Here is a 94,487-nt window from a genome sequence, read left to right as displayed (position 1 = left end):
TGCTTGGATAATAATAATGCCCCACCCCAAGCCGCATCAATATGTAACCAAGCACCAAATTGATCCGTAATTTGACGAATTTTCCCAATAGGATCTATTGCCCCTGCATCTGTTGTTCCTGCGGTTGCCACCACACAGGCAACAATTTTTCCTTCATTTTGTAATTGTTGCAAAGTTTGTTCTAAAGCAACAACATCAATTTGCGCTTGTTGATTAACAGGTACTGTTACCACTGACTGGAAGCCCATTCCCATCATTGCCATATTTTTTTGTACGGAAAAATGGGCATTTTCAGAACAAACCACTTTCACTTTTTGCAAAGCATCTGCTGGAATACCATTTTGCTGTACTGACCAAGCCTTGCCTTCTGCAGTCTGCCAATGTTTGGCAATACAAGCATCACGTGCCAATAATAGCCCCATGAGATTTGATTGCGTACCACCAGAAGTAAATACGCCTGCATCACCAGCATCATAACCCGTTTTTTGGCGTAACCAACGAATTAACTCCACTTCCATTAACGAGGCAACGGGACTTTGATCCCAAGAATCCATAGATTGATTAGTGGCATTAATAAACACTTCTGCCACTTGGCTCGCAACCATAGTTGGGCAATGCAAATGAGCAAGGGAATGAGGATGATGCACTTTTAAGCTCTTATTTAAAAATAACTCGGTTAATTGTTGCAAAGCCTGTTCTAGCCCTTGTCCTTGCGAAGAAGGGGTAAATTTCACTTGTTGACGAAGCTGGCTAACACTACCACCAGTATACATTTTATCATTTTGTAACCATTGACTAACCGCATTGACCGCCTGTTGCATCGCCCGCTGGTAATCAGCAATGGCTTGCGGATCATTACAAAGTAAAGCCTGTTTATGTTTGGAAAACTCGATCATTTGCTCTTTTCCTTACGAAATAATTATTGAAAGGGTAAATATAAATGGCAAAGTACTTAATATCACCTTGCCATACTTAGATTAAGATAATTAACTGCGAGTGGCTTTTAACGCACTTTCCACCGCTTGGGCAAAACGTTTAATGACTTCTTCACATTCTGATTGGCTAATAATCAATGGGCAAAGTAAACGTACCACATTACCACCACGTCCACCACGTTCTAATAGCAATTTATGCTGAAAACAGGCTTTTTGGATTTCAGCGGCTAAATTACCGTCCGCAGGATATGAACCAATACGATCCGCTGCTTGACGTTCATCAACAATTTCAATACCTAGCATTAATCCTTTACCCCGTACATTACCAATACAAGGATATTGTTTTGCTAATTGTTGTAATTCAGCTTTTAAATAAGCCCCACGTTGCTCAGCGTTTTCGGCTAATTTCTGTTCTTTCATAATTTTTAATGAGGCATAACCTGTTGCCATGGCTAATTGATTACCACGGAATGTCCCTGTATGCCCAGCAGGTAACCAAGCATCAAACTCTTTACGAATTGCCAATACCGCTAAAGGTAAACTTCCACCAACCGCTTTTGACATGACCACCACATCAGGCTCAATTCCTGCGTGTTCAAAAGCAAACATTTTACCAGAACGGCAGAAGCCCGCTTGCACTTCATCTAAAATTAACACAATGCCATGTTTTTTCGTCACTTCACGAATTTTTTGTAACCATTTTACTGGTGCAGTAACCACACCACCTTCGCCTTGAATAGCTTCAAGAATTACCGCAGCAGGTTTAACCACACCACTTTCAACATCTTCAATAAAGTTTTCAAAATAATAGGTTAACGCTTCAACGCCCGCTTCTCCCCCCAAACCTAATGGGCAACGGTATTCATGAGGATAAGGCATAAATTGCACGCCAGGCATCATATTTTGTACTGCATTTTTGGCATTAAGATTACCTGTCATCGCCAGTGAACCTTGTGTCATACCATGATAGCCACCTGAAAAGGCAATCACATTACCACGCCCAGTATAAGTTTTCGCAAGTTTTATTGCAGCTTCTGTACCGTCTGCACCAGAAGGACCACAAAATTGTAAACAATATTGATCTTGCGGAAAAAAGGATAATAATTCTTCAGTAAAAGCATCTTTTAACGGCGTAGTTAAATCAAGTGTATGTAAAGGTAAACCGCTAGCTAATACATCTTGAATAGCTTGAATAATCGCTGGATGATTATGCCCTAACGCTAAAGTCCCCGCCCCCGCTAAACAATCAAGATATTCATTACCTTCAACATCAGTTACCCAGCAACCTTGTGCTTTTGCAATAGCTAAAGGCAATTTACGAGGATAACTGCGTACATTGGATTCCATTTTGTTTTGGCGAGATAAATAATAGTCGTTTGTTGCCTGATTAATTGGCATGACAGGAGTTGTTGTCATTATTCATAACCTTCTAAATTTGAGGTGAAAAAAATAAGTCGCTGCCTTGCGGAAAGCCTAAGCTTTCTTATTCGATAAAACAATAAGATGCCATGGGGCATTGACTCGCTACTTATTAAAAAAAGCGTTTCAGCTTTTTTATGTATCATTTTTTAAGCTAAGGTTGCTTAATAAAAATGAGCGGGCAATAGTACCCTTTTTTTAACAATAAGGGAAATGCTTTTAGGGGCGATGAGTTAATTTTTTATACTTGAAAGCTATTATCATCGTTTCATGTATAGACGTTTCAATTTAACATCATAAATTTTAATTTTTGATTGACAAAAAATCCGTTTAACGTTATTTGTATAGACCACAGAAGAGGTGCGTTACTCAGGCAGTTATTTTTTAGATTTCGGGATCAATAAATTAAATCAACAATTTAATTTAGTAAAAAATAATCAGGGGAGTGTTCGCCGAGATAACTATTTTGTCCGAACAAATAGTTATCGGCCTTTAGGGTTGAATCTCTGAGGCTGTCATTTGCCATAAATAAAAGTGTAAATGGAGCGCTTCTACAATGATACTTGCATATTATTGTCTTTCTGCGTTTGCTTACCTCTCTGAATATTCTCTTAACTTATTTTACTTGTTTAAAGGAATCATCTATGTCCAATTATTCTGTTGCTAAATTTGGTGGTACTAGTGTTGCCGATTATGAAGCAATGCAAGCCTCAGCGAAAATTGTTATTGCCGATCCAAATACACGAGTAGTCGTACTTTCTGCTTCTGCTGGAATCACTAATTTATTAGTTGAACTTGCTAAAGGTTGTGATACCGAACAGCGTGAACAATGTTTTGCTAAAATTCGCCAAATTCAATATGCCATTCTTGATAAATTGAAAAATCCAAGTGTCATTCGAGAAGAAATTGACCGATTGCTTGCCAGTATTCAATCCTTATCTGAAGCGGCAAGCTTAGCAACATCTTCCGCTTTAACCGATGAACTAATTAGCCATGGCGAAATGATGTCTTCACTGATTTTTGTGGAGGTATTACGCGATTTAGGTCATACCGCTAGCTGGCTTGATGTACGTTCAGTAGTAGCAACGGATAGTCATTTTGGTAAAGCCGCACCAAACGATGAAAAAACCCAACAGAATTGTGATCAAGTCTTAAAACCTTTAGTGGAAAATGGTGAATTAGTCATTACCCAAGGATTTATTGGACGTGATGATATGGGCAAAACAACTACCTTAGGGCGTGGTGGCTCGGATTATACTGCTGCATTATTAGCAGAAGTCTTAAAAGCCAAAGATGTATTAATTTGGACAGATGTAGCAGGTATTTATACCACCGATCCACGTATTACCTCGGCGGCTAAACGTATTGAAACCATTAGCTTTGCCGAAGCTGCAGAAATGGCAACCTTTGGCGCAAAAGTTTTACACCCAGCAACCTTATTACCTGCGGTACGCAGCAATATTCCTGTCTATGTTGGCTCAAGTAAAGCACCTGAACAAGGCGGTACTTGGGTAACAAGAGATCCACATTTACGCCCAACTTTCCGTGCTATTGCATTACGCCGAGAGCAAACCTTATTAACCTTATCTAGCCTAAGTATGCTACACGCTCAAGGTTTTCTGGCAAAAGTCTTTAGCATTTTAGCTAAACATAAAATTTCCGTAGATACCATTACCACCTCCGAAGTAAGCATTGCCTTGACCTTAGACAAAACAGGTTCAGCCTCTTCAGGTGCAGAATTATTATCTAACGCTTTAATTACCGAGTTAAGTGAGCTTTGCAATGTTAAAGTAGATACTGGCTTGGCGTTAGTTGCCTTAATTGGTAATGATTTACATATTGCCGCAGGGGTAGCCAAACAAATCTTCACAGCCTTGGAAGATTACAATGTGAGAATGATCAGCTATGGTGCAAGTACGAATAACATTTGTATGCTAGTGAATGGTAGCCAAGCGGACGATATTGTAAGCAAATTACATCAAGCATTATTTGCTTAAATAATAGAACAGAAATAAGGGCAATTAGGTTTCTGCTTGATAGCCCTTATCTTCTAAACTAGGATTTTTTGCCCCTTGTTTAGCCAATAGATCACAGCGTTCATTCTCGCTATGGCCTGCATGCCCCTTAACCCAATGCCAATTTACCTGATGTTGTTGCACAAGCTGATCCAATAAGATCCATAAATCCTGATTTTTAACCGCACTTCCATTACTGGTTCGCCAATTTTTCTTTTTCCAATTAAAAATCCATTGTGTTATCCCATTTTTCACATATTGACTATCACAATATAAATCCACAGCACAAGGTTGCTTTAAACATTTTAAACCCTCAATAACAGCCAACAATTCCATACGGTTATTGGTGGTAACAAAATAGCCCTGAGAAAGTTCTTTTTCATGTTGTTGATAACGTAGCAATACCCCTATTCCACCAGCACCGGGATTACCTAAACAAGAACCATCAGTAAAAATTTCAATCTTTTTTTGCATAAATATTTGTTACAATAACCATCAATAATTCCGATCATAACGCAAAATTTATTATGAACCTAGAAATTAATACGCAACGACAAATTGTACTGGATACTGAAACCACAGGTATGAACCAATTAGGTGCTCATTATGAAGGGCATTGCATTATTGAAATTGGAGCAGTAGAAATTATCAATCGCCGTTATACTGGCAGAACCTTTCATGTATATATCAAACCCGATCGTCCCGTTGATCCTGAGGCAGTAAAAGTCCATGGTATTACTGATGAAATGCTAGCGGATAAACCGCCTTTTGCAGAAATTGCCGATGAATTTTTAGAATTTATTCAAGGTGCGGAATTATTAATTCACAATGCTCCCTTTGATGTGGGCTTTATGGATTATGAATTTAGCAAACTAGGCAAAAATATCAAAACAGAGCAAATCTGCAAAGTAACGGATACGCTACAAATGGCTCGCCAAATGTTCCCGGGTAAACGCAATAACTTAGATGCACTTTGCGATCGCCTTGCCATTGATAATAGTAAACGTACCCTACATGGAGCATTACTCGATGCGGAAATCTTAGCTGATGTTTATCTCACTATGACAGGGGGGCAAACCAGTTTATTTGATGAAAATATCATTGATGAATCTCAACCCTTAGAAAATATTGAGGATAAACAACAAACCCAAATCAATAATGCAACACAACAGCATCAACTAAAATGCCTTGCCCCAACAGAAGAAGAACTTTTAGCCCACCAAAAATATTTAACATTGATTAATAAGAAAAGTGGCGATAAATGCTTATGGACTTTATGCCAACAAGATGAACAAAAACGGCATTGATGTTTATTTCCTAATCAGTTAACGCAAATTTATAGAAAACAAATAAAAAAGAGGTTGACGCTCAAGCTAATCCCAATTATTATGCACCACACAAAGCGGAGTGGTAGTTCAGCTGGTTAGAATACCTGCCTGTCACGCAGGGGGTCGCGGGTTCGAGTCCCGTCCATTCCGCCAATTATTCCAATAATCTTTCTTCATATCAATTTAATATCAAACTCTCCGCTAAGAAAACCTCAATATTTGGAAATAGTTTCTATTGTTGCCAAAAAATTTCGTGAGCAAATTCAATATTTTCATAGTGGTTTCAAATTAAAATAGGACGACTATATTTAGCTAATTTGCTCACATTAAAGTGTAATACTTAGTGAATAAACACAAAATACACCGCAATGGCTACCACAAAACGATAAATAGCAAATGGCACAAAAGAGATTTTTTTGATGATATTTAGGAAGGTTTTAATCGCTATTAATGCCACAATAAAAGCAGTTACAAAGCCAACTGCAAACATAGGTAAATCCGCAAGACTAAGGAAATCAAGACTTTTATATAAATCTAGCACTGTCGCGCCCATCATCATAGGTACTGCCAAAATAAAAGAATATTCAGCGGCAGCTTGGCGTCCTACTCCCATTAATAATCCTCCTGAAATGGTTGCCCCTGAACGAGAAAAGCCAGGCCATAAGGCTAAACATTGAAACAAACCGATAGCAAAGGCTTGTTTATAGCTCATTTGATCTAAGGTGCTAGCACTCACTTGAGGGCGATATTTTTCCGCCAGTAATAACAAAATCCCCCCTGCGACCAAGGCATACATTACCATTTCAGGGCTAAATAAACTTTTTATTTTGCTATGAAAAATCAGCCCCAAAACGACCGCTGGAATCATGCCTAAAATAATATGTATTAAGGTTAAGTGCGGTTGGTTTTTATCTTGTTTTTGCCCAAAATGAATGCCAATTAAGCCAAACATTTTACGCCAAAACACTACCACCACCGCCAAAATAGAACCTAACTGAATAATGACCTCAAATGTAGCCGCCTTATCGCCCTCAAAACCTAACAAATGACCCACAATAATCATATGCCCTGTGGAAGATACAGGTAAAAACTCGGTCAACCCTTCCACAATTCCTAAAATCAATGCAATTAATAATTCAGACATAATTTCCTCAAAAAATAATTAAAAAAACCACCGCACTTTTTATGCGTTATCAATACCAAAAGTAAGCACTTGTTTAATATCCGTTGCATTTAATGCAATCATTAATAATCGATCTACCCCTAACGCCACACCTGCACAATTCGGCATACCTGCTTGCAAGGCGGCAATAAAACGATAATCTATTTTTTGTGGGGATAAGCCCAATTTTTGCCGTTGGCGATTATCTTGTTCAAAACGGCTCAACTGTTCTTTACTATCCGTTAATTCGTGAAACCCATTGGCTAATTCTAGCCCTTTGTAATAAAACTCAAAGCGTTCGGCAACACGATGATCTTCGGAACTGACCTGTGCCAATGCCGCTTGGCTGGCAGGGAAATGATACACCGCCATGGGGCGTTCTAAACCAATATTAGGCTCAACTACCGCACTAAATAAAAATTGCAATAACGTATCTCTTGATTCATCAACAGAGGTTTGTAAACCATATTCTTGAGCTTTAGCCAATAATTCTGATTTTTCCGCCGAGAGGGGATCAAGCCCTACATATTGTTGAAAAACAAATTGATAGCTAAAACTTTCCGCTGGCTCGCAATCTAAAATTTGTTGGAGTAGATCATCCACTTCATTAATCAAACGATACATATCAAAATAAGGGCGATACCATTCCAACATAGTAAATTCTGGATTATGCTTACTTCCCGCCTCTTCATTACGAAATACCCGACAAAGCTGAAAAATAGGGCCACTTCCTGCGGCTAACAAGCGTTTCATATGATATTCTGGGCTTGTCATTAACCATAATGGCTTAGTCTGTTCACCAAAAGGGGCAATAAAATTTGTGCTAAACGTAGATAAATGCACATCGGTTACCCCAAATTCGCTAAGTACAGGGGTTTCAACTTCAAGCAAACCTCGGTCAGTAAAAAAACGCCGAATTTCCGCAATAATCTTTGCCCTCGCCAATAAATTCTCTATAGGGGCGGAGGGCTTCCATTGAATTTCATTCATAATATTTATTCCAAGTAAAAAATGTGGCTATTTTAGCGGAAAAATCAATATAACCAAAATGTAAGTGCTATGGGTAAGCTATTAATATAGTCGTTTCAATTTAAAATGAGACAAGGCGGCACGCCGAAGACAGTACAAGTAGTAAGGCGAGGCGTACCAACGCTGTATCATTTTAAAGTGAAATGACTATAAAATAAATTGAAAATAGACCGCACTTTACAATAGCCTTATTAAAAGACGATAAAAAAACTCCCTCATCAAACACATTCTATGGCAAAATAGCCCAAATTTCTTATTTGCTCACAAGGAAAAACAATGGATATTAGACATTTACGTTATTTTGTCGCCATTGTAGATAATGATTTCAATTTAAGTCGTACTTCACAACATCTGTATATTTCTCAACCAGCATTGAGTATGATGATTACTGAATTTGAACAACGGGAAAATGTGGCATTATTCAAACGTGCTCAAGGGCGGATTGTAGGATTAACTTATGTGGGGGAAAATTATTATCGTGATGCCAAAGAGATTTTGCTCAAATATAATCAAATGCACAAAAATTTGCATCAAAGCACCACGCAACTCACTGGTAATATTGTCATTGGTATTCCCCCTTTGGTGCTGTCAGTGATTTTTTCTGAAACTATGCCAAAATTGATTTTAAATAACCCAGCAATCAATTTCACGATCAAAGAGCAAGGAGCATTTATCTTAAAAAATGAACTGTTACTGGAAAATATTCATTTTGCTTCATTACTTTACCCCGAACGTATCTCCAAAAATATCATTGATTCCTTTGTCATTCATCATTCAGAGCTAGCCGTTTTTTGTTCACCTGAGCATAAACTTGCTAACCAAGAATATATTCATTGGCAGGATTTACATACCCAAAAAATGGCGATCTTTGATAATACCTTTATGATTTATCATCAACTCACTGAAGCCTTTGAAACTCATAACATTTATCCACAAATTATTTTACAATCAAGTTCTTGGGATTTTTTGCTTAATTCCGCCAAAATTAATAAAGATTTATTAACCATTTTGCCTTACCCCATTGCTAAACAATATGCCTCGCCTGATTTTGTTTGCCGTAAAATCAAAAATCCCATTCCTTGGATCGTTACCCTTTGTCGCTTAAAGAAAAATAATTATTCCAGTGTGGAAAATTATATTTTTGATTCTTTGCTAAAAGCCTTTAGTCATAAGCCACATTCATAGTCAGAAACCCATTTTTTGATTATAATATCGCCCTGTTTCTTTTTTCATTCTTATTGTGTGATGATAAAACCACCTTATTTCTTTTTAATTGATTTTGAACAGCAAGCTCCTTTGATTGTGCCTTGTGAGCAAGCACATCAACAAGGCATTTATTTTGATATACAGGGTTATCATAATCTGGATTGGCAAGTGCAAATTCCTACCCCAGTCCGTTTTAGCAAAACACCACTGGACTATTACACTTATCAACAAGGCTTTCAGCAAGTTCAGCAACAGTTGCAATTTGGCAATACCTATTTATTAAACCTTACCTACCCTACCGCCATTGAAACAAACCTGAATTTACGCCAACTTTTTCAAGCGAGCCAAGCCCCTTACAAACTCTTATGGGATAACCGTTTTGTGTGTTTCTCGCCAGAATGTTTTGTCAAAATGGAAAATGATCGGATCTATACTTATCCCATGAAAGGCACAATAGATGCCGAGCTACCACAAGCCAAAGAACAATTATTACATAATGAAAAAGAAATTCGTGAACATAATACTATCGTGGATTTAATGCGGAATGATTTAGCGATTATCGCACAAAATATTCAAGTAGATCGTTATCGTTATTTAGAAAAGATTGAACGGCAACAGGGAGCAATTTGGCAAACCAGTTCGCAAATTAGCGGCGAATTGCCAGCAAATTGGCAACAAGATCCCTTAAGTTTATTGCAAAAATTATTGCCTGCTGGCTCAATCAGCGGTGCGCCAAAACAAAAAACCGTCCAAATTATTCAACAAGCAGAACAACAAAAAAGAGGGTATTACACTGGCGTATTTGGCTATTTTGACGGACAACGCTTAATCAGTGCCGTCGCCATTCGCTATATTGCCCAACAAGGTCAACAACGCTACTTCCATAGCGGCGGTGGCATTACCGCACAAAGCGAAGTCAATAGCGAATATGATGAACTTTGTGAAAAAGTGTATCTTCCCTTAAAAACAGACTATCGGTAGCCATAAACTATGCCATTTCCATTATTTGAAACCATTGCTTTTGAACAAGGACAAGCTCAGCATTTAGATTATCATCAAGCTCGTTATCAACGTAGTTTACGTCATTATTATGGTATTAATGCCGAAAAAAGTGCGGTGGATTTTCGCCAAGTTTTGCAACTGCCGTCCCATTGCACTGAACCATTAATACGCTGTCGGGTGGATTATAATGATCGGCATATACAGATCCAATATACCGCCTATCAACGCCGTTGTTTTCGCCATTTTTTACCCCTTGTTGTCAATCAACCGTTAAATTATTCACTCAAATGGGCTGATCGTAGCTTATTACAACAATATTATGCTCAACGTGGCGACTATGATGAAGTGATGCTTGTACAACAAAACTTAATCACCGATTGCACCATTGGCAATTTAGTCTTTAAACGGCAAGGGCAATGGTTTACCCCAAAATCCCCCTTATTAGCAGGAACACAACGGCAATATTTGCTCGATCAGCAACGTATTGAATTACGAGATATTTATTTGCACGAATTAGATTTATTTGAAGAAGTGCGGTTAATTAATGCGATGAATCCCCTTGATTAAGGTTATTTTATGTTATTACTGATTGATAATCACGATTCTTTTACTTACAACTTAGTAGATTTACTGCGCCCGCTAGGCTATCCTTTAATGGTTGTGCCTGTGGAACAGGTTAATCCACAACAGTTACAACAAGCCGAACATATTTTAATTTCCCCGGGACCTGATATACCGCAAGCCTATCCGCAAGTTTTTGCCATGTTACGCCAATATTACCAACAGAAAAAAATCTTAGGGGTTTGCTTAGGGCATCAAATTTTATATGAATTTTTTGGCGGACAACTCTATAACCTTGGGCAAGTTAGGCATGGGCAAACAGGTAATCTTTACTGTATCCAACAAAGCCCATTATTTAACAATATTCCTTCGCAATTCCAAGTAGGGCTTTATCATTCTTGGGCAGCCGATCCCGCTACGCTACCCTCCGAATTAGAGATTATTGCTCAAGATCAACAAGGCATAATTATGGCAATCCAACATCGTGATTTACCCATTTACGGCGTACAATTTCACCCCGAATCTTTTATTAGCCAATATGGCTCACAACTGATAGCTAATTGGTTGGCGGATTAAAGAGAGTTATTAACTCGTGATATTAAAATGGAATAATACTATGTTTAAACAACAATTAGAATTCAATAAATTTATCACGCTATTTAATGAACTAGAAAAAAGCGACTCATTTAAACAACATAATGAGTTTGCTCAACATCTCTTAACTTATGATCATATTGAAGCATATAAATTACATCTCTACTTTATAGAAAACTGTCAAAATGCAGATTTTCATGATCTGCTATGCCGAACCTTTACTAAACGTCATCATAATGCCACTTCATATTTATTAAATTACCTATCATCAAACAATAACATCAACAAAAATTTGCTTGCCGATATAATACAGATTTTGGGTATAATGCGAGAACATAGAATATTGCCATATCTTACTCAATGGATTAAACATAATGATGAACTTATTAGATGCAAAGCCATTATTGTGCTAGGCTGGTTAGGCTATAAAAATGAACTAAAATATCTAAGTGACATTATGTCATCTAACGAAATTGATTACTTAAGAGGGTATTGTGCGAGTGCAATGCGTCAAATTTTCTTTAATCATTCAAATTTAAAACAAGATATTATTAACATTCTAGTAGAGAAATTGGAGTATGAAAATACAGAAATTGTTAAAGCGCTAATTATATTAGCATTACAGGATATATGTAATAGAAAATTTGGATTAAAAGAAAATTATCAAGGTGAAATATCAGGGAATATTGATAAAGCTAAACAGAAGTTTCTTGAATTTATAGAAAATAACTAATGATAAGGAAAACAAATGAAATTTGAGATTATTCCATTTAGTCATGTTGGAGAACTTTTCTTTGGAATGGAAAGAGAGATCATTAATACTAAAATTTTACAAGATATTAATTTCACTACCGAAGAAAATTCAGATATTGATACAGGTGAAAAATCAACAAATGATTTTTTTGCTAATGGTATTGCATTAGGTTATGAAAATCAGGATTTTAAATTAAAATATATTTTACTAATGGACGGTGTAAAGGCAATTTTTGAAAATCAAAACCTATTAGAGATGAATTATATTGATTGCAAAAATTACTTATCTCAATTTGATCCTAACATTGAAGAAGAGGAATATGTCGGTTTCACCAGTTATAAACTTGGTATAGCCATCTATGCACCTGATGCCACAGATGATCCTCTATCATATATTGAATGTGTTACCGTTGGAGCTAAGGGTTATTTTGAATCTGAGCGTTAAAATGACACAAGGAAAATGAAATATGAAAATTAGAACTTTTAGTGAAATAACATCAAGCAAACTAAATAAAGAAAGCCATCTAACTGAAGTTATTAAATTTTTCGCTGGCAAATATTTCTCTAGTGATTTTATATTTATTCCAGAAATAGAGATGAATGATTATAATGAATTATTAGAAAGTCATTCATTAAGGTTAGAATTTACTATTTTTGCTACAAATATATGTGGAGATTTATGGTTAGTTAATAAGAATAATAAAATTATCTATTTTTACGATCATAATTCAGAAAATGTTATCCTAGAAAACTTTATTAATACAGAAATAAATATCTATGATTGGATTACTTATGCCGACTTATCCTCACAAAATGAATATGCTGAAGAAAATAATTTACTATCAGATGAAGAAAATGCTTATTTTATAAGAGAAATACCTAAGATATTAAAAGTTTTGTTAGGTTTAGAATAATATCTTATAAATAAGACTATACTAGTTTTGAATAAAAGTGCGGTAAATTTTAGAATTATTTTAATTTTATTTTGTCACTGGCGCACTAGGTTATTTACTCTCTAGAGAATAAAATAATGAGTACGCTAATTAAGTAAATATTAAAACTAACTCTAATTTTATAGACATTCTCTTTAGATTAAGAAGCTGTCCTAGATAACTGACAAATTTTCCATTTAAGAATACTCCAATGAGAAAAAGCAAAACCTGATAGTATTGTTTACACCGATACTTATCGCAGTTATGATGTACTTGATGTGAGTGAGTTTAGTCATTTCCCATCAATCACAGCACACATTTTGCTGAAAATCATAATCATATTAATGGCATTGAGAATTTTTGTAACCAAGCAAAACGCTATCTACGTAAGTTTAATGGCATTCCTAAAGCCCATTTTGAGCTGTATTTAAAAGAATGTGAATGGCGTTTTAATCGCAGTAACATAAAGTCTCAAATTTCCATTTTAAAACAATTAGTTAAAAGTAATTTATTCTAGTTATCTAGTACAGTCCCTAAAACATTATGAAAAAAATTATTCCGCCTTGGCAATGTCCAACAAATGTACGCGCTTTTACCACGACCAGAGTGGGTGGGGTTAGCTTATCTCCTTTTAATAGTTTTAATCTTGCGACTCATGTTGGCGATAAACAAAATTCTGTGGAAACGAACCGCACTTTGTTAGTACAACAAGGGCAATTACCTCATATGCCTGTATTTTTACAACAAGTACATAGCACCAAGGTTATTACTTTACCTGATGATCTTTCAGCCAATATACCGATTGCTGATGCGGTTTATACTTGTCAACCTAATCAAGTTTGTTTAGTAATGACCGCCGATTGTTTGCCAGTATTGCTTGTTAATCAACAAGGTAATGAAGTGGCAGCGGTTCATGCAGGTTGGCGAGGGTTATGTGAGGGGATTTTAGAGGCAACCTTAGCGAAATTTCGCTCTAATCCAAACCAAATTCTCGCTTGGCTTGGACCAGCTATTAGCCAATCAGCCTTTCAAGTGGGCGAAGAAGTTAGGCAACAATTTGTAGAGCGAGATCCACAAGCAACACTTGCTTTTGTACAAGATAAAAGTGCGGTGGGAAATCAAAATAAATTTTTGGCGGATTTATACTTATTAGCGAAACAGCGTTTAAATGCCTTTGGTGTGAGCAATATAACAGGTGGCGAATATTGCACTTATCGTCAAGCCGAAGATTTTTTTTCTTATCGGCGTGAACAACAAACGGGAAGAATGGCAAGTTTAATTTGGTTTGAGGCAGCTTAGTGAGCTGGACTTTTTGCAAAAAATTGATTATTGTACTTAACTTATTTAGTTAATTGAATTTAAGGAAAGAAAAATGGGATTATTTGATTTTGTTGGCGATATTGGTCGCAAATTATTTTCTAAACAAGAAGAAGCATCACAAGCGGTTACACAACATATTAACGAAGATAACCCGGGCATTGAAAATGTTTCGGTTACCGTAGATAACGGCGTGGCAAAAATTGAAGGCAATGCAGAATCTGCCAGTGCCTTAGAAAAAGCGATCCTAATGGCGGGGAATATTGCAGGCATTACCGAAGTAAAAGCAGAGGGCGTTACTATTAAAAATGGTGAAACCTTAGCCAGTGATGACCAATTTTATGTGATACAAAAAGGCGATACCCTATGGAAAATTGCCCAGACTTACTATGGTAATGGGGCAAAATATACCGCGATTGTGGAAGCCAATAAAGAAGTAATTAAAGATGCGGACAAGATTTTCCCGGGACAAAAAATCCGTATTCCTAAAAATCTGTAATGATTTCAAGCTGATTTTATTCGCCATCTCAACGGCAGGTTTTTCTTTTATGTTTAAAAAATAGGCGAATACCGTTTTTTATTTGGCATTTTTTTCGTCTGTTCCTAGACTGTTAGCTTGAGTATGGCTATAATTTGCGGTCTAATATTTTATTTCGTGTTCGGTGCGGTTCGCCGAGTGCAATGATTGATTATTTTGAGGTGCATAAATGCAATTTTCAGTAGAAACAACACAAGGACTTGAGCGTCGTATCGAGATTACTGTTCCCGCAGAAACAGTGGAGCAAGCGGTACGCGAAGAATTAAAAAAAGTCGCTAAAAATGCTCGAGTTGATGGTTTCCGTAAAGGTAAAGTTCCACCAAGCATTATTGAAAAACGTTTTGGGGCGTCAGTGCGTCAAGATGTATTAGGCGATATTATGCAAAGAAATTTCTTTGATGCCATTATCAAGGAAAAAATTAATTTAGCAGGTCGTCCAACCTTTACTCCAGAACAAATTGAAGCGGGTAAAGATTTTAAATTCTCTGCGACCTTTGAAGTTTATCCTGAGATTGCATTGCAAGGCTTAGAAAATATCAAAGTTGAAAAAGAAGTGGTTGAGATCAAAGACAGCGATATTGACAATATGATTGATGTATTGCGTAAACAACAAGCCACTTGGAAAGAAACACAAGAAGCTGCCAAAGCAGAAGATCGTGTAACTATTGATTTTGCTGGTACAGTAGATGGCGAAGCCTTTGAAGGCGGTAAAGCCACTGATTTTGTATTGTTAATGGGACAAGGTCGTATGATCCCAGGCTTTGAAGAAGGCATTGTTGGACATAAAGCGGGCGAACAATTTGATATTAATGTAACCTTCCCTGCGGAATATCATGCTGAAAACTTAAAAGGTAAAGCGGCGACATTTGCCATTACCTTGAAAAAAGTAGAAGTCATGGAGTTGCCAGAAGTTACTGATGAATTTGTGGCTAAATTTGGTCCAAATACTAAAACCGTTGCAGATTTACGCAATGAAATCAGCAAAAATATGCAACGTGAATTAAATAATACTTTGACTTCTCGTGTTAAAAATCAAGTGATTGACGGTTTATTAGCTGAAAATCAAATTGATGTGCCTGTGGCTGCTGTTGAACAAGAAATTGAAGTATTGCGTGGTCAAGCGACACAGCGTTTTGGTGGTAATAGTAAACAAGTGGCTGGATTGCCAAAAGAATTATTTGAAGAACAAGCGAAACGTCGTGTTCAAGTGGGTTTATTGCTCTCTAATGTTATCAGTAGCAATGAATTAAAAGTGGACGAAGAGCGTGTAGCGAAAATGATTCAAGATATTGCATCAGCTTATGAACAACCACAAGAAGTTGTAGAATATTACAATTCAAATAAAGAATTAATGAATAATATTCGTAATGTGGTGTTAGAAGAGCAAGCTATTGATGCGGTATTAAGCAAGGCGCAAGTAACGGAAAAAACAGCATCTTTTGATGAAGTAATGAATCCGAAAGCCTAATTTACTTTATTCTTGATTGTGTAAGTGCGGTCATTTTTAGATAAAAAATGACCGCACTTTTTTATAGGTGTTTCAATTTGAAATAAGGTAGAGTAGCGCTTTATTTCAAAGTAGAACGACTATATATTAGTTAAACCAAGCCTTTTTATTAAAATTCAGGTAGAATAGGCGAATTATTTACATTGATAATGAGGTAGTTATGAGTGTTATTCCTATGGTCGTAGAACAAACTGCTCGTGGTGAGCGTGCTTACGACATTTATTCTCGTTTACTCAAAGAACGTGTGATTTTTTTAAGCGGCGAAGTTGAAGATCGTATGGCGAATTTAATTGTCGCACAATTATTGTTTTTAGAATCAGAAAACCCAGATAAAGATATTAATATTTATATTAATTCCCCCGGTGGCTCAGTAACCGCGGGTATGGCGATCTATGATACTATGCAATTCGTTAAACCAGATATTCGCACCCTTTGTATTGGGCAGGCTTGTTCTATGGGGGCATTTTTATTGGCAGGTGGTACAGCAGGTAAAAGAGGAGCGTTGCCAAATGCTCGTGTGATGATTCATCAACCCTTAGGTGGTTTTAGAGGACAAGCCTCAGATATTCAAATTCACGCTCAAGAAATTTTAAAAATTAAAGAAAAACTCAATGAGCGCCTAGCATTTCATACGGGACAGCCCTTAGAAAAAATTGAGCGTGATACGGATCGTGATAATTTTATGTCAGCAGAGCAAGCCAAGTTATATGGCTTAGTTGATGAAGTCATTACAAAACGATAAGAGTTGGAACAAAATATGACAAAAGATGAAGAATTATATTGTTCATTTTGTGGTAAAGAACAAAAAGAGGTGGATAAATTAATTGCGGGTACCTCAGGGTATATTTGTAATGAATGTATCGAATTATGCCACCATATGTTAGAAAATAGTGAAGAACAAAGCACTGAGCAAACAGAAAGTGAAGTGGCTGAAAATGAACCTTTGCCAACGCCGCACGAAATTCGGGCTCATTTAGATGATTATGTTATAGGGCAAGATTATGCGAAAAAAGTGCTTTCTGTGGCGGTGTATAATCATTACAAACGCTTGCGTAGTGAATATAAAACAGATGATGTGGAATTAGGCAAAAGTAATATCTTGCTAATTGGGCCGACAGGAAGTGGAAAAACGCTCTTAGCAGAAAGCTTGGCAAGAATGTTAAATGTACCTTTTGCAATGGCTGATGCCACAACCCTAACCGAAGCAGGTTATGTTGGTGAGGACGTGGAAAATATTATCCAAAAATTACTGCAAAACTGTGATTATGATCCAGAAAAAGCAGAGCAAGGCATTATTTATATTGATGAAATTGATAAAATTTCACGCAAATCAGATAATCCATCAATTACGCGTGATGTGTCTGGCGAAGGGGTACAACAAGCCTTATTAAAATTAATTGAAGGCACGATTGCTTCAATTCCACCGCAAGGCGGACGTAAACACCCTCAACAAGAATTTTTGAAAGTGGATACCTCAAAAATCTTGTTTATTTGTGGCGGGGCATTTGCAGGGCTAGATAAGATTGTGGAAAAACGTGTCCATGTTGGCAGTGGCATTGGTTTTGGCGCAGAAATTAAAGGCGAACAGGATCAACAAAGTCTTAGTGAATTATTTAAACAAGTAGAGCCTGAAGACTTAATGAAATTTGGTTTGATCCCTGAGTTTATTGGACGTTTGCCTGTGGTTGCACCATTAAGCGAACTTGATGAAAACGCCTTGGTACAAATTCTTACTCAGCCGAAAAATGCCCTGACAAAGCAATATCAAGCCTTGTTTAAACTGGAAAATGTTGAGTTAGAATTTACTCCAGAAGCCCTTACAGCTATGGCGAAAAAAGCCTTAGAGCGTAAAACAGGCGCAAGGGGCTTGCGTTCAATTGTGGAATCGGTATTGTTAGATACTATGTATGATTTGCCGTCTTTGACTAACTTACAAAAAGTCATTATTGATGAGGCGGTTATCAAGGATAATCAATTACCGAAATTGGTTTATCAACAATAATTGAATAAATTACTTTAAAAGTGCGGTGGGAAAATAAATTATTTTTCACCGCACTTTTGTTTCATAGAATTATGCTTTTCCTTCTATTATCATTAGTCATTTTAGGCTATACTAATCAGCATTTATTTTAAAAAAATAGAACAGATTATTATGAGTGCAAAATTCAATGTAAAAACCTTTCAAGGTATGATCCTTGCTTTACAAGATTACTGGGCAAACCAAGGTTGTACTGTAGTGCAACCCTTTGATATGGAAGTCGGGGCAGGCACCTCCCACCCAATGACCTGCTTGCGAGCGATTGGACCAGAACCAATGGCATTTGCTTATGTGCAGCCTTCACGCCGCCCTACTGATGGACGTTATGGCGAAAATCCAAACCGTTTACAGCATTATTATCAATTCCAAGTGGTGATTAAGCCCTCGCCTGATAATATTCAAGAATTATATTTAGATAGCTTAAAAATGTTAGGCTTTGATCCAACCCAAAATGATATTCGTTTTGTGGAAGATAACTGGGAAAACCCGACATTAGGCGCGTGGGGCTTAGGTTGGGAAGTTTGGTTAAATGGTATGGAAGTAACCCAATTTACCTATTTCCAACAAGTGGGTGGCTTAGAATGTAAACCAGTTACGGGCGAAATCACTTACGGTTTAGAACGATTAGCCATGTATATCCAAGGGGTAGATAGCGTTTATGATCTGGTTTGGTCTGATGGTCCACTAGGTAAAACCACCTATGGCGATGTATTTCATCAAAATGAAGTGGAACAATCCACCTACAATTTTGAATATGCGGATGTGGATTTTCTTTTCCAATGCTTTGATCATTATGAAAAAGAGGCACAATATCTTCTTTCCCTAGAAAAACCATTGCCTTTGCCAGCTTATGAACGCATATTAAAAGCAGCCCATAGTTTTAATTTACTTGATGCTCGCAAAGCCATTTCCGTTACCGAACGTCAACGTTATATTTTGCGTATCCGTACCCTAACCAAAGGGGTGGCGGAAGCCTATTACGCAAGCCGAGAGGCGCTAGGGTTTCCGGGGTGTAATAAATAAATTATGCAACCGATTTTATATTTTGCTCACTGGTGTCCTGATACCGAACCATTTATCGCAGAACTAAAACGTCTCAAGGTTGATTATGAAGCTGTGGATATTACGCAGAATGGTGGTAACTTGAAAGCCTTTTTAAGGTTACGGGATCGCCTTTCTGCTTTTGATGAAGCTAAACAAAATGGCTATATTGGTATTCCAGCACTGTTGTTAGATAAGGATACTGTCGTGTTAGATGCGACAAAGTTAGATGATATTTTTGCCCAATAAGGCATAAGCCAAAGTGCGGTGAGTTTTGCAGGAGTTTTATCTGAGATGAAAGTAGAAAAACAAATTGCAATTAATGATCAACAATTAGTTGGTGAAATTAGCCAATTAATTCACGACAGTAAACAACGTGTTACTGTGAGCGTGAATGCGGAACTTACCTTACTTTATTGGCATATTGGACAACGAATTAGCCAGCATATTTTGCAAGGTGAACGTGCAGAATATGGTAAAGAAGTAATAAAAACATTGTCCCAACATTTAACCGCCCAGTTTGGCAAAGGTTGGGGACGTTCACATCTTAATTATTGCGTAAAATTTGCGGAAACATTTAGTGATCTACAAATTATCCACGCACTGCGTGGAAAATTAAGTTGGACACATTTTAAAGCCTTAATTTATATTGATGACCCAATAAAACGTGATTTTTATGCTACTATGGCGGCTTAAGAGCATTGGCGTCAACATTTTAATTCAAAAAGTGATATTCATTAAATTAGAGAAAACACAATGACAACAAGAAATTTCCTTGCCGAAATTGGCACAGAAGAATTGCCACCAAAGGCACTCAAAAAACTTGCTCTTGCCTTTGCAGAGAATGTTGAACAGAGTTTAATCCAAGCAGGTTTAACCTTTGACAAAGTAGAATGGTTTGCCAGCCCACGCCGTTTAGCGATTAAAGTGTTAGCACTTGCTGAACAACAACCGAGCAAAGAAATAGAAAAGCGTGGTCCAGCTATTTCGGCGGCATTTGATAGCGAAGGAAAGCCGACAAAAGCAGCGGAAGGCTGGGCAAGAGGTTGTGGCATTAGTGTAGAGCAAGCACAGCGTATTAGCACTAACAAAGGAGAATGGCTAGTGCATCGTGCCACGATAACAGGACAGCCTACGAAAGCGTTATTGGTAGATATTGTTGCTGATGCTTTAGCGAAATTACCTATTCCCAAAACCATGCGTTGGGGTGATAAAAATGAACATTTCGTTCGCCCAGTGCATACGGTTACCCTATTATTTGGCGATGAATTAATTCAAGGGGAAATTTTAGGAGTAAAAAGTGACCGCTCTTTACGGGGGCATCGTTTTTTAGGTGAACCAACATTACAAATTGATAATGCTGATCAATATCCTGCCTTATTACAAGAAAAAGGCTCTGTTATCGCTGATTTTAATCAACGACAAGCCTTAATTTTAGAACAAGCTCAGCAAAAAGCGGCAGAGTTAGGCGGACAAGCGGACATTGAACAGAGCTTACTTGATGAAGTAACGGCATTGGTTGAATACCCAAATGTACTTACCGCTACCTTTGAAGAACGCTTTTTAGCCGTTCCTGCGGAAGCCTTAGTGTATACGATGAAAGGCGATCAAAAATATTTCCCTATTTATGATAAACAGGGCAAATTATTACCGCACTTTATTTTTGTTTCCAATATTAACCCAGCTGATCCAACGGCGATTATTGAGGGCAATGAAAAAGTGGTTCGCCCACGTTTAACGGACGCCGAATTTTTCTTTAAGACCGATTTAAAACAACGCTTAGAAGATTTATTACCTCGTTTGGAAAGTGTATTATTCCAGCAACAATTAGGCACATTAAGAGATAAAACCGCTCGTATTGAACAATTAAGTGGCATTATCGCTCAGCAAATTGGGGCTAATGAACAAAAAGCAAAACGAGCAGGGCTTTTATCCAAATGTGATTTAATGACTAATATGGTATTTGAATTTACCGATACCCAAGGGGTTATGGGAATGCATTATGCCCGCCACGATGGCGAAGATGAAGAAGTAGCAGTAGCGTTGAATGAACAATATATGCCACGTTTTGCAGGCGATGATTTACCACATTCTTTAGTGGCTTGTTCAGTGGCGTTAGCGGATAAATTGGATACGTTAGTAGGAATTTTCGGCATAGGGCAGCACCCAAAAGGTGATAAAGATCCTTTTGCCTTACGGCGTGCAGCTTTGGGGGTATTACGCATTATTGTGGAGAAAAAATTACCCCTTGATATTGAAAATTTAGCAGAAAAAACCACCGCACTTTATGGCGATAAATTAACTAACCCAAATGTTGTGCAAGACGTGGTGGACTTTGTGTTAGGGCGTTTCCGAGCTTGGTATCAAGATGAAGGATTTGCTGTTGACGTGATTCAAGCGGTATTGGCTCGCCGTCCAACCAAACCTGCTGATTTTGATGCCAGAGTGCGTGCTGTTTCTCATTTCCGTCAATTAGAAAATGCCCAAGCTCTTGCCGCCGCTAACAAGCGAGTAAGCAATATTTTAGCTAAAGCAGAAGGGGAAATTGGCGATATTAATTTAGCACTTTGTGTTGAACCAGCCGAAAAAACCTTGGCTGAAAGCGTTTTGGCATTAAAGCAAACTATTCAACCATCAATCGCCCAAGGCGACTATATTGCGGTACTAGATAAATTAGCGGCGTTACGTCAACCTGTGGATAATTTCTTTGAAAATGTGATGGTCAATGCTGAAGATCAACAGCTACGCCATAACCGTCTCGCTATTTTGCATAGCTTACAAAATTTGTTTTTACAAGTGGCGGATATTTCGTTGTTGCAATAATATATGGAAATTATAGTCGTTTTAATTTGAAATAAGACAAGTTGTGTCAACGTTTCAAAGTATAACGGCTAGATAATGACTATATAAATAAAAAGGTGTAATGTGAGTTTTAAGCAAATAATCAAGATCGCCCTATTGGGCGATCTCTCAATATAGCCATATCAGAATTAGAAAGTAAAGGCTAATTTCGCTGTAACACTGGTATCTTTCAATTTGGCTTGAGATACCCCAATACGATGATTAACCAATAATCCAACATTCCAAGCCTTGCCGACATCGACATTAATATCGCCACCGATTACTACCGCATTACCTAACTTCCCTGTTTTAAAGGTTTGTTGACTAATATACATATAATGGTCTTTTTCGGCGTTATGTTCATAACCTGTACTCAGATTAATATGTACATTAGGTAATTGATAGCTTAATCTCGCCCCCACATATTGGCTAAACACCTTATGGGTATCAGATTCCACATTGAGTTCAGGATCATTAATATCTGCTTTTAATTGCTGATATTTTAATCCTAAAGTCGGAATTAAGGCGAAATTATCGCTCAATGGCAATGTATAATCCAGATAACTAAATAATTGATATTGTTTACCTTTAATACTTGAACCGCCACTTACATCGCTACGATGCCAATAGTAGCCCACACCTGCACTCATTGAGAAATTATCAATTTGATGCTGTATTCCTGCCAGTAAACCCGTAGATTTATAATTGGTTTTACTGTATTCCTCTGCTTTTGGTTCTACTTCGGTTCTTGCATGACTTATCATCGCATTTAAACTGGTTTGGTTATTAATGTTTTGATTAATACCAAGTGCGGTCAAATTTTGACGAGATTTATAACCATAACCATATTGGTTAAAGCCTAAGTTAGAGGTATAGTTCGCCCCTTGATGTTGTTGCAATACATAAAGCCCATTATGTCGATCAAATTGCTGATTAAATAATCTGGCAATTTCTCGTGCTTGATCGGTCATTGCCGTATTTGCCACAAGATAATTTGGAATATGAGCTTTTAATTTCGCTCGGGTACTAACACTATCCTGCACGAAAGCAGTTGTCGTTGCTTGTTCAGCTTGAACAGTGGCATCTTCACGCTCATTTTCTACTGGGGTTGCAGTAACAATAACTGGCTCAAGATCATCGCCGTTTTCTGTTTGTAAAACCGCTTGTAAACGATAATCATAATATTGACTACCTTGATCATTAACCAAATTCTGTTCAGCCACTGCACTGCCTTTATCCACTGCCACCAAAGTATATTGATAAGGGCTATCAACAACACTCACATTATCCGCTTTAAAGATACCTAATGTGGCATCACCGCCAATTTGGATTAGGGAAATCCCTTCATCAGCATCATATTTACCATTATTATTGGTATCTGTTGCTCCTGCACCATCACTTAACAAACGTAAATTAACAGGGATATAGCCTGAGGTATTTGCAGTTGTGATATTACCTGTAATCAATAAGCGATCATGTTGCCAAGTGCTAACGTCATTATTGTCGTTATTGACTCGCAAGGTAATTTGTCCGCCCATATCCTCAACATTGGAAAAGGATAATTGTTGTGCGGTAAAAGTTGTGCCTGTTCGGGCGGCATTCGTATTGCGTACATAATTCATACCCGGGGCAATTAAGCTATTAGCCTGCCAAGTTGTTGTTCCCAATACCTGTCCTGAGCCAGCTAAATTGGTTTGTGCATTTAAATTCAAATGACCAGTTAAAATACCGTCTAACACCAAAGTACCTTGCTGGATATTGGTATTACCACGATGATTAGCATAACCAACTAACTGCAATGTTCCTTCGCCTCGTTTAATCAAATCGCCAGCTCCCTCAATAATAGCGCTCAACTGGGCTAATTGATTTTGTTGATTATCCACGATTAATTTTGCATCTTGTTCAAGATTTAAATGATTAATTTGAACTTGGCTATTGCCTTTCATCGCTAATTCGGCATTCATTCTGACATTTGCTGATGTTGCTTGATGTTGGCTATTGTCCGCATAAGTAATACGTCCTGTTTTTACATCAATCACATTGAGTAAAGAATTACCTTGTAAGGATAAATTAGCACGCTCATTATCCGGCTGATAAACCAAGTTTATCGCTCCATACTCATCGCCTAATTGCCCGTCAATACTTCTCTCGCCAGACAATCTATAATGAATATTGGCAGTCGTTGAGCTATGATTAACGAGATTACCTTGTAAATTAGCCTGATATAAACCCGTATTTTCGCTATTATTGGCTGTAAGCTGAAGATCTTGACCGTTCAAATCCAATGTACCTTGTTTTAAGGTAATTGAAGATAATGGCATTTGATCAGTTGAACCTAAACGTAAAGTACCTTGTTGATGTACTACCGCTTGTTTAAAGGCTTGTTTAGCACCATTATCATCCGCCTCTTGATTTAAAGTAACAGTCCCCTCATAAACGTCAATACTTGCCTGATTAATACCTTTTCCAAGTTTAATTATTTCACCATCGCCAATTTTATAGAAAGTTTCCTCAAAATTGGAATTTAAACTGAAATTTAATGGGGTATTGCGTATATCTCGATGAATATAATTATCGTGCCAAACCAAATCTTGTATATTCAAGGCAACATATTGAATTTTTTGATTACTTTCTTCATATAACAAACCAATATCGCCATTTGGTAGTTCAGTTAAACTGTTGTAAGCATAACTTCCTGTGGTAATAGAGGTGTTATATTTCCATTCAATAGAGCCATCGTCCTGCACTTCCCCTAACCAGACTTTACCATTAACTCGACTACGAGTATCTGAATGCGGATTAGCAAACAACACAATTTCTTTACCATTAATCCGTTTAGAATATTTAATCACCGATAATTGGGAATAAGGATCAAGTAAAATATCATCAACTATTTTTTGGTTAGTCCAGCTATATCCGCCATTTTTACTGGTAGAAATCACTACCTTACCGCCCATATTACGAGAAAACATTTTTAGCTCGCCATTATCTAACTCAATAACTTGTGATTCTGTGAGTTGCTTACTCGCATTATTTAATGCCTGTGAACCACCATTTTGATATTCCCAACGATCAATCGGCGATTCGCCTCTTACCCAAGTTTTACCACCGTCAGCACTAATAATCACTGCGGCGGATTGTGAATTTAATTTTCCTGTATTGTTGGTGTAATAAACTGGCATAACTAAGTTGCCGTTTTTAAGTTGAATACCGTTACCCGGCCCAACGCCTAAAAACTGCATCCAATCAGCTTTAACTTGTGGGGTAATATCCACAGGGCTTGACCAAGTTGCTCCGTCATCATCACTATAAGTCAACCATAAATAACTGGTGCGCTTGGCTTGTAGCGGGGCGCTATCATTCTCACTTTGATCCGTATTTAAGAAAATATTACCAACACGTTGATCATTTAAATATAAATCGCCCAAATCTTTATAAGCGAGGCTTTGTGTCCCTTTTACGACAACTCGGTATTCTGTTGGTTGATAATTTTCATCAAATACCACTCCTTGTTCATTAACTTTATATAAATTATTGTCTTTATCAGATAACACACGATATAAATTTCCCTCAGGATCTTTAGTATAACCGCTTCCCTGAGCGTTATTACCAAACCCAAATAATCCTCTCATTTCTGGGAACATATCCACTAACATAAAAATACGCCCAGTATTTTTATCTTGTACCATTAAGGGATCAATTAAAAATGCGGCATTTTGCTCGCCATAAGGCTGACTGGCTAAATCAATAATTACCTGTTCTTCCTGCCAAGTTTGTCCGCCATCAAAACTACGGCGAATAGCAGTATCAATATTTCCCCAATCAAAATGATGCTGGTTACGTTTATCAATCGCGGCAATCACCACGCCATTTTGGGTAGTTAATAGGGCTGGAATACGATAATTCTTGGCTGTACTACCCCCCCCCTCACCACCTTGAAATATAGGGTATGCTGCGGTTTTATAAGCCCCTGTATCATCATATTTATCTAAGCTATATAAGTGTAATTCCTCAAGCTGTTGATGCTTTTGTTGAATTTCCTGTTCTGATAATACTTTTTCATCTAAATCAAAATGAAAAACCTCGCCAGCAAATCGCATATTATTTGGAATTGAACGCTTAGTTTGTCCTAAATAGACATCTGTTAGCCCTTTTATATCCGCAAAAAATTTTGAGCTATTATTAGTTCGTAATTTTTTGCCATCAACATAAATATTAATCTGCTGATTGTCATTATCAAAAGTATAGGTAACATTCTGAAAATCATTACTGGAGTCAACAATAGCTGTTAATTGTTCATTTGCTATAAGGTTTGTATTGTCCCTGATTTCAATCCCAAAAACCTGTTTTCCTGCACTATTACGCATAGAATAAAAGTTTAAATAACGTTTATCTGAGGTAGAATCTGATGCTCCTAACATTGCACCAAATCCACTTCCTGCATTAATACGAAAGGTAATTGAACCACTAGATAAATTTAATAAATCTTTCTCCTTAAAGGTTTTAGTAACATCAATAGGTTGTAACAAATCTTTTGTACTGGTATAACTAAACGCAAGATCTTGTGTGGCAGAATAAGCTGACAGGCAAACTGCACTAATGGTAATGGCTAACAAACTCTTTTTCATACAAACACTCCTTTTCTTTATCATATTGGTTTACATTTTTATACAAACTAATAAAAATATAGTTTTTCTCCAAGATGAAGTAAAATTATGGAGTGTTATTTTTAGAACTACATCACAAAATTTAAGCAAAATGTTACCCTAGCCAAGCATTTTTACCCATTTTCCCTATTAAAATTAGTGATTTTTCACAAAATATTTTGTTTTTAAGGACGTATCTTTTTTAATAAGTAATAAAATAATTACGATTTAAAGTAAATAACAATAGATTTATTGCTATAATCCCCCATAAAATTTAACGGCGGAATAGACCGCACTTTTTCTTTTTTTAACGAATAAATATGCGTTTAGATAAATTTTTAGCAGAACATACTGGGCTAACTCGCTCACAAGCAGGCAAAGCACTAAAGCAAGGTTTAGTGCAAGTAAATGGTGAAACCATGAAAACAGGGGCGATAAAAATCCAATCTACCGATAAAATCTCCTTTGACGGAGAATGGCTCACTTGGATTGAAACAGGGCAATATTTTATGCTTCACAAACCGCAAGGCTATGTTTGTAGTCACGATGACGGCGATTATCCTTCAATCTATCAACTCTTTGATTATCCCCTAGCCAATAAATTGCATAGTGCAGGGCGTTTAGACGTGGATACCACAGGATTAGTGCTATTAACCGATGACGGACAATGGTCGCATCGTATTACCTCGCCTAAATACCATTGTGAAAAAACTTACTTAGTCACCCTTGCCGATCCAGTGGAAAGCCATTATCAAACAGCTTGTCAGCAAGGTATTTTATTGCGTGGCGAAAAAACACCTACCAAACCTGCAACTTTACAAATTATTGATGATTACAATGTGAATCTTACCCTTAGTGAGGGGCGTTACCACCAAGTAAAACGTATGTTTGCCGCCTTAGGTAACAAAGTGGTGGCGTTACATCGTTGGCGTATTGGCGATATTATCCTTGATGCTCACCTTGCCGAAGGGGAATATCGTCCATTAACTGTTGATGAACAAAAATTATTTTAAGGATTGCTACCATGGCATTACAAGCTTGCCCAGAATGTCGCAAAAAGATAAGCTCAAGTGTCGCCCATTGTCCGCACTGTGGCTTTTCCTTTGATTCGGCTAACCTTGCTAAATATCAACAACTTATGGAACAACGGCGTTTACAAAATGCGGAAATAAACAAGAAAAGTACCAAATTACATTTAATTTGGTTAGTTATCTTCGCCGTTATTCTTCTCTTTATGGGCTGGTGGCATAATTAGTTTAGCTTTGTTGCTCCATATTCATTTGAAAACCAAGCTGGCGATATTGTTTATAGCGTTCTCTTGCCAAGATTTTTTGTTGTTCCTGTTCTGGCACAAAATCAATCACTTGATTAAACATTTGGGCAAATTCTGGGATTTGTTGTTGCAAAGAAATTAATACATCACGCCGCTGTACATTACGTTTTTCTTTCCAACAAATTTCAATAGGGGTGGTGTAATGGCTAATTTCTCCCGATAAATTATGCGGCACAAATTCATCAGGATCACGTTGCCATAAGGCTTCATCTAATTTAAAAGCCTGTTGTTCTGTTTCACAAGCAATTAAAATCCGCTTTCCTAAACGCCAAGTTTTCGCCGCTAAATCACAGGCTAACGCCTCAATCGCAGATAAATTTGCAATGGCAGATTGATCATTTTGCATAAGATAAAAAGTAGCTTGTTTTGACATAACATTAAGCACAAAGATAACAATGATAAATGACAAAATTCTAACGAAAGACGAATAAGAGATAAAGAAAAATTATTGAGTAAAAAGAAAAATGCGGTGAAAAACCACCGCACTTTTATCGCTAATAAAAAAGATAATTATAGGCTTTCAGTAAATGTACGAGTAATAACGTCACGTTGTTGCTCTGGTGTTAAAGAGTTGAAACGCACTGCATAGCCAGAAACACGAATGGTTAATTGTGGGTATTTTTCTGGGTTATTTACGGCGTCTTCTAGGGTTTCGCGGCGTAATACATTCACATTTAAATGTTGACCACCTTCCACTTTCACTGTTGGGGCAACATCAACAGGTAATTCACGATATTCAATGTTGCCTAATTCACTTACCGCAACCACTTGATCTTCCGCATAATCACCTTTAGCACATAAGCAACGTGCTTCGCCCTTTTCGCTATCTAATAACCAAAATGAATTTAATAAATTGTCATTAGCCGCTTGGGTAATTTGAATACCTTTAATCATTGTTTCCTCCAAATAATAAAATTTTGCTTGTTAATTAACCTTATCAAGCTAAGTTTATCAAAAGATTTTATCTTTTCAAATTATTTTACAAGGTTTTGCTGTATAACAAATAAACTTTTTCTGCCAATTTGATTAAACTTGATTTATATCAATAAAAATAGCCATGAGCTTTTTATCTTTTATCATAAAAAGTACAATTATGTACAATTTATTAACAATCAAACCGATGAAAAAGAGAATGTGAAATGCTAGGAATTTTGGTTGAGGTTATTTATAATAGCCCTTTTATTTTATGGCTTGGGGAATTAAATATGAAAACGTGGAAAGATGCCATTAGTGAGGAAAAAAATCAACCTTACTTCCAACGAATATTGCAACAAGTACAGCAAGCAAGAAATAGTGGGAAAACCATATACCCTCCCCAAGCCGATGTCTTTAATGCCTTTAAACTTACCGAATTTTCCCAAGTTAAAGTGGTTATTTTAGGGCAAGATCCTTATCATGGCCCAAATCAAGCCCATGGCTTAGCCTTTTCAGTGAAACCCGGTATTCAATCGCCACCTTCTTTAGTGAATATTTATAAAGAATTGGCGAATGATATTACGGGATTTATTGTGCCTGAACATGGGTATTTGGTTGAGTGGGCAAAGCAGGGCGTGCTATTACTCAATACGGTCTTAACCGTTGAACGTGGGCAAGCGCATTCTCATGCGAATTTTGGTTGGGAAACCTTTACCGATAAGGTCATTGCTTGCTTAAATTCACAACGTGAACATTTGGTTTTTCTACTTTGGGGTAGCCACGCACAGAAAAAAGGACAATTTATTGATCGTCAAAAACATTGCGTATTAACCGCTCCACACCCCTCGCCCCTTTCCGCTCATCGTGGTTTTTTTGGGTGTAGGCATTTTTCTAAAGCGAATGAATACTTACAGCAACAACATATCACGCCAATAAATTGGCAGTTACCTTTGCAAATTGTATAAAAAACCAAAAGGCTTAGTAACAGAATATAAAATAGGATACACAAATTATGTTAGCCATTATTTCCCCTGCTAAAACACTAGATTATCAAAGTGCGGTGCCAAATTTACATTTTTCGCAACCGCGATTTATTCCACAAAGTGAACAGCTTATCCAAATTTGTCGTCAACTTTCCCCTGCCGATATTGCCTCGCTAATGCACATTAGTGATAAATTAGCAGGTCTTAATGCGGCACGTTTTGCGGAATGGCAGCCAGAGCATCATGCACAAAATGCCCGTCCTGCCATTTATGCCTTTAAAGGCGATGTTTATACGGGGCTTGATGTGGAAAGTTTATCCCTTGATGACGTTAATTTTGCTCAACAACATTTGCGTATGTTATCTGGCTTATATGGTTTACTCCGTCCATTAGATTTGATGCAACCCTATCGGCTTGAAATGGGTACAAAACTGGTCAATAAACAAGGTAAGGATCTCTATGCCTTTTGGGGCGAGCAAATCACGCAAGCTATTCAGGCGGATTTAGATCAACAACAAGAGAAAATTCTGGTTAATCTTGCCTCTGATGAATACTATAAAGCGGTAAAACCGGCGTTATTAACCGCCAAAATCATTAAACCTGTCTTTTTAGATAATAAAAATGGAAAATATAAAGTGATCAGTTTTTATGCCAAAAAAGCGCGTGGATTAATGTGTCGTTATATTATTCAAAATCGTTTAACCGAAGTAGAACAGTTAAAAGATTTTGATCTCGGTGGATATTGGTTTGATGCCACTCAATCAAGCCAAACTGAATGGGTGTTTAAACGTGATATAAGTGAGTAAATCATGAAAAAAAGATTACTATTACTGATATTATTGCTCACTGGTTGTGCTAAATTAATGCCGCCCACACAATTAGCCGTTCCGCAAACCATTGAGTATAACAATAAAACCTATCATCTTATTAGCCAAAATGATCTGGGGTCAATGGCACGTTATTTCTATGTAGGACAAGGAAAAAGCACCAATAACTGGGATACCGCAGTGGAATTATTGCTTGATCGTAATCAACAACGTAGCTTTGCCGAACGTATTGCACTCAGAAAAAAAGCCTATGCCAATCAATCCATTGCCGATTTTGGTACTTATGAACAACAAGGTTTTTTATATAACTATGTAATTTATTCCCCTACTCAACAAAATCCGAATTGGCAAATTGATATTGCCAAAGGGAAAAATGTAGAACATTGTGGTTTTATCCAATACCAATATTCATTAAAACTGGAAAAAACCCAGAAATTACACAATATGACCGAGCAGAAATTACGTTCATATTTTAAAAAATATGCCGTAGATAAAGAATTGCGTCATCTACAAGCCCTACCTTGGCAATGGAAATGTCAGGCATGACACAGCATTATTCCCATTATGTGAAACGTGCCTCAATACTGGCAGTCACCACTGCGATGATATTAATTATCGCTAAAGGCATTGCTTGGTGGCTAACGGATTCCGTCAGTATGCTTGCCTCCATTACGGATTCCCTCTTGGATCTTGTGGCATCATTAATGAATTTGATTATTCTGCGCTTTGCATTAATGCCAGCCGATCATAATCACTCTTTTGGGCATGGCAAAGCCGAATCCCTTGCCTCATTAGCCCAAAGTGCATTTATTTCAGGTTCTGCCATTTTTATTCTATTACAAGGCATACAACGCCTAAGCTCGCCACAACCTTTAGCCAATAGTGAAATTGGTATAGCAGTAACCTTATTTTCAATTATTGCCACCTTATTACTTATCACTTACCAAGCAAAAGTGATTAAAATAACCGATAGCCCTGCCATAAAAGCCGACCGTTTACATTACCAAACGGATTTGTTTATGAATATTGCGATCCTATGCTCATTTGCATTAAGTTTCACTGGGTTTATTTACATTGACGGCGTTGTTGCCATTGTTATTGCCTTATATATTTTATTAAGTGCGGTCAAAATTTTAATTGAATCCACCCAATTATTATTAGATGTGGCATTGCCTGAACAAGAAATTGAACAAATTAAACGTATCGCCTTAGCGGACACAAGAGTTATCGGCTTACACGACATTCGCACAAGACGAGCAGGCTCGGTACGCTTTATCCAATTACACCTTGAATTAGCCGATGAACTTTCTTTGCTTGAAGCACATGATATTACCGATCATATAGAGCATCAGCTTACCCAATCCTTTGGACAAGCGGATATTATCATTCACCAAGAACCTACTAGTGTGGTGCAAGCAGAACAACAGCATAAAATTTGACACAACAAAATGAATAAATTTTGTTAGAATAAGCCTATCAGAAAAATTTGCTTATTCTTATTGATAACAGTTTCATTTAAATTTAATAAGGAATGATATTATGATTAAAACTATTGCAGTATTAACCAGTGGTGGTGATGCACCGGGTATGAACGCCGCTATTCGTGGTGTTGTACGCGCCGCACTTTCCGAAGGACTAGAGGTTTTTGGTATCTATGACGGCTACCAAGGTTTATACAACAACAAAATTAAACAACTTAGCCGTTTTAGCGTTTCTGACGTCATCAACCGAGGTGGCACATTCCTTGGCTCAGCACGTTTTCCTGAGTTTAAAGATCCTAAAGTGCGGGCAAAATGTGCAGAAAATTTAAAAAATCATGGTATTGATGCATTGGTAGTTATTGGTGGAGACGGTTCTTATATGGGAGCAAAATTACTCACAGAAGAACATGGCTTTCCATGTATTGGTATCCCCGGCACTATTGATAATGATGTGGCAGGCACAGATTATACCATTGGCTACCAAACCGCATTAGAAACAGCGGTTACCGCTATTGATCGTTTACGTGATACTTGTAGTTCACACCAACGTATTTCTATTGTAGAAATTATGGGAAGACATTGTGGCGACCTAACCTTAGCCGCCGCCATTGCTGGGGGCTGTGAATATATCGTTGTCCCTGAAGCCCCTTTTGATCGTGAAAAACTTATCCAACAAATTGAACTCAGCATTGCCAAAGGAAAACGCCATGCAATTATTGCAATGACCGAACTTATGACAGATGTTAATGAATTAGCCAAAGAAATTGAAGCTCGCGTACACCACGAAACCCGAGCCACCGTATTAGGACATATCCAACGTGGCGGTTCGCCTTGTGCTTTTGACCGTATCCTCGCCTCTCGTATGGGCGTTTATGCCGTTGATCTTCTCCTAGCGGGTAAAGCGGGTTATTGCGTTGGTATCCAAAACGATCAACTGGTTCATCACGACATTATTGATGCCATTAACAATATGAAACGCCCATTCAAATACGAACTCTTAAAAACCTCTGAGCGTTTGTTCTAATTCACTCAATACAAAAAATAATACTAAAACTGACCGCTCTTTTGAGCGGTTTTGTTATGTAAATATACGCACTAAATAAATAACATAGAATTATGATTCAATCATTTCAAACGCTTAAATACAAATCAAAGTGCGGTGCTTTTTTAGAAAATTTTTTATGTTACCTGCTACAATAAATTTACTGTGCATTCCCTCCGCCTATGCTAAACTTGCCAAACCAACTCACTCTTATTTACAAGGAAAATCTTATGAGCTACTTAGATGGTTTGCCGATTGTGTCGGTCTTCTTTATTATTTTAGTTATTGCGGTTCTTGCCTCTACTCTAAAAATGGTGCCACAGGGTTATCATTGGACGATTGAGCGTTTTGGGCGTTATACTAAAACGCTTACACCTGGGTTAAATTTTGTAGTGCCGTTTGTGGATCGTGTTGGTCGCAAAATTAATATGATGGAACAGGTATTAGATATTCCCTCTCAAGAAGTGATTTCAAAAGACAATGCCAATGTGTCTATTGATGCCGTTTGTTTTGTGCAAGTGATTGATGCTCGCAATGCCGCTTATGAAGTCAATCATTTAGAACAAGCCATTATTAATCTGACCATGACCAATATCCGTACTGTACTTGGCTCTATGGAACTTGATGAAATGTTGTCCCAGCGTGATGCGATCAATAGTCGTCTATTGTCTATTGTTGATGAGGCAACTAATCCTTGGGGTGTAAAAGTCACACGTATTGAAATTCGTGATGTGCGTCCACCACAAGAACTGATTGCGGCGATGAATGCCCAAATGAAAGCCGAACGTAATAAACGGGCGGATATTTTAGAGGCAGAGGGGGTTCGTCAAGCGGAAATTTTGCGTGCTGAGGGAGAAAAGCAATCTCGCATTTTAAAAGCGGAAGGGGAACGACAAGAGGCATTTTTGCAAGCGGAAGCGCGTGAACGGGCGGCTGAAGCAGAGGCAAAAGCCACTCAAATGGTATCAGAGGCTATTGCTAGCGGAGATACCAAAGCCATTAATTATTTTATTGCCCAAAAATATACTGAGGCTTTAAAAGAAATTGGTGGAGCGGAAAACAGTAAAGTGGTGCTTATGCCACTAGAGGCAGGTAATTTAATTGGTTCTGTGGCTGGCATTGCGGAATTACTTAAAGGCGATAAAAAATAAAGGAATTAGCTTATTGTCCCTGTTTAAAAGAGTACGGCGTTTATCTCGCCGTGCTCTCTGTATTGTATTCAGTTTAATTGAAACGACTATCCCGCACAGTTTAATCATTAAGCATATTTAATCAGTTTTAAGCTGATAAAAATTTTGTGAAAACTGACCGCACTTTACTGATGATTTTTATTGTTACTGTTAAATGCCAATAAACACCCCAAAATCAATACCATACCGCCAAGACTTTGATTTAAACTCACTTGTTCATTCAAGCTAAAATAAGCCATTATGGCGGTGGAGAAAGGGATTAATAATTGGATTAGGTTAAAACGGATAATGCCTTGTGTTTTGACAATATAAAAAGCCATTAGCATACCTGTCAACATACCGTAAATACCCGCCAAGAGTAAGCCTACAATCAATCCCACAGAAAAATGTTGCAAAAGCATGAAATTGCCCGTTAAGGCGGAGAAAATCAAATAAAAACTTCCTGTTAATAATGCCACAAAAGCACTGACTATAATCACATTATGCTGATGAGCAATATTTTTCACTACCAAGTTTTGTATCGCTTGGATACTAATCGCAAGCAATAGATAAAGGTAACCGAGGATTTGTCCATTATGATGATAAGTTGCAGAAGATAAAATAAACAGGCAAGCACCACTCAGGATCAATACACTTCCCCACCAAAAACGGGGCTGCTTTAACAACGCGCTTTCATCGTGAAAAAAACAACTCGCTGTTATAATAGCAAGCGGGATCGCTAGCAAGGCGAAAATACTGGCAGAAAGTGCTGAGGTATATTCTAACCCTTTGATAAAAAAGAACATATTCGCACTCATCAATAAGGCAATAATGATCACGAAAAACATTGCTCGCCTATCCCTTATAAAGGCTTTAGTTGCATAAGGATAAGCAAATAAGGCAAAACACATTAATATCATTCCCCCAGCACTAAAGCGCAAGGCATTATTATTAAGGGTGTCAAAATGCAAACTAAAAAAACGCATAATAGGAAAACCAATGCCCATTAAAAGCACATAACTTATTAAGATAAAAGCATTATTCCGCCAAAATTTCATTATGTTTTCCTCATTCTGTGAGAATTTACTCTATCTTAATCCTTATTTGATTACACTTTCAGCGTTTATTTTCACTTTGTGATCTAAATCACATTTTTATCTTTTTCTTATATTTTTTTAAAAGAGAAAAATATGAATAAAACCAAATACTAACTTGAATTTATTAACAATTAAGTTACAAAAACACAATATATTGTGATTGAGTTAATTGAAAAATCTATATATAGTATCTTGCCAACAAAATGCAAACAAAGAGGGTAAACGAAATTATGTGGGTCATTAAACGTGATGGCGGTCGTGCAAATTTTGAGGTACAACGTATTATTAATGCAATTCAAAAAGCCTCAAGTGCGGTAGAAATTTACGATGATTTTTTTTGTCATCAAATGGGGCAACAAATTTGTCAGGATATTTTTACCCACCATGCCGAAGAAATTGATATTCACCAAATTCAGCAAATTGTTGAAAATCATTTAATGTCAAGCCAATACCCACAAATTGCACGAGCCTATATTGAATATCGGCATGATCGAGATTTAGCTCGCGAAAAACGTAGCCAATTAACTCAAGAAATTGAGGGGCTGATTGAGCAAAGCAATGTGCAATTACTCAATGAAAATGCCAACAAAGATGCGAAAGTTATCCCAACCCAACGAGATTTATTAGCTGGTATTGTGGCGAAACATTATGCCAAACGGCATATTTTGCCAAGAGATGTGGTTGAGGCACACGAAAAAGGAGAAATTCATTATCACGATCTTGATTATGCCCCTTTCTTTCCTATGTTTAATTGTATGTTAGTGGATTTAAAAGGTATGCTTAATCAAGGCTTTAAAATGGGCAATGCTGAAATTGAGCCACCAAAATCCATTGGTACGGCGACAGCAGTTACCGCCCAAATTATCGCTCAAGTGGCAAGCCATATTTATGGTGGCACGACCATTAATCGTATTGATGAAGTTTTAGCTCCTTTTGTGCAACAAAGTTATGAAAAACATTTACGCATTGCCGAACAATGGCAAATTGCCGATAAACAGGGCTATGCACAAGCTCAAATTGAGAAAGAATGTTTTGATGCTTTTCAATCCTTAGAATATGAAGTCAATACCTTGCACACCTCCAACGGACAAACCCCTTTTGTTACCTTTGGTTTTGGCTTAGGAACAAGCTGGCAAGCTAAATTAATTCAAAAATCTATTTTGCAAAATCGTATTCGTGGCTTGGGCAAAAATCACAAAACCCCCGTTTTTCCGAAATTAGTCTTTACCCTTAAAAAAGGTATCAACCAACAACCTAGCGATCCAAATTATGATATTAAACAGCTCGCTCTAGAATGTGCCTCAAAACGTATGTACCCTGATATTCTAAACTATGAACAAGTGGTCAAAGTAACAGGATCATTTAAAGCCCCTATGGGTTGTCGTAGTTTTCTCAATGCCTATCATCAGCAAGGGGAAGAAATTCATGATGGACGGAATAATCTAGGGGTGGTTAGTCTTAATTTACCGCGTATTGCCCTAGAGGCAAGAACGCAAGCAAGCACAAGCCAACAACGAGAAGAAATCTTTTATCAATTATTAGCCCAACGCTTGCAAATTGCCAAAAAAGCCTTAATGACAAGAATTGCGCGTTTAGAGCAAACCAAAGCACGAGTTGCCCCTATTTTATATATGGAGGGAGCTTGTGGTGTAAGGCTAAAAGCGGACGATAATATTGCTCAAATCTTTAAAAATGGACGAGCCTCTATTTCCCTTGGCTATATTGGTATCCACGAAACCATCAACGCCTTATTTGGCGATAAACATATTTATGACGATCAACAGTTACGGCAAAAGGGCATTGATATTGTGCGATACTTAAGCGATTGTGCTAAACAATGGAAAGCAGAAACAGGCTATGCTTTTAGCCTGTATTCTACCCCTAGCGAAAACCTATGTGATCGCTTCTGCCGTTTAGACAGTAAACAATTTGGCATTATTCAAGGGGTTACCGACAAAGGTTACTATACTAATAGTTACCATTTAGATGTTGAGAAAAAAGTCAATCCTTACGATAAATTAGATTTTGAACAACCTTATCCTGCATTAGCAAGCGGTGGCTTTATTTGTTATGGCGAATATCCTAATGTACAACATAATCTCAAAGCCTTAGAAGATGTTTGGGATTACAGCTATGATCGCGTGCCTTATTATGGCACAAATACTCCCATTGATGAATGCTATGAATGTGGTTTTACGGGGGAATTTCATTGCACAAGCAAAGGCTTTGTTTGTCCAAAATGCGGTAATCACGATAGCGAAAAAGTCTCAGTTACACGGCGTGTTTGTGGCTATCTCGGTAGCCCTGATGCACGCCCATTTAATGCGGGTAAACAAGAGGAAGTGAAACGTCGCGTCAAACATTTATAGCCTTGATATATGATGAACTACTTACAATATTATCCCGTTGATATTGTGAATGGCGAGGGAACACGCTGTACCTTATTTGTAGCAGGTTGCACTCACGCCTGCAAAGGCTGTTATAACCAAAAAAGTTGGTCATTTAGTGCAGGTGTTCCCTTTGATTGGCAAATGGAACAACAAATCATTCAGGATTTACAAGATACCCGCATAAAACGGCAAGGGTTAAGTCTATCAGGGGGCGATCCACTACACCCTCGCAATGTGGCAACCTTACTTCCTTTTGTTCAACGTGTAAAAAAAGAATGTCCTGATAAAGATATTTGGTGTTGGACAGGTTATACCCTTGCCGAATTAGACGATTATCAACGCCAAATGTTGCCCTACATTGATGTCCTTATTGACGGCAAGTTTATTCAACAACAAGCCGATCCCAGCCTTGCTTGGCGAGGATCGGCAAATCAAGTGATTTATCGGTTTAAGTAAATTTCACTCGCTATTTAATCTTTATTAACCTGTTGTTGCTTTAACGCCATTTTTTCCTCTTTGGTGTACAATGGCGGATCATAACGAGCAGGCGGCATACAACCACAGCCACCCTTTTTATCTAACCCTGAAGTTTTAAGGAAATGATCGTATTTAGCAAGCAGACGTTTAAACCAACCTTTCGTTTTTGACGGATTTGACATAACACCTCCTTACCTAACAATACAAAGGATTAATCACGAAAATTATTAAATTGAAAAGGTTGCCCCAATTCTGCATTTTTTACTAATTGAATAACCGCCTGTAAATCATCTCTTGATTTACCCGTTACCCTCACTTGCTCTCCTTGAATTTGGGTTTGAACCTTAAGTTTAGAATCTTTAATCAATTTGGTTATTTTCTTTGCCATTTCCTTATCAATTCCCTGTCTTAACTTAATTTCTTTACTATAAGTTTTACCGCTATGTTCATATTCGGCAGGAATATCTAAAGAAGTGGATTCAATATTACGTTTAATACAAGCATTACGCAAAATATCAATTAATTGTTCTAACTGAAAATCAGATTCTGTCGCAACTTTAATACTTTCATTTTTCTCATTTAATTCAATGCTGGCAGGCACATTGCGGAAATCATAACGATTAGCTAAATCACGATTAGCATTTTCTACTGCATTACGCACTTCGTGTAAGGTAATTTCTGAAACAATATCAAATGATGGCATGATTACTCTCCTCTTATTCTATCATTTGCACTTAATACACATAAAAGACCACTAAAATCCGCAAAGTTTATCACAATTTTAGCTTGTTGTTGCACCTTAGGTTTAGCATGTAAAGCAACGCCCAAACCTGCTACCGCCATCATTGCCAAATCATTTGCCCCATCGCCAATGGCTACCGTATTAGCGAGATCAAGCTCATATTGCTTAGCTAATTGAACAAGCGTATCGGCTTTATATTGTGCAGTAACCACCTCGCCTTTCACTTCGCCAGTCAGCTTACCCCCTTGTATTTCTAACTGATTAGACACCGCATAATCCAATCCTAACGTTTCTTTTAAATAATCCGCAAAATAGGTAAAACCGCCTGAAGCAATCGCAATTTTCCAACCATTTTTTTGTAGCAATTTAACACTTTCCACTAACCCCGGCATTAATGGCAAATGCTTTTGTACCTGCGATAAAATAGCCACTGGGGCATTAGCTAAAGTGGCAACACGTTGGCGTAAACTCTGCTCAAAATCTAATTCCCCTCGCATCGCCTGAGCGGTAATCTCGGCAACTTGTTCTCCTGTGCCTGCCAATTTGGCAATTTCATCAATACATTCGATCTGAATTGCAGTAGAATCCATATCCATAACAAGCAAGCCCGCTTGACTTAAACGAGGGATAAAATCAATCGGAGCTATATCCAAGCCTAACTGATGGGCAAGCTCAACCCACTCAGGTTGCAAAGCCTGTTGTAATAAAATTACTTCATTTTCTGCTATCGTCCAGCGATCAAAAATAGTAAAATTCTGACCGCACTTTTGTTGAAATTGAGTAAAACGCTCAGCTAACGAATAAGAGGCATAAACAATAAAATATGACATAAAATACCTAATTAAACCAATAACACAACAATGATGATACTAGCATAAATTAAAATTTTGAGGCAAATAACTTGAGTTTTACAAAACAGAAACTAATAAAAATTGGCTTAATACTTACCATAATACTCTTTTGTGCCAGCATTATGAGCATTATTTTCTACGGTATTCAGCAATTTAAACTTAGCTCTCAACTCGCTAGTGTTAATCAAGTGGCACACCTCTCCCACTTACTTGTTCGCCAGCAAGCTAATCTTTATGCCATGTTATTAACCAATCCGAATACAACAAATGAACAACTTAATGAACATTTAGAAGATTTTGCTAAACAAATCTTTGTCTTAGATGCTTCACTTTATAGTGCCAATGGCGAACTACTGACACAAACCCATAAAAAAATAAATGTACTACAACAAATTCATCAAGAAAACCAACAAAATCAAAATAGCCAGCAAATTGTAGAAACCATTTACTCACCTGAAGGGGTTATTGGTTTTTTACGTGTTACCTTTAATAATCAATATGGACAAACCACACAACATAAAATTAACCAAATTTTTCATCAGCTATATGGCGAATTTATTTTAGTTTTTTTGACAGGCATACTACTCGCCGGTAGTTTTCATTATTTTTTAAGCCACTATCGCCGAATTAAGCGTAATAATTTGCCAGAACCTAATCATAGTGCTATAAAAACCAGAAGGGTTTCGCCTAGCTTAACTTATCATCGCAGGCGACGAAGATTAAAATAATTTACTCATTAAAAATAATTGGTTTAATGGGAAAGTGTGAAGAGCATTATTTTTATATAATCTTACCTACTCTTTTTACCCAAAGAAATCCTTTATAAACATAACCTTACAACTTCGACTTAATCCTTTATGTTTATAAAGAAAACGCCTCCCTTTTCATTATATTTATTTGAGCGTTCGTTTATAATCTTAATGTTTCAAATACCAATAATATAAGCAACGAGGCGGAATAACTCTTCTGTATAAGCGCATTGAATAAGTTTTAATAACCCTAAACAATCATTAAATATAATCTATTAAATAGTATCGCCTTTTCTCTGAACTTATTCAATTCAAGTTAATAGTATTCATTGGTGTTTTCTTATCACAATTTAATGATAAACGATCTTCTTAGTTAAGCTATCCATAAGCACTAACACGCCCAATTAATATCCATGAATGTTTAAATCTTTTGAAATAGACAAATTTAAAACAGCTTTAAGTTATTAATAAATTTTCACTAAACCTGAAGTTTTTAATCCTGAATATTTATAGAAAATTTATCGTTTATCATCTATAGGTTTTACCGTAAACCTTGTCAGTTTTTCTGCGACACCTCGTGCATAACGGCGTGGAATTTCTATGTCAATTTTTTGATTATGCACAATGGCAACATATCGGCAAATTTCTCGCTCTTGTGCTTCACGATTTACGCTACCATCAGGATTTAACAAGGGCGAAATACAAGAATACATTGTCCATTCAATTTCTGTACCATCGGCATAGTCAACATTTAAATGAGCAACGGCATTGCCTTCATTACAGCCAATATGGTAATTATCATAGTCAAAACCTTCATTATTTGGAAAATCTTGAGCTTGATAGAAACCAAATAGGCGATCGTGTGCAAATAAACTTTGTTTAGCATAACGCCAAATTTGTTCACGCAAAAAATATTGATCAGCAAAGCGTTGTGATAAGGATTTTTGACTGGCGATATAATCATTAATTTTTTGTTCCAATTTTGGCACAGCGCTCGCTACACAGCCCCATAATCCTGCTAAAATCAATTCGGTATGCGAACCGCTATCACGCATGGTATGAAATAATTTATCACTGGCTAGCCATTGATTAACCGCTGCTGCCTCTCGTTGTGAAATCACAGAATCGGCATCACGAAAAATGATATAACCCACATCAGGATCATCAATGGCTAAGAAACGCCATAATGTGCCTTGCCATTGTTGCTGTTGTTCTGATACATATATAATTTCCGCTCCATTACGGCGTAAGCGATCAATCAAGGTTGTAGGTACAGAATGATCCACATAAAAACGGCACACCCAATCAGGGTATAAAATTGGACAAAGTTCGGTATTTAATACCGCAGGTTCGGCATAGCGAGAAAGCCCACCAAATAAGGAAAATGCAATCACTTTTTTCTTCTTTTTGGCTAAGGCTAGATCAATGTGAGGGAGGGACGGTAATTCACCTGAACCATATTGTTGATCTCGCAGTTGTAGGGCTTTTAACCCTGCTTGACCTGCCTTTTCCCAATCCTTTAAAGCACCATAGCTATGGGCGAGAGCATCATAAGCATTCAAACAATTCGCATCACGTTGCAAAGCACGATTGGCATAGCGAATGCTGTCTTGCCATTGGTTAAGATAGATTGCTACCGTTGCCGCATCGCTCAGTGGTTTAACCGAGGCAGGAATAAGTTTATGGGCTTTTAATGTTTCTTGTAAAGCGAGGGAAAATTGTTGGTTAGCATAATATTGCCGAAAGTTTTGGGAGATTATATCCAGTTTTTTCTGTAATTTTTTATTATGTGCTGGCTGAATAGGGCGTTTATAAATCATCGTTTTATTTTATGTTGTTAATAATTAAAACGGCTATGATACTCCATATTTGGCTTTGAAGTAAGCGTAAAGTGCGGTCTGTTTTGGCAAAATTTTTTCAAAATTAACCGCACTTTATGTCTTAGCATTTTTAAAAATTTCAGTGTGGGTTTTTAAATAATAAACTAGGGGCTGTATTAGATTAGCAGTTATGATAGACTGCAAAAATGAAGATAACCCATTGTAAATTAAAAAGAAAAATACAGCTAAAACTCCTTGAGTTTTTTGTTCTTGAAGTAACGGCAAGAGCAGAGAGTGATCTATTAGGAATAAATCCTAATTCTTCAGCACTTTTTTACCGTAAAATTCGCCAAGTGATTGGCTATCATCTTGCCCTGCAAGCTCACGAAGTTTTTGAAGGGGAAGTTGAACTTGATGAAAGTTATTTTGGTGGTGTTAGGAAAGGAAAACGAGGGCGTGGAGCGGCAGGAAAATCGCTGTTTTCGGTATGCTAAAACACCAAGGTAAGGTTTATACCATTGTAGTTGAAAATACACAGACGAAAACTTGACTTCCTGTTATTAAACGAAAAATTCAGCCAGATAGCATTGTATATACGGACTATTATTGCAGTGATGATGTTCTTGATGTGAGTGAGTTTAAACATTATCGGATTAATCATCAAAGCCATTTTGCGGTAAAGAAAAATCACATCAATGGCATTGAAAATTTTTGGAATCAAGCCAAACGAGTATTAAGAAAATATAATGGCATTGACCGAAAATCCTTTCCTTTATTCTTGAAAGAATGCGAGTTTCGGTTTAACTTTGGGACACCTTCTCAGCAATTTAAAATCTTGCGAAAATGGTGTGAAATTTAGGGCTAATCTAATAGAGCCCCATAAACTATACTCTATTTCTTAACGACTATCATTTTTCAATTCCTGTTGTATCCGCTATCAACATATAAAAGGAAAACCAAGTTAAAAGAATAGTATTAGTTAGATTCTGTACAAAAATTAAGCGATAAACAATCAATGATAAAAATTCTTGTTATAATCGCTACCTAAAAAATTTTTGCCGTTTATGTTGATACATTGTAAAATCATCTTATTTTTCAAGATAGCCCAAAGGAGAAAGCCATGCACATTACCGTTAAAAAATGGGGTAACAGTGCCTCTATTCGTCTTCCAGCGGCAATGATGAAAGCCCTTGATATTCAGCCTAATTCTGTGGTTAATATTCGTCAAGAGCAAGGACGATTAGTCATTGAACCCGTTAAAACCAACCAAACAAAACGCAAATATTCCCTTGATGAATTGTTGTCGCAAATCACCGAAGACAATCAGCATCAAGAAATGAATTTTGGCAAACCTGTTGGGAAAGAAATATGGTAAGCCGCTATATTCCCGATGTAGGCGATATTGTATGGTTAGACTTTGACCCTCAAACGGGACACGAGCAAGCAGGCAACCGCCCTGCGATCGTGTTAAGTCCAAAGGCTTACAATCAGATAGGTTTAATGCTTTGTTGTCCGCTTACCACCAAGATTAAGGGTTATCCTTTTGAAGTGCGGATTGCAGGAAATATTCCCAACGTTGCCCTATGCGATCAAATAAAAAGCCTAGATTGGCGCGCCAGAAATGCCCAATTTAAAGGCAAAGCCAATCAAGCGGAAATAGAGGACATTAAAGAAAAAATCGCCGTTTTATTAGGGCTTTAAAGGTCATCTTAATTTTCAGGCAGCCTAACGCTGCCTGAAATTTTTGCAAAACAGACCGCACTTAGTCTAAAAAACAGAAGAAATTATGTTTTTTATCAAAAACTTACCTTTCCTGCAATGCTTGTTTCATTCGGGTAATCGGCTTGGTGAGGTATTGGAATACGGTTTTCTCGCCGGTTTTAATATCTACGGTGGCGATCATTCCAGGGATAACAGGCAAGGTTTTGCCGTTTTTATCGGTCAGTTCTGCACCGTCAGTGCGGACTAACACACGATAAAATGCGGAGTTGGGATCAAGATTGAGTTCACTGCCCATTTTCTTATCCTGTAATGTGCCTGGGCTTAATAGGGTTACTTCGCCATCTAAACCGCCATAAATGGCATAGTCATAAGCGGTTAATTTCACTACCGCTTTCATACCGGGCATAATATAAGCCACGTCTTTGGGATTAATATAAGCCTCAACTAATAATGTATCCTCTAAAGGGGTAATTTCCATAATATCTTGTCCAGCAGAAATCACGCCGCCAATGGTGTTGATTTTGATATTTTTGACAATCCCTTTTAGTGGGGCACGAATCATTGAGCGTTCAACGGGATCAGCACGCATGGCAAGGTTTTCTCTCGCTTGATCTAATTCGCCTTGTGTTCGCCCTAATTCTGCGTTGGCATCAGTAATATATTTATGTTGGCGTTCACTAATTTGTAATTGTAAATCTGCGGAAGAACGTTCCATACGCAATAATTCAACCTGCGACATAGCCCCTCGTTCAACGATAGGTTTGGTCAAGGTAATTTCGCGATCTAATAGGCGTTTACTTTCTTGCAAACTTTTTAAACTTTCAGCCAGCGCCGCTCGTTTCGCTTGGTAAACCCCTTTTTCACGACGTTGGATTTCTTCAGGAATATTATCAGGAAAAATAGGCTCTTCGCCGTTGATTTCCGCTTTTAAACGGATTACCGTTGCCTCAAGATTATCCACTTTCGCTTGCGTTTCACGCAAAATAGCGGAAGAACGGGTATCGTCAAGTTTAAGCAAAATTTGCCCTTTTTCTACCTGATCCCCTTCACGCACGAGCATTTCGCTTAAAATCCCCGGATCTAAACTTTGAATCACTTGTTCGTGACTACTTGGCACAATCGTACCTTGCGCACGGGTAACTTCTTCTAATTTACTGAAATAGGACCAAATAACAAAAACAATCAGGAAGACACCAATTAACCAAATAATGGCAAAGGTTTTGGTGTGTTTTTCTTGTTGCATTGCGGCATGTAGATCCGTAAGTAAATGCAAATCTTTGTTATCAACCTTTTCTAACTTTTGTGTTTGAGGTTGTTTATTTTGCTCTTGAGATGAATTTTCTGTTGTCATTTTTGTACTTCTTTATGCTTATTCATTAATGGCTTTCCGTTTGCTTCGCTTCTGTTGGCGAAGTGTCTGGCTTTTCATTGAGTTTTGCCAACACCGCATCTCTTGGACCGTCCATAATCACTTTCCCTTTGTCAACCACAACGATACGATTAACTAAGCGTAACACTTGTGGTCTATGGGTAACAATCACTAAAGTGCGGTTTCTTGCCCAAGTATCAATGGCAGCAATGGCTTGATTTTCATGGAATTGGTCAAAGCCTGTCGTCGGTTCATCTAATAATACCACTTTAGGATCTCGTAACATCATACGCGCTAACGCCACTGCTTGACGTTGTCCCCCAGATAAGCCTAAGCCATCTTCGCCTAACGGCATATCTAAGCCTTTCGGGTGGTTTCTGACCATTTCTAATAAACCTAAACGTTGTAAGGCAAATAATAGGGTTTGATCATTAGAAAACCCATCAACACGAGAAATATCTAAATTCTCTCTGAGTGTTCCCAAGAATAAGCGTGGTTTTTGTTCAAGTAATAATACTTGATTGCGTAAGAAATAAGGATCAAGCTGTTGTAAATTAATGCCGTCTAAGCTGATTGTACCGCTGGTTGGGCTATATTGGTTTACGGCTAATTTAAGGGCGGTGGATTTACCGCTACCAATTTTACCAATGATGGCTACTTTTTCTCCCTCACGAATACTGAGGTTAAATTGATCTAATACGGCATTATTTTCTTCATCATATTTAAAGCTCACATTGGCAAAATTTAAATTACCCTTCACTTGTTTTAGGCTTAAATATTCACGATCGCTAGATTTCTCAATTGGCTTTTGCACAATCATTTCCACGCCTTTTAATGCAATCCAAGCCTGTTGGAAACGAATGGCTAAGCCTGCAATTTGTCCGAGTGGCGATAAAGCTCGTCCAGAAAGAATCACCGCCGCGATTAATGCCCCCATGGTAATACGGCTTGCCACATCTTCGCTATGAATCAAGTAAGTGCCATAAACCACTAATAATACGGTATTAAGCTGTTGTAAGGCGGTAACGGTATTAATCACAAAGTTACTAATATCTTTGACCTTAATGGCAGAATAAGAGCTTTTGGCGGTATAGTGATCCCAACGTTGTTGTGCCCATAGCATGGCATTGTTATTTTTTAAGGTTTCTAAGCCTTCCACCGCTTCTACTGCAAGCCCTTGGCGTTGCGAGGATTCACGCATAGATTCATTAATGGCTTTAGAAAGAGGAATTTGTGCCAGTAATCCTACCAAGATAACTAAAGGAATGATAATGGCTGGGATAATAGCTAATTTACCTGCCACAAGGCTAATTACGGTAATAAATAACAGTAAAAAAGGTAAATCAATTAAGGTTAATAAACTGGCGCTGGTTAAAAACTCCCGTACCGATTCAAAATCACGCAGGTTATTGGCATAAGATCCTGATGACATGGGCTTTTCTTGCATACGCAATGCCATAACTCGTCTAAATAGCATGGCACTAATAATTAAATCGGCTTTTTTACCCGCAATATCTGTTAAATGCCCTCGCAAGGTTTTAGCAATAAATTCAAAGAAAATGGCTAATACCACCCCAATACTCAGTACCCATAAGGTGGCGTAGGCTTGATTAGGGATCACGCGGTCATAAACATTCATCACATATAACGAGCTAATTAATGCTAAAACATTAATCATAAAAGTAGCAATGATGACCTGATAATAATAAGGTTTAAAACGCCAAATAATTTTGAAAAACCAAGATTTTGGTAATTCATATTCAGGTAATTCAGAACGTACATCTTGAATCACTTTGGGTTTAATAAACCAACAATAACCTGCATATTTAGTGGCTAATTCCTCCGCACTTACATCGGTAAACAGGTTGCCCTCTTGCATAATACGATAGATTCGTTGTCCTTGATCATTGGTATTGATTTCGGTAATTAAAACAGCTTCTTGATTATGCAAAATCGCAATAACGGGCATGGCTAAAGAAGGAATATCCGCTAAAGCACGTTCTGAAATATTATTATCAAATCCCTCTGCACGTAGAAATTCACATAAACCAGAAAAATCTGCACTATTACCCACTTTACGCACAGTATTTGCGGCTAAAGTGGAAACGGAAATAGGCGTCCCCAAATATTGGGTCGCCAAGGCAATTTGTTCAAAAATACTTTTCATTTTTTACAACTTAATTTATTAATTATTTTTCATCAACCCATTGTTTTAAAGCACCTTGTGCATAGAGATAATCTAGCACAGCATGGCGTACTTGATATTGTGAATTGACTTTAGACAGCTGCGCTGATAAAAGTTCATTCTCTGCATTGAGCAATTCCAATAGGGTACGTTTAGCAATAGAGAATTGCAATTTATAAAAATCAATCACTTCTTTTTGTGATTTAATTTGTTGGTTAAGAATATTGACGTGTTTTTGATATTGTTCAAAATTAATTAATGAAAGTGCCTTTTGTTCGGCAATTTCTAAATTCGCATCTTCTAATTCACTTTCCGCTGAAACTAAACGCTCAACATTTTCTTGCACATTGTAATTATTACGGCGATTGTAAATATCCCAAGACATATTTAAATAAACCACACGATCATCACGGGTTGCCTGTGCAACAAAATCCAATTTTGGCAATCTACTTGCTTTGCTTGCCTCAATTCCCGCCTTAGCCACTTCTACTTGTTGCTCAGAAGATTTAATACGAGGGTTTATTTTATCTGTCCCATAACGTTGTTTGAGTGTTTGTAAGTTCAATTTACTAAAAGGATCACGAATATCTTTGCTGGCTAAATCTCGTTTAGCATAACGAACTAAACGGTTAATATTGCTATCAATTTCACGTTGTACCGCATTCATCTGTTGCTCAACTTCATATTTACGCGATTGAGCCTGTACTAATTCTGATTGACGCCCAATATCATTATCGGAAATTACATTAATATCCTTAATAATCTGATTGATACGCTGATGAGCCTGCTTTAATACTTCTAACTGCTCCGAGCTACTTAATGCCATTAAATATAGCTCGGTTACTCGATAAGCTACCTCTTCCTGAGTTTGTTCAATATTAAATTCACTTAATAATCGCTTAGATTTTGCCTCTTTTACCCGCTTATCTATTGCTCCAAAAGAATATAAATTCAACGAAAGTTGTGCTCCCGGTACAAATTTGGAGGCTTCTGTTGAAGAATAACGATGATATTGGTGCATATTTTGTTGCACAAAAGTAGAAATCTGTGGGTAATGATCAGATTTTTCTTGTTCAACCTGACTTTCTGCAATCATTTTCTCACTTTGTGCTAACAATACCTTAGGATCTTGGCTTAAAGAACGTTTGATCACATCTTTTAAAACCGTTTCGTTGGTTGTACCTTTAGGTAAAAAAAGTAAAAAAGGTAAACAAAATAATAGCTTATTTAAGTGAGTAAAAGAGGAAAGTTTCATAATTATACCTATCTAAGTTAACAAGCTTATCAACACTCATTTTAATCAGTGGGGGAATATATAGCAAATAGACAATAACTGCAAGAGAGAGTTAAAAATAGGATGACAATAATGTGTGCAAAATTACTTCTTGGTAAGATTAAGTAAGTTTTAAGTAATGAGGTGTAAGGGAAAAGTATGATAGATTTTTACTCTGCAAAACATAATACTTTTAAAGGCTAAATAGAATTTGATAGCCCCACAGTAATAAATTGGTTATTGCAACAAAGACGTTCATCAACGGAAGGAAAATAGTGGGTAAGTAAAAATCACACCATCAACAGGCAAAACAAATTACATTAATCGCAGTACATTATCTCCTAAATAGTGTACAATCAAAGAAATTTTTGACACATCATCATATTTCTTTATAAGGAGTTAATATGGCTAACCGTAAAGTGTTGGCGAATGCAATTCGCTTTTTAAGTATGGACGCAGTACAAAAGGCAAAATCTGGACACCCCGGTGCACCAATGGGAATGGCGGATATTGCCGAAGTATTATGGCGTGATTTTCTCAAACATAATCCAACCAATCCACAATGGGCTGATCGTGACCGCTTTGTGTTATCTAATGGACACGGTTCAATGTTAATTTATAGTTTATTGCATTTGACAGGCTATGATCTTTCCATTGAAGATTTAAAACAATTCCGTCAATTACATTCTAAAACACCGGGACACCCTGAATACGGCTATGCCCCCGGCGTAGAAACCACTACAGGTCCTTTAGGACAAGGGATTACCAATGCGGTGGGTATGGCGATTGCGGAAAAAACCTTAGCTGCTCAATTTAACCGTAGCGGACATGATATTGTTGATCACTATACTTATGTTTTCCTTGGCGATGGTTGCTTAATGGAAGGCGTTTCCCACGAGGCTTGTTCATTAGCTGGAACTCTAGGTTTGGGGAAATTAATTGCCTTCTATGATGACAATAATATTTCCATTGATGGACATGTGGACGGTTGGTTTACTGATGATACGCAAAAACGTTTTGAGGCTTATGGTTGGCAAGTGATCCCAGCCATTGATGGACATAATCCAGAGCAAATAGCTCAAGCGGTTAAACAGGCTCAAGCTGAAAAAGACAAACCAACCTTAATTATTTGTAAAACCATTATTGGCTATGGTTCGCCAAATAAACAAAACTCGCACGATTGCCACGGTGCACCATTAGGTGATGCAGAAATTGCCGCAGCACGTGAATATTTAGGTTGGCAATATGCCCCATTTGAAATTCCTGATGATATTTATGCTCAATGGGACGCGAAACAACAAGGTCAAGCTGCAGAACAAGCTTGGCAACAAAAATTCGCTGCTTATGAACAGGCTTATCCTGAATTAGCTGCTGAATTTAAACGCCGTATTAGTGGTGAATTACCAGCAAATTGGGCGGATCATTCTCAAGCCTTTATTGAAAAATTACAAGCGAATCCTGCGGCGATTGCTAGCCGTAAAGCCTCTCAAAATGCCATTGAGGCTTATGCCCCAGTTTTACCTGAATTTTTAGGCGGTTCTGCGGACTTAGCGGGGTCTAACTTAACCCTATGGTCTGGTTCAAGACCACTGCGTGCTACGGAAAATGTTGATGGTAACTACATTAATTACGGTGTACGTGAATTTGGTATGTCTGCCATTATGAATGGTATTGCTTTACATGGTGGCTTTATTCCTTACGGTGCAACCTTCTTAATGTTCTATGAATACGCTCATAATGCAGTGCGTATGGCGGCATTAATGAAACAACGTGTCCTCTTTGTTTACACCCACGATTCCATTGGTTTAGGCGAAGACGGTCCAACTCATCAACCTGTAGAACAAACAGCATCATTACGCTTAATACCAAATTTAGACACTTGGCGTCCTTGCGATCAAGTAGAGTCAGCCATTGCATGGCAACAGGCGGTTGAGCGTAAAGCTGGTCCAAGTGCGTTAATTTTCACTCGCCAAAATTTGGCTCAACAACAGCGTGATAGCCAACAGCTTGTTGATGTGGCTCGTGGGGGTTATATCTTAAAAGATTGTGCTGAGGGCAAACCTGAATTGATTTTAATCGCCACAGGTTCAGAAGTGGAATTAGCCGTAAAAGCCTTTGAGCAATTAACCGCTGAAGGCAAAAAAGTGCGTGTAGTTTCTTTACCTTGTACCAATGTATTTGATCGTCAAGATGAAAACTATAAGCAACAGGTATTACCAAAAGAAGTAACCAAACGTATCGCTATTGAGGCTGGTATTACCGATGCGTGGTATAAATACGTTGGCTTTGAGGGACGTGTGATTGGTATGCATAGCTTTGGCGAATCCGCCCCAGCCGATGAGTTATTCAAACTGTTCGGCTTTACCGTAGAAAACGTGGTGGCAACCGCTAAAGAAATTTTGTAATTTCTGACCGCACTTATTAAATAAATTCTTGATCTGTTACTTAATTTGAGTAACAGATCATTTTTTTATCGTCTCTTTAATTTGAAATAGGATAAGTAGGTATTATGCCGAACACAACAGTAAGGCGTGCCAACGCTGTATTATTTTAAAGTGGAATGACTATACAACAACTATCCTTGAAATTTCATTTTTTATGCCTATATAGGCTAGGTATTCTTTTATTTATAATCAACATATAGGATAAAACAATGAGTCAAAATCAAGAAACAAGAGGCTTTCAATCGGAAGTCAAACAATTACTACAATTAATGATCCATTCTCTTTATTCCAACAAAGAGATTTTTTTACGCGAATTAATTTCTAACGCCTCTGATGCCGCAGATAAATTACGTTTTAAAGCCCTTTCAGCCCCAGAACTTTATGAAGGTGATGGCGATTTAAAAGTGCGTATTAGTGCTGATGAACAAAAAGGCACATTAACCATTAGTGATAATGGTATTGGTATGACGCGTGAGCAAATCATTGATAACTTAGGTACCATTGCCAAATCGGGAACTAAAGAGTTTTTATCCTCCCTCGGCAGTGATCAAGCAAAAGATAGCCAATTAATCGGTCAATTTGGGGTAGGTTTTTATTCTGCTTTTATTGTAGCGGACAAAGTTACCGTAAAAAGCCGCGCCGCTGGCGAACCAGCTGATAAAGGTGTCCTTTGGGAATCCGCAGGCGAAGGGGAGTACAGTGTCGCCGATATTGAAAAACCACAACGTGGTACTGAAATTACCTTACATTTGCGTGAGGACGAAAAAGAATTTTTAAACGACTGGCGTTTACGCGAAATTATCAGCAAATATTCCGATCATATTGGTTTACCGGTAGAAATTCTGACTAAAGAATATGATGATGAAGGCAAAGAAACAGGTGTTAAATGGGAAAAAATTAACAAAGCCCAAGCCTTGTGGACAAGAGCTAAAAGCGATATTTCTGATGAAGAATATAAAGAATTTTATAAACATTTAACCCATGATTTCAGCGATCCTTTATTATGGGCACATAATAAAGTTGAGGGAAAACAAGAATATACCAGCCTACTCTATGTCCCAAGCAAAGCCCCTTGGGATTTATTTAATCGTGAACATAAACATGGTTTAAAACTCTATGTACAGCGTGTGTTTATTATGGACGATGCCGAGCAATTTATGCCGAATTATTTACGCTTTATGCGAGGTTTAATTGACAGCAATGATTTACCGCTAAATGTTTCAAGAGAAATCTTACAAGATAATAAAGTAACCGCCGCTTTACGCAAGGCCTTAACCAAACGTTCATTGCAAATGCTAGAAAAATTGGCGAAAGATGATGAACAAAAATACCAAGAATTTTGGCAACAATTCGGTTTAGTGTTAAAAGAAGGTCCAGCGGAAGATTTTGCTAACAAAGAAGAAATCGCTAAATTACTGCGTTTTGCCTCAACGCATCAGGATAGTTCAGAACAAAAGGTTTCCTTACAAGATTATGTAAGCCGTATGCCAGAGGGACAAAAAGCAATCTACTACATTACCGCAGATAGCTATATTGCCGCCAAAAACTCACCGCACTTAGAGATTTTTAACAAAAAAGGCATTGAGGTCTTATTATTATCCGATCGCATTGATGAATGGATGTTAAGTTATCTAACCGAATTTGACGGTAAACCATTACAAACCATTAGCAAAGCGGACTTAGATTTGGGGGATTTAGCGGACAAAGAACAAGAAGAAAACCAAAAAGAGCAAGATAAAACTTTTGCCAGCTTTATTGAGCGTGTGAAAAACCTATTAGGTGATCGAGTGAAAGATGTACGTTTAACTCATCGCTTAACGGATACGCCTGCTGTGGTTTCTACTGATAATGATCAAATGACCACACAAATGGCAAAACTTTTTGCTGCCGCAGGGCAAAGCGTCCCAGAGGTAAAATACACCTTTGAATTAAACCCAGACCACCCAATGGTACAAAAAGTTGCAGATATTGCCGATGAACAACAATTCGTAGAATGGATTGAATTATTATTAGAGCAATCTATGTTGGCAGAACGAGGCAGTTTAGAAAATCCAATTGCCTTTATTAAGCGAGTTAATAAGTTACTTGGCTAAAAGTAATTAATAAAGGTAAACATGCCCCACTTTCCAATATCTTGTTAAGTGGGGTATTTTTTCCTGAGTTAAGTGCGGTTGGTTTTGATATTTTTTATAGTCGCTCCACTTTAAAATAATACGGTGTTGGAACGCCTCGCCGTACTCTTTGGACTGTCTTCGGCGTGCCGCCTTGTCTTATTTTAAATTGAAATGACTATATTTTCCCAATATTCTTAATATTTGCAACCCTTCCCCCTTAAAAATCCCCTGATTGATCTGCCCCAAAAGTTGGACTAAACCACCAACCAATTAAGGCACAGATTTTTATGACAAAATATAGCCGAGCATTGAAACAAATTAGACATACGATGAAGCAAGCCAATACAGCATTCCAACCAAGGCAGACAATATGCGATGATAGTTTATAAAAACGAAATGTTATTTTGACAAGGTTTTTAAAAATTTTGATCTGCTTGAAACAACATTGCATGAGTAGATATATTATACAATAATAAGCCTGTTCAATCTAAATTAAATGGCTTGGGCCTTTTAGTTTATAGAGCTCAGTCATTAATGAAATGAACCCAACCAAATCACACAAGAGATTTTTAAGGAGAAAATTAAGACTTTCAGGAAAATTATTAGGGGCTAAATTGGCGGAATGGACGGGACTCGAACCCGCGACCCCCTGCGTGACAGGCAGGTATTCTAACCAGCTGAACTACCACTCCGCATAAAGAAGTTGATAATCAACATTGACTATCTCGTTGAAATTCCGATGCATAGTAATCTTTCTTCTTATTGTTGTCAATGGTTTTATTGGTAATGTGTTTTGATTGCCGATTTAATCAGCATAATCTTTAAGCCAGTAATTTATAGTTGTTCTACTTTAAAATATAGGGCGTTGGTGGTATGCCTTGTCTTGTTTTAAATTGAAACGACTATAATAAAAAGCCCAAGATTTTTTCAATTAATCTTGGGCTCTGTATTTTTATGATGGTTACTTAGTAAATGCCAAACAAGTTATACAAGATAATCACGACAATAGTGGCAATAATAGGTAATACAAAAGAGGTTACCGCAATTTCTAAATAAGAATCTTTGTGGGTCATTTGAGTATTACTTAATAGGGTTAATACTGCACCATTATGTGGCATGGTATCTAATCCCCCAGAGGAGAGTGAGGCAATACGATGCAACACTTCAGGGGAAATGTGCATTTGTTTAGCAATGGCGAGATATTTTTCCCCTAAAGCCTCTAAGGCAATTCCCATACCACCAGAGGCAGAGCCCGTTGCTCCCGCTAAAATATTGACGGCAATAGAAAGAGAAACTAATGGTCCACCGGGGATATTGAGGATCATGGTGGTGAGCAAGTCAAAACCGGGTACCATTCTTACTACACTACCAAAACCGACAGCAGCGGCAGTATTAATAATTGCCCCTACTGCTCCATTTGCCCCTTTACCGATAGCGGGAATAAATTTATCTCGTTGCTTTAAACTTAATAATCCCACGAGAATAATGCCTGAAAGTAAGGCAATGACAATATTTTTAGGATCATCATTTTTTAATCCAATCAATGGTGGGATAAAATTAAGTACCACAATCACCGCAATTAGGGGTAACAATGCGACGAATGGACTTGGTAGTTTTTCCTGTTGCGGCGAGGTGGCTTGTTCAATGACCGCAGGTTCGGTAAAAAATTCGCCATTGGCAGCATATTTTTTGCGTCGCATTTCAAGATAAGCCACGCCACCAAAGAATAAAATAGCAGAGGCAATAATACCCATCATTGGGGCAGCCATAGCATCAGTACCAAAATAGGCGGTAGGGATTAGGTTTTGGATTTGTGGCGAACCCGGTAAGGCGGTCATAGTAAAAGTAAACGCACCGCAGGCAATGGTGCCGGGGATTAATCGTCTGCTAATATTTGCCTCTTTAAAGACAGCAAGGGCAAGTGGATAAATAGCAAAAACAACCACAAATAAACTTACTCCGCCATAGGTTAATAATGCACAACCCAGTACGATTGAGGCAATAGCACTTTTAGTGCCTAACATTCTAGTAAGCCAAGCCGCAATGGATTTTGCCCCACCACTGACGTCCATTAAGTTACCAAAAATAGCACTTAATAAGAAAGCAGGAAACCAAGCCTTAACGAAATTGACTAAACCGCTCATATAGCTGTCTAGATAGGCATCAAGTACATTTAAATCGCCCGTAAATGCCACAATCGCTGCACAAATAGGGGCGATCCAAACAATGGAATAGCCTCGGAAGGCTAATACCATTAATAATACGATACCGATAAAAATACCAATTAAACTTAGCATAAGCTCACTCCTTAGCCCGCAGTCCAGCCACCATCAATGGATAAACAAGCACCAGAAATAGAAGATGCCGCATCAGAACATAAAAACTTCACAAACTCCCCAATTTCTGCCGGTTCAATCAGGCGTTTTACGGCGGCTTTTTGTAACATAATTTTGCTAATCACGTCTTGTTCAGAGATGCCATGATGATTGGCTTGATCGGCAATTTGTTTATCAACTAATGGCGTTCTTACATAAGCAGGGCAAATTGAATTAACGGTTATCCCATAAGCACCGCCCTCTAACGCTGCGGTTTTGGTTAAACCGGATAAACCATGTTTAGCGGAAACATAAGCAGATTTGAAATCAGAAGCCACCAAACCATGAATAGAATTCAAATTAATAATTCTCCCCCATTGATTTTTTGCCATATATGACCAACAATATTTAGTTAATAAGAAAGGAGCGGTTAGCATAAGATTAATCATAAAATCCCATTTGTCTTCAGGAAAATGCTCAATAGGTGAAACAGTCTGAATGCCTGCTACATTAACCAGTATGTCCACGCCAGCAAATTTTTTATTGGCAAAATCTACCGCACTTTTGCAACCTTCACGTTGTGATAAATCCGCTACCACATAACTTGCTTGTAGTTGATCCGCTTGCTGTTTTAGTAAACTTTCATTCACATCAACCATTACCACATCAGCCCCAGCCTGAGCTAATGTTTGACTAATGGCTAAACCAATACCACTTGCAGCCCCTGTTACCAATGCGACTTTATTTTTTAACATAAGTTTTCTCCTTCCAGATTAATAGGGTACATTTTTACTGCCTCGTACCTTGCGTGATTAAAGGAAAAACATTTTTCCTTTTTATTGTTTAAATACGTTCTACTACCATTGCAATACCCTGACCACCGCCAATACATAGGGTTGCTAAGCCAAGGGTTTTATCTCTTGCTTGTAAAGCGTGCAATAATGTGACTAAAATTCTTGCCCCACTGGCTCCCACAGGGTGTCCTAATGCAATTGCACCGCCATTAACGTTTACCTTATCTAAATCAAAATGAAGTTCACGCCCTACTGCCAAAAATTGAGCGGCAAAAGCCTCATTTGCCTCAATAAGATCCAAATCCTGTACCGTCAAACCAGCATTTGCTAATGCCTTTTGCGAAGCAGGAACAGGTCCGAGTCCCATTAATTCAGGGGCAACGCCAGCGCTGGCATAGCTACGAATCCGAGCTAAAATAGGTAACCCAAGATCTTTTGCCGTTTGTTCTTCCACAATCACTAAAGCCGCAGCGCCGTCATTAATGCCCGAGGCATTTCCTGCCGTTACTGATCCTGCTTGAGCAAATGCAGGGCGTAAGGCTGATAATTTTTCTAATGTTGTTCCTGCTTTAGGGTATTCATCTGTGACAAAAAGGAGCTCTTGCTTTTTATGCTTAATATTGACAGGAACAATCTCCGCCTTAAAAGCCCCGCTTTCTATTGCGGCAATGGATTTTTGTTGTGAAGCTAAAGCAATTTCATCTTGTTGTTGACGGCTAATGCCATATTTTTTCGCTACATTTTCTGCAGTAATTCCCATATGATAGCCATGTTCTGCACAGGTTAAAGCATCAAGCAACATCACATCACCTAACTGTCCCGCACCAAGACGATAACCCCAACGCGCCTTATCCAACAAATAAGGGGCTTGGCTCATATTTTCCATGCCCCCCGCAATAATGATCTTGGCATCACCGGCTTTAATGGCTTGTGCTGCGGCTGCAACGGCTTTCAAACCAGAGCCACACACTTTATTTAGCGTATAAGCCGTTACTTGTTGATCAATCCCACTACGCAACAAGGCTTGACGAGCAGGATTTTGTTTTTGTCCTGCTTGTAATACTTGCCCCATAATGACTTCATCAATCAATGTTGCCTCAAGATCTGCTCGCTCAATAGCAGCTTTGATCGCAATAGAACCTAACTCTACGGCATTAACATTGGCTAAACTCCCATTAAAGCTAGCAATAGGGGTACGCACAGCACTGGCAATCACAACATTTTTCATCGCTTTTCTCCTATAAACCTTTTTGACTAATCTGCATAGGTTTAAAATCACTTGCCACAATAAACTCCGCTTCTGTGGCGGCTTGAATAGTAGCAAGATCAACATTTGGTGCGTGTTCTTTTAACACCAATTTTCCCTCAATAAATTCAAATACCGCCAATTCAGTAACAATCATATCCACCGCATTAACCGCCGTAAGTGGTAATTGGCATTTTTTTAAAATTTTAGCTGCACCTGATTTAGCACAATGCTCCATACCAATAATTACCTTACGCGCCCCTGTTACCAAATCCATCGCGCCCCCCATACCCGGCACCATCTTGCCCGGAATCATCCAGTTAGCGAGATTAGCTTCTTGATCCACTTCCAAACCGCCCAATACACAAGCATCAACATGCCCACCACGAATTAAAGCAAAGGAAAAAGCACTATCAAAAAAAGCCCCACCAGCTTGAATAGAGCAAGGTTGCCCCCCAGCATTAACAATATTAGGATTTGCCTGATTGGGCTCAAAAGCGGATAACCCGAGAAAACCATTTTCAGATTGCAGCGTAATATTGACATCATCAGGAATATAATTAGCCACCATTGTTGGCAAACCAATCCCCAAATTTACGACATCACCATCGTAAAACTCCATAGCGATACGGCGAGCGATCAATTCTTTTGCGTTCATTCTTCTTCTCCCCTTAATTATGCGTAATAATATGATCAACCAAAGTCGCTGGTGTCATAATTTGATTTGAATCTAATTCACCCACTTTGACGACTTTATCCACCTCAGCAATCACCGTTTTGCCCGCTAATGCCATAATCGGATTAAAGTTTCTTGCGGCACCGTCATAAATTAAATTCCCCGTTTCATCGGCAAGATAGGCTTTTAAAATAGCAAGATCCGCTTTTAACGGTAATTCCAGTAAATAATCTCTCCCATCAACATGAATTTTTTGTTTGCCTTGTTCCACCACAGTACCAATACCAGTTGGGGTAAGAATACCGCCTAAACCCGCTCCACCAGCCCGAATACGTTCAGCAAACGTCCCTTGTGGCACAAGCTCAACTTCAATTTCATCCGCAATCATTTTTTTACCTGTTTCAGGGTTTGTACCAATATGCGAGGCAATTACTTTTTTCACACGATTATTTACAATTAAAGGCCCAACCCCCGTATCCACCAAAGCGGTATCACTACAAATGAGGGTAATATCCTTTGTCCCCGCCGTTAAAATGGTTTGCACAATATGTGAGGGAGTACCAATCCCCATAAAACCACCCGACATAATGGTCATACCATCAAAAAGATATTGTTGAATTTCACTGATAGGAATAATTTTTGACATAGTTTCCTCCATATAAACTATTTTTATAATAAAATTTATTTATAAAATAGTTTTCTATTTGTTTTATCAAAAGGGAACACTATTGTTATGCTTATAAAGCAGCATAGAAGCATAATGTAGTTATTATAGAAACTGTTATTTCTATTGAGTTATAGACTAACAAGAAAAAAATAAAAAAAGAAATATGGATTTTTTAGATAGGTATAAATTTTCCTTATAGATAAAAAGATGGGAATAGGATAATCATTTATCAGTATTTTATATAAATAAAAGGGTAAGGAGATTTTTTAGAATTAATTTTTATAAAAAAGAAATGATAGTGATAGTCGTTACATTTTGAAATAATACAGCATTGGTACAATTTATCTTATTTCAAATTAAAATGACTAATAAAAACTACCCCAAAAATCAACCGCACTTCATCAATCTACCCAACCTAAAACCACTTATTTACAACGCTCAAGAATTAAAAAGCGTAAATCATAAGCATTTTGTTCATCAGCTGGGCGGTATTGTTCTGACTGAATATGCCATTGTGTCCAATCAAGTTCAGGGAAAAAGGTGTCGCCAGCTAACTCAGTTTGTATTATTGTGAGATAAAGGCGATCAACCTTATCTATATATTGCTCAAATAATTGCCCGCCGCCGATTAACATGATTTCAGAGTAATCTTTGGTTAAAGCAAGAGCGGTTTCCATATCTTGCACCACTTGAATATCTTGATGCTGAAATTCTGAACGAGATAACACAATATTTGGACGTTTAGGTAAGGCTCTACCAATGGATTCAAAGGTTTTACGTCCCATAATAACGGGTTTACCAAGGGTATGTTGTCTAAACCAAGCAAGATCGGCAGGTAGATGCCAAGGCATTTGGTTATCTTTACCGATAACCCGATTTTGGGTCATTGCCACGATCATACTTAATGTCATTATGTTATCCTTACTTGGGTATCAAATTGGTTAAAGAGTGAAATTATACCCCTTTTCATTGGAAAAAAAACGCTAAACCAACAAAGTGCGGTTAAATTTTTTATTTTTTTATGCTAAGTTATCTCTTTTTGATTTTCGCCCTGTTACTGGATAAGGATAATGTCTATGTTAAGCCATTCAACAAGCAAAACCATTGTGGTTAAATTTGGTACAAGCACCTTAACCCAAGGTTCGCCTCATTTAAATTTGCCACAAATGCTTGATTTTGTGCGTCAATTTGCTCAGTTGCACCAACAAGGTATGCGTATTGTTATTGTTACCTCTGGGGCTATTGCCGCTGGGCGAGATTATCTTGGGCAGCCAAATTTACCGCCGACTATTGCATCAAAGCAATTATTAGCCGCCGTAGGGCAAAGCCAGCTTATTCAAACTTGGGAAAAATTATTTGCCATTTATGGTATTCATATTGGGCAACTTTTGCTGACAAGGGCGGATATTGAGGATCGTGAGCGTTTTTTAAATGCAAGAGATACTTTGCGTGCCTTGTTGGATAATCAAATTATTCCTGTGATTAATGAAAATGATGCGGTGGTAACCAATGAAATTAAAGTGGGCGATAATGATAATTTATCGGCATTAGTGGCTATTTTGGTGCAAGCGGATCAATTATATTTATTAACGGATCAACAGGGGTTATTTGATGCTGATCCACGCAAAAATGCTAATGCGAAATTAATTTCGCAGGTAGAAAAAATTGATGTTCAAATCCGTACCATGGCTGGCGGAAGTGGCACAACATTGGGAACGGGCGGTATGAGTACCAAAGTGAATGCTGCTGATGTGGCGACACGTTCTGGGATTGAAACCATTATTGTGCAGGGCAATAAACCGAATGTGATCCTAGAGCTTGCTCATAATATTGCTCATGGCACAAAATTTATGGCACAAACCGATCCCTTAGAAAGCCGTAAACAATGGTTATTTGCTGCCCCGTCCGCTGGGGTTATTGTGGTAGATCAGGGAGCTGAACAGGCAATTTTATGCCAAGGAAAATCTTTATTACCCGCAGGAATTGTACAAGTAGAGGGTAATTTTTCTCGTGGGGAAGTGTTGCGTATCCGTACACAAGCGGGTAAGGACATTGCTCTGGGTATGTGTCGTTATAATAGCGATGCCTTATCATTAATTAAGGGCAAGCAATCACAACAGATTGAGCAAATTTTAGGCTATGAATATGGTGCAGTCGCTATTCATCGTGATGATATGATTATCCATTAAAGCCAAAAAGTGCGGTCATTTTTTTGAAAATTTTTAAAATATAGATTTTCTGTTAAATAAAATTTAATTTTTATGGCTTTTTTGCCATGATAATTTTTGAAATGGTTGTTTTAGTCTTAAATAACTTGTAAAACTAGGGCTAATTCAATCTTACATGATGATTTATAAAATAGAGGTATCTATGAAGTGGGGCTATAAATATTCTTTTTCATTATTGGCATTATGCTGTTCCGTTGGTGCATTGGCTGCACCTAAAACCTTGGTTTATTGTTCAGAGGCATCGCCCTCTTATTTTAATCCACAGCTGGCGAGCGATACCGTAAGCATTGATGCCTCAGGGCAACAAGTATTTAATCGTTTATTGGATTTTAAACAAGGTTCAACAGAATTAGTGCCTTCTTTAGCAGAACGTTGGGAAGTGTCGGAGGACGGTAAAACCTATACCTTTTATTTACGCCAAGGGGTAAAATTCCATAGTAATAAAGATTTTCGTCCAAGTCGTGATTTTAATGCTGATGATGTGTTATTTTCCTTTTATCGTCAGCTTGATCCAAACCACCCTTATCATCAGGTATCGGGTGGCTCTTATCAGTATTTTGTGGGTATGGGTATGCAAAATATTATTGATAAGATTGAGAAATTGGACAATTACAAGGTGCAATTTCAGTTAAAAGTGCCTAATGCAGTCTTTTTATCCAATTTAGCTATGGACTTTGCTTCCATTTTATCCGCTGAATATGCCGATAAAATGGCACAAGCAGGCACAAAAGAAAAAGTGGATAATTTTCCTATTGGTACAGGGCCTTTTGAGTTTGTCAGTTATCAAAAAGATTCCTTAATTCGCTTTAAAGCCTTTGAACAATATTGGCAAGGCAGAACCCCAATAGATCGCCTTGTCTTTACTATTACCCCAGATCCTTCGGTGCGTTATGCAAAATTAGAACGAGGCGAATGTCATATTATGACCTCGCCAAATCCAATGGATCTGGATAAAATTCGTGCCAATGAGCAAATTAATTTATTAAGCCAAGCAGGCTTAAATATTGGCTATGTAAATTTTAATGTGCAAAAACCGCCTTTTGATAATATTAAAGTACGCCAAGCCTTAAATTATGCGGTCAATAAACAAGCGATTATTACCTCGGTTTATCAAAATACGGCACAAATTGCTAAAAACCCTATGCCACCAACGATTTGGGGCTATAACGATAATGTTCAAGATTATGAATATAATCCTGTTAAAGCCAAGCAATTATTACAAGAGGCAGGATTTGCTGACGGTTTTGAAACGGAGCTTTGGGCAATGCCTGTTTCACGTCCTTATAATCCTAATGCACGCCGTATGGCAGAATTGATCCAAAATGATTGGGAACAAATTGGTGTGAAAACTAAGATTGTCAGTTATGAATGGGGCGAATATTTAAAACGTATGCGTGATGGCGAGCATAGCGTAGGTATGATGGGTTGGATCGGCGACAATGGCGATCCAGATAATTTCTTAAATATTCTGTTAAGTTGTGCCTCGGTGCAACAAGGCTCTAACTACGCCAAATTCTGTTATCAACCTTTTGATCAATTAGTGGTAAAAGCGGCACAAATTACCGATCAAGCAGAACGTGCAAAACTCTATGAACAAGCACAAGTGATTGTCAAAGAGCAAGCACCTTGGATTACCATTGCTCATTCTACGGTTTATGAACCTGTTTCCAAAAAGGTATTGAATTATCAATTAAGTCCATTTGATTTGCATCCATTCTATGGTGTGGACTTAGCGGATTAATGGTAAGCTAACGCTATGTTTTTATTTATTTTCAAGCGAATATTTATGGTTATCCCCACTTTTTTGGCGATAACCTTGATTACGTTTGCTTTGGTACATTTAATCCCCGGCGATCCCATTGAAATTCGTATGGGGGAGCGAGGGGTAAGCCCTGAAGTACATGCACAAATGATCCAACAATTAGGCTTGGATAAACCCTTGTATCAACAATATTTCAGCTATGTAGGTAATGTGTTACAAGGGGATTTTGGGCAATCTTTTCGCAATAATGAACCCGTATTAAAAGAATTTTTTACCTTATTTCCTGCCACGGTAGAATTGGCTTTTTTTGCCTTATTGTGGTCATTAATCTTAGGAATTTTACTGGGCGTTATTGCGGCGGTAAAAAAAGATAGCTGGATTTCCCATTTGGTTACTTCGCTTTCTTTAACGGGTTATTCTATGCCGATTTTTTGGTGGGGATTAATCTTAATTTTGTATTTTTCTACCCCCTTAGGCTTACCTGTTGGTGGACGTTTACCTGCTGAATATTGGATCGATGCCAATACGGGCTTTATGTTATGGGATACATGGCATTCCGATGAACCCGGGGCGTTTGTGGCGGCGATAAAATCGCTGATTTTACCTGCTATTGTATTAGGCACAATCCCCTTAGCAGTGGTAACAAGAATGACACGTTCCTCCATGCTAGAAGTGCTTGGCGAAGATTATATTCGTACCGCCAAAGCCAAAGGGCTAGGCGTAACAAGAATTGTGATTGTCCACGCTTTACGCAATGCCTTAATTCCTGTGGTAACCGTTGTAGGCTTAATTGTAGGGCAACTCTTATCAGGTGCGGTACTCACTGAAAATATTTTTTCTTGGCCGGGCATTGGCAAATGGATTATTGATGCCATTAACGCCAGAGATTATCCTGTATTACAAGGTTCAGTATTAATTATTGCAACCATTATTATTTTGGTTAATTTAACCGTAGATATTATTTATGGTGTGATTAATCCACGTATTCATCATAAATAATAATGTGGGAGTTTTGATGTCAACAAACACCAATAAGCAAACCTTGCTTGAACCTATTCCTAAAACCCCTTGGCAAGAATTTTGGTTTTATTTTTGCCAAAATAAAGGGGCGGTAATGGGTTTAGTTTTTATTAGCTTGGTGGCAATAGTTTGTCTTTTTGCTGATTATATTGCCCCTTTTAGCCCCATAGCGCAACATAGAGCAGATTTATTGTTACCCCCTGCTTGGTTTGAGGGAGGGGTAAGCACTTATTTACTCGGCACAGACGATATTGGGCGAGATATTTTATCAAGGATTATTTATGGAGCACGTTTGTCCTTATTTATTGGCTTGATTATTGTCGCCTTGTCTTGTATTGGTGGTGTAATATTAGGCTTAATTGCAGGTTATTATGGTGGAATTTTAGACACCTTGATTATGCGATTAGTGGATATTATGTTAGCCATTCCTAGCTTACTCTTGACCATTGGCGTAGTAACGATTTTAGGCCCGTCCTTAACCAATGCGGCTATCGCTATTGCTATTGTATCTATTCCTAGCTATGTGCGTTTAACACGAGCCTCTGTGCTAAGTGAAATTAATCGTGATTATGTGGTTGCCTCACGAGTAGCGGGTGCAAATGTATTCCGTTTAATGTTTATTGTGATTTTACCCAATTGTGTAGCCCCTTTGATTGTACAAATGACCATGGGGATTTCTAACGCAATTTTAGAATTAGCCGCATTAGGCTTTCTCGGTATTGGGGCGCAACCGCCGACCCCAGAATTAGGCACAATGTTGGCAGAATCTCGTGGCTTTATGCAATCAGCAAATTGGTTGGTAACAATTCCCGGCTTAGCGATTTTATCCTTAGTATTAGCCTTTAATCTCATGGGCGACGGTTTGCGTGATGCCCTTGATCCAAAATTAAAGCAGTAAGGAGACAAAATGGCACTATTAGATGTTCAACAGTTATCAGTACATTTTGGCGATGAAAAAACGCCTTTTAAAGCGGTAGATCGCATTAGCTATCAAGTGAATGAGGGAGAAGTATTAGGTATTGTAGGCGAGTCAGGTTCAGGTAAATCCGTGAGTTCGCTTGCGATTATGGGACTTATTGATGCCCCCGGGCGTGTCAAGGCACAAGCCTTATCTTTTTCACAAAATGATTTATTAGCCATTGATAAAAAGAAAAGACGCAAGCTAATCGGCTCGGAAATTGCTATGATTTTCCAAGATCCAATGACCAGTTTAAACCCTTGCTATACCGTTGGTTTTCAGATTATGGAGGCTTTAAAAGTTCACCAAGGCGGTAGCCGTAAACAACGCAAAATGCGAGCATTAGAATTGTTGGAGATTGTAGGTATTCCTGATCCGCAGTCTCGTTTAAATGTTTACCCTCATCAACTTTCAGGCGGAATGAGCCAGCGAGTAATGATTGCCATGGCGATTGCCTGTAAACCTAAATTATTGATTGCTGATGAACCCACCACAGCCCTTGATGTAACCATTCAAGCACAAATTATGAATCTGTTGTTAAGGTTACAACAAAAAGAAAAAATGGCATTAATTCTCATTACTCACGATTTAGCCCTTGTTGCCGAGGCGGCACAGCGTATTATGGTAATGTACGCTGGGCAAATCGTGGAAGAAGGGAAAGCGGAAGAAATTTTTAGCCTACCTCGCCACCCTTACACCCAAGCATTACTACAAGCCTTGCCTGAATTTGCCGAAGGAAAATCACGTTTACAATCTTTATCAGGGGTTGTGCCGGGGAAATATGATCGCCCTCAAGGTTGTTTATTAAATCCTCGTTGCCCTTATGCCAACGAAAAATGTCGCCAAATTGAACCGCCCTTACAGCAAATCGGCGAACGGCGTGTAAAATGCCATACCCCATTAAATGATCAAGGAGTTCCAAGCAATGCTTAATTCTCAAGCCCCCTTACTTGATGCTAATAATTTAAAAAAATATTATCCTGTAAAAAGCGGTTTTTGGGCAAAGGAAAAGCAGGTTAAAGCCCTAGACGGCATTTCTTTTCGTTTAGAAAAAGGTAAAACACTAGCAGTGGTAGGTGAATCAGGCTGCGGTAAATCTACGCTAGGGCGATTATTAACCATGATCGAAACACCTACTGACGGCGAGTTATACTATAATGGACAAAATTTTTTGGTAAAGGATAAAGCCACACAAAAGCTACGCCGTCAAAAAATTCAAATTATTTTTCAAAATCCTTATGCCTCACTTAATCCTCGCAAAAAAATAGGCACAATTTTGGAAGAACCCTTAATTATTAACACCGATCTTTCCGCTCAACAACGTAAGCAACAAGTGTTAGCTATGATGGAAAAAGTGGGCTTAAAAGCGGAGTTTTATCATCGTTATCCCCATATGTTTTCGGGCGGACAACGACAACGCATCGCCATTGCAAGGGGCTTAATGCTCAAACCTGATATTGTGGTAGCGGACGAACCTGTATCCGCCTTAGATGTGTCAGTGCGTGCCCAAGTGCTTAATCTAATGATGGATTTACAAGCGGAATTAGGGCTTTCTTATGTTTTCATTTCCCACGATCTTTCTGTGGTAGAACATATTGCCGATGAAGTGATGGTCATGTATTTGGGACGTTGTGTTGAGCAAGGCACTGTACAACAAATCTTTAGTCGCCCACGCCACCCTTATACTCAAGCCCTATTATCCGCCACCCCAAGGCTTTCGCCACATTTACGGCGTGAACGAATTAAACTCACTGGCGAATTACCGAGCCCATTAAATCCACCGCAAGGTTGTGCTTTTCACGCACGCTGTCATTTAGCCAATGAACATTGCAAACAACAGCAACCGCCGTTACGCACAGCCCCTGACGGTAGCAAAATCGCTTGTTTTATGGTGGAATAGCTTATTCAGAGCAAACAAAAAGTGCGGTCAAAAAATAAAATTATTTTTTGACCGCACTTTTTTATTACACCAGAATTTATCTTAATCTGAAAGTCTTACCCCTCACAACTACTACAACTCAATAAATTACGGTTAAACACCTGTGCCGCACTCATTGAATATTGATAGTAAATGGATTTTAAGCCCAATTCTTCGGCGGTTAAATACAGTTGATTGAGATCCCTTGCTGGGGTGGCTGGGTGGATCATAATATTAATGCTTTGCCCCTGATCAATGTATTTTTGTCGCTGTGCCGCTTGCTGAATTACGCTTAATTGGCTAATTTCAGAGAAAGTTTTAAAGACCTCTTTTTCTTGTTCAGATAATTGTTCAAGATGTTGCACAGAACCGTCATTAAGCAAAATGCTTTCCCAAATTTGCTCATTATCCAAGCCTTTTTCTTGCAATAATTTTTGTAAGAATGGGTTTTTATAAACGGTTTTAATCTTCGCTAAATCTTTTACATAGTAGTTAGATTTAAAAGGCTCTACTGACGGCGACACGCTACCCAAAATAAAACTACTTGATTTGGTCGGTGCAATACTCATTAAGGTGGTATTACGGCGTCCATAACCTTTTAATAACTCTGGCTCGCCAAAGCGTTTCGCCAATTCTTGCGAGGCTTTTAAGGTTTTTTGTTGCAAGGTTTTAAAAATCAAATTATTTTTTTGCATCGCCTCAAAGCTATCAAAAGCAATATTGTTCGCTTGCAAATAGCTATGCCAACCTAATACTCCTAAACCCAAGGCACGATGACGGCGAGCAAAACGATTAGCCCGATCTAAAAATGGAATTTCAGCACTTTTCTCAATAAATTCCGACATCACCACATCTAAGAAATAGGTTAAGACTTCTGGAGCATCAGTGTCTTTCCATTCATCAAAGTAAAGTAAGTTCATTGAAGATAAACAACAAACGAAACTTTCATCATTGCTGGCTGGCAACATAATTTCGGTACATAAATTAGAAGCGTGTACCACCATATTTTTATCTTTATACACATCAGGACGCCCAGCGTTGGCGTTGTCCTTAAAGAAGATATAAGGAATACCTGTTTCGGTTTTACGTTGCAATAATTTTGCCCAAAGCTGACGCTTATAAGGATCGCCTGCTTTCATTGATTCTAGCCATTCATGCCCAACGCAAACTCCATAATACATTAATTGAATCGGATTGCCCTCAGTATGAATATCTAACCATTCATTAATATCGCCATGCTCAATATCAATATAACCTGCAAATTGCCCTTTGCGTGACGTACCTTGTGAAATCACATCAATAACGGTATCAAATAATTTGCTGAAATTGAACGAACCGTCAGATTTACCATTATTTTTAATGGTGCTACCACGTGGACGAATATCGCCAAAATATGCCGAAGTACCGCCACCAATTTTACTCATCATACCCACTTCTGCGGTGGTAAGCATAATTTCCTGAATAGAGTCGCCAATATAGCTACCGAAACAAGAAATCGGTAAGCCACGATCTAAACCGAAATTTGACCAAATTGGCGAGGACAATGAGAAATACCCTCTTGCCATATAATGATAAAACTTATCGGCATAGCCCTCGATACCGAGTTTATTTTCTGCATAATCCGCAATAAAACGAATACGATCAATGGCAGTAGTGCCTTCCAATAAATAGCCACGTTGCAAAAACAAACGGCTGTCATCATTAAGCCAGTGGAAGTCTGGACGTTCAGTATTAGAATAAGTCATCGGCAGTAATTTGTTTCATTTTTTTACTATAATCGGTACTACGTTTGTTAAAGAAATCCGTTTCTTTGGTTGAAAGAATTTCAATATCAAACCACTCAGTTTGTTTTAATTCCTGTTCATTCACAGAATAAATCGGCTCCAAACCTAAAGCCACTAAAGAGGCGTTATAGCGATTAGTAATATAATTCTCTACAGTACTACGCTTAATAAAACTTAAATCCCCTTGCTCAAAAATCCAAGCGAGAATACTGCGTTCAGCCTCAAGCGCCTGATTAGCAAGTGTTTTTAATTCGGCATAAAATTCTGCGGTAAAAAGTTCACTATGCTCTTTGGCAAGAATATCATAAAGGGCAATACCAAAACGCCCATGAATTTCTTCTTCTTTTGAGGTTGCTTCTACCGCATTGGAAATGCCCTTAAATAAATTCTTATGTTTATTAAAAGACATCATAATTAAAAATTGCCCAAATAAGGAAATATGTTCCACAAACAGCGAGAAAAGTACCAAAGAAAGCACAAAGCGATCCTTACCAGCGTCCTTATCACGCATAAAGTCTTCCATATAGCGAATACGGTTCATTAATGGCTCAATTTGGGTAATTTGTGAAAACATTTGATTTAAGCCGAGCTTTTCTAATAAGAAAGAATAAGCATCTTTATGGCGTACTTCACTTTCCGCAAAAGTACCGCCCACATCATCAATTTCCGGCTTAGGAAAATAACGATAAAGATCACCCCAAAAGCGTTTTACATTTACCTCAATTTGCGAAATCGCTAACATAGTGCGAGTTAAAACTTGGCGTTCGTGATCATTAATATTGGTGTGATAGTCTTGAATATCCCCTGTGAAATTAAATTCAGTATGCAGCCAGTAAGAATGGCGGATAGCGTCTTTAAATTCTAGCAGTTCAGGATATTCATAGGGTTTAATTTGAATACGTTTTTCAAAGAGATTGCGAGCCATAGTGGTTAACTTAAATATAGAAAAATCAAAGTGGAACATTTTATTCATATTTTACTTATAATTCAACGGATAAAATTTTTCTTTCCCGTGTTCATTATTGAACCTACCTAGCGATTTTTAAATTGAAACAACGCTATTTCCTGCCACCAAGCGATATTTACATTTCCATACAATCCATTGCTTGCTTAAAAAGAAAAAATTCTTAAAATGAACGAACGTTCATTCACTTCGGTGAATTTTTTATTTTTGAGTGAATTTTATCCTATTTATGCAAACGAAACCTGAAATGACAGAGGTGATTTTCACTGCTACTGAGCGATTAATGGCAAAAGATGGTTTGCATCATCTTTCTATGCACAAAATTGCTAAAGAGGCAGGTATTTCACCGGGTACAATTTATATCCATTTTAAAAGCAAAGAGGATTTATTAGAAAATCTTGCTCAGCATATTTTTGCGGAATTTCATCAAACATTATCGTTAAATCACGATGAAAACCAAGATTTTTATCTGCAATATAAACAATTTTGGTGGAACCTTTGGAACGATTTGTATCAATATCCTGATACTATCTTAAATATTCATCAATATCGTTCTATGCCCTGCTTTGAAAAATTTATGCAGGAATATAATCAATCTAGCGATAATATTTGGAATAAATTTTGCGAAAAAGCCCCAAAAGCTGGGGTTTTATGCGATTTACCTGCGGATATACTTTTTACCTTAAGTTTAGAAAGTGCGATTAACTTAGCATTTAAAGCAGTTTATTTTAAACAGCAATTTTCTAACGATTTATTAGAAACGGTGATCCAACGCACTTGGCTCGCTATTCAAAAATAACTTTATTGTTACATTATGGGAGAAACCTTTATGAATCAAACTGAAACCAGTAAACCAAAAAAATCACAAAATGTGATAATTAAATTGGTATTACTGATTATCCTCGTTATCTTTGCTGGTGTGATTATTTTCGGCATGGTGAAAAACAAAATGATGGCTGACTATTTAGCTAATATGCCTGAAACCGCCAGTCCCGTTACCACTTATCAAGTGGCGTATTCGGAATGGACACCTGTGATTGAATCCACTGGTTTGGTACGCCCAAATCAAGGGGCGATGTTAAGTGCGCAATCAGCAGGTACGGTATCAAATATTTTAATCCAATCAGGTCAAGCAGTGAAAAAAGGCGATTTGCTGGTGGAAATTGACAGTTCAGTGGAACAAGCGTCATTAAAACAAGCGGAAGCCCAATTACCTGCGGCACGTTTTACCTATCAACGTTATGGTAATTTGTTGAAAAGTAAAAGTGTTTCTCAATCTGAATTTGATAATGCAAAATCCACTTATGATGCTTTAGTGGCTGAAATTGAATCGCTAAAAGCCACCATTGCACGCCGCCAAATTTATGCCCCTTTTGACGGTCAAGCTGGTATTGTGAAAGTCAATGTGGGGGAATTTATTTCCGCAGGTACTGAAATTGTGCGTGTTGAAGATCGTTCCAGTATGAAAGTAGATTTCTCTGTTTCACAAAATGATTTAGAAAAACTGGCCTTAGGACAGAAAGTTACTGCCACCGCTGATGCCTTATTAGGCGAAACCTTTGGGGCGAAAGTTACAGCCATTGAGCCTGCAATTAATAAAAGTACAGGTTTAATTACGATGCAAGCGACTTTTGATGACGAATCTAGCCAAAAATTGTTATCTGGTATGTTCGTACGTTTACGTGTCGCCTTGCCAACAGAAACCAATCAGGTTGTAGTGCCACAAGTGGCGATTACTTATAATATGTATGGCGAAACAGCATATTTATTGACCGCACTTTCTGCGGAAGATAAGCAAAAATTAGCTGATGAAAAAGACCTTGATAAAATGTATCGTGCTAGCCAAATTACCGTAACCACTAAAGATCGCCAAGGCATTTACGCTCAACTTGAAGGCAATGATGTGAAAGTGGGCGATTTAATTGTAACAGGCGGTCAGCAACGGTTAAGTAACAATAGCTTAGTTGTGGTTGCGGATAAACAGGGTGTCGGCACTCAAGCTCCAGCCACCAAAACCAATCTGTAACGAAATAAAAATAGGAAGAATATGAAATTTACCGATATTTTTATTCGTCGTCCCGTATTGGCGATTTCCATTAGCATTTTGATTGTGATTTTAGGCTTACAAGCCATTTCTAAGCTAACGGTGCGTGAATACCCGAAAATGACGACAACGGTAATTACCGTTACCACCACCTATGCAGGGGCGGATGCAGAATTAATGCAAGCCTTTGTTACCTCTACCTTAGAAGAGGCGATTGCACAGGCGGATAATATTGACTATATGTCATCAAGTAGTGCAGCCAGCACGTCCACCATTACGGTAAAAATGAAACTTAATACCGATCCGAATGGCGCATTGGCGGATATTTTAGCAAAGGTAAACTCGGTACGTTCACAATTACCTAGCGATATTGATGATCCAACCATTACCTCTTCCACAGGGGGAACGGGTATGATGTATCTGAGCTTTGTGTCCGATCGATTAGAATCCCCACAAATTGTGGATTATATTGAACGAGTCGTAAAACCACAGTTCTTTACCATTGAAGGGATTGCGAAAGTACAACTCTATGCTGGCGAATATGCTTTACGCATTTGGCTTGATCCTGCCAAAATGGCAGCACAAAATCTGGCGATGACTGATGTAAGTAGTGCGTTGTCAAACAATAACCTGCAAACAGCGGCAGGGAGCTTTAATGGCTACTTTACCGTCTATAAAAATAAGGTAGAAACCACCACAAAATCAGTAGAGGAATTGGGCAATGTAGTAATTGCTAGCAATGGCGATAACCTTGTTCGTTTAAAAGATATTGCTGACATTACCTTGGATAAAGCAAGTGATAGCACCAGAGCAACAGCTAACGGGCAAGATGCAGTAGTATTGGCGATTGAGGCAACACCAACCGCTAACCCATTAAGCGTAGCAAAAGATATTTACCCATTATTTGAAAATATCCAGAAAAACTTACCTAATAGTATTAAGGCACAGGTTTTATACGATGCCACTATCTCCATTAATAATTCCATTAATGAAGTATTAAAAACCATTGTTGAAGCAACTGTCATCGTATTAGTAGTTATTACCCTGTTTATTGGTTCTTTCCGTGCCATTTTGATCCCAGTGATTACCATTCCAATTTCCTTAATTGGGGTCATTATGCTATTACAAGCCTTTGATTTCTCCATTAACTTAATGACCTTGCTAGCCCTGATTTTGGCAATCGGTTTGGTGGTGGACGATGCTATCGTGGTATTAGAAAATGTGGATCGCCATATTAAATTGGGCGAAACGCCATTCCGAGCAGCCATTATCGGAACAAGAGAAATTGCTGTGCCTGTTATTTCTATGACCCTTGCCCTTATGGCGGTGTATTCACCTATGGCATTAATGGGCGGTATTACAGGAACATTGTTTAAAGAATTTGCCCTAACCCTCGCGGGAGCGGTATTTATTTCAGGGATTATCGCTTTAACCTTATCGCCAATGATGAGTAGCAAAATGCTAAAATCTAACGAAAAACCAAGCCGTTTAGAACAACGCATTGAGCATACCCTTGGCAAGGTTAATCGTGGCTATGAAAAAGTGCTTGATTTAATGTTGGCTAATCGTAAATCCGTTATCGCCTTTGCGGTGGGGATTTTCATTACCTTGCCTATCCTCTTTAGTTCGTTGTCTAGCGAATTAACGCCAACAGAAGATAAAGGGGCATTTATGGCAATGGGTACAGCACCTGCCAATGTGAATGTGGACTATATGCAAGGGGCAATGAAAGAATACGAACGTATCGTACAAGAAACCCCAGAAGTGCATTATTCTCAAGTCATTGCGGGAGCGCCAAATACTAATCAATCTATTACCATTGTGGTATTAGATGATTGGAGTAAACGTGATCGTAGCCAAACTGAAGTTATGGACGAATTAAATACCAAAGCGGCTAATATCCCTGAAGTGTCAGTAACAGGTTTTGCTTTCCCTGAAATTAATACAGGGGAACAAGGAGCCTCAGTGGGCTTTGTCATCAGTACCGCAAACGGCTATACCAACCTTGCCGAAGTATCAGGCGATTTCCTACAAGCCATTCGTCAATCAGGTAAATTCGTTTATAGCGATCTTGATTTGCAATTCAATACAGCTCAAATGAAAGTAGAAATTGACAAAGAAAAAGCAGGGACTTACGGCATAACCATGGCACAAATCAGCTCAACCTTAGGTAGCTATCTTTCTGGTGCAACCATTGAGCGTGTCAACATTGATGGACGTTCTTATGAAATTATTTCGCAAGTAAAACGGGATCAACGTTTATCGCCTGAAAGTTTCAAAAATTACTATGTAACTGCAAGCAATGGCGAATCTATTCCATTAAGTAGCTTGCTTAACGTAAGTTTAGAAACACAACCGCTATCTTTATCTAATTTTAACCAGCTAAATTCGGCAGAAATTAGCCTAGTCCCTACACCGGGTACATCTATAGGTGATGCTGTCGCTTGGTTAAAACAAACTGCTGCAGAAAAATTACCACAAGGTTATAACTATGACTTTAAAGGCGAAGCAAGACAGCTAGTGCAAGAAGGTAATACCTTGGTTTACACCTTTATCCTTGCCATAGTGATTATTTTCCTTGTATTAGCTATTCAATTTGAGTCTTGGCGTGATCCTATGGTAATTATGATCTCCGTACCATTAGCAGTAAGTGGTGCATTAATTGTCCTTAATATATTCTCTTTCCGAGATGAACCGGGTGCTACCTTGAATATTTATTCACAAGTAGGCTTAATTACCCTAATTGGCTTAATTACCAAACATGGGATCTTAATGTGTGAAGTAGCCAAAGAAGAACAATTATTGCATGGTAAAAATCGTTTTGAGGCAATCGTTCAAGCAGCAAAATTACGCTTACGCCCAATTTTGATGACCACCGCAGCAATGATTGCAGGTCTTATCCCATTACTTTACGCTTCAGGCTCAGGTGCAGTAGCACGTTTCAGTATTGGTATTGTTATCGTAGCAGGATTAGCCATAGGAACATTGTTTACCCTATTCGTATTACCTGTTATCTACACTTTCGTAGCCAGCGAACACAAACCATTACCTGTGTTTGAAGAAGATCAGGATAAACCAGCACAAAACCATTAGTTTTATAACAGGCTAAATAAAATAATACCCCTAATAAATTATTAGGGGTATTTTTTGTTTTGATTTAATGGATTTCGCTTGTTTGACAGATGATATAGTCGTATCAATTTGAAAAACACTGTATTATGTTAAAGTGGAATGGTTATACTATCATAGGAAAGAAAAATGAATGGAATAATAGATAATATTCAAAACTAAATCGCCTCCTTAGATCAAGAAGGCAAAAATCATTAGCTACTAAATCAAAAAATAGCGAAAACTCACCGCACTTCTTACTCGGCGAAGTCTCCTAACATATCTAATGTAGGAACAAAAAACAATGTTCCTGTTTTGGCTGTACTAAAATCTAAAATACGATCGTAATTGCCTTTTGGGTTGCCAATAAACATATTTGATAGCATACGGCGTACTGTGCTAAAAGAATTAGCATAAGCAATAAAGTATGTTCCCATTTCGTTGTTAGACACATTACCAAAAGGCATATTATCACGAATAACTTTGAAGTCATCGCCAATATTTGCCAATGCAGAATGGGAATTACTTGGTTTAACGTCTTCTGACATTTCAATGTCATCAGCTTTACTCCGTCCAATCACTTTTTCTTGTTCTTCTACGGGTAAAGCACGCCAAGCCTGCATATCGTGTAAATATTTTTGCACAAATAAATAACTTCCCCCTTGGTAAACAGGATCTTCTTCGCCAATCATACCAAATCGTTGACGATCTTCTCCTTGTGGGTTTTCTGTTCCGTCCACAAAACCAAGGATACTTCTTCCGTCCCAGTAACGAAAACCATGAACTTCTTCAACACTTTCCGCCACTTCTTGTAATAAATCAGTTATCACCGCTGCGGTATCAATGCAAAAACTTTGTTCATCACTACGAATATGGAAATGTAAATCCCCACGCGTTGATACCGCAGTATGCTTACTACCTTTTATGGCACGAAATGGTGAAAATTCTTTAGGTAAAGGCGTTGGCAATTCTAATCGTTGCCAAGCCTCATAACCAATCCCCATTACAACACTGGCGTGAGCATTAGGGAAACGAATTTGAGCAGTATGATTTAAGTTAATAATTAATGTACATAACCGTTTAAAATGGTTACTCACATCAATTTCAGGTTTAAAATTCCATACCATAAAAATGGTGTTATGATTTGGCTCATCTAAGACATTTTGACTATGTAGATTCATTTTTTCCTCATAATGACGGGTTAACATTGTTCCTATTATACACCCTTATTTCACATTTCTGTTATTTAGGAATTATTGTCATTTCGCTAAGCATTGTATAGTCGTTTCAATTTAAAATAAGACAAGACGACAGGCTGAATACAGCACAAAGAGTACGGCGAGGCGAGCAACACGGTATTATTTTAAAGTGGAATGACTATATTTCAATGTGGAATAGCTATAAATAAGCCCTAGACAAATAATATCTAGGGCTAATACTTCTAACAAAGTTTGTCATTAAAACCAGAAAAGATAAGCAACCGTAGCAATAACAAAAATACAGATTATATTCAATACAAAACCGGCTTTAACCATTTCTTTTTGTTGTACATCACCTGTACCAAACACGATCGCATTAGGTGGCGTTGCTACTGGTAACATAAAAGCACAAGACGCACCTAGACCAATAATTAATGCCAACCCTAGTTCTGGCATACCCAAGGCTTGAGCAATGGAAATAAAGATTGGTACTAATAAAGCAGCACTGGCGGTATTTGAGGTAAATTCCGTTAAGAAGATAATAAAGGCTGCAACAATCAAACCAATTAAATAGAAATGTCCACCTTCAATAAGAAATACAATGCCGTCAGCCATTACTTTACTCGCCCCTGAGTTTCTTAATACTTCGCTCAAGGTCAAACCACCACCAAACAATAATAATACGCCCCATTCAGTATTTTCTTGAATTTGTTTCCAAGTAGCGACTTTGGTAATGCAAACCAAGGTAGCGGCAAATAAGGCTAGAATACTATCAAAACTGCCGATATTTTTTTCTAAACCTAATAAGCTAGATAAGGCTGGATTAACTGATGAACTAAAAATCCAACAAAGGGCGATTAATAAGAAAATGGCTAAAGTGATAATTCGTTTCGTATCTAATTCAATTTTTTCAAAATGTTGTTCAAATTGAAAATTAAGTTTAGGTTTAAACACCAAATAAAGCGTTCCTATCATAATTGGCAATAAAATCAACATAATAGGAAAACCGTATTTGAGCCAATCAGAAAAGCTCAAATCTAATTGTGAGGCAACAATGGCATTTGGTGGGCTTCCTACTAATGTTCCCATTCCACCAATACTGGCACTATAAGCAATCCCTAATAAAACAAATACATAGGTATTGTGGTGTTCCTTGCGATCTAACTGGCTTAAAATCCCCATAGCTAATGGCAACATCATTGCTGCAGTAGCTGTGTTACTCATCCACATAGATAAAAACGCGGTAACTAAAAATAAATAAATGACTGCAAGCAATAAGTTGCCTTTTGCCATTGCCATAATTTTATTAGCAATTAATTTATCCAATTTTTGGATATGTAATGCGGTTGCTAAAGCAAACCCACCAAAAAACAAGAAAATAGTCGGATCAGCAAATCCACTTAACGCCTCTTTCGTGCCTACCATACCCAGAGCAATGGCTAAAATAGGCACTAAAAGTGCAGTAATGGTTACATGTAAGGCTTCAGTAAGCCATAAAATTCCCACAAAAACCAATAGGGCTAATCCTTGGTTTACTTTATGCTCAAAAGGTAGGACATTTAATAAAACGAGAAAAAGGACAACATCAACAATGAAAATCATTGCATTTTTATCCAATATTTTTTTCTCTTGAATTGGTGCTGGACTCATAATACATTCCTTAATTATTAGCATAGAGAGAAAGACGCCATTAGGCAGGATCAATATAGCAAGAAGTATTTATTTTGTTAATTGTTGTTGCAATGTATTTTTCAAATATGTGATACCACGCAAAATTTTTTAACTAATTTGTTATTTTTATCAACAAAAAAGTGCGGAAAACGACCGCACTTCATAAATTGAAGGACAAGTTAAAAAGAATTAATCATCATATTCCTCAAGATCTAGGGGATCTTGCGATAAAATTATGCCTGTTAAATCCGCATAAATATAGTCTTCAGGAAAGAATGTAACACCAGCAAAATTGACTGATACATCGGTTTCACCAATGTTATTATCATCTGCTGATACAGGAATTGGAGCGAGAGCCTGAATACCAATATCCATATTTTCAAGTTGGCTAATTTGGCGTACTGCACCATAAACAATAATCCCTTCCCAACCATTATGAGCAGCAAGTTGTGCAATTTCGGCATCAACCAAAGCTCGGCGTACTGAGCCACCGCCGTCAATTAATAACACTCGACCTTCGCCACTTTCTTGTAATACTTCGGCAATTAGCCCATTACTTTCAAAGCATTTTACCGTCGTAATTTGCCCATAAAATTCAGCTACACCACCAAAACTTGAAAACATAGGCTCAACGACATCCACTTGGTCAAGATAAATATCACATAATTCTGACGTATCGATTCTCATAACATTTCCTTCATTAACATAACATCTTGATATAGTTTAAAATATAGTTGTCCCACTTTAAAATAGAACAACCATAGTATAAGCTCCTTTGCTTACGCAAGCAACAATCCTAAACTGAATAATAAATTGCTAAATAAGGCTAACATTGACATTTGTGCCAACATCGGTCTTAAAGCCAGTGGATCTTTATGACGATAAACAAAATATCCATGTTTAATTAGCCAAGGAATAGCAATAAGAAATAAAAAACCTTGCCAACGTTGTATATAAACTGTGGCGAAAATAAGATTAAACAAGGTTGCCAAACTCAATAAACATAAATGATAAAGCCGACCTTTTTCTGCGCCTAATCTTACCACTAAGGTATTTTTGCCCACTTTACGATCTTGCTCAATATCCCGTAAATTATTGATATTTAATACCGCAACTGCCAATAAACCACTTGCACAAGCGGGCAGTAAAATCGCACTATTGAATTGATGAACTTGTAAATAATAGCTACCTGCTACGGCTAATAAACCGAAAAAAATTAAGACGGAAAGATCGCCTAATCCTAAATAGCCATAGGGTTTTTTCCCTACGGTATAAGTAATCGCAGAAATAATGGCTAATGCCCCTAATCCAGTAAACACAAAAATATCAGATAAATCTTGATAGGAAACAGCAATTAATAAGCAACCTGATACTAAGCTCGCTAATACCATTAATACCAGCCCTTGGCGTAATTGATGAAAGCTAATTCCGCCTTTTTGAATCCCTCTTAATGGACCGATACGTTCTGCGGTATCCGATCCCTTGGCATGATCACCATAATCATTAGCGAAATTGGATAAAATTTGCAATAACAGGGTGGTTAATAGGCACAATGCCATAATTAGCCCACTAAATACCCCTTGCCAATAAGCCAATGCCGAACCTGTTAAAATAGAGGCTAACGCTAAAGGGAGGGTTTTTGGTCGTGCGGTTTCTAACCACATTTTCACTGTGCTTTGGCTCATAGATCCCCATAAAACAATAAAAAATGAAATAATCGGCTATTTTAAAGTATAGTCGTTTCAATTTAAAATAGGACAAGGTATACCAATGCCGTATTATTTAAAAAAGGACGACTATAATAATAGGTCGGCTATTTTACAAGGTAATTTATGACTTTTTAACTATTCCAGATCAAATTTAGGCAAAATATGCAAAATTTAACCCTACAACCTATTGCAATTATTCATACCCCTTATAAAGAAAAGTTTTGTGTACCTCGTCAACCCGATCTCGTACAAGACGGAACAGGCACTATTGAATTACTCCCCCCCTATCATTCCATTGATATGGTAAGAGGGCTAGACCAATTTTCGCATTTATGGCTAATTTTTCAATTTGATCAAGTGCCAACAGGGAAATGGCAACCAACAGTTCGCCCGCCTCGTTTAGGAGGTAATCAACGCATTGGTGTATTAGCTTCTCGAGCTACGCATCGCCCAAATCCCTTAGGATTATCCAAAGTAAAACTCCTCAACATTGAACAACAACAAGGCAAGGTATTTTTACAAGTCGGTTCTGTAGATTTAGTAGATAAAACCCCTATTTTTGATATAAAGCCTTATCTTGCCTATGCAGATAGCGAACCTTTTGCACAATCAGGCTTTGCACAAGACAAACCTCGCCCTTTGTTACAAGTTGAATTTAGCCCCACTGCACAACAAAGCCTGCAAAAATTTTGCCCAAAAACACCGCACTTTGAGCGTTTTATTCGAGAAGTGCTACAACAAGATCCTCGCCCTGCTTATCATCAAGGCAAATATAGCGAACGCATTTATGGTATGAAATTGGATCAATTTAATATCCGTTGGCGTATCAAGCCTAATGAAACACAAAGTGCGGTCAATATTGCAGAAGTTTTGCAAATTGACCTAATCTAATTAAACTTCCCCTTATTTTATAGTCGCTTCACTTTAAAATAAAACGGCTATATTTAAGGGGAAAAATAACGAAAGCATAATCAAACTATAATTTCACTTCCAATTTATCATAAGCTCGGCGAACCCTTGCTAAGGCTTGTTCAACATCGTTATCTCGTGCTAACAATACGCCCATACGGCGGTGTCCATCAACCTCACCCTTACCAAATAAACGAATGTTGGTATTAGGTTCACTTAGCACTTGTTCAAGTTGAGCAAATTGCACCTGTTGCGATTTACCCTCCACTACAATGGCTTTTGATGCAGAAGGGGAAATAAGCTGAATTTCCGGGATCGGCAAGCCTAAAATGGCTCTAGCGTGTAAAGCAAATTCAGAAAGCTCTTGCGAAATAAGGGTAACCATACCTGTATCATGTGGGCGTGGCGAAACTTCATTAAAAATGACCTCATCACCACACACAAACATTTCTACTCCAAAAATCCCTCGTCCGCCCAACGCACTAGTAATTTTCTCTGCAATTTGTTGAGCTTTTTGCAAAGCAATTTCAGACATCGCTTGTGGTTGCCAAGATTCACGATAATCACCATCAACCTGTGTATGCCCAATCGGAGCGAGAAAAGCCGTTCCACCGATATGACGTACCGTTAATAAGGTAATTTCGTAATCAAATTTAATAAATCCCTCAACAATCACACGACCACCACCAGCACGTCCGCCTTGTTGGGCATATTCCCAAGCCTTACTCAAATCCTGCTTGGATTTCAAAATACTTTGCCCATGCCCAGAAGAACTCATAATAGGTTTGACCACACAAGGGACACCAATGTTATCAACGGCAACACAAAAATCCTCAAAGCTGTCCACAAACTGATAAGGCGAAGTAGGTAATCCTAACTGCTCTGCTGCCAGTCGGCGAATTCCTTCACGATTCATGGTTAATTTTGTGGCTTTTGCCGTAGGAATAACATTAAATCCTGCCTGCTCTAATTCAAGTAACGTATCGGTGGCTATCGCCTCTACTTCTGGCACAATATAATCAGGTTTTTCCTGTTCAATTAAGGCTTTTAACGCCTCACCGTCTAACATTGAAATGGTATAAGCTCTATGTGCCACTTGCTGTGCTGGAGCATTGGCATAACGGTCTACGGCGATCACTTCTACACCTAAACGCTGTAATTCAATCACCACTTCTTTGCCTAATTCGCCCGCACCAAGCATCATTACCTTGGTCGCAGTAGGAGTTAATGCAGTACCTATTGTTGTCATATTTTTATCCTTATCTTTATTATGATTGAATAAATAATAAGGGCGTTAATTCATCAACGCCCTTATTGTTATTGCTGTAAAAATTTCTCGTCTAATAATAAATCTTCGTTCTTGTTGATACCAATACCCTGCTCCACCACTTGACGGCAAGCCTGATGAGCATCAGCTAAAGAATGTTCTTGATAAGAACCACATTGATACTCATTTAACTCGGGAATATCTTGTTGATTTTTAACCGCCAAGGCATCTTTCATAGCTAATAACCAAGCATCAGCGACCCGTTGTTCATCAGGCGTTCCAATCACGCTCATATAAAAACCCGTACGACAACCCATTGGCGAAATATCAATGATTTCCACATCATCAGCATTTAAATGTTCACGCATAAAGCCCGCAAATAAATGCTCAAGAGTATGAATACCTCGTGGCGAAATAATCTCTTTATTCGGACGGCAAAAACGTAAATCAAATACCGAAATAATATCGCCTTTCGGCGTAGTCATGGTTTTTGCAATGCGTACCGCTGGTGCTTGCATAATAGTATGATCAACTTTAAAACTATCCAATAATGGCATTCTATTTCCCCTTATAAATCATTGAGTTAAATTAATTAAAAAATTTTTTTAATTTTTTCTGAACTTTTTCCAATTTAATCAGTCTTAGTTTACAAGCAACTTGCAGTTGTTTTATAAATTGGTTCCTTAGGTTATATTTACCGCCCTTTATGGGCGGTTTTTTTATGAATACAATAATGGTTATTCCGTTCAAAAATAAAGCCAAAACACAATGTTAAGATAAAAACAAAAATTTTTTTATTTTATACTGAACTTTTTTCATTTTCGCCAGTCTTAGTTAGTACAACTTACAGTTGTTTTATAAATTGGTTCCTTAGGTTATTTTACCGCCCTTTATGGGCGGTTTTTTTATTGTTTTTTCATTCTAACGGAAAACCTAATAAACGAAAATATCCCAATGAAAATTCACTTCGCTAATGGTATAGTCGTTTCAATTTAAAATGAGACAAGACGGTACAGTGAGGCGTACCAACGCAGTATCATTTTAAAGTGGAACGACTATAATAGCATTAACAATAAAAACACATAACGTAACGCTTTTGCTAGCACAATACAACACCCCGTCCATAAAGCGTTTAAGCGTAACCACCCTGCCACTGCACACAACACATCGCCCACCACTGGCAACCAACTGAATAACAATGCCCACACCCCAAACCGTTGCACCTGCTGTATCGCCCAAACGGATTTTGTTTGCTTTGTGGCAAAATAAGGTTGGGGCAACAAGCGTCCAAGCCAATAAGTGGATAGGCTACCAAGACTATTGCCTAAGGTTGCCACTAACAATAATTGCCCTATCGCCATAGTATTTGTTGCGACAGAAAAGTGATTAATCGCTAAGGTTACAAAAATTATCTCTGAATTACCGGGCAATAACGTGGCACTTAATAAAGCACTCAAAAACATTACCCATAATCCATATTTAAGTAATAATTCTAGCCAAAATTGACTAGAAAAAAACCAATCAAGCATGCTTAATTAACTGGTTAATGCGTACATCAAAAACATCCATACCTGCACGTAATCCTGCTTGTACCCCTAAATCAGCGTCTTCAAAAACCACACATTGACAAGGATCAACCGCCATTAATTCCGCACAACGTAAAAAAGTATCTGGCTCAGGCTTATGTTTAGTAACATCATCAGCAGTAACAATCGCCTTAAAATAAGGGGCAATTTGGTGTTTTTGTAAAATCATATCCACCACCACTTTATGCGAGCCTGTCCCTAATGCCAATGGTGTTTTACCATAAAAATGCTTTACCACCTCAGCCGTAGGCAACAATGTTGATTGTTGTTGAATTAACTCAATCCCAAATTGCCGTTTAAGTTGAATAACCTGCTCTAACAAATCCATAGGAATACCATATTTTTTCATGGTTTCCATAGCAATGGTACGCACTGATGCTCCACCTAATTGATAAAGTACATCGCCCTTAGTTGGATAACCTAAATGCTCGCCCACCATTTCCCAAGCACGAGCGTGGCAAGGCATAGTATCCACTAACGTACCGTCCATATCAAAAACTAACCCTTTATAATGGCGAAATAAATTTACATCTATCATGTTACTTTCATTATCCTTATTCTTTATCAAGATCCTATCTTTGCGAGCAAAACGTTATAGTCGTTTCAATTTAAAATAAGACAAGGTGGCTCGCCGAAAACAGTACAGAGAGTACGGCGAGGCGTGCTAACCCCCTATTATTTTAAAGTGAAATGACTATATTTTTCCAAATAACACTTTGTAAAGCAAATCAATTTCATTACAATAGCTCATCTATTCCTAACAATGATAATGAATGGGCTTATTACAACGCTTATTACTATTACAACAACGTAATTTAATCAATTACCATATTGTTGAAGTGGTACTTAATATTGAAGGGCTATTACGTCATCAATGGCAAGTCAACACCGAAACAGCTCAAGTGCAAATGTTGTTAATTCATCTTGCCAATGCGTTGGGGCGAATTAAGCGTGGTTACGCCGCTCAACCGCTTAATCAAGCAATGTTTGCAGAAATGAAAAGAGCGGTGGATTTTCCAAAAATTTTATACTTACATCAGCAAATTCTCAATTACCTGCCATTTAACATACCAGAAAGTGAACAAACCCATTTTATTGCCAATCTTTATTCACTTTCCCTTGAGCAACCACAAATTTTAAAAAAATATAGTCATCTTATTTTATAGTCGCTTCAATTTAGAGAGTACGGCGAGGCGTGCCAACACCCTATTATTTTAAAGAGGAACGGCTATAAATTAAAATAACTATAAAAAAGTGCGGTCAAAAAATAATTTTATTTTTGACCGCACTTGCTATTTTAACAATAACAACACATCATAAATTACTTAACCACCCCACCACTGGCTTGTAAATCCGCATGATAAGAAGAACGCACAAAAGGTCCACAAGCGGCGTGTTCAAAGCCCATGGCATTCGCCTTTTCTCGCATCATATCAAACTCAGTTGGCGGTACATAACGTGCCACAGGAAGATGATGACGGCTTGGTTGTAAATATTGTCCTAAGGTCAACATCGTAACGCCATTATCACGCAAATCCTGCATCACTTGCAGAATTTCTTCATTAGTTTCGCCCAATCCAACCATTAAGCCTGATTTCGTTGGAATATGGGGGAACATGGCTTTAAAATCACGCAACAATTTGAGTGACCATTGATAATCCGCACCGGGACGAATTTCTCGGTATAATCTTGGTACATTTTCTAAATTATGATTAAACACATCAGGTGGATTATCCTTTAATTTATCCAATGCCTGTTCAATTCTGCCACGAAAATCAGGGACTAAGATTTCAATTTTAATGCCCGGGTTTAATGCCCGAATTTCTTTTACACATTGGGCAAAATGTCCTGCACCACGATCAGGCAAGTCATCGCGATCCACCGATGTAATCACCACATATTTTAATTTCATATCTTGAATGGTTTCTGCCAATTTTCTCGGTTCTTCGGGATCTGGGGGGAGGGGCTTACCATGTGCCACATCGCAAAACGGGCAACGTCTGGTACAAATCGCCCCTAAGATCATAAATGTGGCAGTACCATGATTAAAACATTCATGTAAATTCGGGCATGAAGCCTCTTCGCAAACAGAATGTAAGCCATGACGACGCATACCATTTTTAATACTTTCTATTTTGGCTGAGCTTGCAGGCAATTTAATTTTCATCCATTCAGGTTTTTTCAATAATTCCTGATTAGGATCGATATTTTTTACTGGAATAATGGAGGTTTTGGCAGCATCACGATATTTAACGCCTCGCTCCATTTTAAAGGGTTGACCCATAATAGTTCCTCATTATCGGCTTACTAAAAGCCTTCTTTATACTGTATCTCTTGATAATCTAATAATTGGCAAAAATGTTGTACCAATTTGCTGGCAACGGGTTCACAACGCAAACTCGGTTCATCAATTAATGTCGCTAATTGACACATTTCCAAACCAGCATAACCACAAGGATTAATGTTTAAAAAGGGGGTTAAATCCATATTAATATTTAATGCTAAACCATGAAAGGAACAACCACGCCGAATCCGCAAGCCTAATGAACAAATTTTTTGTTCATTCACATAAACCCCCGGCGCATCAGCTTTTGCATAACTTTCTACCCCATAATCCGCTAAGGTTTGTATTACTGTTTGTTCTAAAGTAGAAACCAATTGTCGCACCGTCAATGGGGCTTGTTCAGCTGTTGAATGGGGAGCAAGATTACGCTGTTTTTTACGTTTAATATCAATCAAGATATACATAATCTGCTGTCCTAGCCCATGATAAGTAATTTGCCCACCACGATCTGATTGCACTACGGGAATTTCACTGTGTCGCAATAAATGCTCGGCTTTTCCCGTTTGTCCTTGGGTAAAAACAGGAAAATGCTCAACAAGCCAAATTTCATCGGCGGTATCCGCTTGGCGTTGATCGGTAAAATCTTGCATTTTTTGCCAAATGCTTTGGTAATCTTGTTGCCCTAGTTGACGCACAATAATGCGTTTTGCCTGTTTATCCTGTTGTTCTATTTTATTCATGATCTATCAAGGTTATAGCACCATTCTCACTCGTTCAAGCTCTCCGAGCTCTTTATATAATTTTTCAATTTGCTCAATATCTTTCGCATTAATGGTTACGGTAATGGAATGATATTTACCCGTACGGCTAGGTTTCACAACGGGAGAGTAATCACCCGGTGCATGGCGTTGGATCACTTCTAATACATTGTCTAATAGCTCTGGGTGTGCTTCGCCCATAATTTTATAAGGAAAATCACAAGGAAATTCCAACAATTCTTTTAAACTCGCTTGGGGTAATTCGCTTAAATTTACTTCTTTACTCATCTTATTTTCTCTCTCATCAACTATTCTTATCAATAAAATTATCAGGTAAAAATATAGTAAAGCGGAGGTTTTGCAAAAATGTTACAAAACTCACCGCTCTTTGTAAAAGATATTTTACCAAAATAAAATATAAGGACAATTTTTCCTTTTACAAGCTAACTAAATAATCCTTTTACGGTTAGCACAATCCAATCCCAAGCTCGCCCAATAAAGCCCGCTTCTTCTACATCTTGTAACACTTGCAAATTCACTTCGGCAATATCTTTTCCATCAAGCTGATAAATTACCTTACCAATCACTTGTCCTTTGGCTAATGGAGCTTGCAAATATTTATCCACTAATTCATAGCGTGCTTTAAGATCGGCATTACGCCCTTTAGGAATGGTAATAAAGGCATCTTGTAATACCCCTAATGCGACTTTATTCTCTTTGCCATAATAAATGGCTTGCTCCGAAATCGTTTTATCCGCTTCTAAGGTTTTAAAGGTATCAAAACGACTAAGTCCCCATTGTAATAATTTTTTGCTTTCAACCTCACGACCTTTGAGGGTTTCTACCCCCATGACCACTGAAATTAAACGCATATTATTTTGTGTTGCCGATGCCACTAAATTATAGCCAGCTAGATTGGTATGCCCTGTTTTAATGCCATCAACATTTAATGATTTATCCCATAATAACCCATTGCGGTTGGGCTGTTTAATGTTGTTAAAAGTAAACTCTTTTTCCGCATAAATTTTATATTCTTCTGGTAAATCACGAATTAAATGTGCACCAATAATCGCCATATCACGAGCCGAAGAATATTGATCTTCATGATCTAAACCATGCACTGTGGCAAAATGGGTATTTTTAAGCCCAAATTGCTGTGCAAATTTATTCATTTGATCAATAAAATTTTGGGTTGAACCTGATAAATATTCTGCAATAGCAACACAAGCATCATTACCAGAAACAATAATAATGCCACGATTAAGATCATCAACGGATACTTGTTGATTTAAATTCAGGAACATTTTGGAAGAACCGGGAAAATTTCGTCCCCAACTACTTTCGGTAATAGTAACCATATCTGTTGGGTGCAGTTCGCCACGTTTAATCGCATCGCCTACCACATAACTGGTCATCATTTTGGTTAATGATGCAGGTGCTTGCCGTTGATCAGGTTGATAGGCGGCTAACACTGCGCCTGAATGATAATCCATTAAAATATAGGTTTGTGCATTAATTTGTGGCGGTGTAATGCCATAATCCACATCTTGAGCGAAAGAAAACGATGAAATGGCACATAAACTCGCTAAAATGGTTACTTTACTTTTGCGAATAACAGTAGTTAGCATAAAACTCCTTGCTCCTTGTTATAAAAATAAAATTTGCTGTTTCAAAAATAATTAATAACTATAAGTATATAAGGATACCGATTGGGCGTTATCTAATTGATTTAATTTTTGTTTAATTTGATTAATATCTCGCTGACTATTTAATGCAGTAAATAATACTTCGTACTCCTCGCCTACTTGAGTAATCTCTGTTTTAACGTTTTTCATCGCCAATTTTTCCACCAGATCTTGTGCTTGATTTTCGCTTTCAAGGTTTTTCATACGCACTGCATAATTACTTGCCACACTTTTATTGACTTCACTATTTTGTGTTGCAACAAGGCGATCAGTGTTCACTAAGGTCGCTGAAGGTTGTTTACTTGATATGCCTGTGGCTTTACTTGCATTATTCGCCAGCATTGTACTCGTTTCCCCCAGAACCAAACGACTTGTGTCTTTAGCTTGTTTAGCTAAGGTATCAACACCTGCTCCCGAGATTTTACCTGCCCGATCAACATGAAGCGCCTCAATTTTTACTTTTGCTAACCCAGCTCCTAACATACCAATCTCTTTAGCCGCTGCACGAGAAAGATCAATTAAGCGTGAATTAACAAAAGGACCTCGATCATTAATGCGAACAATCACTTTACGATTATTGGTTAAATTAGTAACCAACGCATAAGAATTAATCGGCAAGGTTTTATGTGCTGCGGTAAATTCCATTTGATTATAGGTTTCGCCATTTGAGGTTTTACGCCCATTAAATTTACTATGATAATAACTGGCAGTCCCTACCTTAGAATAATTTTTTGCCTCATCAGTGGCTTTAGTTGTATAGGATTTTCCTTTAACCTGATAGGTTGTTGGGCTTGCTAAAGAGGTTTGTTTATCTAACTTTGCCCCAGTAATCCCATAGAGCGTTTTTGTTTCTGATTTAGCATAAAGAGTAGGCGAACTCACAAACAAAAAAGCCAATAAAATCGTTAATATCTTGTTACTTTTAGTCATATCAATTTCCTAGTTAATCTTTATTTGATAATTTTTGTTTATGGGTATGGATTGACATAATCAAACCAAAGCCTGCCATAATGGTAACAAAAGAAGTACCGCCATAGCTGAATAATGGTAATGGCACACCAACAACAGGTAAAATACCGCTTACCATACCAATATTCACAAAAACATAAACAAAAAAGATCAAGGTCAATGCACCGGTCAAAATACGCCCAAACGCTGTTTCGGCTTGCGCTCCGATAATTAATCCTCTTGCTACAATAAATAAATAAATTGCCAATAATACTAACACACCCAACATACCAAATTCCTCACTTAATACAGAAAAAATAAAATCTGTATGGGGTTCTGGTAAAAATTCTAGTTGAGATTGTGTTCCCTGCATCCAACCTTTGCCAAATAACCCTCCCGAACCAATAGCAATTTTAGATTGGATAATATGATACCCCGCACCTAATGGATCTTTTTCAGGATCTAATAAGGTCATTACCCTTGTGCGTTGATAATCATGCATTAAATATAACCATAAAATAGGGAGAAAGCCTGCTAAACCCACTACCGCAGTGGCAATTAGTTTCCAGCTCATACCCGCTAAAAATACCACAAAAACCCCCGAGGCACTAACCAAAATTGAGGTACCTAAATCAGGTTGAATCGCTACCAACAAGGTAGGAACAACGATTAATCCTAAGGCAATCAAGGTATTAGAGAGTTTTGGTGGTAAACTCTTTTTGCCTAAATAAACCGCCACCATTAAGGGAACGGATAATTTTACAATTTCCGAAGGCTGGAAACGGATAATTCCTAGATCAAGCCAACGTTGTGCCCCTTTACTGGTTGTTCCAGCAAAATCCACTAAAATTAATAAAATAATGCCAACAATAAATAAATAAGGGGCAATGCGTTGGTAAAAACGTGGCGAAAACTGTGCCATCACTAACATCACCACAAAACCTAATGCCACTTGGATAACCCGATTACGGAACATAGCTTGATTGCCACCAGAGGCACTATATAACACCAATAAGCCATAGCCAGAAATAACAATCAATCCGAGCAATAATAACAAATCAAGGTGTAAACGTTGCCATAAACGCAATAGCAAACTTTTTTCATTCATTAAGATTATCCTTAGCTTGTGCCGAGTTTAACTGGTCTTGTTGCATTTTCTCCACTTGTGGCAAACGGACATTCAAATAATAATCCATAATTTGGCGTACCACTGGGGCAGCATTAGAACTTCCTCCCCCTGCATTCTCTAAAATAATGGAAATAACCAATTTAGGCTTATCATAAGGTGCATAACCAATAAACCAAGCGTGATCGTGCAAATGCTTTGACAAATTCTTGGCATCATAAGTTTCATTTTCTTTTAAACTAAAGACCTGCGCAGTTCCCGATTTACCTGCTGCCACATAATTTGTCCCCACAAAGGCTTTTCGTCCAGTACCATTTGCAGCATTAATCACGCCCCACATACCACGTTTAGCCGCGTCCCAATATTGTTGTGGTGGTTCATTAATATCAGGATAAAACAAAGGGTCTTGATAAGTTTCTATTTCATCACCCATAATTTGTTTCATTAAATGTGGCGTATGCACTTTACCATTATTCACCAAAATACTGGTGGCTTTAGCCAGTTGCAATGGCGTTGCTGTCCAATAACCTTGCCCAATCCCCACAGGAATGGTATCCCCTTGCACCCAAGGTTTTTTATAACGGCGTTGTTTCCATTCTCGATCTGGCATAATCCCCGTTGATTCTTCACGCAAATCAATCCCTGTGGTCATACCAAAACCAAACTTTTTCATTGCCTCAGATAACCGATCAATCCCCATATTATAAGCAAGTTGATAAAAATAGGTGTCGGAAGATTCAATAATCGCCTTATTTAAATCCGTATTACCATGCCCTGATTTTTTCCAATCACGATAGCGTCTAGTGGTATTGGGTAATACCCAATAACCCGGATCCCAAATAGTTAAATTTGTGGTAATGACCTTTTCTTGTAAAGCGGATACCCCAATAAAGGGTTTTACCGTAGAAGCTGGCGGATACGCACCTTGAGTAGCCCGACTATATAAAGGGCGATCATCATCGTTTAATAAACGGCGATAATCGGCAACCGAAATCCCCCCCACAAATAAATTATTATCATAACTGGGGTTGGTTACCATAGCTAAAATACTATTATCAGTTGGATCTAAAACCACAACCGCCCCATTATAGCCACTGATTAAATCAGCAACATAACGCTGTAATTCTAAATCAATGGTTAATTGAATACTCTTTCCTGCTACCGCAGGCTGTTCACGCAGAGTACGGATAACTTTACCTCGATTATTGGTTTCAACTTCCTCAAAGCCCGTTACGCCATGTAGCTGATCTTCATAATAACGCTCAATACCGAGCTTACCAATATCATGTGTACCAGCATAATTGGCAAATTTATCCTCTGTTTTTAAACGCTCTACATCTTTGTCATTAATTTTGCCCACATAGCCTAAAATATGGGTTAAAGGCTCGCCATATAAATAATGACGTTTAAAATAAGGACGAATATCCATACTTTGGTAGTTATACTGATTAACGGCAAAACGAGCAATTTGCTCCTCAGTTAAATCAGGTTTCAGCAAAATAGGGGTATAACGGGAAGCACGCCGACGTTCACGTTTAAATCCCTCAATATCTTCATCAGTCAGCCCCACTAAAGTGCGCAACTCATCAAAAGTGCGGTCTAAATTTTCTACTTTTTCAGGCACAACATATAACCCAAAATAAGTTAAATTTTCCGCCAATAACTTACCATAACGATCATAGATTAACCCTCTTGTGGGCGGTAACGGCAATAATTTAATCCGATTACCATTAGAACGTGTTTGATAAGTTTGATAATTGGTAATTTGGAGATGATAAAGGTTCGTGAGCAAAATTGCGGTCAGCAATAACACACCAATGAAAGCCAGTAATGCTCGGCGTGCAAATAAATTTCGTTCTGCTTTGGCATCACGAATGGGGTCATATTGGGGTTGAGCAAGGAATTTCTTAAGATCCATAGCCCATTATTCTCGATGATAGGGGTGATTGGTAAGTAATGACCAAGCACGATATAAACTTTCTGCCACCACAATCCGCACCAATGGGTGTGGCAAGGTTAATGGCGACAATGACCAACTACTTTCAGCGGCAGCTTTACAAGCAGGCGATAATCCCTCCGGTCCTCCAATCAATAAAGCAATATCTCGCCCATCATTACGCCACCCCTCAAATTGCTTAGCTAATTGCTCCGTTGTCCAAGCCTTGCCCGGAATATCAAGGGTAACAATATGGCTATTTTTACCACAAATTGCCAACATTTTATCGCCCTCTTGCTCTAAAATGCGTTTAATATCGGCATTCTTCCCTCGTTTCCCCGCAGGAATTTCAACCAATTCTAAGGGAATATCCTTAGGAAAACGGCGTTGATATTCTTCAAAACCCGTTTTGACCCAACTTGGCATTTTCGTTCCCACCGCAATTAATTGGATTTTCATTTATCTATTCGCCACAAAATATAACCGCTTTCATTTGAAATAAAACAAGGCGTGCCAACACTATGTGATTTCAAGCTATAACGGTAATAAAATTAACACCATAATTTTTCTAACTGATACAATGTTCGGCTGTCTTGTTGCATAATATGCACCATCACTTGCCCAAAATCCACCACGACCCAATCAGCCATTTCCTTTCCTTCCTCACCAAAGGCATCAATTCCTGCTTTTTTACATTCTTCTACCAATTTTTGTGCTAAAGACTGCACATGACGGCTGGAATTACCGGTACAAATCACTAAATCATCAGTAATAGGGGATTTACCACGCACATCAAGATGCAAAATATCAGTGCCTTTTAAGTCATCTAATTTATCAAGAATAAATTCAAGTTGAGTCAAAACCATTTCCTTCTTATAAAAGTATTGTCAATAACGACAACCATTTTCTATCAAGATTTAAATTTTCCTTTGCCCAGATAAGAGGGCTTTGCCGAACGATGAAAAGTGCGGTGCGTTTTTAGCGAATTTTTTCGCCGCCAAGGACGAGGTAAATCTTGTCTTAACGCTTCAGGATCATATTGGCTTACTGCAATACGATGCCCAATATATTGTTCAATCGCAGGTAAATTCATCGCATATTGCTCACAAGCAAAACTAATAGACACGCCACTTTCGCCCGCTCGCCCTGTCCGTCCAATACGATGAACATAATCCTCACAATCATCAGGCAAATCATAATTAAACACATGGGTAACATCCGCAATATGTAAGCCTCTCGCCGCCACATCCGTTGCCACTAAAATATCCAATTTACCTTCACTAAATTGTTTTAACAAAGACAAGCGTTTTTTCTGTGCCACATCGCCAGTTAATAATCCCACACGATGCTGATCTGCAGCTAAATAGCCCCAAATTTCCTCACAACGCTGTTTAGTATTAGCAAAAATGATACAACGATCAGGCCATTCTTCCTCAATCAAGGTCAACAATAACGCCATTTTATCTTGATCAGAGGGATAAAACAGTTCCTCTTTAATCCGATGCCCTGTCTTTTGCGTGGGTTCAATTTCTAAATATTGCGGATCATTCATATCCTCAAAAGCTAATTCCCTTACCTTATAAGACAAGGTTGCAGAAAATAGCATTGTCAAACGTTCACAAGGGGCAGGACAACGCCGCATTAAATAGCGAATATCACGAATAAAGCCCAAATCAAACATTCGATCTGCTTCATCAAGCACCACCACTTGCACATCGTCTAAACGGATAATGCCCTGTTTATAATAATCAATTAAACGCCCTGTTGTACCAATTAAGACATCAACCCCACGCTCAATGGCTTGTATCTGCTTATCATAGCCATCACCACCATAAGCTAAAGCGGTGGTTAAACCAGTGTATTGGACAAGTAATTTCGCATCTTGTTCAATTTGTACCGCTAACTCTCTAGTTGGGGCTAAAATCAATGCTCTAGGCTGCCCCGCCGAATTGCGTGGGTATTGTAACAAATGATGAAAGGTCGCAATTAAAAATGCCAAAGTTTTACCTGTCCCAGTTTGTGCCTGCCCTGCAATATCTCGCCCTTGTAAACTATAAGGCAAAGAGCGAGCTTGGATC

Annotated in this window: 85 protein-coding genes, 2 tRNA genes, 3 pseudogenes and 1 riboswitch (2 of these 91 running past the window's edge); of the genes and pseudogenes, 47 read left to right on the top strand and 43 right to left on the bottom strand. The window is 38.0% G+C overall.

Going from position 1 to position 94,487, the window contains the following annotated elements:
• On the bottom strand, positions 1–896 hold the 5' portion of the coding sequence (locus tag A6A20_RS09520) for a pyridoxal phosphate-dependent decarboxylase family protein (protein ID WP_279573207.1). The gene continues 637 nt to the left of window position 1, outside the view; 896 of the gene's 1,533 nt are visible here — the first part of the coding sequence; it begins with the start codon at positions 894–896; its stop codon lies beyond the left edge, outside the window.
• A 90-nt stretch (positions 897–986) separates the two neighbouring features.
• Entirely contained in the window at positions 987–2,351 is a 1,365-nt protein-coding gene (locus tag A6A20_RS09515; protein ID WP_341670459.1) for a diaminobutyrate--2-oxoglutarate transaminase, read from the bottom strand.
• A 350-nt stretch (positions 2,352–2,701) separates the two neighbouring features.
• A riboswitch (Lysine riboswitch) is annotated at positions 2,702–2,913 on the top strand.
• A gap of 85 nt (positions 2,914–2,998) precedes the next feature.
• Here A6A20_RS09515 and lysC point away from each other — a divergent pair.
• A complete protein-coding gene (gene lysC / locus A6A20_RS09510) occupies positions 2,999–4,351 on the top strand; it encodes a lysine-sensitive aspartokinase 3 (protein ID WP_279573206.1) in 1,353 nt (450 codons plus the stop codon).
• A 24-nt stretch (positions 4,352–4,375) separates the two neighbouring features.
• Here lysC and rnhA read toward each other — a convergent pair whose 3' ends face one another.
• Entirely contained in the window at positions 4,376–4,843 is a 468-nt protein-coding gene (gene rnhA / locus A6A20_RS09505; protein WP_279573205.1) for a ribonuclease HI, read from the bottom strand.
• A gap of 53 nt (positions 4,844–4,896) precedes the next feature.
• Between rnhA and dnaQ the strand changes: the two genes are divergently transcribed.
• On the top strand, positions 4,897–5,676 hold the full coding sequence (gene dnaQ / locus A6A20_RS09500; RefSeq protein WP_279573204.1) for a DNA polymerase III subunit epsilon: 780 nt from the start codon (positions 4,897–4,899) through the stop codon (positions 5,674–5,676).
• Between the two features lie 97 nt (positions 5,677–5,773).
• A tRNA-Asp gene (locus tag A6A20_RS09495) sits at positions 5,774–5,850 on the top strand.
• Between the two features lie 187 nt (positions 5,851–6,037).
• Here A6A20_RS09495 and bacA read toward each other — a convergent pair.
• Both bacA and epmA read right to left on the bottom strand, forming a co-directional pair.
• Positions 6,038–6,841 carry an undecaprenyl-diphosphate phosphatase gene (gene bacA, locus A6A20_RS09490; protein ID WP_279573203.1) on the bottom strand — a complete coding sequence of 268 codons (804 nt, stop codon included), beginning with the start codon at positions 6,839–6,841 and terminating at the stop codon, positions 6,038–6,040.
• A gap of 39 nt (positions 6,842–6,880) precedes the next feature.
• Positions 6,881–7,849, bottom strand: a complete 969-nt coding sequence (gene epmA / locus A6A20_RS09485) for an elongation factor P--(R)-beta-lysine ligase (RefSeq protein ID WP_279573202.1) — start codon at positions 7,847–7,849, stop codon at positions 6,881–6,883.
• 315 nt (positions 7,850–8,164) lie between these two features.
• Between epmA and A6A20_RS09480 the strand changes: the two genes are divergently transcribed.
• The 17 genes and pseudogenes from A6A20_RS09480 (at position 8,165) to glyS (ending at position 22,200) form a co-directional block, all read left to right on the top strand.
• Positions 8,165–9,073 (top strand): LysR family transcriptional regulator, encoded by a 909-nt coding sequence (locus A6A20_RS09480; protein WP_279573201.1) that lies wholly within the window; start codon positions 8,165–8,167, stop codon positions 9,071–9,073.
• Between the two features lie 60 nt (positions 9,074–9,133).
• Positions 9,134–10,075 carry an aminodeoxychorismate synthase component I gene (locus A6A20_RS09475; RefSeq protein WP_279573780.1) on the top strand — a complete coding sequence of 314 codons (942 nt, stop codon included), beginning with the start codon at positions 9,134–9,136 and terminating at the stop codon, positions 10,073–10,075.
• 9 nt (positions 10,076–10,084) lie between these two features.
• Positions 10,085–10,663 (top strand): aminotransferase class IV family protein, encoded by a 579-nt coding sequence (locus tag A6A20_RS09470; protein ID WP_279573200.1) that lies wholly within the window; start codon positions 10,085–10,087, stop codon positions 10,661–10,663.
• Between the two features lie 9 nt (positions 10,664–10,672).
• Positions 10,673–11,233: an anthranilate synthase component II gene (locus A6A20_RS09465; RefSeq protein ID WP_279573199.1), complete on the top strand. Its 561-nt coding sequence runs from the start codon at positions 10,673–10,675 to the stop codon at positions 11,231–11,233.
• A 40-nt stretch (positions 11,234–11,273) separates the two neighbouring features.
• Positions 11,274–11,984 (top strand): HEAT repeat domain-containing protein, encoded by a 711-nt coding sequence (locus A6A20_RS09460; RefSeq protein WP_279573198.1) that lies wholly within the window; start codon positions 11,274–11,276, stop codon positions 11,982–11,984.
• A gap of 15 nt (positions 11,985–11,999) precedes the next feature.
• The gene (locus A6A20_RS09455) at positions 12,000–12,449 is read left to right on the top strand and encodes a hypothetical protein (protein WP_279573197.1); all 450 of its coding nucleotides are present in this window, start codon (positions 12,000–12,002) and stop codon (positions 12,447–12,449) included.
• A 22-nt stretch (positions 12,450–12,471) separates the two neighbouring features.
• Positions 12,472–12,918, top strand: coding sequence for a hypothetical protein (locus A6A20_RS09450; RefSeq protein ID WP_279573196.1), 447 nt, complete (start codon positions 12,472–12,474; stop codon positions 12,916–12,918).
• 233 nt (positions 12,919–13,151) lie between these two features.
• Positions 13,152–13,453 (top strand): annotated as a pseudogene (locus A6A20_RS09445) (IS1595 family transposase); the annotation flags it as partial.
• A gap of 26 nt (positions 13,454–13,479) precedes the next feature.
• Positions 13,480–14,235 (top strand): peptidoglycan editing factor PgeF, encoded by a 756-nt coding sequence (gene pgeF / locus A6A20_RS09440; RefSeq protein WP_279573195.1) that lies wholly within the window; start codon positions 13,480–13,482, stop codon positions 14,233–14,235.
• Between the two features lie 73 nt (positions 14,236–14,308).
• Entirely contained in the window at positions 14,309–14,752 is a 444-nt protein-coding gene (gene lysM / locus A6A20_RS09435) for a peptidoglycan-binding protein LysM (protein WP_279573194.1), read from the top strand.
• 208 nt (positions 14,753–14,960) lie between these two features.
• Positions 14,961–16,259, top strand: coding sequence for a trigger factor (gene tig / locus A6A20_RS09430; protein ID WP_279573193.1), 1,299 nt, complete (start codon positions 14,961–14,963; stop codon positions 16,257–16,259).
• A 199-nt stretch (positions 16,260–16,458) separates the two neighbouring features.
• Positions 16,459–17,040: an ATP-dependent Clp endopeptidase proteolytic subunit ClpP gene (clpP, locus tag A6A20_RS09425; protein WP_132689937.1), complete on the top strand. Its 582-nt coding sequence runs from the start codon at positions 16,459–16,461 to the stop codon at positions 17,038–17,040.
• 15 nt (positions 17,041–17,055) lie between these two features.
• A complete protein-coding gene (gene clpX, locus A6A20_RS09420) occupies positions 17,056–18,300 on the top strand; it encodes an ATP-dependent protease ATP-binding subunit ClpX (RefSeq protein ID WP_279573192.1) in 1,245 nt (414 codons plus the stop codon).
• 150 nt (positions 18,301–18,450) lie between these two features.
• Positions 18,451–19,359 (top strand): glycine--tRNA ligase subunit alpha, encoded by a 909-nt coding sequence (gene glyQ / locus A6A20_RS09415; RefSeq protein ID WP_279573191.1) that lies wholly within the window; start codon positions 18,451–18,453, stop codon positions 19,357–19,359.
• 3 nt (positions 19,360–19,362) lie between these two features.
• The gene (locus A6A20_RS09410) at positions 19,363–19,626 is read left to right on the top strand and encodes a hypothetical protein (protein WP_279573190.1); all 264 of its coding nucleotides are present in this window, start codon (positions 19,363–19,365) and stop codon (positions 19,624–19,626) included.
• Positions 19,627–19,671: 45 nt separating this feature from the next.
• Positions 19,672–20,073 carry a DUF1016 N-terminal domain-containing protein gene (locus A6A20_RS09405; RefSeq protein ID WP_279573189.1) on the top strand — a complete coding sequence of 134 codons (402 nt, stop codon included), beginning with the start codon at positions 19,672–19,674 and terminating at the stop codon, positions 20,071–20,073.
• A 60-nt stretch (positions 20,074–20,133) separates the two neighbouring features.
• A complete protein-coding gene (gene glyS / locus A6A20_RS09400) occupies positions 20,134–22,200 on the top strand; it encodes a glycine--tRNA ligase subunit beta (protein WP_279573188.1) in 2,067 nt (688 codons plus the stop codon).
• 167 nt (positions 22,201–22,367) lie between these two features.
• Here glyS and A6A20_RS09395 read toward each other — a convergent pair whose 3' ends face one another.
• Positions 22,368–26,846: an exo-alpha-sialidase gene (locus tag A6A20_RS09395; protein ID WP_279573187.1), complete on the bottom strand. Its 4,479-nt coding sequence runs from the start codon at positions 26,844–26,846 to the stop codon at positions 22,368–22,370.
• 338 nt (positions 26,847–27,184) lie between these two features.
• On the opposite strand from A6A20_RS09395, the gene rsuA reads away from it, so the two are divergent.
• Positions 27,185–27,877 (top strand): 16S rRNA pseudouridine(516) synthase RsuA, encoded by a 693-nt coding sequence (rsuA, locus tag A6A20_RS09390; RefSeq protein WP_279573186.1) that lies wholly within the window; start codon positions 27,185–27,187, stop codon positions 27,875–27,877.
• 11 nt (positions 27,878–27,888) lie between these two features.
• Complete coding sequence (locus A6A20_RS09385; RefSeq protein ID WP_279573185.1) at positions 27,889–28,119, top strand: zinc ribbon domain-containing protein; 231 nt, start codon at positions 27,889–27,891, stop codon at positions 28,117–28,119.
• Position 28,120: 1 nt separating this feature from the next.
• On the opposite strand, the gene A6A20_RS09380 is transcribed toward A6A20_RS09385, so the two are convergent.
• Both A6A20_RS09380 and grcA read right to left on the bottom strand, forming a co-directional pair.
• Complete coding sequence (locus A6A20_RS09380) at positions 28,121–28,570, bottom strand: DNA polymerase III subunit chi (protein WP_279573184.1); 450 nt, start codon at positions 28,568–28,570, stop codon at positions 28,121–28,123.
• 137 nt (positions 28,571–28,707) lie between these two features.
• Positions 28,708–29,091: an autonomous glycyl radical cofactor GrcA gene (gene grcA / locus A6A20_RS09375; protein WP_279573183.1), complete on the bottom strand. Its 384-nt coding sequence runs from the start codon at positions 29,089–29,091 to the stop codon at positions 28,708–28,710.
• A gap of 311 nt (positions 29,092–29,402) precedes the next feature.
• On the opposite strand from grcA, the gene ung reads away from it, so the two are divergent.
• The 6 genes from ung (at position 29,403) to A6A20_RS09345 (ending at position 34,596) form a co-directional block, all read left to right on the top strand.
• Positions 29,403–30,077, top strand: a complete 675-nt coding sequence (ung, locus tag A6A20_RS09370; RefSeq protein WP_279573182.1) for a uracil-DNA glycosylase — start codon at positions 29,403–29,405, stop codon at positions 30,075–30,077.
• Between the two features lie 47 nt (positions 30,078–30,124).
• Positions 30,125–30,901, top strand: a complete 777-nt coding sequence (yaaA, locus tag A6A20_RS09365; protein WP_279573181.1) for a peroxide stress protein YaaA — start codon at positions 30,125–30,127, stop codon at positions 30,899–30,901.
• A 3-nt stretch (positions 30,902–30,904) separates the two neighbouring features.
• A complete protein-coding gene (locus A6A20_RS09360) occupies positions 30,905–31,468 on the top strand; it encodes a hypothetical protein (protein WP_279573180.1) in 564 nt (187 codons plus the stop codon).
• Entirely contained in the window at positions 31,465–32,361 is an 897-nt protein-coding gene (locus A6A20_RS09355; protein ID WP_279573779.1) for a cation diffusion facilitator family transporter, read from the top strand. Before A6A20_RS09360 ends, A6A20_RS09355 begins: the two co-directional genes overlap by 4 nt.
• Before the next feature lie 100 nt (positions 32,362–32,461).
• On the top strand, positions 32,462–33,427 hold the full coding sequence (gene pfkA / locus A6A20_RS09350) for a 6-phosphofructokinase (RefSeq protein ID WP_279573179.1): 966 nt from the start codon (positions 32,462–32,464) through the stop codon (positions 33,425–33,427).
• Positions 33,428–33,675: 248 nt separating this feature from the next.
• Entirely contained in the window at positions 33,676–34,596 is a 921-nt protein-coding gene (locus tag A6A20_RS09345) for an SPFH domain-containing protein (RefSeq protein WP_279573178.1), read from the top strand.
• A 164-nt stretch (positions 34,597–34,760) separates the two neighbouring features.
• On the opposite strand, the gene A6A20_RS09340 is transcribed toward A6A20_RS09345, so the two are convergent.
• Positions 34,761–35,672 carry a DMT family transporter gene (locus A6A20_RS09340; RefSeq protein WP_279573177.1) on the bottom strand — a complete coding sequence of 304 codons (912 nt, stop codon included), beginning with the start codon at positions 35,670–35,672 and terminating at the stop codon, positions 34,761–34,763.
• Between the two features lie 269 nt (positions 35,673–35,941).
• On the opposite strand from A6A20_RS09340, the gene nrdD reads away from it, so the two are divergent.
• Both nrdD and nrdG read left to right on the top strand, forming a co-directional pair.
• On the top strand, positions 35,942–38,080 hold the full coding sequence (nrdD, locus tag A6A20_RS09335; RefSeq protein ID WP_279573176.1) for an anaerobic ribonucleoside-triphosphate reductase: 2,139 nt from the start codon (positions 35,942–35,944) through the stop codon (positions 38,078–38,080).
• Positions 38,081–38,092: 12 nt separating this feature from the next.
• Positions 38,093–38,557, top strand: coding sequence for an anaerobic ribonucleoside-triphosphate reductase-activating protein (gene nrdG / locus A6A20_RS09330; protein WP_279573778.1), 465 nt, complete (start codon positions 38,093–38,095; stop codon positions 38,555–38,557).
• Positions 38,558–38,571: 14 nt separating this feature from the next.
• Here nrdG and A6A20_RS09325 read toward each other — a convergent pair whose 3' ends face one another.
• From A6A20_RS09325 to serB, 3 genes and pseudogenes are all read right to left on the bottom strand, one after another.
• The gene (locus A6A20_RS09325) at positions 38,572–38,760 is read right to left on the bottom strand and encodes a DUF5363 family protein (protein WP_279573175.1); all 189 of its coding nucleotides are present in this window, start codon (positions 38,758–38,760) and stop codon (positions 38,572–38,574) included.
• Between the two features lie 29 nt (positions 38,761–38,789).
• A complete protein-coding gene (locus tag A6A20_RS09320) occupies positions 38,790–39,281 on the bottom strand; it encodes a YajQ family cyclic di-GMP-binding protein (protein WP_279573174.1) in 492 nt (163 codons plus the stop codon).
• A gap of 2 nt (positions 39,282–39,283) precedes the next feature.
• Positions 39,284–40,141, bottom strand: a pseudogene (gene serB / locus A6A20_RS09315) (phosphoserine phosphatase); the annotation flags it as partial.
• 80 nt (positions 40,142–40,221) lie between these two features.
• On the opposite strand from serB, the gene A6A20_RS09310 reads away from it, so the two are divergent.
• The gene (locus A6A20_RS09310; protein ID WP_279573172.1) at positions 40,222–40,899 is read left to right on the top strand and encodes a YtjB family periplasmic protein; all 678 of its coding nucleotides are present in this window, start codon (positions 40,222–40,224) and stop codon (positions 40,897–40,899) included.
• 539 nt (positions 40,900–41,438) lie between these two features.
• On the opposite strand, the gene A6A20_RS09305 is transcribed toward A6A20_RS09310, so the two are convergent.
• A complete protein-coding gene (locus A6A20_RS09305) occupies positions 41,439–42,740 on the bottom strand; it encodes a tetratricopeptide repeat protein (protein ID WP_279573171.1) in 1,302 nt (433 codons plus the stop codon).
• A 206-nt stretch (positions 42,741–42,946) separates the two neighbouring features.
• Between A6A20_RS09305 and A6A20_RS09300 the strand changes: the two are divergent.
• From A6A20_RS09300 to mazF, 3 genes and pseudogenes are all read left to right on the top strand, one after another.
• Positions 42,947–43,599 (top strand): annotated as a pseudogene (locus tag A6A20_RS09300) (IS1595 family transposase).
• Between the two features lie 261 nt (positions 43,600–43,860).
• Entirely contained in the window at positions 43,861–44,115 is a 255-nt protein-coding gene (locus tag A6A20_RS09295) for an AbrB/MazE/SpoVT family DNA-binding domain-containing protein (RefSeq protein WP_279573170.1), read from the top strand.
• Positions 44,109–44,441, top strand: a complete 333-nt coding sequence (gene mazF / locus A6A20_RS09290) for an endoribonuclease MazF (RefSeq protein ID WP_279573169.1) — start codon at positions 44,109–44,111, stop codon at positions 44,439–44,441. The genes A6A20_RS09295 and mazF overlap by 7 nt, the downstream gene beginning before the upstream one ends.
• Positions 44,442–44,544: 103 nt before the next feature.
• On the opposite strand, the gene A6A20_RS09285 is transcribed toward mazF, so the two are convergent.
• From A6A20_RS09285 to A6A20_RS09275, 3 genes are read right to left on the bottom strand one after another with little or no spacing between them, the layout of a single operon-like run.
• Positions 44,545–45,813: a beta-barrel domain-containing protein gene (locus A6A20_RS09285; RefSeq protein ID WP_279573168.1), complete on the bottom strand. Its 1,269-nt coding sequence runs from the start codon at positions 45,811–45,813 to the stop codon at positions 44,545–44,547.
• 25 nt (positions 45,814–45,838) lie between these two features.
• A complete protein-coding gene (locus tag A6A20_RS09280; protein ID WP_279573167.1) occupies positions 45,839–47,998 on the bottom strand; it encodes a type I secretion system permease/ATPase in 2,160 nt (719 codons plus the stop codon).
• A gap of 22 nt (positions 47,999–48,020) precedes the next feature.
• Entirely contained in the window at positions 48,021–49,271 is a 1,251-nt protein-coding gene (locus tag A6A20_RS09275; protein ID WP_279573166.1) for a TolC family protein, read from the bottom strand.
• 422 nt (positions 49,272–49,693) lie between these two features.
• Here A6A20_RS09275 and tkt point away from each other — a divergent pair, with 422 nt between their 5' ends.
• Both tkt and htpG read left to right on the top strand, forming a co-directional pair.
• On the top strand, positions 49,694–51,694 hold the full coding sequence (gene tkt, locus A6A20_RS09270) for a transketolase (protein ID WP_279573165.1): 2,001 nt from the start codon (positions 49,694–49,696) through the stop codon (positions 51,692–51,694).
• Positions 51,695–51,942: 248 nt separating this feature from the next.
• The gene (gene htpG / locus A6A20_RS09265; RefSeq protein WP_279573164.1) at positions 51,943–53,826 is read left to right on the top strand and encodes a molecular chaperone HtpG; all 1,884 of its coding nucleotides are present in this window, start codon (positions 51,943–51,945) and stop codon (positions 53,824–53,826) included.
• Between the two features lie 636 nt (positions 53,827–54,462).
• Here htpG and A6A20_RS09260 read toward each other — a convergent pair.
• The 7 genes from A6A20_RS09260 to folA form a co-directional block, all read right to left on the bottom strand.
• Positions 54,463–54,539 (bottom strand) — tRNA-Asp (locus A6A20_RS09260).
• Between the two features lie 273 nt (positions 54,540–54,812).
• Positions 54,813–56,144, bottom strand: a complete 1,332-nt coding sequence (locus A6A20_RS09255) for a GntP family permease (RefSeq protein WP_279573163.1) — start codon at positions 56,142–56,144, stop codon at positions 54,813–54,815.
• Positions 56,145–56,155: 11 nt separating this feature from the next.
• The gene (locus A6A20_RS09250) at positions 56,156–56,917 is read right to left on the bottom strand and encodes a 3-hydroxybutyrate dehydrogenase (RefSeq protein ID WP_279573162.1); all 762 of its coding nucleotides are present in this window, start codon (positions 56,915–56,917) and stop codon (positions 56,156–56,158) included.
• A gap of 88 nt (positions 56,918–57,005) precedes the next feature.
• Positions 57,006–58,184 carry an acetyl-CoA C-acetyltransferase gene (locus tag A6A20_RS09245; protein ID WP_279573161.1) on the bottom strand — a complete coding sequence of 393 codons (1,179 nt, stop codon included), beginning with the start codon at positions 58,182–58,184 and terminating at the stop codon, positions 57,006–57,008.
• A 10-nt stretch (positions 58,185–58,194) separates the two neighbouring features.
• On the bottom strand, positions 58,195–58,860 hold the full coding sequence (locus tag A6A20_RS09240) for a 3-oxoacid CoA-transferase subunit B (RefSeq protein ID WP_279573160.1): 666 nt from the start codon (positions 58,858–58,860) through the stop codon (positions 58,195–58,197).
• A 13-nt stretch (positions 58,861–58,873) separates the two neighbouring features.
• Positions 58,874–59,524, bottom strand: coding sequence for an acetate CoA-transferase subunit alpha (gene atoD / locus A6A20_RS09235; protein WP_279573159.1), 651 nt, complete (start codon positions 59,522–59,524; stop codon positions 58,874–58,876).
• Positions 59,525–59,970: 446 nt separating this feature from the next.
• Positions 59,971–60,456 carry a type 3 dihydrofolate reductase gene (gene folA / locus A6A20_RS09230; RefSeq protein WP_279573158.1) on the bottom strand — a complete coding sequence of 162 codons (486 nt, stop codon included), beginning with the start codon at positions 60,454–60,456 and terminating at the stop codon, positions 59,971–59,973.
• Positions 60,457–60,621: 165 nt separating this feature from the next.
• Between folA and proB the strand changes: the two genes are divergently transcribed.
• From proB to A6A20_RS09200, 6 genes are all read left to right on the top strand, one after another.
• Positions 60,622–61,734, top strand: coding sequence for a glutamate 5-kinase (gene proB / locus A6A20_RS09225; protein ID WP_279573157.1), 1,113 nt, complete (start codon positions 60,622–60,624; stop codon positions 61,732–61,734).
• 181 nt (positions 61,735–61,915) lie between these two features.
• A complete protein-coding gene (locus tag A6A20_RS09220) occupies positions 61,916–63,514 on the top strand; it encodes an ABC transporter substrate-binding protein (RefSeq protein WP_279573156.1) in 1,599 nt (532 codons plus the stop codon).
• A gap of 15 nt (positions 63,515–63,529) precedes the next feature.
• Positions 63,530–64,534, top strand: a complete 1,005-nt coding sequence (locus A6A20_RS09215; protein WP_279573155.1) for an ABC transporter permease subunit — start codon at positions 63,530–63,532, stop codon at positions 64,532–64,534.
• A gap of 16 nt (positions 64,535–64,550) precedes the next feature.
• Entirely contained in the window at positions 64,551–65,453 is a 903-nt protein-coding gene (locus tag A6A20_RS09210) for an ABC transporter permease subunit (protein WP_279573154.1), read from the top strand.
• Positions 65,454–65,462: 9 nt separating this feature from the next.
• Complete coding sequence (dppD, locus tag A6A20_RS09205; protein WP_279573153.1) at positions 65,463–66,446, top strand: dipeptide ABC transporter ATP-binding protein; 984 nt, start codon at positions 65,463–65,465, stop codon at positions 66,444–66,446.
• Positions 66,439–67,413, top strand: a complete 975-nt coding sequence (locus A6A20_RS09200) for a peptide ABC transporter ATP-binding protein (RefSeq protein WP_279573152.1) — start codon at positions 66,439–66,441, stop codon at positions 67,411–67,413. The genes dppD and A6A20_RS09200 overlap by 8 nt, the downstream gene beginning before the upstream one ends.
• Positions 67,414–67,508: 95 nt before the next feature.
• Here A6A20_RS09200 and A6A20_RS09195 read toward each other — a convergent pair whose 3' ends face one another.
• Both A6A20_RS09195 and A6A20_RS09190 read right to left on the bottom strand, forming a co-directional pair.
• Positions 67,509–69,176: a ribonucleoside-diphosphate reductase subunit alpha gene (locus A6A20_RS09195; protein WP_279573151.1), complete on the bottom strand. Its 1,668-nt coding sequence runs from the start codon at positions 69,174–69,176 to the stop codon at positions 67,509–67,511.
• A complete protein-coding gene (locus A6A20_RS09190) occupies positions 69,163–70,140 on the bottom strand; it encodes a ribonucleotide-diphosphate reductase subunit beta (protein ID WP_279573150.1) in 978 nt (325 codons plus the stop codon). The genes A6A20_RS09195 and A6A20_RS09190 overlap by 14 nt, the downstream gene beginning before the upstream one ends.
• A 286-nt stretch (positions 70,141–70,426) precedes the next feature.
• On the opposite strand from A6A20_RS09190, the gene A6A20_RS09185 reads away from it, so the two are divergent.
• From A6A20_RS09185 to acrB, 3 genes are read left to right on the top strand one after another with little or no spacing between them, the layout of a single operon-like run.
• A complete protein-coding gene (locus A6A20_RS09185; RefSeq protein ID WP_279573149.1) occupies positions 70,427–70,978 on the top strand; it encodes a TetR/AcrR family transcriptional regulator in 552 nt (183 codons plus the stop codon).
• Positions 70,979–71,008: 30 nt separating this feature from the next.
• Positions 71,009–72,205, top strand: coding sequence for an efflux RND transporter periplasmic adaptor subunit (locus tag A6A20_RS09180; RefSeq protein WP_279573148.1), 1,197 nt, complete (start codon positions 71,009–71,011; stop codon positions 72,203–72,205).
• A 21-nt stretch (positions 72,206–72,226) separates the two neighbouring features.
• Positions 72,227–75,316 (top strand): multidrug efflux RND transporter permease subunit AcrB, encoded by a 3,090-nt coding sequence (gene acrB, locus A6A20_RS09175; protein ID WP_279573147.1) that lies wholly within the window; start codon positions 72,227–72,229, stop codon positions 75,314–75,316.
• Positions 75,317–75,588: 272 nt separating this feature from the next.
• Here the strand turns inward: acrB and A6A20_RS09170 are convergent, their stop codons facing one another.
• From A6A20_RS09170 to A6A20_RS09155, 4 genes are all read right to left on the bottom strand, one after another.
• Entirely contained in the window at positions 75,589–76,539 is a 951-nt protein-coding gene (locus tag A6A20_RS09170) for a Dyp-type peroxidase (protein ID WP_279573146.1), read from the bottom strand.
• A 249-nt stretch (positions 76,540–76,788) separates the two neighbouring features.
• Positions 76,789–78,180, bottom strand: coding sequence for a DASS family sodium-coupled anion symporter (locus A6A20_RS09165; RefSeq protein ID WP_279573145.1), 1,392 nt, complete (start codon positions 78,178–78,180; stop codon positions 76,789–76,791).
• Between the two features lie 210 nt (positions 78,181–78,390).
• Complete coding sequence (rraA, locus tag A6A20_RS09160; protein ID WP_279573144.1) at positions 78,391–78,888, bottom strand: ribonuclease E activity regulator RraA; 498 nt, start codon at positions 78,886–78,888, stop codon at positions 78,391–78,393.
• A gap of 92 nt (positions 78,889–78,980) precedes the next feature.
• A complete protein-coding gene (locus A6A20_RS09155) occupies positions 78,981–79,886 on the bottom strand; it encodes a 1,4-dihydroxy-2-naphthoate polyprenyltransferase (RefSeq protein WP_279573143.1) in 906 nt (301 codons plus the stop codon).
• A 186-nt stretch (positions 79,887–80,072) separates the two neighbouring features.
• Between A6A20_RS09155 and tsaA the strand changes: the two genes are divergently transcribed.
• Complete coding sequence (gene tsaA / locus A6A20_RS09150) at positions 80,073–80,801, top strand: tRNA (N6-threonylcarbamoyladenosine(37)-N6)-methyltransferase TrmO (RefSeq protein WP_279573142.1); 729 nt, start codon at positions 80,073–80,075, stop codon at positions 80,799–80,801.
• A gap of 85 nt (positions 80,802–80,886) precedes the next feature.
• On the opposite strand, the gene purT is transcribed toward tsaA, so the two are convergent.
• The 4 genes from purT to A6A20_RS09130 form a co-directional block, all read right to left on the bottom strand.
• Positions 80,887–82,068 (bottom strand): formate-dependent phosphoribosylglycinamide formyltransferase, encoded by a 1,182-nt coding sequence (gene purT, locus A6A20_RS09145; protein ID WP_279573141.1) that lies wholly within the window; start codon positions 82,066–82,068, stop codon positions 80,887–80,889.
• A 68-nt stretch (positions 82,069–82,136) separates the two neighbouring features.
• Positions 82,137–82,643 (bottom strand): S-ribosylhomocysteine lyase, encoded by a 507-nt coding sequence (gene luxS, locus A6A20_RS09140; RefSeq protein ID WP_279573140.1) that lies wholly within the window; start codon positions 82,641–82,643, stop codon positions 82,137–82,139.
• A 498-nt stretch (positions 82,644–83,141) separates the two neighbouring features.
• Positions 83,142–83,615 carry a YqaA family protein gene (locus A6A20_RS09135; RefSeq protein ID WP_279573139.1) on the bottom strand — a complete coding sequence of 158 codons (474 nt, stop codon included), beginning with the start codon at positions 83,613–83,615 and terminating at the stop codon, positions 83,142–83,144.
• The gene (locus A6A20_RS09130; protein ID WP_279573138.1) at positions 83,608–84,210 is read right to left on the bottom strand and encodes a beta-phosphoglucomutase family hydrolase; all 603 of its coding nucleotides are present in this window, start codon (positions 84,208–84,210) and stop codon (positions 83,608–83,610) included. The genes A6A20_RS09135 and A6A20_RS09130 overlap by 8 nt, the downstream gene beginning before the upstream one ends.
• Positions 84,211–84,445: 235 nt before the next feature.
• Here A6A20_RS09130 and A6A20_RS09125 point away from each other — a divergent pair, with 235 nt between their 5' ends.
• A complete protein-coding gene (locus tag A6A20_RS09125) occupies positions 84,446–84,838 on the top strand; it encodes a PRD domain-containing protein (protein WP_279573137.1) in 393 nt (130 codons plus the stop codon).
• Between the two features lie 155 nt (positions 84,839–84,993).
• Here A6A20_RS09125 and lipA read toward each other — a convergent pair whose 3' ends face one another.
• The 10 genes from lipA to rhlB form a co-directional block, all read right to left on the bottom strand.
• Positions 84,994–85,956 carry a lipoyl synthase gene (lipA, locus tag A6A20_RS09120; RefSeq protein ID WP_279573136.1) on the bottom strand — a complete coding sequence of 321 codons (963 nt, stop codon included), beginning with the start codon at positions 85,954–85,956 and terminating at the stop codon, positions 84,994–84,996.
• A 23-nt stretch (positions 85,957–85,979) separates the two neighbouring features.
• Positions 85,980–86,696: a lipoyl(octanoyl) transferase LipB gene (lipB, locus tag A6A20_RS09115; protein ID WP_279573135.1), complete on the bottom strand. Its 717-nt coding sequence runs from the start codon at positions 86,694–86,696 to the stop codon at positions 85,980–85,982.
• Positions 86,697–86,708: 12 nt separating this feature from the next.
• Complete coding sequence (gene ybeD, locus A6A20_RS09110) at positions 86,709–87,002, bottom strand: DUF493 family protein YbeD (RefSeq protein ID WP_132689325.1); 294 nt, start codon at positions 87,000–87,002, stop codon at positions 86,709–86,711.
• 155 nt (positions 87,003–87,157) lie between these two features.
• A complete protein-coding gene (locus A6A20_RS09105; protein WP_279573134.1) occupies positions 87,158–88,342 on the bottom strand; it encodes a serine hydrolase in 1,185 nt (394 codons plus the stop codon).
• A gap of 51 nt (positions 88,343–88,393) precedes the next feature.
• On the bottom strand, positions 88,394–89,329 hold the full coding sequence (locus tag A6A20_RS09100) for a septal ring lytic transglycosylase RlpA family protein (protein WP_279573133.1): 936 nt from the start codon (positions 89,327–89,329) through the stop codon (positions 88,394–88,396).
• A 13-nt stretch (positions 89,330–89,342) separates the two neighbouring features.
• Positions 89,343–90,455, bottom strand: coding sequence for a rod shape-determining protein RodA (gene rodA / locus A6A20_RS09095; protein ID WP_279573132.1), 1,113 nt, complete (start codon positions 90,453–90,455; stop codon positions 89,343–89,345).
• A complete protein-coding gene (gene mrdA / locus A6A20_RS09090) occupies positions 90,448–92,391 on the bottom strand; it encodes a penicillin-binding protein 2 (protein ID WP_279573131.1) in 1,944 nt (647 codons plus the stop codon). Before mrdA ends, rodA begins: the two co-directional genes overlap by 8 nt.
• Positions 92,392–92,397: 6 nt before the next feature.
• Entirely contained in the window at positions 92,398–92,868 is a 471-nt protein-coding gene (rlmH, locus tag A6A20_RS09085; protein ID WP_279573130.1) for a 23S rRNA (pseudouridine(1915)-N(3))-methyltransferase RlmH, read from the bottom strand.
• Between the two features lie 92 nt (positions 92,869–92,960).
• Positions 92,961–93,269: a ribosome silencing factor gene (rsfS, locus tag A6A20_RS09080; protein ID WP_279573129.1), complete on the bottom strand. Its 309-nt coding sequence runs from the start codon at positions 93,267–93,269 to the stop codon at positions 92,961–92,963.
• A gap of 50 nt (positions 93,270–93,319) precedes the next feature.
• Positions 93,320–94,487: the 3' portion of an ATP-dependent RNA helicase RhlB gene (rhlB, locus tag A6A20_RS09075; protein ID WP_279573128.1), read on the bottom strand. It continues 104 nt past the right edge of the window; the window shows 1,168 of its 1,272 coding nt (coding positions 105–1,272); the start codon falls outside the window, past its right edge — the gene reads right to left on this strand; the stop codon is at positions 93,320–93,322.

The organism is Volucribacter amazonae, assembly GCF_029783845.1.
In the GTDB taxonomy this organism is placed as follows: Bacteria; Pseudomonadota; Gammaproteobacteria; order Enterobacterales; family Pasteurellaceae; genus Volucribacter; species Volucribacter amazonae.
Note: the sequence above shows the minus strand (reverse complement) of the source record. Positions and strands in the feature narration are given on the sequence as shown.

Excerpts from the sequence above, each read along its gene's own strand:
- A6A20_RS09515 (WP_341670459.1), bottom strand. The coding sequence starts at position 2,351 with ATGACAACAACTCCTGTCATGCCAATTAATCAGGCAACAAACGACTAT.
- lysC (WP_279573206.1), top strand. The coding sequence starts at position 2,999 with ATGTCCAATTATTCTGTTGCTAAATTTGGTGGTACTAGTGTTGCCGAT.
- rnhA (WP_279573205.1), bottom strand. The coding sequence starts at position 4,843 with ATGCAAAAAAAGATTGAAATTTTTACTGATGGTTCTTGTTTAGGTAAT.
- dnaQ (WP_279573204.1), top strand. The coding sequence starts at position 4,897 with ATGAACCTAGAAATTAATACGCAACGACAAATTGTACTGGATACTGAA.
- bacA (WP_279573203.1), bottom strand. The coding sequence starts at position 6,841 with ATGTCTGAATTATTAATTGCATTGATTTTAGGAATTGTGGAAGGGTTG.
- epmA (WP_279573202.1), bottom strand. The coding sequence starts at position 7,849 with ATGAATGAAATTCAATGGAAGCCCTCCGCCCCTATAGAGAATTTATTG.
- A6A20_RS09480 (WP_279573201.1), top strand. The coding sequence starts at position 8,165 with ATGGATATTAGACATTTACGTTATTTTGTCGCCATTGTAGATAATGAT.
- A6A20_RS09475 (WP_279573780.1), top strand. The coding sequence starts at position 9,134 with ATGATAAAACCACCTTATTTCTTTTTAATTGATTTTGAACAGCAAGCT.
- A6A20_RS09470 (WP_279573200.1), top strand. The coding sequence starts at position 10,085 with ATGCCATTTCCATTATTTGAAACCATTGCTTTTGAACAAGGACAAGCT.
- A6A20_RS09465 (WP_279573199.1), top strand. The coding sequence starts at position 10,673 with ATGTTATTACTGATTGATAATCACGATTCTTTTACTTACAACTTAGTA.
- A6A20_RS09460 (WP_279573198.1), top strand. The coding sequence starts at position 11,274 with ATGTTTAAACAACAATTAGAATTCAATAAATTTATCACGCTATTTAAT.
- A6A20_RS09455 (WP_279573197.1), top strand. The coding sequence starts at position 12,000 with ATGAAATTTGAGATTATTCCATTTAGTCATGTTGGAGAACTTTTCTTT.
- A6A20_RS09450 (WP_279573196.1), top strand. The coding sequence starts at position 12,472 with ATGAAAATTAGAACTTTTAGTGAAATAACATCAAGCAAACTAAATAAA.
- pgeF (WP_279573195.1), top strand. The coding sequence starts at position 13,480 with ATGAAAAAAATTATTCCGCCTTGGCAATGTCCAACAAATGTACGCGCT.
- lysM (WP_279573194.1), top strand. The coding sequence starts at position 14,309 with ATGGGATTATTTGATTTTGTTGGCGATATTGGTCGCAAATTATTTTCT.
- tig (WP_279573193.1), top strand. The coding sequence starts at position 14,961 with ATGCAATTTTCAGTAGAAACAACACAAGGACTTGAGCGTCGTATCGAG.
- clpP (WP_132689937.1), top strand. The coding sequence starts at position 16,459 with ATGAGTGTTATTCCTATGGTCGTAGAACAAACTGCTCGTGGTGAGCGT.
- clpX (WP_279573192.1), top strand. The coding sequence starts at position 17,056 with ATGACAAAAGATGAAGAATTATATTGTTCATTTTGTGGTAAAGAACAA.
- glyQ (WP_279573191.1), top strand. The coding sequence starts at position 18,451 with ATGAGTGCAAAATTCAATGTAAAAACCTTTCAAGGTATGATCCTTGCT.
- A6A20_RS09410 (WP_279573190.1), top strand. The coding sequence starts at position 19,363 with ATGCAACCGATTTTATATTTTGCTCACTGGTGTCCTGATACCGAACCA.
- A6A20_RS09405 (WP_279573189.1), top strand. The coding sequence starts at position 19,672 with ATGAAAGTAGAAAAACAAATTGCAATTAATGATCAACAATTAGTTGGT.
- glyS (WP_279573188.1), top strand. The coding sequence starts at position 20,134 with ATGACAACAAGAAATTTCCTTGCCGAAATTGGCACAGAAGAATTGCCA.
- A6A20_RS09395 (WP_279573187.1), bottom strand. The coding sequence starts at position 26,846 with ATGAAAAAGAGTTTGTTAGCCATTACCATTAGTGCAGTTTGCCTGTCA.
- rsuA (WP_279573186.1), top strand. The coding sequence starts at position 27,185 with ATGCGTTTAGATAAATTTTTAGCAGAACATACTGGGCTAACTCGCTCA.
- A6A20_RS09385 (WP_279573185.1), top strand. The coding sequence starts at position 27,889 with ATGGCATTACAAGCTTGCCCAGAATGTCGCAAAAAGATAAGCTCAAGT.
- A6A20_RS09380 (WP_279573184.1), bottom strand. The coding sequence starts at position 28,570 with ATGTCAAAACAAGCTACTTTTTATCTTATGCAAAATGATCAATCTGCC.
- grcA (WP_279573183.1), bottom strand. The coding sequence starts at position 29,091 with ATGATTAAAGGTATTCAAATTACCCAAGCGGCTAATGACAATTTATTA.
- ung (WP_279573182.1), top strand. The coding sequence starts at position 29,403 with ATGAAAACGTGGAAAGATGCCATTAGTGAGGAAAAAAATCAACCTTAC.
- yaaA (WP_279573181.1), top strand. The coding sequence starts at position 30,125 with ATGTTAGCCATTATTTCCCCTGCTAAAACACTAGATTATCAAAGTGCG.
- A6A20_RS09360 (WP_279573180.1), top strand. The coding sequence starts at position 30,905 with ATGAAAAAAAGATTACTATTACTGATATTATTGCTCACTGGTTGTGCT.
- A6A20_RS09355 (WP_279573779.1), top strand. The coding sequence starts at position 31,465 with ATGACACAGCATTATTCCCATTATGTGAAACGTGCCTCAATACTGGCA.
- pfkA (WP_279573179.1), top strand. The coding sequence starts at position 32,462 with ATGATTAAAACTATTGCAGTATTAACCAGTGGTGGTGATGCACCGGGT.
- A6A20_RS09345 (WP_279573178.1), top strand. The coding sequence starts at position 33,676 with ATGAGCTACTTAGATGGTTTGCCGATTGTGTCGGTCTTCTTTATTATT.
- A6A20_RS09340 (WP_279573177.1), bottom strand. The coding sequence starts at position 35,672 with ATGAAATTTTGGCGGAATAATGCTTTTATCTTAATAAGTTATGTGCTT.
- nrdD (WP_279573176.1), top strand. The coding sequence starts at position 35,942 with ATGTGGGTCATTAAACGTGATGGCGGTCGTGCAAATTTTGAGGTACAA.
- nrdG (WP_279573778.1), top strand. The coding sequence starts at position 38,093 with ATGAACTACTTACAATATTATCCCGTTGATATTGTGAATGGCGAGGGA.
- A6A20_RS09325 (WP_279573175.1), bottom strand. The coding sequence starts at position 38,760 with ATGTCAAATCCGTCAAAAACGAAAGGTTGGTTTAAACGTCTGCTTGCT.
- A6A20_RS09320 (WP_279573174.1), bottom strand. The coding sequence starts at position 39,281 with ATGCCATCATTTGATATTGTTTCAGAAATTACCTTACACGAAGTGCGT.
- A6A20_RS09305 (WP_279573171.1), bottom strand. The coding sequence starts at position 42,740 with ATGATTTATAAACGCCCTATTCAGCCAGCACATAATAAAAAATTACAG.
- A6A20_RS09295 (WP_279573170.1), top strand. The coding sequence starts at position 43,861 with ATGCACATTACCGTTAAAAAATGGGGTAACAGTGCCTCTATTCGTCTT.
- mazF (WP_279573169.1), top strand. The coding sequence starts at position 44,109 with ATGGTAAGCCGCTATATTCCCGATGTAGGCGATATTGTATGGTTAGAC.
- A6A20_RS09285 (WP_279573168.1), bottom strand. The coding sequence starts at position 45,813 with ATGACAACAGAAAATTCATCTCAAGAGCAAAATAAACAACCTCAAACA.
- A6A20_RS09280 (WP_279573167.1), bottom strand. The coding sequence starts at position 47,998 with ATGAAAAGTATTTTTGAACAAATTGCCTTGGCGACCCAATATTTGGGG.
- A6A20_RS09275 (WP_279573166.1), bottom strand. The coding sequence starts at position 49,271 with ATGAAACTTTCCTCTTTTACTCACTTAAATAAGCTATTATTTTGTTTA.
- tkt (WP_279573165.1), top strand. The coding sequence starts at position 49,694 with ATGGCTAACCGTAAAGTGTTGGCGAATGCAATTCGCTTTTTAAGTATG.
- htpG (WP_279573164.1), top strand. The coding sequence starts at position 51,943 with ATGAGTCAAAATCAAGAAACAAGAGGCTTTCAATCGGAAGTCAAACAA.
- A6A20_RS09255 (WP_279573163.1), bottom strand. The coding sequence starts at position 56,144 with ATGCTAAGTTTAATTGGTATTTTTATCGGTATCGTATTATTAATGGTA.
- A6A20_RS09250 (WP_279573162.1), bottom strand. The coding sequence starts at position 56,917 with ATGTTAAAAAATAAAGTCGCATTGGTAACAGGGGCTGCAAGTGGTATT.
- A6A20_RS09245 (WP_279573161.1), bottom strand. The coding sequence starts at position 58,184 with ATGAAAAATGTTGTGATTGCCAGTGCTGTGCGTACCCCTATTGCTAGC.
- A6A20_RS09240 (WP_279573160.1), bottom strand. The coding sequence starts at position 58,860 with ATGAACGCAAAAGAATTGATCGCTCGCCGTATCGCTATGGAGTTTTAC.
- atoD (WP_279573159.1), bottom strand. The coding sequence starts at position 59,524 with ATGTCAAAAATTATTCCTATCAGTGAAATTCAACAATATCTTTTTGAT.
- folA (WP_279573158.1), bottom strand. The coding sequence starts at position 60,456 with ATGACATTAAGTATGATCGTGGCAATGACCCAAAATCGGGTTATCGGT.
- proB (WP_279573157.1), top strand. The coding sequence starts at position 60,622 with ATGTTAAGCCATTCAACAAGCAAAACCATTGTGGTTAAATTTGGTACA.
- A6A20_RS09220 (WP_279573156.1), top strand. The coding sequence starts at position 61,916 with ATGAAGTGGGGCTATAAATATTCTTTTTCATTATTGGCATTATGCTGT.
- A6A20_RS09215 (WP_279573155.1), top strand. The coding sequence starts at position 63,530 with ATGTTTTTATTTATTTTCAAGCGAATATTTATGGTTATCCCCACTTTT.
- A6A20_RS09210 (WP_279573154.1), top strand. The coding sequence starts at position 64,551 with ATGTCAACAAACACCAATAAGCAAACCTTGCTTGAACCTATTCCTAAA.
- dppD (WP_279573153.1), top strand. The coding sequence starts at position 65,463 with ATGGCACTATTAGATGTTCAACAGTTATCAGTACATTTTGGCGATGAA.
- A6A20_RS09200 (WP_279573152.1), top strand. The coding sequence starts at position 66,439 with ATGCTTAATTCTCAAGCCCCCTTACTTGATGCTAATAATTTAAAAAAA.
- A6A20_RS09195 (WP_279573151.1), bottom strand. The coding sequence starts at position 69,176 with ATGACTTATTCTAATACTGAACGTCCAGACTTCCACTGGCTTAATGAT.
- A6A20_RS09190 (WP_279573150.1), bottom strand. The coding sequence starts at position 70,140 with ATGGCTCGCAATCTCTTTGAAAAACGTATTCAAATTAAACCCTATGAA.
- A6A20_RS09185 (WP_279573149.1), top strand. The coding sequence starts at position 70,427 with ATGACAGAGGTGATTTTCACTGCTACTGAGCGATTAATGGCAAAAGAT.
- A6A20_RS09180 (WP_279573148.1), top strand. The coding sequence starts at position 71,009 with ATGAATCAAACTGAAACCAGTAAACCAAAAAAATCACAAAATGTGATA.
- acrB (WP_279573147.1), top strand. The coding sequence starts at position 72,227 with ATGAAATTTACCGATATTTTTATTCGTCGTCCCGTATTGGCGATTTCC.
- A6A20_RS09170 (WP_279573146.1), bottom strand. The coding sequence starts at position 76,539 with ATGTTAACCCGTCATTATGAGGAAAAAATGAATCTACATAGTCAAAAT.
- A6A20_RS09165 (WP_279573145.1), bottom strand. The coding sequence starts at position 78,180 with ATGAGTCCAGCACCAATTCAAGAGAAAAAAATATTGGATAAAAATGCA.
- rraA (WP_279573144.1), bottom strand. The coding sequence starts at position 78,888 with ATGAGAATCGATACGTCAGAATTATGTGATATTTATCTTGACCAAGTG.
- A6A20_RS09155 (WP_279573143.1), bottom strand. The coding sequence starts at position 79,886 with ATGAGCCAAAGCACAGTGAAAATGTGGTTAGAAACCGCACGACCAAAA.
- tsaA (WP_279573142.1), top strand. The coding sequence starts at position 80,073 with ATGCAAAATTTAACCCTACAACCTATTGCAATTATTCATACCCCTTAT.
- purT (WP_279573141.1), bottom strand. The coding sequence starts at position 82,068 with ATGACAACAATAGGTACTGCATTAACTCCTACTGCGACCAAGGTAATG.
- luxS (WP_279573140.1), bottom strand. The coding sequence starts at position 82,643 with ATGCCATTATTGGATAGTTTTAAAGTTGATCATACTATTATGCAAGCA.
- A6A20_RS09135 (WP_279573139.1), bottom strand. The coding sequence starts at position 83,615 with ATGCTTGATTGGTTTTTTTCTAGTCAATTTTGGCTAGAATTATTACTT.
- A6A20_RS09130 (WP_279573138.1), bottom strand. The coding sequence starts at position 84,210 with ATGATAGATGTAAATTTATTTCGCCATTATAAAGGGTTAGTTTTTGAT.
- A6A20_RS09125 (WP_279573137.1), top strand. The coding sequence starts at position 84,446 with ATGGGCTTATTACAACGCTTATTACTATTACAACAACGTAATTTAATC.
- lipA (WP_279573136.1), bottom strand. The coding sequence starts at position 85,956 with ATGGGTCAACCCTTTAAAATGGAGCGAGGCGTTAAATATCGTGATGCT.
- lipB (WP_279573135.1), bottom strand. The coding sequence starts at position 86,696 with ATGAATAAAATAGAACAACAGGATAAACAGGCAAAACGCATTATTGTG.
- ybeD (WP_132689325.1), bottom strand. The coding sequence starts at position 87,002 with ATGAGTAAAGAAGTAAATTTAAGCGAATTACCCCAAGCGAGTTTAAAA.
- A6A20_RS09105 (WP_279573134.1), bottom strand. The coding sequence starts at position 88,342 with ATGCTAACTACTGTTATTCGCAAAAGTAAAGTAACCATTTTAGCGAGT.
- A6A20_RS09100 (WP_279573133.1), bottom strand. The coding sequence starts at position 89,329 with ATGACTAAAAGTAACAAGATATTAACGATTTTATTGGCTTTTTTGTTT.
- rodA (WP_279573132.1), bottom strand. The coding sequence starts at position 90,455 with ATGAATGAAAAAAGTTTGCTATTGCGTTTATGGCAACGTTTACACCTT.
- mrdA (WP_279573131.1), bottom strand. The coding sequence starts at position 92,391 with ATGGATCTTAAGAAATTCCTTGCTCAACCCCAATATGACCCCATTCGT.
- rlmH (WP_279573130.1), bottom strand. The coding sequence starts at position 92,868 with ATGAAAATCCAATTAATTGCGGTGGGAACGAAAATGCCAAGTTGGGTC.